Below are 112,250 nucleotides of genomic sequence, written 5' to 3'. Positions count from 1 at the left end.
AATATCGCGTGCCATGCGATCGTGTAATTCGCTATTACCGATATAAGCCTTCTGGAAATGTTGAATAATACCTGGAGAAAATAATTATTTCGTGAAGGTATTTTAATCTGATATACCCGTATGTCCATTATTCTGCAATCGTTTCTATTTTTGATCAATGGCTATACGAATTAGTCGCAAACCGCCGCGGCGGCTATTGTAAAACGGGTTACTCGATGTGGACTTCGGATAGGTTGTCGAACACGTACTCGACGACCCTCGAGCGGTCGTCGATTTTGTCCGTATACGTACTCACGGCGTCGAACCGCCAATCCAGTTCGAGGCGATGGAGGAAAACGCTCGGGAGGTACAGTTTGAACGTTCGAACAGGGATACCGACATCCCGGCAGTAGCCGCGAATCATCGATTGCGTGATTCGAGCGAACTCATTGTCATCACAGAAGGCGGACTGGAATCCGTCATCCAGCCCACCGAATACGCGCATCGCCGCGTTCAGTACTAGAAAGCCCGCGTCGATAATCGGTGACGCATCGATCGCCCCGTACTCCCAGTCGATGACGCTGGTGACCTCATCATCGGCGACGTGGATGTTTCCGGCCAGATAGTCCCCATGAACGGGCGTGAAGAAGGTTGTGACAGGCTCGTCGATCTCTGGCGGTTCGAGATCGGTAGGTGCAAATCGGAGATCATCCCGAACCTCTGCTGGCGACCGCGTCACCGTCGGCCCACCGAACGACTGCTGAAATTCGATGAGCCAATCGAACCCCAATCGAAGCACTCGTTCGTACGAACGGCTATCGGCCGACAGATCGTCGTCGAGCGGCGAACCCGCGACGGGATCTTCAGTTCGTGCTTTCCCGAACGCCGACTCGATCTCCTCTCCATGTGGAAGCGTCTCGACGATCGGCTCGTTCGACGCGTGCAGCGACGAGAGCACAGCGTTCTCGCGTTCGGTGAACGGAGAGTGCTCCAGCCGGTTCGGATACTTCCATACCCGGTCGATACCCCCGTCCCCAATATCGAGGACGACCGATCGGGTCCGGCCAGAGACGAGCAACGAATCATTGTACGCTGCAGAGGATCGTGTCGAAACGGCCTGATTGGTACAGACCGCCAGGAAGCTCGGATACCACCGATTCAGGAGTCCGAACCGATTGGCGAGGGAGACAAACGGTTTCCCTGTTTTCGCGAGTCGTCCGCGGTCGGACAGGACGAACTCGGCGAGCGTCTCGATGGCCCGGTCGTCCTCGATATCGAATACGAACAACGGACGGCTCGCGGTCGGGAACAACGAATACAGCGAAAGCGCATCGAATCCGGCATTTTCGACCACCGAACGGTATGCAGATGGCGTCCCAGCCGAAAGTAACCGACTGGTGTCCGAATCGCTCGAATCCAGCCCGGCCAGTTCGGTCAAACCAGTCTGGGACGGCCAGCCATCCGCCGTAAAGACGAGCGTTCCATCGTCTGCGAGATACTCGGACAACCGGGGAAGCCGAGCACGGACATCATCCACGCTCGACCCGGTGAAGTCCGCGACGATCGTATCGAACGTGCCTGAATCGAAGGGGATTCGATCTTCGGTCGTGTGGAGGGGGACGATCCGTTCACCGTTGTCGTAATCGTCTCGTGTCGCTGCAATTCGAAGCTTCTGGAGATTCGAATCGACAGCAACCACGGACTCACAGAGCTCCGCGAGGATGTGCGCTCGTCGTCCAAATCCAGCACCGACATCGAGACACCGGCCAGAAATTGACTCGGAGACGAATGTCAACCACGACTCCCGATTGATATCGTAGATTTCGTTCAGGACGTCATCGCGGTGCTCGTGGCCCTCGAGAAACGTCGTCGCATCTCGGACCGATCCGCTTTCGACGCGGGCTGCAAGTCTTGTCAGTTCGTCTGCCTCAAGCAATTGCGAGCCCGGTTCGACACTGTCGAGGCGCTGATCGTCCGGACGTCGATGAATGACGTCGGGAATCAGTGACGGAATCCCGTGTCTGCGCGTTCCTTCGAATCCACAGTGACGACAGGTCAGCGAGTTGGACGTGATCGGTACCTCGCAGGTCGGACAAACTGTGGCGAGTTCGTCGAACTGCAGTAGTTCATTTGCCTCTTGGTTTTGGTTCAGTGACATGGGTTACAGGACGTTTGTAAGCTGTTGTAAATCGAGCAAACCGGTCGCAACCGAGAGCGTACTCCAGACTGCAACACCCAACGCGACAACGAACATCAGCGAGAGTAGCCCCTCAACAAGGGAGACGGTCAAAAAGACGACAACGACCATCACGCCGGTAACGGCGAAGATCAGCGCTGCACGGCGGACGAGATAGCCCACTCGGAGATGAAACTCCTGGTGGATGATGTATACGTTCGCGGCCGTATACAGCGAGTAGGTGATAATCGTCGCGACCGCAGCCCCAACGACGCCGATTGTCGGAATGAGGATGATATTGAGACCGAGGTTCATGACCGCAGTCACCCCTTTTACTATCGCGCGATCGCGAGCACGGCCGAGGAAATCGAGACCGTTGCTCGTGAGTTTCGTGATCGACTGCAACACCGCATAGAACGCGAGTACCTGGAGAACGAGCACCGCCTCCAAATACTCGGCTCCGAACACCAACTCGAGGGTCGGTTCGGCAACGAGAACGATCCCCGCTGCGATGGGGATATAAAGCAATAGCGTATGCGAGAGTGCCGTCTCGTAGATTCGAGCTGCTTGATCGATGTTCCCGTCAGCCTTTTGTGCCCCATAGGTCGGCGACAGCGTGAATCCAAGCGCCGAAGCCGGCGTCTCTACGAACTCAATGACCTGTTTGCTAATGACGTAGTATGAAACCGCTACGGGATTCAAGAAGAAGCCGACGAGAAGCGTATCGACCTCCTTGTCCAACACGTTTGCCGTACTCGTCGCGGTCAACGGAACCGAGTACTCGCCGATCCGCCGAGGCAGACCGTCCTCGATCGACCCAGACACCTCGTGATTTCGGTAGAATCTGAGGTAGAGACTCCCAATTCCGATCACCGTCACGATCGCGAACGCGAAGATGTAGCCGACGAGCGCGCCAATCGCTCCGAATCCAAGGACGACGAGTCCAATCGCGAACACGAACCGACTGCCTTGCTCGAGTGCGTACAACGTCGCGCTGAACTGTATCTCCTCGAGTCCCTGGAGCATTAACCGAACGTACGTTGCGAACGCCTCGAACGCGAGATACAGGACGCCCAATAGGAGGAACGGGACCAGATCGGGCTCTTCAAGGACGGCGGCGATCCGTTCGTGGCCGACGTACATGACGACCGCGACGATCACGACCGCAGCTACGTTGAACGCAAGCACCGTCCGGAAAATATGTGGGAGCTGCTCTGGGTTTCGTTCCTTGTACTCCGACACGTACCGTGCGCCCGATTTCGCGATTCCGAGCTTGCTGAAGATACCGATCGTCGAAAACACCGAAACAGCGAGAAACAGCAATCCGTACTCGGCAGGTCCGAGCATTCGAGCCAACAGGACCATCAACAGCCCGCTCGCGACGATTGCCACGATTCGACCGAAAAATTCAATTTTGAATCTTTCGGTAAGGCGATCTGTGAGACTCATGTGGTAGCGGGAAGGATCACAACTGTTCGAACTGGTTTACCGTGATACCGGAGTGTCAGGGATCGGATACCCGAACACTATCGAGCATTGCACCTGAGGGAGTCTACTGCTCATTATGGAGTACACTCACCTGCTACGATATATTATATAGTAGTTATTTCACCCATAACTGGCGGTCAGCTATATAGAATAGTCAGCCAATAGAGACGTACGGCGTTGATGGAATTTGGTATCTCCGTCGTGTCAGAGACCACGATACTGACGAAACAGGGTAGAGGATCATCGGTCGAGATCTACAGCGTCGAATTGAGGCGTCACTTTCGTGCGAAGTGCAGCGAAGAACTGCAGAAACGGACAGGCCAGAGAGTTGGTTGTATTCGTCGAAGGATCGTCGAGAAGAACGTGACTTTTTCGGGAGCTATATCGACGATAACGGTACGGTAGTGGTCGTTAGACCGGTTTTACAGACCGTTTACACCGAAAGAGCCAACCTCAGCTTGCCAGAACAGTTACTTGATTCGCGAGAGTTTGCCGTCGACGTTCCGCTCCAGCTCTCGGTTGGTCACGACGTGTGCGACCGAGAGGAGGAAGAACGCGACGACGACGACGCCGGCGAGTCCGAGCGTCGGAATCGACGACAGCGGCGGGACACCGAGGAACGCACCGGTGACGAGCGCCGCTCCCACGACGCTGAGCGTCGCGTACCATCGATCCCATCGATCCTGTCGATGCGTATCCGTATCGAGGTACATCATCAACAGATCGGCGTTGTCCGCGAGCGAGATCAGTCCGCGATCCTGATCGTATTCGACGATCCCGGCATCGTCCATCTTCGGAAGATGCGTTTGGTAAAGGGCAACGTATACTCGCTTACGCTGGTCCGAACTGAGTGCGCTGACCTCGGTGTCGTTCTCCCAGGCAGCGATCTGCTCGGCGAGTTCACCGAGCGTGACCGTTTCGTCGGATTCGAGCAAGTACGCGAGGACTTCTCGACGGCGGCGGTTTTTCAGGAGTTCGAAAATAACGTCTTTCGAGAGCCGTTGCTCCTCGTCTGAGTCGGCGACCGATGCGATCTCGTCCGGAAGCGAGGTATCGATCGACGACATTACTCTCGACCTCCAGGCACTGAACGGCCGGGCCAGTCCCATCCGTTGGGCGAGAAACGTCTACCATACTGTCGGGTCGACGGGTTCCGCTGTCTGTTTGATCGGCAAATCGCAATCACGATTGACACACCAAGTTGTACACCAATACTGACACTCTTAAGGACGGCCACGTTTCGCACCGGCTGCAAAGCGGGTACGGATCGACTTCCCCGGTCTGCCGACACTGCACCGAATCGACACCTCGGTGGCCGATCCGGGTAGCGGATCGATGCGAACGGTATCGATCGATTGTGGCAGAGTATCTTTCGCGTACGTACGGAAGAGTCGGGGGCAACGAAACGCGTCTCCAAGTCGAGGGGTAAAGGTGCGACACGACACTGGTTCGGAACGTTTGCTCGTAGCGACATAAAGTCGAGCGACAGTTCGAAGGAGAAACTCGAATTTACGCGGTGAACGCGTGATTTACGCCGGCCTCTCGTCGGGGCGATTGCCGTATTTCACGTCTCGTGTTCACAGTGAACATCGTCAGGCGAAACCGGTTCTCGACGTCGGTAAGCTACGGGCGACCGATGAGAGACGATCCCGACACGGTTCGCTGACCGACTCGATCGGGGACGGCGATATCGTATCGATACTGCGTCGCCCGATGCGACTCCCACCGCGTGATAGTCGCTCGCAACTCTTGGTAACACCCGTACAGAGACGGCTGGGCGAATATTCGTCGTCAGTCGACGGTCGAAGCAGTAAGTCGGCGTTTCTCGCGAAACCATGTGAACCCCTTACAGTGCCGGCACGGCTCTTTCCACTACTGATGACGCGGTCCATTATCGATCATACGGAGACAGAATCAGCGAAAACGGAGCCCGGGCTATGTCCTGACTGCGAAACCGATACGATCATCCACGACCCGGACCGCGGCGAACGAGTCTGTGAAGAGTGCGGTCTCGTCCTGACCGAAGATCCGATCGACTACGGTCCCGAGTGGCGGGCGTTCAACGCCCAGGAACACGACGAACTCTCCCGCGTCGGCGCGCCGCTGACCCAGTCGATGCACGACCGCGGGCTGACGACGACGATCGACTGGCGCAACAAGGACGCGAACGGTCACTCCATGTCGGCCGACAAGCACGGCCAACTCCACCGACTCCGCGTCTGGCAGGAGCGAATCAGGACCAAAAACGCCGGCGAACGCAACCTCAAGTACGCGCTCTCGGAGATCGACCGCATGGTCAGTGCGCTCGGCGTTCCGCGACCCGTCAAGGAGACCGCAAGCGTCATCTACCGACAGGCGCTCGATCAGGACCTCATCCGCGGCCGATCGATCGAAGGCGTCGCGACCAGCGCCCTCTACACTGCGTGTCGTAAGGAGGATATTCCGCGCAGCCTCGAGGAGGTAACCTCCGTTTCACGCGTCGATCAACGAGAGATTGGTCGCACCTACCGATACATCGCGGACGAACTCGATATCAATCTCGAGCCCACGAACCCGCGTCAGTTCGTCCCTCGCTTTTGCTCCGAACTCGACGTCGGGAAAGAGGTCGAGACGAAGGCCGTCGAGATCATCGACACGACGACCGAGCAGGGACTGCACTCCGGGAAGTCCCCGACCGGCTTCGCCGCGGCGGCGATCTACGCGGCCGGTCTGCTCTGTGACGAGACGATCCCGCAGCGAGCCGTCGCCGACACCGCACAGACGACCGTAGTGACGGTTCGGAACCGGTACCGGGAACAGCTCGAGGCGATCGATCAGCAGCCGGCCTAATCGCGTGCTACCGAGACGATCGGCTACATAATCGACCGCTCTTCGTCTCCGCGTCCGCTCGTGTAGAGATCCTGGTCCGCCACCGCGTGCAGGTTCGCGTACGGCACGAACGCGATGAACTGGTCGTCCGCGTCGTAGAGTTCGATACCGTTCTCGGTGTGCTCGTATCGATCGCAGTCGATCTGCCCCTCGGGGAGGATTGCACGATACATAGCTGACGGGATGCTCGCCAGGCAGAAATAACTGCGGTAGGGGACAGCAAGACGGTGGTGACTGCGTAGGGGACGGCAAGACGGTGGCGAGTGGGGCCGCCGTCGCCTCGAGAACTGCATCCGACGGCTCACTGCTCGAGTGGCTCCGTGGACAGCTGTTGTCTCCGGACGGCATCGGTTCGGCGTCTCCGACGTGACCGCCGAGGACCGCTCGAGCGGTAGACCAGCGGCTACCGCGGTGAAGCGAGCACCCGCGCGTGGCTGCGTTGGTGGGTGGGTAGTGGAAGTGGGGCCTCTCTCGAGGGGCGTTTCGATCCCGTGGACGGGGCTATCCGTGGACGTCAGCTGTCTCCGGGTCGCTCGAGTCGGGTGTCTCGTTCTCGGTTTGGCTCGTCGACTCGATCCGGTGGGTCGAGTCGATCGCCTCATTCCGTCCCGTCTCGCCGGGGATCGAGGCGTCCGTCGGGAGAATCACCCGTCGTTCGGTGTACTCGAGGCCGTTCTTGCGTTCGGTCTTCCGGCGCACCGCGAGCCGGTTCTTCGAGAGGTCCAGGAGGGAATCGATCGTTCGCGAGACGAGCTTCTTCGCGTAGCTCTCGCTGATGCCGGGTTCGTTGCGGCGGATCCAGTGTCTGAGGTCGCTCGCGGTGACGAACTCGTCGACGCCCTTACAGCCGCGTTCCCACGGATCGTCGCCGACGCTCGAGTCGGTTCGCGCCTGCCAGAGTTTCGCGGCCAGTCTGGTGGGGAGGGCGTTCGCCGCCGAACGACGCCGCTGGTCGTCCATCCGCGCGAGTTGCTGGATCGGGAGCAGGTCGCCGTAGGCGAGCGAGACGTCGCCGCCGCGCTCGAGCGGGTCGGCGCACTCGGGCAGCCGGTAGTAGGCCGCGCCGTCGTCCTTCTCGATGCGCTCGAGACGGCCCTCCGGGACGGTGACGGCGTGCTCGTCGATGTGTTCCGTCCGGAGGTGCGCGCCCTTCTCGAGTTCGCGGGACTGCAGTTCCGCGATTCGCTCCTTGTTCGCGCCGGCCTTGTTCAGCGCCGCGTCGGTGACGCTGTCGAGGCGTGCGGTTTCGGTCTCGAGTCGGTCGGTTTCGGTCTCGAGTCGGTCGGTTTTGGCCTCGAGCTTCGCGACCCGACCGTCCAGCTGGTCGACGGTCGCTTCGAGTCGGTCGCGGTCCCGCTCGAGGTCGTCGATCCGGTCGTCTTTGCGCTCGAGGCGGGTCTCGAGGGTCTCGAGACGCTCGCGGAGGTGGTCGAACTCGTCGCGTCGGTCGGAGTGGGCGGGCTGGTTAGGGGTCGATTCCTCGGTCTCGGCTGCTGTCGGTGATGGCATCGGTTCGAATGGTGTGGGTAGTTGTTCGACGATACGCGGGCGTCGGAAGGGCCGTCCGAGTCGTCACTCGAGTGGCGGATCATCGGACTCGCTGCCAGAGCCTCGGTCGTCGGTATCGACGCGAGAGCGAAGCGTGATCAACAGCGGGTTGATTTGGGCGCGGATCTCCCGCAGACGACGCCTGGTACGGGCGCGCGTCTCGTCGTCGAACGCCTCCGTCTCCGGGATGGACTCGAGAAGCCGCGCGACGTGTGCGTCGAGTTCCTCGAGGTGGTCGACGAACCACTCGGTGGTCATCGCCTCGGGGACGGGAGGGGACTGCTCCGCGGGAGGGGACGGCTCGGAATCATCAGAATCGTCGGTCACGGCTCAGCCCCCGCATCGCGTTCACCGTCGGCCCCCGCGTCGCGGTCGGCCTCGAGTCGCGGATCGTCGGCCGCGTCGACCAGCAACAGGCCGGGTCGGTCGTCGATCACCGCGAGATCGTAGACGCGGACCGAATCGCCGGCCTCGAGCCCGAGTTCGGCCACGGCGACCTGTCCGACGGCGACTCGAGCGGCGTCGTAGCGATCGCACAGCACGTACGCGGCGAGCGGGTCCGTCGACTCGGCCGCGGGGACGAGTGCGACGCCGTCGTCGTGTGTGAGTGCGTGGACTCGAGACCGATCGGTCCAGTCCCGGTCGCCGAGCACGCCGGTCGAGAGCGTGACCGTCCGCCCGGGGCTGACGGCGTGCGTGCCGAGGTAGCCTCGGCCCGTGGGGACGATGTAGTCGGTCATCGGCGGGGTCCTCCGCGGGACTCGAGGATGGCGTCCTCGCTGGCGACGACAAGCGCGTTATCGCTGAGAAGTGGGAGTGCGACGGCTTCGTCGTCCAGGTTGATTAGGGGGTGGTCGTCTCGCTGGCTAGCTGTACGGTCGTCTATGGGGTAATCTCTATGACCCCTCGAGCGTTCGTTTCGCATGGTCGGAATCTCGTGTAACGGGTGACCCGACCCCGGCGTGTCCTTAGCACGTCGGACTTTCAGTCCGAAAGGGCAGGTCAACAACAACTTCTCACTAACCATTAATATAGCTTACTGGCAAGTCGTCAGTGCTGCGTTGCTCTAGGCAATTCTACGCAGACTGGTGGCAAATTGGCACAGATAACCAGTATTCGTATGGTTATGGACTTCGATGCTTCGAACAAGATGCGCCAAGCTGCGGACTGGATGGTTCCGTCGGACGACAGAATACTCGAGTTAGTCCGTGAACACGGCAATTTGACGCCGACGGCCATCGAGGATCTCGGTGGGCCAACGTCCGGCCATGCCAGGAATCGTTGTCCGGTTCTCGCGGAGTATGGACTGCTCGAGCGGATTTCTCGAGGCCTCTATGGAATTACTGAGGAGGGGGAAGCCTATCTGAACGAGGAGTTAGATGCGAGCGAACTCGAGGCTACTACCGAGACCTCGTAACGACCCACCAAGCAATAATTGAGATACTGGCTATTCACTTCAGATCGGCCTTGTGAACACGAACCGTCTCCATCTAACTACTATTTCCGATAGTTCTGTGACACCAGTGTAAGAATGTCGGCAGAGAGACCGAGTTGCCGGCGATAAAAGACAAGAAGTGAGTGAACACAGAAAACTTGCTCTCGTGTTCATATTCGGGAGATCAATCTTCGCGACGGGCAACCGTAAGGGGAAGCAAGAGAAAGACTAGGAACTGAACGTCGCCAAATCGGCTTGAACTCCCTTGTCTTCTTCAAACTGCTCAATTGTCTGTTCCATAGCTTTCGATTCTATTAAAAACTCATTACATTTTTCATCATAATTGTCCGAAACATCATCATATATTGTTTGAGGGTTTTGTTTCCGAGATCTAAGACGGTATACTGTGCTCCCGTCATCAATTTTATCATTGGAATCGCTAACCTTAGTCATTATATCAAGATGTTCCCATAACTGGATTACTCTTCCTGTTAGTATTGAAGCCTTATGGGTCGAATCTGAGCCATATAATGTACTGTCAAAGTAATTCCGTAGCTCTTGTGTCGAAAAGTGTGTATTTGGTATATCTGTGTCAAGATGATTACTGGCCATCTTTATTATTGTATGTTCAAGAAGTAAACTATGATGGGTGTCGTAAAAAAAGTCTGGTAGAACATGGGGCGAATCCATAATTTCTCTTCCAGGATCTAATACTTGTCCGAGATCTCCATCATGGCACCTATTTTGACCAGGATCACTTGGGAAATCAGTATAGATGTCTATTTTTGCACCTTCTGTTCCAGTAATACGCCATACATAGAAATCTTCTGGGTCTGTGACTGATTGTTCATATTCTTCGATAGCAACCGCTGTGTCATTTGCTCGTGCTGGTTCAATAGCAATAGCTGTTTGAATACGGTCATTCCGGAAGTCTAGATTTATATCATCACTTAGGGCGCTGTTATTGTCTCTCACGCCCCCAAGCATTTCTAATGCGTCATCGATTCCCGTTTCTGGCCTTTTACGTAAAGAAAGTATGATTATAAGGATGATTGACCCATCAGTTTGATTTCCTACGAGGACGTCTGCTGAGTCTACATCTAATGTTCTGAGTGGAAATAATCGCCTGAATTCCCAATTTGTGACTCGTTCTATTGGACCATTCCTAAGGAAAGCAGCCATCAGCGTTGTTCGCACTTTCTTTTTATGTTTTGATTCTTCTTTTCTATTCTCATATTGTTCTTCAGCAGCTTCTATAGCGTCTTCGTCGTCCAATAGATCGTCAAGTATCTCTTCCTTAGTGTTCTCATAGTTGTCATTAGATACTTCATCTTCGTAGTACTCGAGAATCTCAAGTTCTTTTTTTATAGTGTTCATTATCCTGCCAGTGGGTAATCAATAGATTCAGCTTCAGCGTACTCATCTACAGTCGACTGAACAATTTCAAAAAAGCGGAAGAACGTACTTATTTCGCGTTTTTCCCTAGGAAAAACTCGGATTGCGTTCTCGTCCGCCCGAATATTAAAGAATAGATTACTATCCTGGTCATAGATCTTGCTAGAGAAATAGACTGAACCACGTTCAGCTGTCGTATCGATTAACGCATAATCACTTCCTTGGAGGCTTGCCTGAAGTGGTTCTAAATCTTCATATTTTAAGTCAAGTTCAATTCTGGCTGGAGTAGACTGCGAAACTCTATTCCCTTCAGATATTTCGATTTCATTGATTCGTGTACTATCATATGCGTTCTTAATATCTAAACATCGGTTTATACATTCATCAATATAATGGAACATCAAGTGAAGGGAGCCACTTTTTAATTTAAACACACCTTCTTTATCCATTCTAAAGTCCAACTCATCTGGGATTGAAATTTCTAGAATGTGAGGGAGCACACCATATTGTTCTTCGACTTCCCGGAGCGTTCGTAAACCATCATCACCATAATAATTGATCGTTCTCTCTTTATCTGGCCTCTCGGCCGCAGGGATTTCTGTTCCTTTGGTTCTTTTTGCGATGAATTCAGTAACCTTGGCTGAATCGTTTTGTTCTGCAATTTGTTCAGTTACCTTCTTCAAGATCCGGGGACTTATATAAAGATAGTGGACACCGCTTATTTTCCTGAAAAGCGGAACAATAGCATCGTTGATCTCTTCCGTCTTCCTCTGATCAGTGTAAAAGAATATCAGGTCTTTTTCTTCATCGAAATGAAGGTACGCCTCCGCTCGATTGATTGGGGAATATTGGCGACCGATTTTCTTTATGACTCCGTATTCTTCGTCGACCTCCCAATTACGTTCTTCTAGTCTATTCTCAAACTCTGTCTGTGTGAGTTCGGTGACACCTGAGATGATGTAAAGGTCTTCGCTAGACAACCCACTATAATTCCTGGATAAATATCTGTTAAACTCAGGCCCGTCTTCGAACTCATTTGAGTCGATCTCGAAGACTCCCATTGTCAGATAGTTACGGACTTATCCTATAAGTTAATCGAATGGGGTGGAACTGATACTCAATGGATATTTCGGACAGTATAAGTGATTAGATCGACGAATCTGGGATTAGTGAGTACTCACGAGCAAACCTGCGGCTATTCGGAAGACGAAGAAAATCTTCCAGAGGGTATTCCTCCGATCTCTTGTGACCAACCTCTCTGGAGGGATCAAGACCATTGTATATGGCATGCTAAAACAACTGAAAAGCCGGTTGATGTACTCGCCAGAAAGTGGGACAGTGCACCTTCTCGTATTGATGGGATATATTTAGCAGAAATTCATCTAAGTGATCGTCTTGATTTCGAGGATATGGATCTATATAATGCTAATTTCAGCGAGTCCGACTTGACTAACGCTAACTTTCAGGGCACACAATTAGACTTAGCTGATTTTTCAGAGGCAAATCTTCGATCGACGAAATTCAATAGTGAGGCTACCAACCTTACGGGCGCGTGTTTTGAAGAGGCAGACTGTATTGATACTCGATTTCAACATGCTACCCTCCATAATGCTAACTTCCGCTCGTCTAATATGCCCTCAGCGAAATTACAACATGCCGATGCAGCTGATGCGGTTTTCATTGATTCCGAGCTTCATGATGCTAAGATCATTTGTACAAATCTGCGTAGTGCAGAATTAGATGGGGCGGAGTTACATCAAGCAGATTGTGGTAAAGCGATGCTAGAAAGTGCGTCTCTCGTGGACTCTGATCTCCGTGGAACTTCCCTCGTCGATGCTGATTTATTTGATACGGATCTCCGAGATGCTGAGGTAGATCATAAGACCAACTTTGGCACCCAAATTTGTAGAGAGTTCATTGCAGATCGAAATGCCGAATGGGATATTATTAAGGAGAAGACTGGGTTTTCGAGCGATATCTGTGGTGAACGGGGCCCTATCTCAGATTCAGATCCTGAGGATACTTATCATTCTAGAAGAGAAGAGTATATGCAAGGTCTCAAGTACAGATATCAAGTGCTGGCTGCATTCAATCGTCTTATTACTAGATGTCCCATCTCGTCGTCTCATGATTGTAGTCTTGATGACCTTGAGGATGCAGAGGAGATATACAGGAATATAAAACAGTTGTTTAGGGAAAACCCCGTCCCAGAACAACGGCGCCAATTCAATATTCGAGAGAAGGAAACGAGTCGGAAAATAGCGTATTCACGTGGGGAAATTTCCTGGTTCCGCTGGACTGTGTTACGGTGGACTATGAAATACGGAGAAAGCACTAAACAAGTTCTTTTAGCCTCATTGGGTGCAATCCTGTTGGGTGCGGTAATCTACCCGATTTGGGGAATTCAACGAAGTTCAGGCGAAATAATACGATATAGATTCTCAGGGAACTTCTCTATAGAATATATTTTCGACTTCCTATTTTATAGTCTACGTCGATTCATTAGTACAAGTGACGGCGGTCTAACCCCCTTAGGGCCTAACGAGTGGATTGCTCTAGGCCAAACAGCAATTGGAACGTTGCTATTGGCGATGTTGGTATTTGTATTAGGCCGGAGAGCAACATCGTGAGGAGCGACTGAACACCATCATTTCTGGTGGATCAACTGGAGATCTGCGTGCGGAGGTCGGGCGGGGGGCTGTAATTTTTTGGCTCAGTCCCCTTGGGGACACCCACATTGGGTTTCGGCATAACTGATCGAATCAACTGTATCAGAAGACATCGGCGGTGGTAGGCCGACATCGAAGCTCCCCATCCGCTGGTGGTGTGTCAACCGGACGGGCCGATCGGCGATCAGGCGTCGGTGACGTTGGAACGATCCCGATCGGTGACGGTGGGTTCGATGTCTCACGTCGAACGGACCCTGTCGGCAACGACAGTACTCCTTCCCCCCGTCGGATGGGTTATTCGACCGGGAGAAAGTAAGCCTACTGGCCGTCAACGAGGTTCTAAAGCTGGTTCTGTCGGTGTTTCGAATGCGTCCGAGAAGCGTTTCGAGTTGCATTTCGAGGGTAACAATCCGGCACTCCTAATCGAGCAGATACGAAACGAGATGTGTGATTGTCGGATCGGTGTGGTTTTGAATCTCAGCGGCGTCGGCGAAGTTCCACACTTGGACGAATAAGCGTTCGAAGTGATTTTGATACTCAAACCGAAGTGCTCTGTGGTTCGGGAACCTCTCGTTTTCAAATTTACGGAGTGTATCACGGTATGTGGGGTTTGTGTTGCCCATGTACCCAAATCGAGCGAACAACAGCTAAGCAACGGGGAGCAGTTTCCAGAATTCCGATACGGTCTCACGTCCGGAACTGCGTCATCATATGCACGGATATTCGAATCTCATGCATATTCGATAAACTGGATCTGTCGACGTTCAATCCCCAAAAAAGAATGAGTATATTAGCAGTGTCACTCGGTCTTCCCCTTCAGTTCAATAACAGTATCATAGATTAGGGCCCTATTCCTTCTGTGAGAGAATTTTCGTTTTTGATAGTAAAATATTAGGAATAAGATCAACTGTAGAACCAAGATTAGTGACACAATTCTTAGGTCGTTAAAGTAGAGATAGGCCCAGAAGGTATCGGTAGCCCCCAATCCAACATATTCATACACCAATAGAGAAATGGAATAAAATATCAAAGACAGACCAAATACCGTATGCATACTCCGGAAAAAGGTTGTAAGAATTTCATATCTTCTATAAAGAACAGGCTTGTTGTAAAGAATGGAATGGCATACGTGTTTTAAGTCATTAAAATCGTGTCTATCAATACTCTTTGTATTAACATCGTACTTTTCATTTATTTCAGCATGGAGTTCATGTACCATTACAGTTTTCATAGTGAAAGGGGTAAACGGTGCCAGTCCATCTCTGATATGATCTTCAAAAGAAAGATGTAAACCAAATCTCTTAGTTAATTTTTCGTAAATAGGGTGTTCCAAGAAGAATTTATCTATGTTTGAGCCAAATTTCGAGATTGATTTATCGAAAGGGCTAGCTATGCCATGTACAATTCGACCAATCACGTATGAAAGCACTATGATTATCAAAGTTGCTTCGATACCTAACAGGTCCAATGCGTCTGAATAGGCAGTTCCCGGTCCTAAGACCAACGGTAAAAAGATAAATACAGCGACTAAACCAGGAAATATATCGACAATAATATCGTATAAGTCGAGTTTTTGAACAGGCATATTTCAAATCATGTTCGGGAATAGTTATAAATTATGAATAGTTCGGATTAGTATACTTCTTGGGGGCTGACCAGGGAACCACCACCACAATTATTACAAGCTGTTACGTACTGTTACACATGCCCGTCGATTTCGAGAACTACCGTCCGACCGATCTGCCCGACGAGAACACGAACGGGCGTCGGATCCTCGAGTTCCTCGCGGCCAACCCCGAAACGGGGTATCGAGCCGGTGAACTTACAGAGGAACTCGAGATCCCACGCGGGAGCGTCGGAACCACGCTGAGCCGACTCGAGAGTCGCGGACTCGTTCGTCACAAGGGCCAGTATTGGGCGATCAACCCGGAAGCCTACGACGCCCACACGGCGAGTGTCGTCGGTCTCCAGACCGTCGCCGAACAGTTCGAAGGCGATTATTACGATCAGAATTCGGACTGGGACGCCGAGCTTCTCGATCTCGATGACCAAGAGACGGACAACGAGTCGTCGGAGAAGCAGTAATGCACGAACGCGGCGTCATAGTCGTTGCAACGGATCCATTTGGGAACACGCCGCGCCGGCCGTATCTGCTCATCAGCGATGAGAGCCATCCGTTTGTCGGAGACCAGTACATCGCGCTCGGAATTACGACCAAAGAGTACGCCGAGAGCGTTCCCCTCACCGGTGCGTTCGAAACTGGAACCCTCAATCGCGACTCGTTCGTGTCTCCCTGGGCCATCGTTTCGCTACAGGATTCCGACGTCGATCGGGCAGTCGCTCGCGTAACTCCCGAACTGATCGATACCGTCACCGATCAAACGATGCAGTACATCTGCGAGTAGCAACCCCTCCACCGCAGACACAACCGAGCGCACATACCGGACGAGCGATCAGGCGCTCGACTCGTCCCGCTCGTCCTCGAGCCCACCAACGTCGAAATCAGATCCAGCGCCGAGATCGATTGCCGCGTCAGCCGGAGCCTCGAGCACCACCGTCTCCCCGGCCGTCATCGCGTCCCCGATCTCCACGTCGATATCCTCGAGTGCCACCTCGGGCGGAAAGAGGAGATCCACTCGACTCCCAAACGCGATGTGCCCGATTCGGTCGCCGCGCTCGAGGTCGTCGCCGCGCTCGGCGTAGGGGTGAATCCGGCGGGCGAACGCGCCGGCAATCAGCGTCACCTCGGCGTTGCTTGGCGGCTGGTCGGCTTTCGCGTGCGGGTCCTCGGCGGCCAGATCGTCGTCACCACTCCCGTTCCCCACTCCCTCAGACGACTCAGAGGCGGGCAGGTTCGACGACTCGGTTTCACACCGCACGTGCACGCGCTCGTTTCGATCCGAGTCCTTCGAGAAGGCGGGCCGGTTCGCCCCGGAGACGTGCTCGACATCGGTCACCGTCGCCGCAAACGGCGCGCGGACGACATGGACGTGCCAGACGTTCATGAAGACCCCCAGCCGAACGCGGTCGCCCTCCTCGCGAAGCACGGAGACGTTGCCGTCGGCCGGCGAGACCACGCCCGTCGGCGGCGGCGTTCGCTCCGGATCGCGGAAGAACGCGAGTGTTCCGGCACCGAGTGCAATGGCAAGGATACTCGCCGTCACGCTGAAAACGAACGCGAACGGCGCAGCGAGCAGCGGGAGCGCAGCGTACTTCCAGGCCCCCGGCGCGAAGTTCATGGCCCAACTCACGTGATCGACTCGTATGGCCGTTACGGTGGGCTGCGGCGGCGGACCAGCGGATCGGATCCGATCGACGAAGCCGCGCGCGCCGACCGAACCGCGATCTACCGAATCCGGTCGATCGGCCCGCGCTCGGCAGCGTGGACGAAACCGTCGCGCCCTCCCCGTCCTCGAAGTCCACCTAACTCACCCCGCCGCGGCGCTCGACGGTGTGCTGGCAGCGCGAGAACGGAAGAATTCAGCCGTCTCAGTCCCAGAACGCCTGCGTGCGCGCGTATTCCCGTTCCTTCGAGAGGATGTCGCGGTAGAACTCGTCTTCGTTCTCCCGAAGCTTGTTGATGATCTGGGCGGCGTTGTGCGGCCCGACACCGCGGGCGGCCATCGCGATCACGGCCTGCTTCCCGTGGCTCTGGACCAGCCCGGCGCTGCGATACGCCCGTTCGGTCATCGTCGCCTGCTCCTCGTCTTTCTCCTCGGCACGAACCGCCTGTACGACCTCGTCGGCCCACGGATTCAGCGAGGCGATCCGCGTCGAGCCGCAGTCAGGGCATTCGGGCTGGTCGCGAACACGCTTGACCTTCGTCTTCACCTTCCACTCCTTGCAGTGCGTACAGAGCAGGATGATCCGATCGTTCTGGATCCGCTCCCGAACGGTGTTGATGACGCTCGCGTCCGCGTTCTCGGGGGCCAGCAGCTCCTTGCCACTCGAGGAGCGGCCACCCTGTCCGACCGGCGTTCGACCACGGTGAGTCAGGAGGTCGATCTCGCCGGATTGGATCTCCTCGAGCACCGCACTCGCCCGCTCGACGTCCAGATCCTCGTGGAACACCTCCCGGATCGACTCCTGGTACATCGGAGTCTCTTCGAGCGCCGCGAGCAGGCGGTCGTTCGAGATCCGGCCCGACCCGCTGGCCTCCCAGCGTTTGAGCGCGCCGAACTTCGCCGAGACCTGTGCGAGCCGGAAGGCGAGCGCGTCCGAGTTCTTGAGCCCGAGTTCGACGATCGCCTCGACGTGCCCGGGATCGGTCTCCTCGAGCACCGCGAGCACGTCGCTGGTCGCAACGGAGTTCGGTACCTCGAGTTCGATCCGGTAGGGATCCGTCTCGAGACCCACCGACGAGCCCGACTGTTGCCCCAGAAGCGCCGAAAGCACCCGGCCGAGCGTCTCGTTCGCCATGTGGCCGAACGGCGCGTTCAGGACGACGGTCCGGCCCTGTCGCTCGAGGACGAGTCGGTCCGCCGTCGGCATCGGCGCGTCAGCCGAAACCTGGCGCTCGAGTTGGTCGCAGGCTTCGGTCAGCGTGTAGTCGTCCGCGGGATACCGGTGTGCCAACTCCCGACCGACCGCGGCGGCGTCGGCCCCTGCCGAGAGCTGTGGCTCGGCCACTCCCCGAATCTCGCCGACCTCGCCCGCTACCGGCGCGGGAACTGGAATCTCCTGACCGATCCACGAGGGTACCTCGCCGGCGGGATCCTCGATCGGGCTCACCTTGACTCGTCCCTCTTCGTCGTCGATCTCGGCGATGCGCCACATCTCGCCCCGTTGAATAAAGACCTCTCCCGGCTGGGCGAAGTTGACCACGAACCGCTCGTCCAAGGTCCCGATCTGGCCCCCCGAGGCGATGTCGTGGACCTCGTAGGTCTCCTCGTCGGGGATCATCGAGAGATTGGAATAGACGTACTGCCAGGTCCCGCCCGTCGTCTCGAGTCGATCGTCAGCCTCGTCGAACCAGACGATCCGGTTGCGGTGAAGCTCCGAGACGACCTCGCGGAACGTCTCCACGGGAAGGTCACGAAACGGGTACGCGCGCGTAACGGTCTCGTAGGCCTCCCGGATCGGCGTCGCGCCGCGGCTCTGGACGAACCCCGGAATCTGGTTCGCGACGACGTCCAGACTGCCCTCGTGGATCGCGGCCGGTTCGACCTCGCCGTCGCGGGCGCGGCGAGCGATCGCGAGCGCCTCGAACGTGTCGTCCGGCCGGGTCGCGACGATCGTCCCGCTCGAGACCTCGTCTTGCCGGTGGCCCGCGCGACCGATCCGCTGGAGCAGCCGCGTCACCTGTCGCGGGCTCTTGTACTGAATCACGTGATCGACCCGGCCGACGTCGATCCCCAACTCCATCGAGGACGTACAGAGCAGCCCGTCCAGTTCACCCGACTTAAATCGGTCCTCGACGTCGATTCGGGCTTCCTTCGACAGCGAGCCGTGGTGGACGCCGATCGGGAGCTCGAGTTCGATGAATCGCGAGCCCAGCGCCTCCGCCGTCTGTCGCGTGTTGACGAATATTAGCGTCGACTCGTGGTCCGCAACCAGATCGCGGATCAGCCGAACGTGACTGGCCGTGTCCGCTTCGGTCATCAGTTCGCCCGAGAGCCGTTCGTCCTCCTCGGTAATTTCGGGCTGGCAGACCGTCACGTCGACGTTGCTCCCGACATCGATCTCCCGGATCTCGCAGGGCCGCCCGCCCGTCAGAAACTCCCCAACCTCGCCGGGATCACCGACCGTCGCCGAAAGACCGATTCGCTGAATGCCGTCCGCGAGGTCCTCCAGGCGCTCGAGACCGATCGCCAGCTGTGCCCCCCGCTTGGAGGCAGCGAGTTCGTGGACCTCGTCGATAACCACGTGAGAGACGTGGGCGAGGGCCTCGCGAAGCCGTTTTCCGGTGAGCATCGCCTGTAGCGTCTCCGGCGTCGTGACCAGCACGTCCGGCGGATTTTTCGCCTGCTTGCCACGCTGGTACTGGGTTGTATCGCCGTGGCGGACGTCCACCTCGAGATCCAGGTACTCGCCCCACCACTCGAGGCGCTCGCGCATGTCGCGGTTGAGCGCTCGCAGGGGAGTCACGTAGAGCACGCCAAAGCCCTCCGGCGGGCCATCGTCCGCCACGAGGTGATCGAAAACGGGCAACATCGCCGTCTCGGTCTTGCCACTCCCCGTCGGTGCGATCACGAGCGTGTGCTCGCCGGCCGACAGGGGTGGGATCGCCAGTCGCTGCGGTGCCGTCGGCGTCGAAAAGCCGCGCTCGGAGAGCGCCCCGCGAACCGTCGGTCCAAGGTGCGTAAACGCCGCGACGTCGCCCTCACTCATCGAAACACCGTAGGGGCGAGAACCGGATAAGCGCCACGTTCCCGGAGATATCGAGCCGGTCGGATCGGACTCGAGCGCCTCCCCCGCGCCCGTCCTCACTCCTCGTCGTCGGTCGAGTCGGTGGTCTCGTCTTCGTCTACTGGCTCGCCGTCGTCGGCCGAACTCTCGTCCACATCGACGTCGGATCCACCGTCCTCGTCGATCACGTCTTCGACGTCCTCTTCGACGGACAGCTCGCCCGGTTCGGCCGGCTTCTCCTGAATCTCGTCGCTCGAGCCCGACGTGATTTTCGCGGACGACGGATCGTCGGCGAGATCGACGTTCGTCGCGGCGTCGTCGACCGGCTCTCCGGCACCGGACATGGAACCGTCACTCGACGCATAGGGGTCGGTTTCGATCTCCGTTTCGTCCGTTTCGTCCGTCTTGTCCGTCTCCTCTTCGTCGGAGCCGACGTCGCCGATCGGAATGGGCTGTGATTCCGTCGGAACCGTCTCCGGAACGCGGTCGCTGACGGCCGAGGGAACGGCCTCGACGGTTCGTTTCCGGATCGTCTCGAGCGACGTATCGCCCCCGTCGTCGCCCAAACCGAGGAGGCGATCGATGACGTACGCCGCGACGACGGTCCCGGCGGCTACGAGTACGAGCGTTCGGAGTTGGCTGCTCGAGTCGGTGGTCGTCGCGTCCGGCGGCGGGTCGCGTGACGATGACGTGGTCGTGTCGACGGCGGATCGAACGCGCATCGGAGATCGTACAGTCCCGGTCCGGAAGTCGGTTCGGGATGCCAGCGCAAGCGTCGCGGTCGACCGCCACTACGGGCCGCCACTCGACGGTGATCGACGGCCGAGCGGCTGGATATCACAGCGCGTCGCCTCGGTTGACTCCGTATTCGCCACGCTCTCGGGCCGACCCGTAGTAACGGCTCCCTAAACCCTCGGTGTGACACGTAATTAGATATTACAGTCAGGTATGTATGTCATATAAAAATCCGTGAATATGCTATCTCGATAAGATGATACGGCCCAATATACGACAGACTGACGACGCGGACGAGCGAGTGAACCCGATTCGAAAGCGGGGGCGGTAGCCATGCGCCGAGGACAGGCTACGGCCACGGTCGGATTGCTCGTGCTCCTGTCTCTGGGATTGATCGCCGTCGGAGTCGCCGGCGTGAGCGCGGGCGATGCGACGGACCGATCCAGTACTCTCGGAGCACAGGACGCCGAACCGAGCGCGAACGTCTCCGAAGAGGCGTACGTCGAACCGGCCCCTGAGGCGGGCGACCCGTACTACGAGGCGAGCGACGGAAACTGGGTCAGCTACATCAACCCGCGCGACGAGTATCGATCCCCGTATCTGGGTGACGGCTCCGGGAAGATCGGCGTGACGCTGCTCAACGAAGCGGGTGACCCGATCGTCGGCGAAACCGTTCCGAACACGACCGTCACGATCGAGACCGGAGACGAGTTGAACTGGCACCCCCACGCCAACCCGGTGACCGTCCAGTACCCGCTGACCGACCACTACGACCGACCGCTCGACGCGGATCAGTTCGGGACGACCGACGATCTGCCACAGGGCGACGGCTACATGGACTCCCATACCATCGAGATGCACGGCCAACCCGAGGATGCAACCATCGAGTACGGCGAGGCTCAGATCGAGGGCGAGCACGCCGACAAAATCGAGGTCGTCGGCTACATCGAGCAGGCCCACGACACCTGGGACACGAGCGTCGATCCGATCGAGGACGCCGAATCCTACGAGGAGGTCGGCGGCGAGTGGACCTTCAAGCCGGACGGCTCACACGGCCAGGTCATCGTCGTCCTCCAGCTCGACAGCGACGCAACGGGCGTCGACGACGGTGACTCGAGCGAGGAGAACGATGACTCGAACGACAGCGACGGAACGGAGCACTCGAGCGACTCCGACGACGGATCGGCGAGCACGGACGGTACGAGTGACACCGAAGGCGACGATGGCGACGAGCTCCCCGGATTCGGCATCCCGGCGGTGATCGTCGCGCTGGCGGTCGCCGCACTCCTCGGCGCCCGACGCCGATCAACCTGACGACGGACGAACCCGTTTCAAAAAAACACGGCCCTACGTTGTGTCTGTGCCTTGTCGTTGCGATCACTAACTACGACGCGGAGACAACCGAGAACCACCATCATCACGGTGTGAAACGCGTTCTATGACATCCTCACCGTTCAGTGGGTTCTCGACAATGGATTTCGATCCGTAGGAAGGGGGCGACAGGGGCAAAAACTTCAACGAGCGGACCCATGATAGTTTCCCACATAAATACTCAAATACAACAGATAATATTTTAGTGGTGTAACAAATTGGCTCGAATATGAACGAGATATTAGTCGGGATACTCGGCTTTCAAATTTCGATAGTCGCCGCACTCGATCTAATTCTCCGGGAAATTGGCCCTACCCCTGAGGGACCGGGCTACCTCCTAATCTGGGTGGGTGTGCTGATCACGCTCGTCGCTATCGGTCTTGATCACGTTTCGTCTGAATAGCTAGCTGACCACAATATGTCAGGTGTGGTATAATACGCTCATGCGAGCGCCGACGCTGGGTGGATTCAACTGACATACAGCGAACGAAAAACCGGTGAGGACCGGTCGATAGTCTATCGTCCCCTCGAGCGAACTGTCCAGTCTCACCGTAATAAGACTGCTGGCCGATCGAGTCTGTCGAATAAGACTGCTGGCCGATCGAGTCTGTCGACGTTCCGTCAGCGACCGGATTCGTTCCGAGACCAGAATCGCGTCGATAACGGTAGCTGGAGTCGTCCAACCAGTGAGATTTTGCCGCTTCGCTCGAGAGGGTGAAACGATGACAGCCGCCAGCGACTCGGACGATCCCCGCGTCCCGATCGTATGCCCCGACTGTGAGACGACCTCGCGCATCCCCCTATCGGACGTCGCCGACACCATCGAACGCCACAACGAGCAGTTACACGACGGCGAGGACGTCGCGGCCGTCGATCCCGATATCGTCGAACGCATCGCCGATCTCGCTGCAACCGATCTCGGACTGCTCGAGGACTCAGAGCCCGAATCGGAGTCCGACTCAGAGGCGGCGTAAGCTACCGGCGCAGGTACGAGCGGATTTGCTGGAACAGCGACTGTGACATCTCCTCGGTCGACTTACTGTCGCGTGTCGTAACCCGGCCTTCCTCGTCGGGTGTCTCGTCCAGTCGAACGTCGGGCCGTTTTGAATCCATGCCGCGGCATACGGTTACGAGCGAAACAAGCGGTCCGCTTGCGAGCGAAACCCGCGATTCGGTGCGATCAGATCACGTCGAGGACGAAGATCGCAAGGTACAGCTGCCCGAGTCCGGCGATGATCATGACGCCCCCCGCAATGCGCTCGAGTAACCCTGTGTGAGCGGCCAGCCGGCCAGCGCTCGCAACGAGACCCATTCCCGTCGCAACCGTCAGCGAGACCATCAACACGACGACGCTGCCGACGTAGGTGCCGACGACGAGCGCCGCCGAGACCGGCGGGAGCGCCAGCGCCTGTGCGAGCACGGCGACGAACAGGGGCGCGACACAGCCCGCCGCAGCTAGCGCGTAGCCGGCGCCGAAGACCCCGAACCCGAGCACGCTCGAGCGGCGCTTCGGAAGCGGTATCGAGAGCGAGGGAGCACGGTCGAAGACGACCAGCAGGCCGAACACAACCAGAATCGCCCCGACGATCGGCTCGAAGAGGACGATGTTCGATAGCGTCGAGTGCCCGACCCAGTAGGCAGCGACCAGAAGCACGCCGAACGTCACCAGGACGCCGATTCCGGCGACGAGACCGCGACTCAGCGCGCCGGATAGCGAGGCCTGCTCTCCCTCGGTCTGGCTCACGTAGAATCCGACGTAACCCGGCAAGAGCGGGTACGCACACGGCGAAAAGAACGTCGCGACGCCCGCTACCAACGCGAAGGTAAGCGGCAACGAGCCGTCAGTCATCGCCCGTCACCCGAGTTGGCCTCACCGTTCCCCGCACCTGCAGTACCATCTCACTCGTCACCGGCATCAGCCTCGAGTGCCTGCTCGATTCCGGACACGAGTTCATCCGCGCTCTTGACGCCCGAGTCCGCCCACTGAACGCGCCCCGAGGCGTCGATGGCGACGGCCGTGGGAAAGCCGCCCTCGAGGTACCGTGCCGTGAGTTCGGCCGCCGGATCGTGTCCGACTGTCCAGTTCCCATCGTTTTCCGACCACCACTCGACGAGTTCCGCCTCGGTAATCGAGCCGTTCTCACCGACTGACTCGTTGGTGACGGAACAGAACAACACCTCGTCACCGATCCGCTCGTTGGCCGTCGCGAGCGCCGGCATCTGTTCGATACACGGCGCACACCAGGTGCCGAACAGGTCGACGAACGTCACCCGTCCGAGGTCGGGAACCTCGATCGTCCCCGCCTCGCTCCCGGCGGCGTCGACCGTCTCGATCTCGAGCGGATCGTCGGGTTCGTCAGCCGATTCCTCGTTCAGCAGGCCCTCGGTCGATGGGATCCCGTAGACGGCGATCGCACCGGCGCCGGCGACGACGCCCGCACTCCCGATTCCGGCGAGGACGTCCCGTCTCCGCATGCTTACTCCACCCCGACGACCGTCCTCGTGTCCTCGACGATCTGTTCGTTGTCGACCGCCATCTCGGACTGGACGGCCGACGGATACGCGCGCTCCACGATCCCGTCTTCGTTGACGAGCGTGATCAAATTGTTGTGAAGGAAGGTGTACTCGCCGTGGTCGTGGTCCTCGTGGCCCCCGTGGTCCGACTCGTTTCCGTGGCCGTCCCCACCGTCGTGATCGCCGTTACCCTCGAACCCGTCGTGATCCTCGAGTTCCTCTTCGTCGTCGATGCGCTCGAGGGGCAGGTTGAAGGTCTCGGTCATCACCTCCTCGGCCTCGTCGTTAGTTTCGGGACGGAGGAAGTGCCAGTTGTCCGCCTCGTAGTCGATACTTCGCTCGGCGGCGTACTCCCGGAGGACCTCGGGCGTGTCGCGCTCGGGATCGAACGTGAACGCGAGCAACGCGATATCGTCCTCGTAGCCGTGTTCGGCGGCGTCCTCCTGAATCCACCGGAGGCGCAAAAGCAGGGCCGGACAGGCGCCGTCTGGACACGTCGTAAAGAAGTACGTCAGCAGAAACGGCTTCTCGCCGACGAAGTCCTCGAGCGAGACGGTCGTCTCCGCGATCGGATCGGGGAGCGAAAACGAGGGAAACTCCTCGCCGTACTCCGGATACGAGGCAACCGTCGAACGGTCCGGCGGCGGGAGAATCCCGTCACCATCGTGGTCGCCGGAAAGTGCTTGATCCACCGTGTCGAGACAGCCGGCGGCCCCAGCGACACCCGCGACCCCGAGCGCGCGGAGGTACGTCCGTCGTTCCATACGAGATTCGTAGGAGCGCGCCATGAAATGCTCGTTGGTTTGCTCACCGAATGCGATACGATTCGGTGCGGAACATCCGAGACCGGCGTCGAACGTTCTCCCCTCGACTGCTGCGATCGTGAGCCGAACAGATGTGGGTCGACGACGTGGCATCCGATTGTGTCACCGACACGTTCAGCTCTAGCGGTCGGTTCGATCATCCTCGGACTGAGAGCGATCGGTGTCGTCGCGGGCTCCTGGACCGAACCCGCCGCGGGCTCGAACGTTGCCGCATCGCTGACAGCGCTCTCGAGTCCGTTCGCCCCGCCGGTGAATACGACGACGTTCACCGTACCCGTTTGGACGGAGGCACTCGAGATCGCCACCCTCCTCGCTGGCTACGTGCTCGCGGTCTGGGCCGCCTACGTGCTCGCGGACTGGGCCGCCTACGTGCTCGCGGACTGGGCCGCCCACGCGACCGCGTTCAGCTGTGTTCCGGATCGATCGCAGGCGATTCGAACGACAGGCCGACAGCCGCGATTCGAACAGCAAACCAACAGCCGTTTTGTCAGTGCCACCCCAAGATCGGCGTAATGAACCGTCGGGGATTCCTGCGTGGAACCGCCGTGGCCGGAACCGTCGCCATCGCGGGCTGTCTCGAGCGACTCGGTTTCGAAGAGCAGTCGGCCTGGTCGAACCCACCGCTCGTCGACGATCGACCTGACGCCGTCTACCTTCCCGCCGGCATCGAGGAGATGGGGACCTACGGGCGAGCGACCGACGGCGAGTACGCCGTCGAACTTACCTACACGATCCCGCACCGATTCTGGCTCGTCGCCGGCGAAACCGAGCGCGTCGACGTCGACGCCGACGACAGCATGCACCTCATGCTCACCGTCTGGGACCCCGAAACGGACACCGTCCTTCCGGTGAACGCTGAACTCGACGTGCTCCGGGGCGGCGACTCGGTCACCGGACAGCTCTCGCCCTGGCCGATGCTCTCCCAGCGCATGGGGTTTCACTACGGCGACAACATCTCGCTCCCGGAGCAAGGCGAGTACACGGCTCGGATTCGAATCGGCCGGCTCGAGGCCGAGGGAACGGGCGCGTTCGAGGACCGATTCGATAGCCCGTCCACGCTCGAGATCGACTTCGAGTTCAACCGATCGGACATCCACGACCTCGAGTTCGAGCTGATTGACGAGGATCGGCGCGGTGAGCGGAACGCCCTCGAGTTGATGGACCACAGCGACCACGGAGCGCACGACGGACACGGGGACGACGAGCACGCTGCTCACGGGAACGACGAGCACGACCACGGCCACCATGGCGAGGGACACGGCCACGACAACCACGACCACCATGGCGAGGGACACGGCCACGACAACCACGACCACCATGGCGAGGGACACGACCACAACGACCCCGGACACCCGCCGACATCCGATGGGCCAGCCATCGACGAACTACCGGGTGACGTCCTCGGAACGGAACGGAGCGGCGACGCGAAGCTATCCGTAATCGTCCCCGATACCGACCGATTCGCCGATGACGCGGCGTATCTGATGGCCTGTCTGCGGACCCCGTACAACGATGTCGTCCTCCCGTCCGCCTCATTGCGGCTGACGATCGATCGGGACGGGTCAGCCGTCCTCGAGGACGAACGACTGACCGAGCGAATCGATCACGAATACGGTCACCATTACGGACTTGCGGTCGACGATCTCGAGAGCGACGACGAGATTACGGTTGCCGTCGACTCACCACCCCAGGTGTCGCGACACGACGGGTACGAGACGGCATTTTTCGAGTTCGAAGACGTTTCGTTCACCGTCTAACAAGCACGTACCTCGCGAACCGATCGACTGGACGGTCCGGGTCTTCTGTAGACCGGAATCGTTGCCAATACCGATGGTGTGTTCGTTGCCGATGTCGATAGTCGAGTAACAGAAATTCGATCCTACGACGACGAAATGCACCGAAACCGACGACAAATCGATCGTACGGCTGGAATAACTAACCGAAGTTCTCGAATACTCTTGGGGTATGTCTCGATCAGACCACTCAAATATGCGTATCGGCTGTCCGGAGTGTGAAGCACGCGTCGACGCGTCCGTGCCGCCGGGTCCGGGGATCCACGAAGAGCGTGCCACGAACCGACTCCAGGGGAGGGAAACCGCGTGTCGGAACTGCGGACACGAACTCGAGTTGTACTACTACTGATCCCTGCATCGAACGTCGGTTTCGGCGTTGGGTTTTGGTTTTGATCGTCCAGTGCTATTGGCTACAGCGATAGTAGCCACTGGAAGTTCCAGTTGTTACGATAGAGTGAAACGGACACACCATGTTTCCGGTGAAATTACACGACGGTCGGTACGTGATGGACGATCGGCACGCGATGAAGACGGCCGATACGCGGCACTCGAGACCAGCGTCGCTACTGAGCCACACACCGTGTTTCCGGTGAAGACACGTGGTCGATGGGCGCAACGGGAGACGTCCTGTAAGAAAAATACGCTGGGAGCAACGCTGGGAACAAGACAGACGGATGAGACAGCCATAGTGAGACCGAAGTGAGAGACCGAAGTGAGACTGAAGTGAGACTGAAGTGAGACTGTAAGTGTGGAAAGATCGTGATCAGAGAAGGCAGTATCGTGAGCAGATGAGGCAGTGAGTACGAGAATTGACGCGAGGGAGAGAGAACCAGTCGGTCATCCGTTACGTTAATCGGTTGCACTGGCACACCACGTTTCCGGTGAATAAGGAAACGAGTAGGTAGTCACTGCTTCATCTGCTCACGAACCGATAGTCGGTGAGATGACTGAAAGGACCCAGTTGGGCCGCGCGCACACACCGGGTTTCCGGTGAAAGGGGGAAAATAGAGGGGCGTGTGAGAGAGATTCGATTCGATGATGACAGCAAAAGATCCGAATTCGAGCCAACGGTGATGAATGCGAACGGGAACGTACTCGAGAAGAAGAGTAGACCAAGGCCAAACGCTAATCACTGAAATTAAACGCCAATAGTGGAGAGAACACCAGTGTATAACACACTACGACGCACTTTGCGAAGACCGACACACCACGTTTCCGGTAAAATGAGGAGAAAGAAGGCCATCGGTTGGAGTCACTGTCAAAAGAATCTAGCGGTATGTGTGATTGAATCCAGTACCTATAAGTACACATGGGCGAAAAAGTCCATTGAGTCAGAACAGAGAATACTAATCGACGTAAGTCGATTGGAGCTCTTTCACCGGAAATTCGAGGTAGTGTTCACCGGAAACCGAGGAGGTGTACTCGTCTTTCAGTCTGATTGTACTCAGTAAATGGCTTCTCTCTGATCTTATAGTCGGTATTTCACCAACTTATGGTGGTATTCACCAACTTATGATACTATCTTTGAATTATGCCGTCTTGATCTGTTTAGGTTTTCTCACCTTTCATTGATCTCTCTCTGTAATATTGGGTCTGCCCTTGGATCGATTCGCGGTTAATTGCCCTCCGTTCGCAATACGGGTGCTTACACTGGTAAAATTCGGCTTTGGTGTATCGATAGCCAATTCCCACCACACCGGGTTTCCGATGAATCCAACCCCCGTTTCAACTGCACCCCCACACCCCCTTTACCCCGTTTCACCGGAAACGTGGTGTGTGTGTGCTCCACTTTTCACCCACTTTCGGTTTGTTCCACCCTCCCCTTTCGAGACCCGCTCTCTCCGAGAAATTTCACCGTCTCATCGGTTTCCGGCGAACGAGTCCAAACAGTAAAGACGTTTCACCGGAAACGTGGTGTCTACTACCTATGTCGAGTTCCGGCGACGACCTCTTCACCCGAGACGATCCGATCTTCGAGAATAAAGAGCTGCTCGAGATCAATCACCTCCCCGAGGAAGGGCGTATCGTCGGGCGAGACGACGAGATCGCAGATCTCGCGAACGCCGTCAATCCGGCAATTTTCGGGCAGAGCCCGAGCAATCTGCTCATCTACGGCAAGACGGGCACCGGAAAGTCTCTCTGTGCGAAGCATATCTCCGAACGGTTGGTCCGCGTCGCGAAAGAGGAGGGCGTCACGGCCGACTTTGCCTACGTCGACTGTGCACAGGACAGCACAGAGACGCAGGCGGTCCAGACGATCGCCCACTCGTTGAACGACTCGGCGGTCACCGATATCAAGATCCCGGATAAAGGGCTCAGCACGTCGACTTACTACAAACGCCTCTGGCGTGTGCTCGATACCCAGTACGAGGTCGTCCTCATCATCTTGGACGAAGTCGACAAGCTGGACGACGACGACATTCTCATGCAACTTTCGCGCGCGGGCGAGGCCGGCAAACTCGAGGACTGCAAGATCGGCGTCATCGGGATCAGTAACAAGATCAAGTACAAGGATCGGATGGACGAACGGGTCAAGTCGAGTCTCTGCGAGCGCGAGTTCGTTTTTCCGCCGTACGATGCAAATCAGCTCCGGGACATCATGCAGGCGCGCAGCGACGCGTTCAAAGATGAGGTTCTTGACCCGTCGGTCATCCCGCGGGCCGCAGCGCTCGCCGCTCGCGAACACGGTGACGCCCGGAAGGCGATCGACATCCTTCGGTACGCCGGTGAGATCGCCCAGTCGAACGGAAGCAAAACGGTTCGCGAGGAGTTCGTCGTGCAGGCTCGCGAACGCGCAGAAACCGACCGATTCCGCGAACTGATCCGTGGGTCGACACCCCACTCCAGGTACGTGCTGCAGGCGCTCGCGGTGCTCGCACTCAACAGGCCAGAGGAGGACGGCTTTCGAACGACGCGCATCTTCGACGTCTACGAGGAGATCTGTCGACAGGAGGGCTCCGATACGCTTTCGCTACGTCGGGTCCGCGACCTGTTAAAAGAGCACGCGTTTCTCGACATCATCGAGCAGTCCCGCCAGAGCGGCGGCAGCGCCGAGGGGAGCTACACCGAACACCAACTGCTCGAGGACCCGGACGTCGTACGGAAGGTCCTCGTCGAAACGGACGAGACGTAGCGACGATTCCGATCGAGAGACGGACAGTGCGATGACGTTTCACCGGAAACCAGGTGTCCGATTCACTGACAGTCCGAACTGATTCACCGGAAACGTGGTGTCTCGAGTTACGACTGAGACGTTCCACCGGTTTCCCAGCCCCGCGGTGAGTCGTTTAGGCGTTCGGCACCGTCTTCTGTCACGACGACGAGATCTTCGATTCTGACACCGAATTGTCCCTCGAGGTAGACGCCCGGTTCGACGCTGAACACCATTCCGGACTCGAGTTCGCGGTCGTTGCCTTCGACGATGTACGGCGGCTCGTGGACCTCGAGGCCGACGCCGTGACCGGTTCGGTGAACGAACGCGTCGCCGTAGCCGGCGGCCTCGATCGTCGTTCGTGCGGCCCGATCGATCGCGGCGGCAGTGACGCCGGGTTCGACCGCATCGACCGCGGCGTGCTGTGCCTGCCGGACGACCTCGTGTACTCGCTCGTATTCGGCCGACGGCTCGCCGACGACTACGGTCCGCGTCTGGTCGCCCGGATAGCGTCCCGTCCCGGCCTCGAGATCGGCGTCGACGAACGCGCCGAAATCCAACACGATGGGATCGCCGCGCTCGATCTCTCGGTCACTGCTGTGGTGATGCGGTCGGGCGCCGTTCGGCCCCGACGCGACGATCGTCTCGAACGCCGGCTTCCCGCCGCCTTCGGCTGCGAGCAGGCGTTCGATCTCGGTCGCTAACTCCGCCTCGGTCATACCGAGAAGATCCTCCCCGCGCGAGCGAATCTCAAGCGAGACGCGATCGGCGACCTGCCCCGCCCTCCGCAGGGCGTCCAGTTCGATCTCGTCCTTTCGGACGCGGAGGTCTTCGAGGACATCGCTCGCGAGGCCGAACCGTGCGTCCGGCACGCACGCTCTGAGATCCTGCGTGAACGTCGCCCACATCCGGTCGTCGACGAGGATCGCCGGCGGTTCGTCGCCTGTCTCGTCGGTTGCCGTGCTGTCGTCGGCACCTCCCCGCCCGAGCAGTTCCTCGAGGACGCCGTCGATAACGGCGACCGGGTCGTCGCTGTCGTTCCAGAACCGAATCTCGAGCGAGGGATCGTCGATCGGCACGTCGGCGAGCTGTTGGTCGTACATCGTTGGCGCGACGACGATGGGGTCGCCTGTTCGCGGAACGAACAGCAACAAGTGACGTTCGGAGGCTGATTCCTCGAACCCGGTCAGATAGGTCATATTCGGACTCGGGAAACAGACGAGTAGCGACGTACCAGCGCGCTCGAGTCGGCGTTGACAGTCTCCAATTCGACGCTCGACGGGCGATTGCATACTCGCGATTCGCGGGAGAACGGAAAGAACGTTTGGACTGACGAGGTGGTTTCTCGGCCGGGTGGCGATGTGACCAGTGCTGTTTTGATGAGTGGTGCCAGTCTGACGGGTGAATCAGTGGTAGTCCGGGCGGCGCATCAATGCCGGCTTGATGGACAGCGAGGTGTATTCTCCTCCGCGCTATTGAACGGTATCTGTCGAAAAATAGCTGGTATTGTACCGTGGTATTCGGAGTAGATTCGGTCATTTTCTCTCATTGTCTGGTATATTTGACGAGTAGCGGACGCTATTAGAGGTCCATGCGGATGCAGGCCGCGAAGCAACCCGCCACGAAACGCTGTATTATCAGCGAATGCGATTTACCGACGAGCGGTCGTCGTCGACGCACCCGAATAACAGACAGTTACGGGCCGACGGGTACGGTCGTGTGACAGCCGACGCGCAGGCCGACGAATCGGCCTGCCCCGGCTCGCTGATCGTCGTTTCGAACCGGCAGCCGTACCGGCACGAGTACGAAGATGACGAGGAAGAAGTCGCGGAGACGGCGAGTCGATCCATCGAGGTGGATGAACCCACCGGCGGGCTGACTGCCGGTCTCGATCCCGTGGTCCAGGAGTCCGAAGGAACCTGGATCGCCTGGGGCGACGGCGAGGCGGACTTCGACGTCACCGACGAGGACAACTGCGTTGCCGTCCCGCCGGCGGAGGAATCGTACACCCTCAGGCGGCTCGACCTCTCGGAGGCCGCGGTCGACTCCTACTACTACGGATTCAGTAATCGCGTGCTCTGGCCGCTGTGTCACGGCTTTACCGATTTCGTCGAGAACCGGTCGAACGATTTCGACTGGTACCGGACTGTCAACGAACGGTTCGCCGACGCGGTAAGCGAGCACGCGACCGAGGACTCGGTCGTCTGGCTGCAGGACTATCACTTCGCACTCGCGCCGGAAATGATCCGCGAGTCGGTTCCGCCGTCGACGACCATCGCGCAGTTCTGGCATATTCCGTGGCCAACGGCCCTGACGTTCCAGCACTGCCCGGCCGGCGCAAGCCTTCTCGAGGGATTGCTCGGAAACGACCTGCTCGGGTTTCACGTCGATCGATACGCCGAGCGATTTCTCGACTGTGTCCAACGGTACGTGCCGGCTGCCAGCGTCGATCGCTCTCGGAGAATCGTCCGCTACAACGGGACGACGACCCGCATCGTCGCGACGCCGATGGGCGTCGACGCCGAGTCCTACGACCGAGATGCGCGATCGGTCTCGGATGCGGCGGTATCCGAGCTGCTCGAGCGATACGAGATCTCGGCGGAGAACGTCATCGGTCTCGGCGTCGATCGACTCGACTACTCGAAGGGGATTCCGGAACGGCTGGCCGCTCTCGAGCGATTCCTCGAACGGAACCCATCGTGGCACGGCGAGTTCACCTTCGTGCAGTCGTGCTCGCTCTCCCGGACGAACATCCAGACCTACGAGCGACACGGGGATCTCGTCCGAAGCGAGGTCACGCGGATCAATCGGCGATTCGGAACGGACGAGTGGCAGCCGATCGTCTACACCGAAGACTACCTCTCGAACGACGAACTCTGTGCGCTCTATCGCCGTGCGGACGTGATGGTCGTGAGCCCGCTCTGCGACGGGATGAATCTGGTCGCTCAGGAGTACGTCGCCGCGAACGTCGACGGTGATGGGACGCTCCTGTTGAGCGACCGAACCGGCGCCCACGAGATGCTCGGCTCCCACGCACTCACGATCGATCCGGCGGATATCGATGGGTTCGCGAGCCAGCTCGAGGCCGCGGTCGCGATGCCGTCACACGGGCGACAACGCCGGATGCGAACGCTCCGAAACCGAGTGTTCAGCGGCAACCTCGAGTGGTGGATGGATACCCAGTTCGACTGGATTCGACGGGTACACAGCGAGCGCCGCAGCGATACCCACCGCGGCGGTGCGACTCGAGGAACTGTCTCGGGCGCTGTTCGGGATCGAACGTCGGACTCGAATTCGGGCCAGACTGGTGACTCCGACGCTAGTACAGAGATGGACTCCGGTTCCAATTCCAATTCTGGTTCTAATTCAGACTCTGACTCAGATTCGGATTCGGATTCAGACTTGGATTCGGATTCAAACTCGGATTCGAATTCAGACTCGAATTCAGACTCGGATTCGGATATCGACCCGCCTGAATACACCTCCACCGTGTGATCAATGTCGACCGTAACATCACCGCAGCCAATCGACGACCAGCGAGACCGAATACGGTCGCGACTCGCCGACGCGTCGCATCTCCTGTGCTGTCTGGATTTCGACGGGACGCTCGCACCGATCGTCGACGACCCAGATGCAGCAGCGCCGACTGCCGAAAACGAGGCCGCGGTGGCGACCCTCACGGCGGCACCGTCGGTGACGACGGCGATCGTCAGCGGCCGTGCGTTAGCCGATGTCCGGCAGCGAACCGACGGCCCGAAGACGTACGCCGGGAATCACGGTCTCGAACTCGAGCGCGGCGAGTCGGTCGCCATCCATCCCGTCGCTCGAAAGCGGGCCGTGAAGATAGAGCGGGTCTGTACGGCGCTCGAAACGGCCCTCGAACACGTGCCGAACATCCGAATCGAGAACAAGCGACTGACGGGGACGGTTCACGTTCGATCGGTCCCGCCTGCGCTACGGCCGATCGTCGAGCGCCAGACGGCCGCAGTCGTCGACCGATTCGGCGGCGACGCACTCGAGATTTCGACCGGCAAACGCATCCTCGAAATCGGGCCGTCGATTCCGTGGGGGAAGGGGAACGCGGTCGGCTTGATCTCCGCGGATATGCCGCCACGAACGGTGCCGATGTACATCGGCGACGATGTGACCGACGAATCGGCGTTTCGGACCGTCGAACCGAAGGGAATCGGGATTCGAGTCGGTGGCGACGAGCCGTCTGCGGCCTCCTGTCGACTCGACGCTCCCGACGACGTCGCGACGTTCCTGGAGTGGCTCGGTTCGGTCGGCGTCGATGCACTCGAGCAAAACCGGTCGCGACCGCGGTCGGCCGGCGACCGATCGAGGGCTGGTATCCGCTTGACCCCGGATACCCGCTCGACCACTGGCACACGGTCGAACGCCGATACGACGGTGATCGACGAAATTTGGTCGAACTAACATCCATCTCGGTAGTCCGTCCCCCTACTCGGTGTCACTGTGTGCCCGCTCGCATTTTCGGGGTCCGCTAAATGTTAAATTTCGAATTTTTACTCACTGTTTTCGCAATCTGTCGTCGTAGAAACCACAACCGAACAAGGCGAAAGTATTAGTTACCGCTGGAAATATAGTGATAGATGAGAGTGAACGATAGTGAAGTTACGTCAACCTACTGATTTTTTGATCCTCGATGCACTCGAGGATAAGGGTCGAAACGTCGCCACGAATCTCGCCGCTCACACGGGGAAGAGCCGCAAGAACATCAATACGAGGCTCCCGGTACTGGAGGATTACGGACTCGTACGGAAAATCGGGCCGGCAGAACGGTCCGGGTTATACGAGATTACGTCGCTCGGGAAGGCAGCACTCGTCTATCAGGAGCAGTACGACGAAGTCGACGACTTCGACTCGCTTATCGAAGGTCCCAGCGCGGGCGGAACCGGACGGAGCGGTGATACACAGGCGAGTTTCGTCCGCGGTGAGGACGAGAGCGAGGACGAGGAGGACTGAGCCGTTTCCAATCCCACGACGTGACGTTTCATGCCAACCCCTTCGCGTTGGTTCGTTTCGAGACGGTTCTCCCCGTCGGCACATTCCGGGGCGAGTTGTGGAACCAGTGGTCGTCTACGGAAGAAATCCACCGCTGTACTCGGCGAGTTCGCGGCGCGCACAGGGCGAGAAGGCCAGGCTGAGCTTCCGATCGAGATCCGCGGGATCGGGATAGTTCGTGCCACACCGCGAGCCATCGTCGTCGTAGTCGGACGACCAGGCATAACTGCTCAGCATTGGTGAGGCGACGATCGCGTCGCCGTACCGATAGGCGACGCCGTGGTCGTGTTGTAAGCCCAGCGCGTGACCGACTTCGTGGGTGAGGATCTGTATCGTCCGCGAGGGCCGTCCGTTCGGAACGATCCAGCGGTCGGCGTCGGCTTCCGGCGACGAGAAGAGGTCGTCGAACGAGTCCAGGGCTGCGATATGCTTGGCCCCGCCGACCGACGCGATGTGTGGAATCCCGTACCCGGTCGGGGCCGCTTCCATCTGGCCGTCCGTGACGAGCAGATTGACGTCGGAAACCGGTGAGAGGTCACGGCGGCCGATCGCTCCCGAAGCGAGCGCTGCCGGCCATTCGCCGCCGCTCGTCACCGCTGCACCGTTCTCAGTCGAGACATCGACGGCTCCGCCACTCGAGACCGCGAGCGACCAGTGCTCGAGGTCGAATATTCGCTCGAGGTACTCCTGTATCCGATCGGTGACGCCCCCGTAACTCGCTGCGTGCTCCGAGAGCCAGACGCGAATCTCGAGCGTGACGGTGGGTTCCCGGGTCGCATACGCCAGCGTCCCGACGGAAGCAAGAGAGCCGGCCGTGCCGAGAAACACGCGTCGGTTCACGATCGCTCCTCTCGCGTCGGGTGGCCAGTTCCTATCGCTTCACATGTCTCTCCATTATAGTCGATCAGTTCTGACTGATACTCACAGACACGCTTATTTCGGGGTCGAGATGATGTTGTCTCGAGACGAACTGTGTCGTCAGGCTGCGGTCACCGTCGAACGCGACGAAAATTGCGGGACGGACGTTACTTCGGAAGTGGGCGTCGCGTATCGACGACGCGAGTGCCGCGGTTATCGACGCGGATCTCGGCCCAGGCGGGGAGGTCGTCTGTCGGTGTCAGCAACAGTAAGCCACCGTCGCTCGTTTCCACCAGCCGTCGGTCCGGGTCACGCTGTCTGATGCATGGCTTCCATCGTTCGGTACGCAGATTGGTCGTGACCTGGCAATCGGTGTAGTAGCGACCGTTTGTCCCCTCGTAGAGTACGTCGACGGGCGTATCCGTCACCACGATACCCCGCTCTCCGTCGGTCGACCGACGGTGATTCTCGCCGAGGTGGTTGTCGTACCCATCCCACTCGATCGAACTCACGGCGACTGCATCGGCACTCGGGTTCACATGAACTTTCTTTAAGATCGTGTGACTGTCGGGAAACGTGATGGGTACTTTGGCGATCGGGTGTGCAGTGACGTTCAGTAGCTACGATAGCACACCGGCTTTCCGGTGAAGATGGGTTTTCTATCACTCGAAACGAGACTCTGATCCAGTAGCGAGATCGGTCCATACCTCGGTTGCTGTCGACTGTAGCGTCACTCCGTCTCGGCGCCAGCCTCGAAAAACTCGCGGAGAACCGTCTTCAGTCCCTTTCGCAGGTGCTGGTGCATCGTCGGTGGAGTGACCCCCATCGAGTCGGCGATCTCCTCGCCGGTGCTCTCGCGGGGCCAGTCGAAAAAGCCGCTGTAGTAGGCGAGTCGTAACGTGGTAAGCTGTCGATCGGTGAGTTGATCGAGGATCCGGTTGCGACGCTCGGCTGCCGTCTGCACCGATCGGTCGACTTCGCGACGAGCGATGAGTTGTGTGTTCTCGTAGACGACGGTCAGCGCCTCCGCGATCTCTCGGACGTCCGCGTCCTGAGAAACCTCGATCACGCAGCGTCCGACGCCGTCCTCGACGCTGACGTCTCTGATCGTCGCGCCGTGATTCGCCAGCGTCCGAACGCCCGACTCGGAGAGGCGCATCTCGATCGTACAGCTGGTATCGCCGTCGTGAATGAGTCGACACCCCTCGATCGAGTCGTGGTCTCTGGCCGCTTCGAGGACGGTTTTGCCGTCGATCCCGTCGACCGTCACGTACTGGACGGTCCGCCCGCTGGATGTCGTTCCGGCCCACTCGAGTGAACACGTACAGCCGTACTCCTCCGAGAGGTCGAACGCAAACGTGTCGCCGCCGTCGATCCGGAACTCGAGTTCGACGACCGTATCGGCGAACAGCAGCTGTCGATTCTTCACGGCCATGATGGTGAAGCCGATGGTCTCGCCGAGGAGTTCGAAGCCGGTCAACTCGTCGCCACTGAACGCCTCATCACGGCTGGCGAGTACGGTCAACACGCCGTAAATCGAGTCGTTGTGGTCGATTGGAACGGTGATCGCCGAACTGATGTCGTCCTCGCGAGCAGCGTTCTGCAACGGTTCGGGGACCGTCTCGCTCTCTTGTACGTCTATTTCCGTCTGGGCCGACCCCGTCTGGACGGTTCGCTGTCCCAACCACTCGTGGTCAGCGTCGAGCGCTTCGACCGACTGGAGGGAGGTTTCGGCATCGCCGGCACCGGTTCGATACGCAAGCGTCCCTTCGCCCGTGCGCTCGGCGATCCAGGCGCCACAGTACAGCTCCGAGTCGACGAGCTGTTCACAGACCTCGCGCTCGATGGCGTCCCGTGAGGGTGCCTCCACCAGTGTATCGATGACTTGCCCGACCACCGTGCTGATTCGATTGAGTGTCTCGAGTTGGTCCTGACGCGATCGGAGCTCGCGTTCGCGCTTCGCCCGTTCGGTGATATCCCTGGCGAGCCAGACGACGGCTCGCTGCCCCTCGATCCGATCGTCGATCGGGACGACTCGGGCCTCGAACTGTCGGTCTCCCTCGGTCGTCTTCGCACCGTACTCGACCGTCTGAATCGTATCGGTCCGGAGCGTTCGATCGATACACGCCGCTAGCTTCGCGGCGACATCGTCCGGAAAGACGTTCTGTAGCTGTTCGCCAATCAGCTGGTCGGCCGGCTTCGTGTACAGTTCCGCAGCGTCCGGTCGAACCTTCACCTCGAGGTAGGTTCCGTCTTCACCGATGACGAACGCTTCATCGGGCAGTTCGTTCGCGAGGATTCGGTGGTAGTCGCGGTCAGCTGATCGTGTCGACGGTCGTGTTCGCGCTGCTTCCGCACTCGTCTCCCGGTTCGAGCGGATCGTCTCGAGAACTCGTTCGATCGGATCCTCGTCCGTCCCGAGAGCGACGTACTCGTCGGCGTACCCCCGCAGCGCAGCCGTCGCGAGTGCTTCGCTTCCCGTTTTCGGGACCACGATCGTCGGAGCGGCTGTATCGGTCGCGTGACACCGCTCGAGGAGGACCTTCGTTTCCGCCGGATCGTCGTGCTCGATGACGACGGCGACGGGACCCTGTGCGTCGGCTCCGTCTCGAGAGGCGGACTCGAACCCGCCCTCGAGGCCGTTTTCGAGAGTCGTCTCTACTGAAACCGTTCGAATAGCGTACGGTGTCCCGTCGTTGAGTCGGCTCTCGAGGGAACTCGCTCGTGCGGCCGTGATGTGAATGATCGATCCGGATGGGTTCTCGTGGGACATGCGATAGCAGTATTTACCGATCGCAATCTGACGCCGCCTTCTTTCTGTCCTATCACCATATCAGAATAAAAGACTACTGGTACATCGCCCCCCCGCCAGATGCGGTGTCCGGGAACTAGCGGCCGATGCCGACGATCGCTAGAATACCATATTACCTGATACTAATTTGGCGGAAAACTCGTTATTTCCGATCACGGCACGTTCAGTCGACACCGTCCCGCTCAGATCGAATCGGTTGGTTTCACAGATAATCGAAAACACCACGACATCGGCTTCGAGGGCAAGATTCGTCCAGCGGTCCGAGAGGTGTCCGACGGGGGTTTGCAGTCAACGACGGACGCCAACACGAACGACGCCGTCTGGAGCAATATTGTGTCGACGGACGGATGTTTCAGCAGCGGTGACGCGTTCGATGGTCGTACCTCGTGTTCGTTGCCGCCCCCTCGCTTGATTTCTGGGATGATGGATCGTCAACACGGTGTACACAGTTTACACTGTGTAAAATTTGCGCACTGTTCTCACGATATCGTACCGACGGGCGACAGTATTGCAGGCTAGGTGATCATCATGTAGCTTCGGGGCTGCCACCGCGTAGTTTCGGGGCTGTCACTGCACTGTCCGTGTGATCGCACTCCGACAGGTCGGTAACCCGGTCGGGGTTCGCTGAAACTGGTGTCGGTGTCTGCCCCGCCGCGCTGGATCGACGACTACTGATCGCTGGGTAACTACTGAGCCGTAGATCTACTGATCAGTGATCATCGGAGAATGGGGACTGGAATCGCCGGGGAGCCAGTCCGTCTCCCGTGCGTGAAACGGTCGTTCGGGTAGTGCCCGAGTCCCGCTGTCCGAGTTAGATCTCGCCCTGTTCTTTGAGGTCTTCGATGATGTCGTCGACGAAGGACTCGGCGTCGTCGTAGGGGAAGTCCCCGCCCGAGGTCTTCGTGTTCAGTTCCATTGCGGTCATCGAGAAGTCGCCGGACTCGAACTTCGTCCCGGGACCGTTTGGCAGCGCCGGCACGAGATCCATCGGACTCGAGATTGGATAGTCGGCACCTTCGAACGCGTCGATCATCTGGTCGCGGATTTCGGATTCATCTGCCATTGCGCGTGCTAGTTATGCCCGATAAATAATAAATTTGCAGGTAGTTGCTACCGGCTAAATCGAAATGATTAGACCATCACTACGACGACAAGCGGTGCTGTACGGTCGCGTGTGACAATAATTCAGGTGGATGGGTCGCGCAACAGCCGATCGGCTTCGGACTGCACCGTTTTCCTCGCGCTCGTTTGTTCACGACCCGGTTCGTCCAGCTACAGTTGGCGCATAAACTCCGGAAGTATCCCCCGCTCGCTCGAGTCCGGGGCGGCCGCCGGTTCAGCACCTGGAGGCTCGAACTCGCTGCCGCCGTCGATGCCGGGTTCGTCGAATGGGTCCGGCTGTGGCTCACTGGATTCCGCGGCGACGGCGCCGGTGCCGGATTCGGTCTCGAGGATCGCTTCGAACGCGTCCTGTGAATCGGGACCGAAGTAGTACGGCTCTCTGGGGCTGAGGTACTCGCGAAACTGGCGGTTGGCGTACCCCGCGAGCACGATGGCGGGAACGACCAGCGGCTCGATCCCGAACAGTGTCGGCCCGGCGGTCAGAATAACGAGAAAGACCGCCAGCGGCGAGTAGACGAAGTACGCGAGCAGCCGGAACCAGTTTCCGACGTAGCCGTCGATCACGTAGCTGTACAGCCCGTACGCACCGACCAAGAGGCCGGTATCGGTGTACAGTGCGACCAGAATTCCGGCCTCGCCGGCGACGAAGATGTGCATGTGCGTAGCGATGGCGCCGGTCAGGACCGTCGTCCGATTGACGTAGGTTTCGTCGAGTGCTATCCCGACGACGAGCACCGTGACCTGGAGCAGCGGCGCTGCCAACCACCAGGGGAGGGAACTGACGAAGAGGCCGAGGGACACGTCGATTACACCTATCTGTGTGGCCAAACCCGGCCCGTTCGCTTTAACGCTCGTTCCGTTTCGAGATTCGATACGAGCCTCGAGTGTCCATCGACGCCGTTCGAATCCTCTCTCATTCCTGTTCCAAACTCTACAACTGTTCGAAACAGTAATGTGCCAGGAGTGTGCACAGTGTCGATATGGCGAAAGATACCGTCAGATACCCAGACGAGGTCGTCGAGGAGATCGACGAACTCGTCGACGACGGTATGTTCGAGAGCAAATCCGAGTTCTATCGCTTCTCCGCGGAGTACGTACTGACCCTGATCAACTCCGATCACGAGGTGGAGACGTTCAACTTCGACGAGATCAAGTCCGAACTCGATATCAGCGAGCAGGATCACGCGGCCGCACTGGGCACGGACGGCGGCACGTTCTTCCTCGACGCCGTGATTAACGTCCGCAAACACGGTCTTCGCGGCGACTATGAGGCCGCAGAACGCTTCATCGACACCCACTACGAGTCGACCGATCAAGAGTGTATTATTCTCGAGGAACTGCTGGGTACGTACAGAGGACGATCGGGCTGATATCGTTCTCCACCTGACCCGATACCGTTCGTTCCGCAGTCTGTCGCGCTTCGGCCGCATACTGGCGGTAGTCTTCGGAGAACGGGAGAAGCGGTCGCCTCACGGAACCGGTTTTCGGTCTGCAGGGTTGATACTCGAACGGACCAATACTTGAGACGTCGGTCTGTTGGATATGGCATGCTAACAGTGAACAGATGTGGCGTCGCGTCGTCGGTCGAGGACGATAGACCGACCGAGATCGGATCGGATGTCTCCGTCGGACAATCGGACTGGTCGATCGAACGCCGCCAGCCGTTTCCGGAGCAACGCTCGACCGAACGTGCATGAACTGGGGTTCGACGGCCTACGACTGGGTCGGGGACTGGAGCGGCCGACGAGCGTCGCTCTCACCGGAGCGAACCGCCGTCGTCGACGAGGCGAGCGGAGACGCCTACACGTACGGCGACCTCGAGGATCGAGCCAACGCGACCGCGCGGCTGCTCGAGGCGTTCGGCGTCGAGAAGGGCGAACGGGTCGCACTCGTCTCCCGGAACCGGATCGAGGCGTTCGATCTGTTCTTTGCGACGGGGAAGCTCGGTTCCGTTCTCGCGCCACTCTCCTATCGACTCGCGCCGCCGGAACTGGCAGCGCTGCTCGATCTCGTCGAGCCTCGACTGCTCGTCATCGAATCGCCGTTCGTCGAACGGGTCGAACACGCTCTGGCCAGGGCCGACGTCGACCCCGCGGTCCTCGAACTGGCGAGTGAGGATATTGCGGGCGGGTGGGAGCTGTTCGCCGGCGCTGTCCCGGACGACGAGACGCCGGTGGAGACGGTTCGGCGATCGCTCGCGAACCCACATCTCCTCTTGCACACCGGCGGGTCGACGGGAACGCCGAAGGAGACGACGATCACGCACGGTTCGATCTATTGGAACTCGTTCAACACGATCACGGCGTGGGGGTTGCGGGACGACGACGTCGCCCCAATGGTGTTCCCGATCTTCCACACGGGAGGCTGGAACGTGCTCACGCTCCCGTTTTTCAACATGGGCGGAACGCTGATTATCGATCGCGAGGTCGAACCGGATCGCGTCCTCGAGCAGATCGATCGCCACGGGGCGACGGTGCTCGTCGCGGTCCCGGCTGTCCTGCGGACGATGACCCGACACGAACGCTGGCCGGAGACCGATCTCTCGACGCTCCGGTTCGTGAAGAGCGGGGGCGGACCCTGTCGAGACGCCATCGTCCGTTCCTGGCGCGACCGCGGCGTCGAGTTCTCACAGGGGTACGGACTGACCGAGTGCGGGCCGAACAACTTCGCGATGCCCGACGCGTGGGCTCGGGAGAAGGTTGCGAGCGTCGGCAAGCCCGTGATGCACACCGACGCCCGCGTAGTCGACGAGGACGGATGTCCCCTCGAGACGGACGAGATCGGCGAACTGGAACTGACCGGGCCACACGCCGCCTCCGACTACTGGAACGAGTCGGGAGCGGACGAAGGGACGTTCGACGACGGCTGGGTGTCGACGGGCGATCTGGCCCGGCGTGACGAGGATGGCTTCTACCACATCGAGGGACGCAAAAAGAGCGCGTTCGTCAGCGGGGGCGAAAACGTCTATCCACCGGAGGTCGAGGACGTGATCGCCGACCATCCAGCCGTTGAGGAGGTCATCGTCGTCGGCGTCCCAGACGATCAGTGGGGGACGGTCGGGAAGGCTGTCGTCGAACCGAGCGAGTGCGGGGACGGGGACGCCCCGTTTTCACTCGCGGCACTCGAGGCCCACCTCGATGGCCGTCTCGCCCGGTTCAAGATCCCGAAATACCTCGAGTTCGTCGAAGAGTTGCCGACGAGTGGTCCTTCGAAACTCGATCGCGCGGGGATCGAGGACGAATTCGGTGCTGAGGGGACTGACCCGTCGTTTGGGGGATAGAGACAAGTAGTAGCATATTATATTCTATGTAACTGACCTGTCCGCTCATGATAGACCTCACGCTGGACATGGAGCAGTACGACTGTCCGTTCATCGATACGACGGACGACCACGACGTGTCGTTTTCCACGCTCCAGTGGGAGTTCGATTCCCATCGTCGGGAGTTCGAGACGCGAATGATCGTCAACGGGGAGAGCAGGGGAGGTCTCGAGTCGGGCCTGACGGCGGTCCGGGACCACCCGAACATGCGCGAGTGCGACCTCTTCAAGAAGCGCGACGCGACGGCACTCATCAGAACGACCATCGAGGAGACGAACGCGATGGGGGTGGTCCGCGACAACGATGGCTACATCACTGGACCGTTTCACATCGAGGAGGGAAGCGAACACTGGGAGATCGGGTTCGACGACGGCGGGACCGCCGACGCCGCCCTCGCCGAACTGGAGGTTCACAACGAGTTCACCGTCGAATCCCGTACCGGGGTCTCCTTCGACGACAGGTCGGCGGTCCTCGAGCACGTCGGCGCAGCGAGCGAACTGCTGGAGGGCTGTCAGTCGCTCTCGGCGGTCGAACGCGAGACGCTGACGGTCGCAGCAGAGCAGGGCTATTTCGATCAACCGCGCGGTGCAACCCTCCAGATGCTCGCAAACGAGTTCGACATCTCGGATACGGCAGTCTCGAAGAACGTCCGCAGAGCCGAACGGAAAGTACTCCGTCGAGTCGTGAGCGCACTCGAGTCGATGGATTGAGCGAGCTACGTTGCGAACGTCGCATGCCGTCGGGCGTCCCTTTTCGCTATCGTATCCGATGAACCTGGGAACCCCGATCGCACGGCTGTCGAGACCTCCGTCGACACCCGAGGTTGGTATACCAACCTACCCCAACTTGTGGTATAAACACATACGATAGTTAGTATGGGATATAATACCACTCGACGTGAGGCACTGAAACGAACCGGTGCGCTTACTTCGGTTGCCATTACCGGTCTCGCCGGCTGTATCGACGACAGCAACGGCGGGGACGTCGACGAGGAGACGATGACCATCGGCGCGATACAGCCGGTCTCGGGGGAACTCGACTATTACGGGGGGATCAGCCTAATGGGGTTTTATTCCGGGCTGGCCTACAAGTACGACGTCGACCCGATCGACGGGATGACGACGGGGACGTACGAACTCGATCCGGACGACGGTCCGACCTTCGAGATCATCGTCCAGGACACGAGGTTCGATCCGGAGACGGCACAGAACGTCGCCGAGGACCTCGTCGTCGACGAGGACATCGACCTGCTCTTCGGGGCGTCGTCTTCCGACTCGGCGCGACGGATCATTCCGAACGTCATCGACGAGGCGGACATTCCGTACATCATCGGCCCGGCGGCGGACGGCGACATTACGGTCTCTGGCGACCACTGTCATGAACTGGCCTTCCGTGCGAGCGAACACACCGCGATGGACGCCCGTACAGGCGGGCGATACGTCGCCGAACAGGGCGACGTCTCGACGGTCGCGATTTTCGCGGCGGAGGGGGCGTTCGGCGAAGGGGTCGCGAACAACTACCAGGAGGTCCTCGAGAACGAGGGCGTCGAAGTGTTAGACCCCCGGTTCGTCGAGCCGGGATACAGCGAGTTCGAGGGGATGTTCGACGAGGCGATCGAACAGGGTGCCGACGGGGTCGTCGGCGGGTTCACGTTCCAGACGCTACCGGAGTTCCTCCCGACGGCGATGAGCTACGACGAGGTTCAGGCGTTCGGTGGGTTCGCCGAACTCGTGACGACGCGGGTCACGGGTGAGACGGTTGAGGCCGTCCTCGGCGAGGATTTCACTGAGGACGACGTTCGTGATGCGGGGCTCGGACCGTTCACGACGCGGTATCACTGGAACCAGTACGACAACGAGATCAACGACGAGTTCGTCGACCTCCACGTTGACGCGTACGGACAGGTGCCCGACCTGTTCAGCGCCGGGACGTTCGTTGGCGCATCGGCGCTCGTCCAGGCGATCGAGGAGTCGGAGTCGACGGACGGCCAGGATATCGCTGACGCAATGACCGGGATGACCGTCACGGACACGCCGAAAGGCGAGGGCGCGTACACGTTCCAGGAGCACAACAATCAGGCCGCCTCCGAGATGACGGTCGCCTGGCCGGTTCCCACCAGCGACGAGTACGCGGACACCTGGGATGCGTCCGTGATGCCCGGTGAACCGATTGAGACCTACGCAGCCGATGAGGTCATGGTACCGGCCGACGAGTCCACCTGCGATCTGAGCTGAGGTGATCCAATGTTACTCTCGACACAGGATCTCACGAAGCAGTTCGGCGGTATCACTGCCGTCGACGGTGTCGACTTTACCCTCGAGGAGGAGGAACTCTGTTCGGTTATCGGTCCCAACGGTGCGGGCAAGACGACCTTCTTCAACCTCTTGACGGGGGTACTCGAGCCGACGGCGGGTCGGATCGAGTTTGCACCCTCGACGGGAGCAGCGGCTGAGGGCGGGCAGTTGGACGGATCGGATGACGAGACGGTCGACGACGGCCCGATCGACATCACCGACGCTGCGCCACACGAAACGGCGCTCCTCGGGCTCCACCGATCGTACCAGGTTACAAACATTTTCCCGACCGTCTCGGTCCGCGAGAACGTTCGCATCGCCGCCCAGGCCCACCGCGGTGGGGATTCCTGGCGGTTCTGGCGCAACGCCAACGCTTTCGACGACCACGTCGCGGAGGCCGACCGGATCCTCGAGCGGATCGGCCTCACGGCGTACGCCGACCAGCCCGCCGAAAACCTCAGCCACGGCGAGAAACGTAACCTCGAGATCGGGATCGCGCTGGCCGGCGACCCCGATGTCCTGTTGCTCGATGAGCCGACGGCAGGCGTCTCGAGCGAGGACGTCGACCGGGTGACGGATATCATCGAGGACGTCGCCGCCGATCACGCCATCATGCTGATCGAGCACAATATGGACGTCGTCATGGACATCAGCGACCGCGTGGCCGTCCTGAACCAGGGCGAACTCATCGCGCAGGGGCCACCCGCGGAGATCAGGCAGAGCGAGGCCGTCCAGCGCGCGTATCTGGGCGGCTACGAAGGCGGGGGAAGCGAGGCTGTGACGGACGGTGGTGACCCGGAACCGGCGCAGGATCCGGACGCGGGGGTGACCGCCGGATGAGCGAGGCCGACGCGCCGACCGCCGATGACGAACCGGCGAGCCTGCTCGAACTCGAGGGCGTTCACACCTACTACGGCGAGAGTCACATTCTCGAGGGGATCGACCTCGCGGTCGAGGAAGGCGAAATTGTCGCACTGATCGGTCGTAACGGGGTCGGGAAGACGACGACGTTGCGATCGATTCTGCAGTTGACGCCACCTCGCGAGGGCACCGTCCGGTTCAGAGGCGAGGACGTCACCGGCGAGAGTACTCACGAGGTTGCCGGACGCGGGGTCGGCTGGGTGCCTGAAGACCGTCGGATGTTCGGCTATCTCACCGTCGAGGAGAACATCCGGGTATCGGTCGGCCCCGACCAGGAGTACGAGCCGTTGCGCGAGTACGTCTTCGACCTGTTCCCCGATCTCGAGCGGTTCCGGGAGAAGGAAGCCCGGAACCTGAGCGGCGGCCAACAGCAGATGCTCTCGATCGCCCGGGGGATGGTCGGCGATAACGACCTGCTGCTGGTCGACGAACCCAGCGAGGGGCTGGCCCCGATGATCGTCGATCAGGTGGTTGACGCGCTCCGGGAAGCCTCGGCGGAGACGACGATGGTCCTGGTCGAACAGAACTTCCCGCTGGCGATGGACCTGGCGGACAGGTTTTATTTGCTCGATCACGGGCGGGTCGTCGTGTCCGATACAACCGAAGGAGTCACCGCCGACGACGAACGTATCCGGAGGTATCTGTCAGCATGATGGGCGCTGGCTTCGCGCTCCACGCGATCGTCTCCGACGCGCCGTTGATCGTCGACGCGCTCGGCAGACTCTTCCAGCCCGATACCATCGCTCGCATCCTCATCGAGGGGCTCGGAAAGGCGGCGATCTACTTCATCATCGCCGTCGGGCTGACGCTGGTATTCGGGCTCATGGGCGTGCTCAACTTCGCTCACGGCGCGTTCGCGATGATCGGTGCGTACGTCGGCGGGATCCTGATGGTGCTCGCGATATCGGGCGGGACGGGACCGTTCGCCAGAATCGCCTTCTTCATCGTGGTCGCCGCCGTCGTCTTCGCGCTCATGACGGCCGTCGGGAGCGCACTCGAGATCGGGCTCGTCCGACCGATCTACGACCGGACGCCGATGTACCAGATCCTGCTGACCTTCGGCGTCGGCCTGATCTTAGAGGAGGGCGCACGGATCGTGACGTCCGCTCGGGGCATCCAGCCCGAACCGACGTGGACGGGCGCGGCACAGACGATCCCCCACGCGCTCGAGTCGTTCTACTCGGTTTTCGGCGCGAGCATCCGCGGCTTCTACGTGTTCGTGATCGTCGCCGGAGTACTGGTCGCGTCGGCCGTCTGGCTGTTCCTCAACCGAACGCTGTACGGTCTCTACATTCGGGCCGGGAGCGAGGATCCGGAGATGGTCGAAGCGCTGGGGATCGACGTTCGCAAGGCGTTTACCGTCGTGTTCGGGCTCGGAACCGGACTGGCGGCCGTCGGCGGCGTCTTCCTCATGTGGGATCCGACCTGGGGACCGAGCGTTCTGCTGAACATCGACGTGTTGCTGTACGCGTTCGTGGTCGTCGTTATCGGCGGGCTCGGGTCGTTCAAGGGAACGCTCGCGGCGGCGGTGATCGTCGGGGTCGCGGACTCCTTTACGACCTGGCTGTTCAACACCGGCATCGTCGCGTTTCCCGGCTTACCCGAGGTGACGATCTTTCTCCTGCTCGTAATCGCACTAATCGTCCGTCCACAGGGCCTGTACGGCGTCGAGGAGGTGGGTGGCCATTAGCCCGACTCGTGACGAGAGCGATCGGGACGACTCCCCGGTCGACTCGCCGGCGAAAAGCGACGGCGGCACCGAACACAGTTCGACTACGGACTCGGCGGGCGAGTCCGCGGCCGAATCGATAACCGACGATCGGACGGTCGCGAACGACGTGAGCTGGCCCCGTCAGTACCTCCGCGATCATACGGTCCATCTGCTCGTGATCGCGGGGTTCGCGATCTATCCACCGGTGTATTCGGTCTTACTAGGGCTTCCCGGGCTCGATCTCGGCGTCGCGTCGGTCGACCCGGCCGCGTTCTTCAACGCCTTCTTCCCGGCGACGACGTTCCTGATCGCGATGCTGTTCCTGGGGCTGTTCGCGATGAGCTTCGACTTCATCAGCGGCTACACCGGCTACCTCTCGTTCGGTCACGCCGCGTTCTACGGCATCGGGGCGTACTTCATCGTCCTCGCGGCGAACGGGCTGGTTCCAGGGGTTCCGAGCGGGACGCCGTTCGTGCTCACGATGATCCTTGGCGGAATTCTCGCCGTCGTTGCCGCGCTGGCGATCGGCGCAGTCTCGTTCCGGCTCACCGGCGTCTACTTCGCCATGATCACGCTCGGGTTCGCACAGGTGCTGTACGAACTCATCCGAAACTGGGGGTACGTCGGGTCGAACCCACAGGAGGGGCCGACCTTCGCCTCGGCGGCCCCGACCCCTGAGATCGGCGTTCCGTACGTCGACTCGCTCTCGATCGCGCTCGGACGCCTCGCCGGGGACAGCTTCGAGAACGTCCTCGGAACGGGGATCGACGTCTCGGCGACGTTGAGTTCCTACTACGCGATCGGTTTGGTCGTCGTCATCTGTTACTTCGCGATGCAGCGAATCATCCACTCTCCCTTCGGCCGCGTGATGATCGCTATCCGCGAGAACGAGGAACGCGCCAGAGCAATCGGCTACAACGTGTTCTGGTACAAGATGGCCGCATTCGGCTTCAGCGCCTTCTTTGCCGCGATCGCCGGGGCGATGTTCGCCGCCTTCAACGGCTCGGCCTCGCCGGACAGCACGTTCTACTTCCTGGTGACGGCCGACGCCCTGATTGTCGCGATTATCGGCGGGCTCGGCACTCTCGCTGGTCCGCTCTTTGGCACTGCGCTCTTCGAGTGGCTCGAGGACGTCCTCTCGTCGGAACAGGGCGGCCTCGCCCCGTATCTCCGAGAGGGGCTTCCCGAGTCTCTGTTGACCAGCGATGTCGCCGGGATATCGCTCCTCGAGGTGATCAACGCCGCCGTCGACGGTCGAAGCCAGCTGTATCTCGGGATCGTCTTCGTGCTGTTCGTGCTGTTCGTGCCCAACGGGCTGCTCGGCTCGGTCCGCGACCGAATCGGCGGCACCGTCGCGAAACGCTTCCCCGACTACCTCGAGCGGTACCGCCGGTGACGCGCCCGACTCACGGGCTGAACGGTTCGCCCAGCGCCTCGAGATCGAGATTGTTGCGAACCAACGTCGCGGCGCGGTCGTAGGGTGACGCGTTGGTTGCCATCTTTCCATCCGTTGCGTTCGTTTCGTCACCCAGCGGCGGCCACTCGATCCCTGCCTCGTCGGCGACGTGTGTGAGAAACGCCGACCGAATCGGTTCGTTGTCGAACAGTCCGTGGAGGTACGTCCCCAGCACCCGCCCCCGGGCTGCGCTCGAGTCCCCCAGCGGCCGAGACACGTCCTCGAGCGCCCGCGTTCGGCCGGCGTGGATCTCGTATCCAGAGGCGGTCCCACCGGTGCCGATGCCGGCGAGCAGCGGCGTCGCGGAACCGTCGACGGGGACCGCCGTCTGCTCGAGGCATTTGCTGCCCTCGAACTCGGTCTCCACCGGTAGCAGTCCGAGACCGTCGACCACGTCGTCTTCGCCCGTCCCCTCGAGGTCTGCGTTCGTGATCCGCTCGCCCAGTAGTTGGTAGCCGCCACAGATGCCCACGATGGGGCCCTCGAAACCCGCGAGTGCGTCCCCGAAGTCGGCGTCGTGGAGCGCCAGTAGATCGTCGACGGTGTTCTTCGTCCCCGGGAGGACGACCGCGTCGGCGTCGACGGCCTCGAGCGGGTGCTCGCTGCCGGCTGGGAGGGTTTCTTCGGCCGTCGGTCCATCTTCGACGGGGACGAACGCGACCGAGACGCCGGGTTCGGTTGCCAGCGCCTCGAGATCCGTCGCGTTCGAGATCCTGGGGAGTCGGGGAACGGCGATCGTCATCCGTCGGCCCTCGGGCACGCCGTCGTCGGCACCCAGGACGGCGCGTTCGGTCGTCGACGGCAAGCCGACGCTGTCCTCCTCCGGCAGGCCGGGGTCGTCGTAGGGGAGTACGCCCAGAATGGGGACGCCCGTTCTGGATTCGATCTCCTCGATGCCGGGCTCGAGCAACGTCGGATCACCCCGAAACTTGGTGATAGCCGCGCCGACGACGCGCTCGCGCAGCGCCTCGGGGAGCAGTTCGACGGTGCCGTAGAGGCTGGCGAACGCGCCGCCGCGTTCGATATCGACCAGCAGGAGGATGTCGGCGTCCGCAAAGTGGGCCGTCTCGACGTTGGCGAGGTCCCGATCGTGGAGGTTGATCTCCCCGATGCTCCCCGCACCCTCCGCGACGATCACGTCGTGGTCGGCTGCGAGTCTCTGGTAGGACTCCTCGGCCGCGGCGCGGGCGTCGGTCCAGTAGTGGTCGTAGTAGTCGCCGGCTGGGACGTGCTCGTGGGCCTCCCCCTGGAGTACGAGCTGGCTTTCCCCGTCGCCGCGGGGTTTGAGCAGCACCGGGTTGCAGTCGGTGGTCGGCGTCGTGCGGGCCGCTCGAGCCTGCACGAACTGGGAGACGCCGATCTCTCCCCACTGGTCGGCGGTCGGCTGGTCGAGGTCCGTGGCGTCGTTCCGACTGCCGGCGAAATCCGCACCATCACTCTCGGCGTCCTCCGCTCGCACGACGACGCGAGCGTTGTTACTCATGTTCTGTCCCTTAAACGGGGCGACCGAGACGCCCCGATCAGCGAGCAGTCGGCAGAGTCCGGCGGCGACTGTCGACTTGCCGACGTGGCTCGCCGTCCCCGCGACGAGAAGCGTTCGTGTCATCCGCGTTGGGGCTACTCGCACGCCGTGGGGTATCGTCCTATCGGTTCGGTGTGATTGACTCGAGCGGGTGAGAAGACTGTTCGAGTGAGCTCTCGATCGTCACTCGAGGTCCTCGCGCTCGCTATTCGTCGTCGTAGCCGGGTTCCGGCGGCTGGCCGTCCTCGAAGTCGACCATCTCTCCCTCGTGGGGTTCGATGTGGCTCAGAATCTCGTGGGGAACGTAGCCGATGTTGTACCCTTCCTCGTCGTGGAGGACGATCCCGTGTTCGTACTCGCGGAAGTCGAAGCAGTTGATCTCCTCGTAGGCGTTACCGGGTTTGTAGACGACCTTCATAGCCGACTGATCAACGGATTGGCTGGTCTGGATGTGCCTTGCACGTGAAGGGTGCTTTCAGGCCCAGTAGTCTATTTCGAGATCGCACAGTCACACATACTGCAAAGCGTGGTATCAATCGTTCCACTGTAACCAGATGGGGAGGGGGGCCTCCAGTGTAAACGGATGTAGGTCTATTCAGTCACACACAGTAACTGAACCACAAGACCCCTAGTTCCAGTGTACGGGGGGTATTCCAGTGTAAGGACTACTTTCCGAGATCCCAGAGGATCTCTGCGACGCTTTCGAGTCGTTGGTCGTCTCCGAGCGCCTCGATCGCGAGTTCAGGGTCGATTGAGAGAGAATAGAAATTCGACATCCCTCGCCCCTGTCCTCGGCCCCGACGGGACTGGGTCAGAATGTTCTGATGTGCGAGGTCATTGAGTTTGGCTCGGACAGTCCGCTGTGATACTTGTCTCCCGTCTATTTCTTTCGAGAATGTACAGTAAGTCTGATAGATATCCGTCGTCCCGGGATTTGGATTCCCGGTAATTTCGTGTTTGATTACCCCGGCAAGCGCCAATTTCCGTTGTGTCGTCTCAGATTCAATTAGCTCCCGATGAGCCTCCTTCTCGATCTTCCGGTGTGCTTCCTTAACGTGTCTCTCTCGGACGAGTTCCTCTCGTTCCTCCGCGATCTCACATGCATCCCGAAGCAATCGGATTGCTTGTCTCGCATCACCTGTTTCATTGCTTGCTCGGGCCGCCGTCAACGGAATTGTAGCGTCATCGAGGACGTCACTCTCGAGGTTTTTAAACGTCCTCTCTGTACCGTCGAACGACGTATCAACTAGTCCTCGACCTGCGCGGCGTGCCAGAATGTCTTGAAGTTGGTTTGCATCGTACGGATGGAAAAATATCTCACGCTGACCGAGCGATGACTGGACATCCGCATCCAGATTGTTCCGGAATTGGGCATCGTTTGTGATCCCAATCACGCCGATCTTCGCGTTCGAGATATCTGGACGTGAGAGTTCATAGAGAGCATAGTCATCTTCGCCGATTCCATCGATCTCGTCCAAAACGAGAACAACGATACCACCCAGTCTATCGATTTCGTTGAACACCATCTCGATGAGAGCCTTTCGTGGGTAGCCTTGTGGTCGCTCCACACCTCGTCCCTCCTTGATTTCTCGAAGTCGCTTTACCAGAAGTGTGAGAACGTGGTAAGAACTATCACATCCTTTGCAGCGTGCGATTACGATAGTGACATCCTCTCCTTCGTTGTCTGCCCACGTCCGGAGCTCCTGCATCTTCAACTCCACAGCTACCGTCTTTCCCTGTCCGGTCGGTCCATAGACGAGTGCATTATGTGGTGACCCACCCGTCTGGAGCGGTCGTAGAATCCGATTAATTTCGGCCAATTCATTCTCTCGTTCGGGGAGGTTAGACGGAGTGTAAGAGTTGTTATCAGGCTCGAGAACAGCGTGGTTCTCAATGATGGGATCGTCCGATGGAAATAGTGACATGATAAAAGTACTATTCTCTTCTATAATAAACCCCCCGTTCCAGTGTAGCTAGTGAGGGGGAAGGGGTTCCAGTGTAAACTCGCAAAAGCAGGGATACGTATAATTCAATATAGACGTTCTTTCTGAATGGTATTTGTTAGAATATACTGTAATTCTAATCTCGACATTCCAGCGGTCGTTTTTCTATACTATCGAAGATTTACACTGGAACACCCCGTCCCCCTCTGTGACCCAGTTAGTGGAAACGATGGAAGGTGGGTGGTCCTCAACAAAAGTGGTTGGCTGTGATCGGAAGATACCCTTTCATTTGACAATGGGTGTGTTCCTCTGCAAATTCTCACCAGGCGCTTTCTTAATCCCTCACCCGATACCGCTCCTCCCAGCGCGGCCCGGCGCGACTCGAGAGTACCATCCCGACCACACCAAACCCAACCCCTGCAACGCCGAGCACGAGGGCAACAGCCCCGGACGGCGGCACGACGACGAATCCAGCCACGAGCGTCGGAACCAGCGCGACGCCGACACCGACGGTGAACATCGTGAACCGGACGGCGTCGAAGAGGAACTCGTTGGGATCGAAGCCGGCGATGTAGACGGTCAGGCCGTAGTAGTACAGCGCGTAGCCCGCGAGCAAGACCGCGCCGACGACTGTATCCAGCATCGTCGCGTCGAACCAGACCACCGCCGCCAGATACGGCACCGCGACCGTCGGCGCGCCGACGAGGACGAACGCGATCCGTTTTGCCCGAAAGACGTCTTCGATCGAGACCGGGTAGGTGAGGTAGTCCTCGAGCGAGTCGAACTGCGTCAGCCAGTTGTACGTCGTAAACGCCGTCAGCCCGAGCACGCCGCCGAAGAATATCCCTGGCGCGGGCGCAATTCCGGTGATCGAGTCGACGACGCCGACGAGGGCGGCCACGAGCGCGAACAGGATCGCTGCGGAGACGAACGGCTTCGCGACGCCGCCCGACGAGCGCGCCAGATCGAGCAGCGTCTTCGAGACGAGTGCACTGCTGTTGTCCGTCCCCAGCGGTAACGCATCGCTGAGGCGTGCAAAGCGGTCGCCGGCCGTCCGCGAGGGTCGGCCGTAGGTCGGGTCGTATAGCGCGAGCGAGCCCGCGCCGACGAGGACGGTCCCGGCGGCCAGCCCGAGTGCATTGACGAGCGAGCCCTCGATCGGCACGAACAGGGTCCAGCCGTCTCGAGCGGTTCCCGTCAGCCACGATCCGCCCGCGATGACGGCGATCGAACCGGCGATCACCCACGTCGGCACGCCGCGCGTTCGAATCGCGATCATCGCGACGGTCAGCGCCATGCCGGCCGCGAACGACAGCGACAGCGAGAGCCACAGCGTGCCGACGGCGACCGGTGCGGCGGCCGCCGCTCCGACGAGCACCGCGTTGGCGAGCGCCATCGGAAGCACGAACGCGACCGCGTAGAACAGCGCGTCCTTGATGAGGAAGATCCCCAGCAATCGCCGCCGGGACAGCGGCAGGGTCGTCGTCGTCGAAAGGACGAGCGAGAGCCGACCGAACACGTTCTCGAGCATGTCCGACCCCGCGAAGCCGGCCGTCCCGCTGTAGAGTCCGAAGCCGAACGCGAGGACGTGTAGCCCAGTCAGAATAGTTCCTTCGGCGGTTCCGGTCTCGAGAAGAGCCACCGTTGCGCCGACGGTCAGCGCGGCGATGACGACCGGGAAGAGCACGAACCGCCAGCCGCCGAACAGTTGGGTGTGCAGCCGCCACTCCTCGCGAAGGAGGAGCGCGAACAGTCGCCACGTCGCCGGTCCCGGTGAACGCGAGGCCGTACTCATCGCTTCGGCTCCGTCTCCAGGCGATCGAGCGACGGTGCGTCGCGGACGTCGGCGCTCTCGACGCGCTCGAGGAAGATCTCGAGCAACGATTCGTCACTATCGATACCGTCGCTGCGGCCCTCGCCGTCACCGCCATCACCGCCGTTACTGCCGTCGAGCGACCGTTCCGTCACGATTTTCCCGTCGGCAACGATGCCGACCCGCGTACAGATCTCTTCGGCGACGTCGATGTTGTGCGTCGAGACGAAGACGGCGTTGTCGCCGGCGGCGTAGGAGACGAGGAACTGTTTTACTTGCTCCTGGACCAGCGGATCGAGGTTTGCCAGCGGCTCGTCGATGAAGACCACGTCGGGTTCGTGAACGAACGCTTGTGCGATCATCACTTTCTGCTGTTGGCCCCGCGAGAGGTCCGTGTGAAGCGTGTCGAGTTTGCTCTCGAAGCCGAGGCGGTCGGCCCAGACGTCGGTTTGGGTCGCAATTCGGTCGGGCTCGAGCCCGCGAACGTCGCCGACGAAGTCGAGGAACTCTCGCGGCGTCAGAAAGCTCGGCGGCGAGCCCTGTTCGGGCAGGATCCCGACCCGGTGTCGCGTTTCGATCGGTTCGGTCGTCGGATCGGTCTCGAGAACCTGCACCGTTCCCGCGTCCGGCCGGAGCTGGCCGGTCAGAACGCCGATCGTGGTCGTCTTCCCGGCCCCGTTCGGTCCGAGAAAGCCGTAGATCTCGCCTCGGTCGACGGAAAACGACAGTCCATCCACTGCGTCGACATTCCCGTACGATTTCACCAGCCCGTCGACCTGTATGACACCCATCGATTGCGTGATCGTTCACAGTACCCGATAATAATTGTGCTGGCGACGACTGTCGGCATTTTTGATCAGTGACGAACCGCTCGACTGCGTCGCACCGACCGGTGCCGTCACTCCGTTAGAAGCATGACTGGGATCATGATCGCGACGCCGAGCGCGACACCGACGACCAGTTCGCGACGACCACCGCCTCGCAGATCGGCCCCGTGTTCGAGCGCTTCGGGAAAGATGTCATGGAGAACCAGGTAGATCATCGCGCCGGCGGCGAACCCGAAGCCGAACGGGAGAAACTCGCGGGCGACGCTGACGAACACGAACGCAATTCCCGCGCCGATCGGTTGTGGAATACTCGAGAAGACCGCCCAGCCGAAGATCTTCCAGTTTGGGAGCCCGTACGTATGCAGCGGAATCGCGACGGCGAGCCCCTCCGGGATGTTCTGGATCGAGATCGCGACCGTGATGAAGACCGCCAGTGCTGGCACGGCGAGCCCTGCGACGACCAGATCGCCGTCGACGCCCAGATCGGCGAACGCCACCCCGAGGGCGACCCCCTCCGGGAAGCTGTGGACGGTCAAGATGCCGACGATGAGGACGAGTTTCCGAAAGTCGGCGTCGGGGATCTCTCGCGGCTCGAACTCGTAGTCGGAGATGAGCCGGTCGGCGACGATCACGAGACCGATGCCGACGAGGAGACCGGTTCCGACCTGGCTCAGCGTGCCCTCCTCGAGCCCCTCGATGACGAATCCGAACAGCGACGCGAACAGCATGATGCCACCCGCGAGCCCCCACAGGACGACGGTTACCCGGTCGCTGATATCGTCGACGAAAAAGAACGGAAGGGTTCCCAACCCGCAGACTACCGCCGTGAATATCCCGGCGGCGAGTACGAGTCCGAGCCCCTCGATAGCCATACTACCTCTCGTTGTCAGAACATACTACCGTTGTCGATCCGTCGCCCCGCCGAATCGACAGCCCACACCACTCCGCAGCTGATGATCACTCGCTCTTCGCTTCAGCTGACGACCGTCACCGGAGGCGTCGCGCGACGAACGACGCGCTCGGCGACGCTCCCGAGCAGGACGCGGGAGACGCCGGATCGGCCGTGGCTCCCGATGATGATTCCGTCGACGTCGTGTTCGTCGGCGAACTCGACGATGCTTCGAGCAGCCGGCCCACCGATAGTTTCGGTCGTAACCGTCACGTCGTGTTCGCCAGCGAGTTCGCGTGCCCGCTCGAACAGCGTCTCGGCCCTCTCCTCCTCGATTTCGAGGGTCCGTTCGACGTTGTACGCCGTATCGCCGCCGTACATCGCCATCGACGGATCGACGACGTGCAACACGGTGATGGTCGCATCGGGAAACGTCTCGAGGGCGTGTTCGAGTGCCGCGCGCGCCGGTTCGGACTCGTCCATCGGAACAAGTAGGTGCATAGCTACTGGTTCGGCGACTGACCATATATATGATTGGTGACTGTCCCATCTCGTGGAAACACCTCTGCGATGGATCGGGGTCGAACACAATCGGAGAGTACACTCTCGATAGCTCCCACTCAGAACTCCGTGCCGCGTCTCGCCCGCTGGCCGTCGTCGATCGGGTGTTTCACCTTCCGAACGTTGGTGATCAGGTCGGCTCGATCCTCGAGGTAGGCCGGTTCGGCGTGGCTCCCCGAGAGTACGAGTTCGAGATTGGTCGGCTTCGCGTCGATAAGTCCGTAGATATCGTCCTCGCTGAGCAGGCCGCGATCCGCGGCGTAGAGCACTTCGTCCAGAATCAGCATGTGGACCCCGTCTTCGGGCGGTGCGTCGAGGTCGATCGGTGAACCCAGATCGGTCCCGTCGGCCGCTTCAAGCAACTCGTGGGCGCGCTCGAGGCCGGCCTGGGCCTGGGCTGCGTGGTCGGCCTCGTCGCTGCCGTCGGCCATGCCGTGCCAGCCGTAGTGGCCGAGGTTCTCGTAGCTGATTCCCGGAAGGGCCGCCATCGCGTTGTACTCGCCGCGGACGGCCTCGACGCTCGAGGCACCACCTTTCATGAACTGGAGCACGTGGACGCGATAGCCGTGGCCCGCGGCACGCATTCCCATGCCGAGCGTAGCCGTCGTCTTCCCCTTTCCGTCGCCCCACCAGACCTGTACGAGACCAAACTCCTCGGGTGCAGCGGGCTCGATGGTCTCGGCTTCGGGGCTCCGACCCCGTCCCGGCGTGTTCTCGACCGTCGACTCGGATGGTTGATCGTCGCTCATACGGTGTCCTCGGACCGGGCGTATATGTAGGTAGGCACATCGAGCGATTCGACGACCGAACGAGCGAACGAGCGACCGACGACCGACGACCGAACGAGCGAACGAGCGACCGACGACCGAACGGGCGATCCGATGACCGAACGAGCGATCCGATGACTGAACGAGACGACGGCGGTATCGACCAAATGTGTCTTTAGGCTTCGCTCCTAATGTGGTCGCAGTTATGCCACTCGAGTTCTCGTCGTCCGGCGACACGCCCGATCTCGAGCGCATTATCGGCGTGCTGGACGATGCCGACTGTCGGGAGATCATCTCTCTTCTCGAGGCGCCTAAAACCGTTCCGGAAATCGCAGACGAGGCCGAGTTGCCGCTCTCGACTACCTACCGCAAACTCGATCGGCTGACCGAAGCCGGCATCGTCGAGGAGACGGTCGGCGTTCGGCGGGGCCGCCACCACAAGTCGCGGTACGTGGCGACCTTCGATCGGATCGCGATCAGCCTCGATCCGGATCGCAAACTCCGCGCCGATATCGAACGATCGATCGACCAGTCGCTCGGCATCTGGTCGAACGCGACGGAAAAGTTCTGACGATATCGGACGACCGCTTCGTTCGAATCGACTCTGGACCCTCGTTCTGCGTCGATCGTGAATCCTGGCCTCGTCTCGCCGCTTCGGACGGTCTAGCGATCTGAGCCGGACTCGTCGCCGGAATCGATGTCGGGTTCGATATCCGTCGCCGTCGCAGCCGACTCGGTCTCGCCGCTGATATCTTGGCCCTCCTTGATCGCCTGGGCCTCCGCCTCCATCGCTTCGACATCCATCTCGGTCTGCTCTATCTCGCCGATGATCTCGGCAATGTCGTCGAGTCCGATCAGTTCGCGCGTCTCCTCGTCGAAGTCGAGACTTTCGAGGGAGTCGCCGTCCACCTTCACGTCGCTACCCGAGAGGTGTTTGCCGTAGCGGCCGACCATCGAGGTGAGTTCTTGGGGCATGACGAACGTCGTCGACTCGCTCCGTCCGATCTCCTCGAGCGTCTGCATCCCCTGATCAATGATGGCGCGTTCGCCCATCGACTCGGCGGATTTCGCGCGCAGGACCGTCGAGATCGAGTCACCCTGTGCTTCGAGGATCTGGCTCTGCTTTTCACCCTGTGCGCGGATGATCTCGCTCTGTTTGGCACCCTCGGCCTTCTCGACGGCGCTTCGGCGTTCACCTTGGGCCTCGAGGATCATCGCGCGGCGTTTCCGCTCGGCGGAAGTCTGTTGCTCCATCGCACCTTTGACGCCCTGGGACGGCGTCACCTCGCGGACCTCAACGCTCTCGACGCGGATCCCCCATTCGTCGGTGGGTTCGTCGAGTTCCTGGCGGATCCGCTCGTTGATCATCTCCCGGCGGCTGAGCGTATCGTCGAGTTCCATGTCACCGATGACGGCGCGCAGCGTCGTCTGGGCGAGATTCGAGACCGCCCGCTCGTAGTTCTCGACCTCGAGAAACGCGCGCTTGGCGTCCATCACTCGGATGTAAATAACAGCGTCGGCCGTCACCGGGGAGTTGTCCCGCGTGATCGCCTCTTGGCTCGGGACGTCGATCGTCTGGGTCCGCATGTCGAAGGTGTAGACCCGCGAGACGAACGGCGGGACGATGTTTAGCCCCGGCTCGAGCAGTTTGCGGTACTCTCCGAAGACGGTCAGTGCACCCCTATCGTAGGCGTCGACGATCTCGACCATCTGCCAGACGGTGATGACGACGAGCAGGAGGACGACGACTCCCGCGGTCAGCATCGGATCACCGAGCTGCAGCGGTCCGAATGCCAGAACGTTCATTGTTCGTATCAGGGGCGCTGTCCCAATAACCATTGGGTTGCGTTAGCGTCTATTTAGTTATCGAACGTTGATATTATCGCCGATCAAGAAGCCAGTTCGATCTACTCCGTTGTGCCCGTCGTTACGGGTTTCGATCACGAGTTACACGAGGAGCTGAACGTCGGATTCGGCCATGTGCTGTAGCGCGGTCGCCGCGCCCACACCCGTCGTCACACCGTCGTAGAAGTCGTCTTCGTCGTACTCCATCAACTCGATCGTCATCTGACAGGCCTGCAGGTCGACGCCGGTCTCCAGCGAGAGTTCGATCAGTTCCTCGATACTGGCGGTGCCGTTCTCATCGATCCGCTTTTGCATCATCCGCGTCGCCATCGCGTCCATTCCGGGGAGCGCGGCGAGCGCGTTCGGCATCGGCATGTTGGGATTCCCGACGGCGCTGAGCTTGAGGTCCCGGGATTTCTCCTCGTGGAGAATGTCGAGTCCCCAGAACGTGTGGAAGACGACGACGTCCCAGCCGAAGGCTGCGGCTGTACTCGCGAGGATCAACGGCGGATACGCCATGTCGAAACTCCCCTGGGTGGCGACGATCGTCAGCTTCTGTTGGTCGTCGCCGTCGTCCAGTTCGGCCATCGACGCCTCGAGTTCCTCGACGCGCTCGCGAAGCGCCTGAACCTCGGCGGCATCGAACTCGCTCTCGCCGTCGGCGTCGACCGACGATGGGGGGTTGTCCGTGCTCATGTTATTCCGTTTTCTTGACGTAGTGGGTGTAGAGGTCGCCGTCCTCGACTTGGTCGAGGAGCTCGACCCCGCTGGTGCCGTCGGCCCAGCCCTGAATGTCGCTTATACTGCCCGAGTCGGTTGCGACCACTTCCAGGACATCGCCAGCCTCGAGGTCGTCGATGGCCTGCTTCGTCTTGACGATGGGCATTGGGCAGGACTGTCCTTTCACGTCGAGCGTCTCCGTGGTGTCGTATTGGGAACTCATAGCTGATTTCTATGCTCTGTATTGGAGCTATCATACAATATCGAACGCTCCCATAAAAGGATGTCGATTATTGCACTGTATAAGAACACCCGCGGTTTTCGGGGCTAGTGTATATTCGTCGCACGAGTATTTTGCACCCAGTTATCGGATTATTACCCGATCAACTGCGCGAGCTGTATTGTATAATTGGGGAAATACTATGCAAACGCTTAAGGGCCCGTAGCCGCTATCGAGTAATGTACAATATGGACGACATGGACTTTCCAACGCCGGATGTCGAGATCGAGTCGGTGACGGCGGACGGGCTGAAAGGACGTATCGACGCGGGCGAGGAGGTCACGCTCCTCGACGCCCGGATGGAGTCGGATTACGAGGAGTGGAGGATCGACGGCGAGCACGTCGAGTCGGTCAACGTCCCGTACTTCCACTTCCTGGACGAGGAGATCGACGACGATGTTCTTGCAGGGATTCCGGACGACCGTGAGGTCACGGTCCTCTGTGCGAAAGGCGGTGCCAGCGAGTTCGTTGCGGGCGCGCTGAAAGAGCGTGGCTACGACGTAAACCACCTCGAGGAGGGGATGAACGGCTGGGCACGCATCTACGAGGCCGTCGAGGTCGAGCGCTACGACGGTGCGGGCACGCTCTATCAGTACCAGCGCCCCTCTTCGGGCTGTCTCGGCTACCTCGTCGTCGACGGCGACGAGGCAGCCGTCATCGACCCCCTGCGTGCGTTCACGGATCGCTATCTCGAGGATTCGACGGAGTTGGGTGTCGAGCTAACGTACGCGATCGACACGCACATCCACGCGGACCACATCTCGGGCCTTCGAAACCTCGCCGAAGAGGGTGTTGAGGGCGTTATCCCCGCAGCCGCCGTCGACCGCGGCGTCACCTACGCCGACGAACTGACACTGGCCGAGGACGGCGACGAGTTCCCGGTCGGCGACGCCACAATCGAGACCGTCTTCACGCCCGGCCACACCTCCGGGATGACCTCGTACCTGATCGACGGCGAACTGCTCGCGACTGGTGATGGGCTGTTCGTCGAGAGCGTCGCTCGCCCCGACCTGGAAGAAGGCGACGAGGGCGCCGAAGACGCTGCCAAACAGCTCTACGAGTCGCTGCAAGAGCGCGTGCTCTCTCTGCCCGACGAGACGCTAATCGGTGGCGCCCACTTCAGCGACGCCGCTGAGCCCGCCGCCGATGGCACCTACACGGCACCAGTCGGCCAACTCGTTGACGAGATGGACGCCCTGACGATGGACGAAGCCGAGTTCGTCGAGTTGATCCTCTCGGATATGCCGCCTCGGCCAGCCAACTACGAGGACATCATCGCGACGAACCTCGGTCAACAGGAGACCGGCGATCAAGAAGCGTTCGAACTCGAGCTCGGCCCGAACAACTGCGCCGCCAGCCAGGAGTCGCTGGCCGGTGACTAACGCCCCATATCCACAGTCGAATGGTCACTGAACTCTTCGCTCCGGCGCTGTACGAATCGCTGTTTCCCGTGGGGATCAGCCGCTACGTCGTCGGCGGGCTGCTCGTCGGCCTCGGGGCCGTCGTTATCTACCTCGGAACCGGCATCGCGGCCGGCGCGAGCACGTTCCTCGAGTCGACGCTGTCGTACGTCTCCGACCAGTCGCGGTTCCAGCGCTACCGGAGTTCACGGGACTGGCGGGTCGTCTTCACACTCGGGATCATCGCCGGCGCGTTCGCCTACGCGCTGACGTTTCAGTCCGGACTGGTCTCGAGCGGGCTCTACGAGGCCGGGGCGACCGGCGAGTTGTACGATGTCGGCGGTGTCACACTCTGGCTGACCGACGTCCAGCCCTGGCGGCTGTTCCTGGGCGGCATTCTCGTCGGGATAGGCACCCGGATCGGCAAGGGCTGTACCTCGGGCCACGGCGTCTGTGGCGTCGGCTCGGCCTCGAAGACGTCGATCGTCGGCGTGATGACGTTCCTCGCCGTGGCGATCGGAACGGCCCAGATCGTGATGGCACTGGGGGTGAGTCCGTGATGACCGAGATTCTCGGACGGGACTCTCGGGAACGCGAACGGGGAGGTGACGACCCGTGAGCGGAAATCGTCACCCGCTGTTCATGCCACTGATCTTCGTCGGTGGCCTGATCTTCGGCTTCGGGCTCGGTTTCAGTCACATGGCCCGCCCCGAAGTCGTGCTGAACTTCCTCCAGTTCGAGGATTTCGGACTGCTGTTCGTCATGTTCGGCGCGGCGATCGTCTCCGGCATCGCGTTTGCGATCGTCCCGCGACTCCGCGATCGTGCGCCGTTGACGGGCAACGCGTACGGCCGGCGGCTAAAATCGTTTGACCGCAACGTCCTGATCGGCGGCGCGATCTTCGGCGTCGGTTGGGGCCTCTCGGGGATCTGTCCCGGCGCGGCCTACGCCAGCCTCGGCGTCGGTAACATCACGATCCTGTGGGCACTCGCTGGGATGTTCGTCGGAGCCTACATCCAGGGCTACTGGCGCAGCCAACGCGCTGTCTCGGAAACCACGCCCGCAGGCGCTGACTAATTCGTTTCACACATGTCTCGAGTTCGGCGCTCGAACTAAGTGGGTGGTCTGTTATTACGTGTGCCACTGTCGAGATCAACGCATTCATCGACCGAGCGACGGGGCGGCGTCTTACACATCAGCCACGCGAAGCGGTTTGCCGGGAAACGCGAGCTAGCTGGAACCGCTGTGTCGTTCGATCAACTCCTCGAGTTGGCCCTTGCTTTGCGCTCCGACCGTCCGCTCGACCGGTTGGCCGTCGGCGTACAGTACGAGCGTCGGCACACCCTGGGCGCCGAGTTGCTGTGCCAGACGCTGATGGGCGTCGACATCGACTTTTGCGACCGCGGCGTCGGTCTCGGCTGCCAGCGACTCGATCGTCGGCTCGAGCATCTGGCAAGGGCCACACCAGTCGGCATAACAGTCGACGAGCACGATGTCGTGCTCGTTGACGATGTCATTCAGGTGTGCCTGCCCATCGATTTCGATCGGTTCGGACGGTGTCGCCATACTGTCACCATCGTCGGCCCCGCCCAGTTCGCCGCCGTTCTCGAGGCGCTGCTGGAGTTCTCGTTTCTTCTGCTCGCGGATCTGCTCTCGTTCCTCGTCGAGTGAGTCTGTCATTACGTCCTCGTACGGACTCATCATCCTTAAATTGTATGGGGTGCACAATACTCTATCGTGGGGGATCGTGTCGAATCGAACAAGCTCCCACTGTCATCAAACTACGTGAACGCTTATCCACGATGGCTTCGAACGATTCGTATGGAGACGCCATCGGATTCCGTGTCGCTTGCCGAAGACCAGCCGACAGCGCTGACAGACCGGCTGGACATTCAGCGGCAAGCGGTGTTCGTCGTCCTGACGTTCCTCGGGATGACGAGTGGACTTCTCGGAAGCTGGTTCGGTGCACCCCCGACCGTCGTCTGGATCAGCTATACGGTCGCCTACGTGTTCGGTGGCTGGTATGGGATCAAAGAGAGTCTCGCCGCGGTACGAGAGCCGGCAGTAGAGATCGATCTGCTGATGATTATCGCCGCACTCGGTGCGCTCTACATCGGCGCCCCGTTCGAAGGAGCGATGTTGCTGTTCCTGTTCTCGCTGTCAGGCGTCCTCGAGGAGTACGCGATCGGCCGCTCCCGAACCGCGATCAAGTCGCTGGTAGGCATGCGCCCGGAGTCGGCGCAGGTTCTTCGCGACGGGACGGAAACGACGACGCCGATCGACGACGTCGAGGTCGGCGACGTGTTCGTCGTTCGGCCCGGCGAACGGCTGCCCTTGGATGGCGTCGTCGCGTCCGGCCAGAGTACGGTCGATCAATCGTCGCTCACCGGCGAGTCCGTTCCCGTGACGAAAGACCCCGGCGACGAGGTGTTCAGCGGGACGATCAACGAGACGGGCAGCCTCGAGGTACGAGTCACTCGAGAAGCCACGGAGTCGGCGATCTCTCGGCTGATCACTATGGTCGAGGAGGCACAGGAGAAGCGTGCGCCGACCCAGCAGCTCATCGACCGCTTCGAGCAGCCCTACGTGCTGGGCGTCTTCGCGATGACTGCCGTCGCAATCGCGCTGCCGATCGCACTGTTGAACCACTCGTTCGAGCCGACGTTCTACCGCGCGATGACGCTAATGGTCGCCGCCTCTCCCTGTGCGGTCATCATCTCGACGCCGGCTGCGGTACTCTCCGCGATTTCGGCCGGCGGCCGACAGGGCGTCCTGTTCAAAGGTGGTGAACACATCGAAACGGCAGGAAACGTCGACGCCATCGCGTTCGACAAGACTGGGACGCTGACGGAAGGAAACACGCGGTTGACCGACGTCGGCGCTCGCGGGGACGCCCTGTCTACCGACGGCGGTGCGGTCGGCAGCGATCTGCACGCAGATAGCGCCCTCGAGAACAACTCGTTGGCCGACGATCGACTGCTCGCGATCGCGGCGGCTGTCCAGTCCCGATCGGAACACCACCTCGGCGAGGCAACCGTCGAGGCTGCCCAGGAGCGCTCGCTCGAGGTGCCCGATGCCAGCGACTTCGAGGCGGTCGTCGGCAAGGGCGTCCACGCGACCGTCGAGGGCCAGACGATTCACATCGGGAACCCGCGGTACGTCGAGACCGTCCTCGGCGATCGTCAGATCGACGGCCGCGAGACCGGTCTCGACGCCGTCCACGATCTCGAGGAGAACGGGAAGACGAGCGTCCTCGTCGTCAGCGAGACTGATGAGGGCCTGCGGGTCCTCGGCTGGCTCGCGTTCACCGACACGATCCGCCCCGACGCGACCGAGATGATCGAGCAACTCCGCGAGCGCGGAGTCGAACAGATCGTCATGCTGACGGGCGATAACGTGCGGGTGGCCGAGTACATCGCCGACGAACTCGGGATCGACGAAGTGTACGCGGAGTTACTCCCCGAGGAGAAAGTCGACCACATCGAGGCACTCCAGGAGTGCCACGAAGCCGTCGCGATGGTCGGTGACGGCGTCAACGACGCCCCTGCCCTCGCGACGGCGGATATCAGTGTCGGCATGGGTGGCGCCGGAACCGACGTGGCTCTCGAGACGGCCGATATCGTGCTCATGTCGGATAAACTCGACCGGCTTCCTTACGCGTTCGCGCTCAGTAAGGAGACGCGGCGTACCCTCTACATCAACTTCAGCATCGCGTTCGGCGCCATTGCAATCATGATCGTCGCGATCCTGACTGCGGGGATTCCGCTCCCGGTCGCGGTGGTCGGCCACGAGGGCTCGACCGTCCTCGTCAGCCTGATCGGTCTGCGGTTGCTGCGGTTCGACGACTGACGACGCGGTCGTCTCGGTCGAACACGAAAGCGCACACTCTTGTGATTCCCGCCCAAAAGTACCGTTATGGGATTCCATACGTTCCCCGTCGAGCGTGCGGACAAACTCGAGGATCCGTCACGATACCGTTTCTGTTCGCGCGAGGAACTGCTCGAGATGTTGGGACTCGACCGCGGGTCCGATGCCGTCGTCGCAGACCTGGGATCGGGAACGGGCTTCTACTCGAGAGATGTCGCCCCGTTCGTCGACACGCTGTACGGCGTCGACGTCCAGGCGGCAATGCACGAGCGCCACCGCGAGGAGGGCGTCACGGCAAACGTTGAACTGCTCACGACCGGTGTCGACTCGCTGCCGTTCGATGACGACGAACTGGACGCTGCGTTCTCGACGATGACCCACCATGAGTATGCCACCGACGAGACGATGGCCGAACTCGCCCGCGTTATCCGGCCAGGCGGCCGCCTCGTCACCGTCGACTGGTCGGCGACGGGAGACGGCGAGGACGGCCCGCCGGTCGACGAACGGTTCGGTCCCGACGACGTCTCGGACCAGCTCGAGGACGCCGGTTTCACCGTCGAGCGCGTTCACGACCGACCGGAGACGCTGGCGGTCGTCGCCCGTCGGTAACCGGTATTTCGGTGCGTTACTCGCCGAGCGAGCCGTCGATGACGCGCTGGTGAGACGGCCGAGATTTTGTAGTATTGAAATTAAAGTACATTATTGTACCGGAACAAAATGCAGTGACCGAACGGCTCGGAATCATCCTCGAGACCGCAGATCCCGAACGCGCCTGGAACGCGCTTTGACTCGGTATTACGGCCGTAGAGAACGGCCACGAGGTCTCGGTGTTCCTTCTTGGCGAGGACGTCGAGGCCGAGGATGTCACCGACGATCAGTTCGATTCCGCGATCGGATGGAGGCGTTCGTCGACATCGGCGGCGACCTGCAAGCGTGTGGGACGTGTCTCGAGATCCGCAACAGCGATGAAAGCGAGTACTGTCCGATGTCGACGATGTCCGACGTCCTCGAGATCGTGACGTCGTCCGATCGCGTGCTGACGATCGGCTGATCGCCGTCGCGCTACCGCTCCCTCATTCGTCCCGCTGTAGGCGCTCGCGCCGTTGTTCGAACTCCTCGTCGGAGAGATCACCGCGAGCGTAGGCCAGTCGGAGTTCCTCGAGTGCCGGGTCTTCTTCGGTCGGGGCCGAGCGCGCGGCCGCCTTGTATACCAGATAGCCGACGACGAGGAGCAACAGGAGGGGGAGCCAGCCTATCAACCACATTCCCGTCCCGGTTGGACCGTTCCACGTGCCGCCGTTCCACATGTGGCCACCACCCCACATACCCATCATCGGCCAGGCGACGGCCATCATCAGGAGCGGTACGAGTACGGCGAGTGCAACGACGAGCAGCACGATTCGAAGCAGTGTATTATCATCAGCCATGCGAAATTATTCGACCGGTGTCGCAATAAGTGCCAACCACAATTTCGAAGAGTTCTCAATAGTACTATCGCTCGAGTTGGTGCGGTCTCACGCTCGGGACGGCGGGACGAGCATCACGTTCCCGTTCGCTCGAGCGACGATATCCTCGGAGACGCTGCCGAGCAACAATCGGCGGAGCCGGCTGTGGCCGCGCGAGCCGATGAGGATCGTCGTCGGATTGTGGGATTCTTCCGCAGCGAGAATCTCGTCGGCGGGGTCTCCCTGCCGGACCTCGGTCCGGGTCTCGATACTCCACGCCTCGAGTTGGTCGGCCAGTTCACCCAGCTGTGCTTCTGGATCCTCGTCGTTCGAGAGTCCCGGATCCTTCGGCGTCTCGACGTGGACGAGCGTCGCTTCCTGGGTCGCGTGACGCAGGTACGAAAACGCCTCGAACGCGCGCTCGGCGTTCTCCGAGAAGTCCGTCGCGTACAGCATCCGCTGGAAGAGATGCTGTCTGACGACAGCCGGGTCGTCGGCCGCTCGCTCGATGCGGTTGACGAGCAGCGGCGTCTCGGTCGTCCGGGCGAGGTTGCGCGCCGTTGAACCGATGACGCGGTTCTCGAGCGGACTCTTCCCGCGCGAGCCCACGACCGTGAGACTCGCTCCGATCGTCTCGGCCAGTCCGGTAATACGTCGGTGGGGCGTCCCGCGGACGACGTGCGTTTCGACGTCGAATCCGGCGTCTTCGATGACCCGTTCGTATTTCCTGATCGCTTTCCGTCGCCGGGTCTCGAAGTCGATACCGGGCATTCCTCTGTGGACGTTCGACGGGATAACCGTCACGAGATGCATTTCTTCGATCCCAATCCGTCCGAGACACTTGAGACAGGTCTCGTTCTCGATGGTCGCCTCGCTGGCGGCCGAGAGGTCAGTGGCGAGTACCGCTTTCATACCGGCCGTAGGTGCTGGTGGTATAATATTGTTTGGGTGACCCAATACCGAATGGAAAACAATCGTTCACGGAGAAGTACTTGATATCGTTATACGCCGACTCCTTGCGGTCGTCTGGACTCCCAGCGAGTCCATTTCCTTCACGTCGCTTTCGCTCGTTCAGTTATGGACTCGCTGAACATCGCAAACCTTCGGTTTGCTCAATCCCAGCGGACGGGATCGCTCGCTCGAACACTCCGGTTTGCGCCCACGCTCTCGCGACGCGAGATTGAACGTCTTCGCGACGCCAGTCACCCAGAAATACTAACGCGGGCGACACGACATCCCGGCACGAACTGGCCGATCAACGAACCCTCTATATTCCCATAACTTACACAGATATCTCCGTTGGATAGCCGTCCCATATCTTGCAGTAATATTGTACACCAGTCCCAAAAGCGTTATACCGACTCTCCGGGTAGAGAGTACTGAGTAGAAATCCATGATCCGCACACTATCGAACGCAAACGGGGGGCCGGACGAATGATCGAATCCGCAGCCCTCTCTCCACCGGTACAGGCGATGCTCCTCGTGGGTGTCATCCTCGTCCAGGCGGTTGCCCTCTACGCTGGCTACGGCATCCTCGAGCGAGTCGCAACGCCACTGATCGACACGATCACGGACGCACGATAGATGGAGATATTCGGCCTCAGTCTGGCGCTGTTGGCGCTGTTCGTGAGCTTTGGCTTCATGGTCGGGGTGCTGTTCGGCTTTTTCGGGATGGGTGGGTCATTCCTGATCACGCCGACGCTGTTGCTCCTCGACTATCCCGCCTCGGTCGCGATTGGCAGCGGGCTGGCGTTTTACTTCGGGACGTCCGTGATCGCCGTCCTGAAGCACTACGATGTCGGCCAAGTCGACTACAAACTCGGCGCGATCCTGTTCGTCGTCCTTTCGATCGGGATCGAACTCGGGAGTCGGCTCGTCTTCGGCCTCGAGGCGCTCGGCATCGCCAACCTCGTCACGGGCGTCGCCTACGTCGTCCTGCTGGCTGGAATCGGCGTGTTGTTCCTGCGTCGTGCGTACAACCTTGAGGACGATGACGACGATGGCGATGACGATGACGATGCCAACGACGACGAGATTCCGGCGATCGGCCAGAAGATTCAGTCGTATACCGTACCGCCGATGATCTCTCTCACCTCCGGCGGTCGTGCGTCGGTGTGGACGATCGGTGGCGCTGGCGGGAGCGTCGGCCTCATCTCCGGGTTGATCGGTGTCGGCGGCGGATTCATCCGAATGCCCGCGATCTACTATCTGATCGGGACGCCCCTGACCGCCGCGGTCGGCACAAGCCTCTTTGCCGGCCTCTTCTCGGGCGCGTTCGGGACCTTCACCTACGGGATGTCCGGCAGCGTCGACCTCACGGTTGTCTCCTTGCTGCTCGTCGGGAGCGCACTCGGTGCGAGAATCGGCTCGGCGGCGACCACGATGGTCGAGGAGGACGACGTGATCGTCTACTTCGGGCTGATGATGCTGTTCGCCAGCGGCGGGATCGCGCTCAGCGAACTCGCGAACTGGCTGGGGACGGGTGCACTCGACATGCTGAGCGTGTTCCTGCTCGTCGGCTCGTCGTTTTTCGTCGCGTCGATGATCCTCTACAAGGTCTTTCAGTCGGCTGGCAGCGAGGAACCGGACGCACAGACGGCTCCCGATGGAGGTCGTTGATGATCTCGACGCACCGTCAGCACAGCGCCGAACCAACTGTTACTCTGCCTGATATACAGACACGTAGCCGCTCGTGATGCTCCTCGCTACCGTTGCCCTCGTCCTGGCACTCGGGGTCGCCTCCCGCGTCCTCGCGGACCGACTGCAGATTCCCAGCGTCCTCTTTCTGATCTTCGCCGGAATCGCGATCGGTCCTGAACTCCTCGGACTCGTCTCTCGAGAGACGTTCGGTGGCGGGCTCTCGGCGATGGTCGGCGTCAGCGTCGCCATTATCCTCTTCGAGGGGGGCTACCACCTCCATCTCGAGAAACTCCGGGAGAGTCCGACGGCGCTTGCTCGCCTCGTTACCGTCGGTGCGGCCATCACCTGGCTCGGGACGGCCGCCGCCGTCGTCGTCTTCCTCGAGACTAGCCTCGAGGTCGGCCTGCTGGTCGGTGCGTTGTTGATCGCGACCGGCCCGACCGTGATCGGCCCTATCCTGCAGGTCGTCACCGTCCGCGACCACGTCGCGTCCGTTCTCGAGGGTGAGGGGGTGATCAACGACGTGACTGCGGCGATTCTGGTGGTCGTCGTCTTCGAGGTTCTCATCGCCGACAACGGGAATTCGGTCTCGTTTCTCGCCAACTTCTTCGGACGGCTCTTCATCGGGCTCGGTATCGGTGCGCTCGTCGCTGGGATCGTCTGGTTCGCGCTCAGCCGGGGCAACCTCACGCCGAAAACCGGGCCGTTGCACGCGCGCCTGATCGTTCTCGCGGGGATCGTCGTCGCCTACGGTGGCGCCGAGACGATCGCTAGCGAGACGGGGATCGCCGCCGCCGCGATGGCGGGATTCGCACTCGGCAACGTCGACCTGCCACACCACGAGGAGGTCATCGACTTCCTCGACGACCTTTCGGTGGTTGTCCTCTCCTTTATTTTCGTTGCGCTGGCGGCGCTGATTGACTTCGAAGACATCTTTACGCTCGGGTTGGCCGGACTCGCTATCGTCGTTGCGATCACGCTGGTGCTTCGGCCCGCCGTGATCTACCTCTCGACGACGGATGAACGTTTTACTCGCAACGAGCGGCTCTTTCTCAGCGCCGTCGGCCCACGGGGGATCATCCCCGCCAGCGTCGCGACGCTGTTCGCCGTCGAACTGCAGGCGCTCGGTCGGCCACAGGAAGCCCAGTTGCTCGCTGGCACCGTCTTTCTCATCATTTTCGCGACGGTCGTCCTTCAGGCCGGCCTCGCACGACAGATCGCGAACACCCTCGAGGTTTCACCAATGCGCACTATCATCGTCGGCGGGGGACGGGTCGGCCTTTCCCTCGCCGCACGGCTCGAACAGGACGGAGAGAACGTACTGCTTATCGACAGCGACTCTGACGCGGTCGAGAAGGCCCGCGAACGCGGTCTCCGGGTGGTCGAGGGCGACGGCACCGACGCCGACGTCTTGGAGCGTGCCGGCGCGTCGGAGGCCAAGACGGTTATCGCGACCACGCCCGACGACGACGTCAACCTGCTGGTCTGCCAACTCGCGAAGACGACCTTCGATGTCGAGACGGTCGCATCGCGGGTCAATCAGCCGGACAACGTCGGAGCGTTCGAGTCGCTCGATGTTCGGGCGATCGACCTCTCGATGGCGACCGCGTGGTCGCTCGAGAACGTCTTAGAGCGGCCGTCGCTGTCGTCGTGGATGAACGAACTCGGCCGAACCGGCGACGTTCAGGAGATCGAAGTGACGGCTGCGGACCTCGTTGGGAAGACGATCGCCGAACTCAACGCTGATATTCCCGACGAGGTCATTGTCGGCCTGCTCACTCACCGAGACGGCGCGACGGAAGTCCCAACGGGCGACCACGAACTGCGCGCCGGCGACCGCGTGACCTTTCTCGGCCAGACCGACGCCGTCGACCGCGCCGTCAAGCGGTTCCACCCGCACGACTAATTCTCGTCGTTCAATACAATTTTCCTCGCATCATACAATAGTATCAAACTTGTGCCGGTGTAACAACTCCGTACGAAAAGATCCTTCTCGCCGTCGATAACCGAACAGTTGGACGAAGAACTGGCGTCTGAGGGACTGCTCGAGTGTCTTTGCGGGCCCACGTCTCTCGACAGAGAGTGTTACCGCACGGTTCACCATCGCCGACAAGGGCAGTCTCTGGCTCACCTTAGAGGCCACGGCGAAGCGGCCCACGGCTCGAGACGTACGAAGCGCTCGAGTCGCCGCTCGTGGGCGCGACGACAGCCGCGGCGACCACGGTTCTCAACGACCTGATCCACCGACGCAGCGCAACCGGCGGCGACGCGAAGTGACTCCGCAATGCCGGGGTCCCCACTGTCGAGTTCGCTGTCGAGACCGATACGGTCCACGCCTGCGACGAGTACACAACGGTCGAGGCGCTCGAGAGCGGTAGCTCGCCGAAACCGGCGTGAGCGTCGTGACGATCGATAGTGGTAAAAAAGTGACACCATCAACTGGAACTGTGCATATCAGATCGCACGACGACTGTGCGATCGGGTATGCACTGACTTCCAGTGGCGACTATAGCTGATAGCGTCGGTAAAAAGCCGCCTACTTAGCCGTTTACGCGAACGGGACCACTTCGGGCAGCGGGAGCAGGGGCACCACGAACAGGCCCGCGAGCGTGAGCAGTCCCATCAGGACCGGGAAGAGGACGATCGGGTAGTTCGTCCGCTCGAGGACGCGACCGAGGTCGCTGCCCATGCTGGACAGCGACGGGGTCGTACTCCCCCGGAGGATCACCAACTCGAGGCCGAACAGAACGACCGTGGCCCCGGCGGACACCATGCAGAACGGGCAGATCTCGCCGATGACGCCCAGTTGCAGGTAGACGAAGTACGCCGAGAACGCGACGCCACTGGCCGTGATCGGCGTCAGTATCTTGACGAGCAGCGGGTGTCGGGTGTCGAACCACCAGAGTGCGAGGCCGATCGTCGTCAGGTAGTAGAACCCACCGAGGGTCGCAAGCGGGATCCCGAAGACGTACGCCCACTGACTGGTGATCACTTCGATGCTTCCCTGAACCGGTGCGTCGGATGGAATTGCAGGGATCGCGAACAAATGGATCGACGTCAGGACGACCGTTACGAGCCATCCAACAACTGCGACGAACGTTAAAAGGCCGAAGAGCGTCGCTACCCGCGGAGTGTACTCCCACTCGTAATCGAACGCCATCGACCGCTGTGTTTCGGCTGACATACAATACTGTGTTGGCGGAGGTGGTACAAAAATGTTGTGCACTATTCCCAATTCTATGGCAAATAAGTCCGGGAGTTGTCGAAACCGGTATTCGAACGGCACCTGGGAGATGGCGTAGTGCACAATGCTCAAAACTGCCTAATAAACGGTATTACAGCTCGGAACCCGTCGTTTGGGCGGATTCTAGTGGCTACTTTGCGACCGCTTCTACCGCATTATATTGCACTGTGGGTCCAACCCTGCCATGCAATTGGCGCCTTCGTTTCGATATGGACTCGCTCACCGGGGGCTGGGTCGATGCTGACACCAATGGAACTCCGAACTGGTATCCCCGCACTGCAGGAGACAACGTATCTGAACTATGGTTCACATGGGCCGACTCCGAAGTACGTGGTCGACGCCGCCACAGACTTCGTTCGACGACATGAGTACGACGCTCCTGTGTCGAACGACCCGTGCGAAACGGCGTTCGGCGACTTCGACGAGACGCGGGACGTGGTCGCCTCGTTCGTCGGCGCGCAACCGGACGAGAGTCGCACACGAGAGTCGCACTCACGGAGAGTGCGTCCGCCGGAATCAACGCGATCGTCGGCGCGATCGACGCCCTCCTCGATACGCTCGCGGACGATTGGTAACGACCCACGTCATCGGCCGAGCGAACGACGACGGTACGTCTCTTTTGACAAATCGATCTCCCGTCTCACGCGCTGAGGATGCCGTTCATCTTGATTGCACAATATTCACACAACCCTTATACCAGCGGGGTCCGTACACCGAATCAGTATAATGGCTAATTCGATGTCGGAGCAACTCCAGCAGGATATGGAGTGCGAAGGGTTGCTGGAGTGCATCCACGGTCTCAAGCAACTCGACAAGGACTGTTTCCGGGTGATGGTCGAGAGCGAGGAGCCGTTGACGATCGACGAGGTCGCCGATCGCGTCGACCGCGAGCGCTCGACGGCCTACCGCTCGATCCAGCGGCTGCTCCAGAGCGGCTTCATCCAGAAAGAACAGATCAACTACGACCAGGGCGGTTACTACCACGTCTACCACCCGACCGACCCGAACCAGATCGCAAACGACATGCAGCGCATGTTGAACGACTGGTACGCGAAGATGGGCCAGCTCATCCAGGAGTTCGAGGACAAGTACGAGCACGTCGACGACAGCCCGACACCGGTCGAAGGATAGCGAACCGGCGCCGATCTGTCTACGAAACTGAACTAGCCCGTCGATAGGTCTCGACAGGTTTCGAGTTACATCGTTTGCGTGTCTGCTGTCAGCGTTGCTGTCCGTGGTCCCCTAGGCGAATCCGATGTTACCGGCAGACTGCGACACTCGTTCCTGGCACCCTCGTCTCTCTTGCTCTTTGTATTATCTGCACAATCATCCCTTGCCACCCAGCCGACTCGAGCAACGTCGTCACGGCACCGAACACGGCGGTCGGGTCGACCGAATCCCTCGATGAGGCGGAAAACCGGCCCAATGGGTGGTTCACGACGTCCCTTTGTCAGGTGGGTGTGGTTCGCCGCTCGGTCTGATATTGTACAATATCCACAAAACTCTTAAATACCTATGGCCCGTATGAGAGAGTGATGGCAACTGATGCACACAGCGGCTCTCCCGAACAGCCGCTCAACGAACCCGTCTATATCGATGGCGAAGATCACCTCCAGAGCGTTGTCGACGACCACGGCGTCGTGCTGGTAGACTTCTACGCCGACTGGTGTGGGCCCTGCCAGATGCTCGAGCCCGTTCTCGATGGGCTGGCAAGCGAGACCGACGCCGTGATCGCGAAGGTCGACGTCGACGCTAACCAGCAGCTCGCGGGCGCGTACGGTGTCCGCGGCGTGCCGATGTTGCTGTTGTTCGCAGACGGCGAACAGGTCGAACAGCACACCGGTGCCCTGCCGGCGGACCGACTCCGCGACCTGATCGAGGGATACACTGAATGAACGAGGCGACGAATCCCACTGAAACCGTCCACGAGGTAGTGATCGTCGGCTCCGGCGTCGCCGGCCTTTCGGCCGCCGTTTATGCCGCCCGCGCCGACCTCGAGCCGCTCGTCCTCGAGGGGCCCGAACCGGGCGGCCAACTGACGCTGACGACCGAGGTGGAGAACTTCCTCGGCTTCCCCGAAGGCGTTGGCGGGATGGAACTGATCCAGCGCGGCAAGGAACAGGCCGAACGGTTCGGCGCCGAGTTCATCCACGGCACCGTCGAGACGGCACAGCTCGAGGATCGGCCCTTCGAACTCGCTCTCTCGAACGGCGATGTCCTGCGAACGCGGGCGTTGATCGTCGCAACCGGCGCCAGCGCCCGCTGGGTCGGCGCCGAGAACGAGGACGAACTGATGGGCTATGGACTCTCGACGTGTGCGACCTGCGACGGCGCGTTCCACCGCGGGGACGACGTGCTCGTCGTCGGGGGCGGCGACAGCGCGATGGAGGAGGCGCTCTTCCTCGCGAAGTTCGCCGAGAGCGTCACGGTCGTCCACCGACGGGACGAACTGCGGGCCTCCGAGGTCATGGCGCGTCGCGCTCGCGAACACGATCGGATCTCGTTCCGCTGGAACGCGGAACTGCTCGCGATTCACGGCTCGCGAGACGAGGGCGTCACCGGTGCGTCGCTGGTGAGTCATCCCGAGGGTCGGCCGACGGACCGACTCGAGGAGGGACTCGATGTCGAAGAGGAGACCGTTGCTGTCGGCGGCATCTTCTACGGCGTCGGCCACGTTCCGAACACGTCGTTCCTCGAGGAGACGCCGGTCGAACTCGACGAGACGGGCCACCTCCTGACGCTCGAGGGGATGACGACCGAGACCGCGGTCGACGGGGTGTTCGGCGCCGGTGACGTGATGGACCCCGACTACCGACAGGCGATTACGGCCGCGGGAACCGGGAGCATGGCCGCCCTCGACGCGGAGTCGTGGCTCGACGAGGAACTCGAGCGAGAGGCGCCAGCAGCCGTGACCGTAGCGACAACCGACTGAGCGAGCTGTTTTGTCGGAGCCGCATCAACTCTGTCTTCACTTTCTATCGGTTCCCTCGACGAGATCCGTATCCGTCGGCCCCTGTCCGTCGAACTCTCGAACGAACCCGTCCAGTGTCGACGACGCTGTTGCACCCGGTAGTTCGTTCGTTGCAGTGGTACACGCACGGTCTACGCCGAGCCGCTCACAGACGAGATCGGCCGTCACCTCGGCCATCCGTCGATACGTCGTGAGCTTTCCGCCGACGACGCTGGCGAAGTTTGTGACACCGTCGGTCGTGTCGTGATCGAGCACGTGAAATCCTCTGGAGATTCCGCGACCGCCTCGAGCGGCCTCCTCCGGCTCGTACAGGGGCCGAACGCCCCACCACGTCCGGATATGCTCCGCGTCGGCAACGTCGGGGAGTATCGTCGCACACTCCGATATGGTCTCTTCGACTTCCCAATCGGCCGTCTCGTACGCGTCGGGGTCGTCGACCGGCACGCTCGTCGTTCCGAGGACGACCTCCCCGTCGTGGGGCACGACGATGTCGCCGTCCGCGGGATCCCGACAGCGGTTGAGAACGGGCTCGAGACCGTCGTAGCCGACCGAAATCATCACACCCCGCGTCGGCCGCATCTCGACGTCGACGCCAGCCATGGCCGCCAGTTTGCCGGCGTGGGCGCCGGTCGCGTTCACGACGTACGTTGGCTCGACGGTCTCCGCAACGTCCCCGCCAAGCGAAACCGCCGCGATCCGGCCGTCGTCCACGGTCATCGACGTCACCGGTGCGTGGGGCAGGATCTGCGCGCCGTGATCTCGAGCATCCGCCGCGTTGGCGGCGACCAGCCGCGACGGAACGACGACGCCGTCCGGAACCCACATTGCGCGCTCGACCGCGTCCGCGAGACCGGGCACAGCGTCGCGGGCGGTCTCACCGTCAATCACCTCGACTGGGATCCCAATCTCCTCGCAGGCCGCGCGTTTCTCCTCGAAGTAATCCGGATCGTCTCCGGCCAACTGGACGAACAGGCCGCGCGTCTCTCGGATACACTCGCCGCCGATCTCCCTGAGGATGCGGTTCTCCTCGAGACACTCGAGTGCGCCCTCGGCGTCGCTCTCCGCGTAGCGAGCGCCGCTGTGAAGCAGGCCGTGAGAGCGCCCCGTTGCCCCGGCCGAGAGCCCGTCTCGGTCGACGAGCGTGATGTTCACTCCGCGCAGTGCGAGGTCCCTCGCGATTCCCGTCCCGGTCGCGCCACCACCGACGACGAGGACGTCCGGTTGACTGTTCATACGCCAGCCTCGGGTTCCGTACGGAGGTACCTTTCACCTCACGAGTGAGGCGATAGCGGTGTGTCGGCTCTCGAAAACCGTCGCTATCCGTCTAGAACGTACTCTGGGTTGACGACGCGGGAAGCGACTACTCGTGGTCGGCTATCGCCGTCGGAAAAGCATACGCCAAGGATCGTGGCATGATGATCTGGGAGTGACGTATTCCATTGTGTCAGGGTTCATGGAACCACACAGGGGTAGTGTCATAGATCCACAATGGTTAGGGTCGGATTTCGGTCGGTGTGTGCCGAGTTCGTATCTTCATCACCTCATCCGTGATTACTGTGCGTCTAATAATAAAGGTTATTGTGCATACAACATCTGCTACGAGGTCAAAATAGTGAAAGATTGTAGTTCTAAAACCCATTATGGGAATGAATAGTCGATTATCATGCGCGAACTCGGCTATTTTGTGGTCGTTTTCGATTTGGGACCGTTAGCGCGGCGAATCAGTCACACTGTCGGCATTTCGGTCGAGACCTCGAACCAATTCTCGATATCGGGTTGGAAACTGGACGATCGAAACTCGACGGCGGACTCGCGTTTCAGGGGGAGGGCTGTTCGCTCTCGACGCTGTCGGTGAACTTCTCGCGGACCTTCTCGACTTTGGGTGCCGCGTGCATCGTACAGTAGGCGTCGTTGGGGTTCTTCTCGAAGTAGTTCTGGTGTTTCTCCTCGGCCTTGTAGAACGTCTCGAGGGGCTCGATATCGGTGACGATCCCGTCATAGAGCCCTTCGTTTTCGAGTTCCTCGGCGAACGCCTCGGCGGTCTCGAGTTGCGCGTCGTCGTGGGCGTAGACGGCCGATCGGTACTGGCTCCCGACGTCCGGACCCTGCCGGTTCAGCTGGGTCGGGTCGTGGATCGTAAAGAACACCTCGAGTAGGTCTTCGTAGGCGATTCGGTCGGGATCGTACTCGAGTTGGACGACCTCTGCGTGGCCAGTCCGCCCGGAACAAACCTCGCGGTAGGTGGGATCCTCGGTGTCCCCGCCGGCGTAGCCGGACGTGACCGACTCGACGCCCTCGAGTTGTTCCATCGCCGCCTCGACACACCAGAAACAGCCGCCACCGAAGGTCGCGCGTTCCATGGTCGAACATACGGGTCGCTCGAGGAAAGGTGTGACGGGTACCGACGCCGTTTATTCGACGCTTCATTCATCACCGTCGGCTTCGTCCGCACTCGCTGCCGCGGTGGCAAGGGATTTCACGGGGGCCGATGAACGCCGAGATATGTCCTGGGACACCGTTCGACTCGATTGGGATGGAGATATCGCAACGCTAACCGTCGACCGTCCGGAGGCGCTCAACGCCCTGAACGTGGCGACGCTCGAGGCGATGACCAAGGCGCTCACCGAAGCCGCTGACGACGATGCCCGCACGCTGATCCTGACGGGTGCCGGCGACGACGCGTTCATCGCCGGCGCGGACATCGAGTACATGAAGGATCTCTCCACCGCCGAGGGACAAGCGTGGGGGGAACTCGGCCACGGCGTCGCCGACGCGCTCGAGTCGTTCCCTGCACCGACGATCGCGGCGGTCAACGGCTACGCGTTCGGCGGCGGCTGCGAGATGGCCATCGCCTGCGACCTGCGCGTCGCGAGCGAGTCGGCCGTCATCGGCAACACGGAGATCGACCTCGGCATCATCCCTGGCTGGGGAGCCACCCAGCGACTACCGGAACTCGTCGGCGACGAGACCGCGCGGCGGATGATCTTCCTCGGCGAGCGCCTCGACGCCCAGTCGGCCGCCGAGGCGGGCATCTTCGGCGAAGTCGTGGCTGACGAGGACCTCGAGGAGACCGTCGACGAGCTAGCCGAGCGGATCGCGGCAAAACCGGCCGTCGCGATGCGCGCGGCCAAGCAGGCGCTCAACCAGCGCCACGAGGGATCACAGACGAGCGGGCTCGAGTACGAAAAACGGGCCTTCGCGAGCCTGTTCGGCACGCGGGATCAGCGCGAAGGGATGGAGGCGTTCGTCGAGAAACGGGATCCGGAGTTCGAATAAACTAGCCTCACGACCATTGCGAAGATATTTTTAATTATCTAACTAGTATGGGTAACGATCAGCGCGGTATATCAGCTGTTACTGATTGTGTACAACATGAGTTGGAGCGAATTATGAATACCACCCGTTCGAGTGAGCGGCTTTGTTTATATACACGGGGACCCCACCGTTCGAGTGAATCCTTCGAAAATTCGTTCTCTCAGAGAATAGTTAATTACTCCTGCTGATCTATTGCGCTCCAATGCTCTCTATAATGTCACCCTGCAGCTAGTACGGTTGTATTTCACCACTCTCAATAATAAACCTTTCTGCTAAGGAATTAATCTATCTTCTCCTTCTCCTATTCGAATGAATACACTCGAACGATGGGGTCTCTGGGTACAACGACTTTATAAAGAACACTACTCAGTCGAATCACTCGAACGGGTGGTCGAAAAATCTAAAGGGACGTGTGAGAAGGTTGTTAATAATGACCCAATTCGCCTTCACTCCAGGGAACTTCCCCTTTCAGAATCGGAACGCTCTGTTGGATGATTACACACCCGAGGAAATGGTCGGAAGAGACGACGAACTCGAGGAATACCACGCTGCGCTCCAGCCCGCGATCAACGCGAGCCAGCCTGACAACATCTTTTTGTACGGAAAAACAGGGGTCGGAAAGACGGCGGCAACCAAATTTTTGCTTGATCGTCTCGAGGACGCTAGCGAACAACACGATGTTGCGATTAATACTCATGTCGTCAACTGTGACGGTGCTGATACCAGTTATCGAGTAGCCGTCGAACTCGTGAATTCCTTCCGTGATGACAAAATCAGTGAAACTGGCCATCCTCGATCCAAAGTTTACGACCTAATGTGGGACTCGTTTGACGATCACGGTGGGCTCATAATTTTAGTACTGGACGAAATCGACCACCTACAGGACGACTCCTTGCTCTATCAACTCTCTCGAGCGCGAGAAAATGATAATATTAGTAACGCACGCGTTAGCGTCGTTGGAATCAGTAACGACCTGACTTATCGGGATACCCTTTCTCCGAAGGTTCGATCCAGTCTCTGTGAGCGGAGTATCAACTTTCCAGCGTACACTGCTGACGAACTAGAGGAAGTGCTGCGTCAGCGTCGATCCATTGCGTTTCAGGATAACGTTCTGGGTAACGGTGTCATTCCGTTGTGTGCTGCATTCGGAGCGCAGGAGTCTGGCGATGCACGGAAAGCTCTCGATCTCCTGTTGAAAGCCGGAGATGTCGCGCATGAAGGTGATGCTGATATGGTTCGCGAAGAGCACGTTCGTCGCGGTCGTGGCCTTCTCCAAGAAGAGGAGATTACACGCGGAATTTTAGGGCTCAACACACACGAGAAAATCCTGCTTTATGCATTGGCGTCGTACGTTTCGTCGGGTGACTCTCCCGTCCGATCTCGTGATTTGTATCGCCGGTACGAGATGTTTTGCGTGGGGGCCGGACACGATCCGCTGACGAGCCGATGGATGCACGATCATCTCGATGAACTCGAGATGCTGGGATTGGTCACCTCTGAAAAGCGGAACGAAGGGAGCTCTGGGGGACAGTACAAGACGTTTGAGTTGAGCCAGGATTTGATTGCCGTCCTCGATGCGTTAGATGAGACGATTGAGGCTGTGGGTGTCCATCACTCGGTGCAAACGATGCTGGACTCGTGATGTGGTTCCAAGGTGTGTCCGAAGACTCTTTTTTCTAAGCGGATGAGGGGGTTTTGTCGGTACGATATCTGACGCCTCATTGAATGCCGACTCTCGAGTCAGCTATCCACCGTCCACCGCAACAACGCCCCGTCGTCGATTCGCTTCACGCTCTCGAGGCTCAACAGTGGGAACTCGTCGACGAACCCGTCACCGTCGGCGAGCGTCGGCGCGTCGCGGCCGCCGATCACTTTCGCCCCCACGTAGACGGTCAACTCGTCGACGAGACCGACGTCGAACAGCGAAAAGATGAGTTCGCCGCCGCCCTCGACCATGATCCGCTCTAAGCCCTGTTCCTGCAGCGTCGCGAACGCCCGCAGAAGGTCGACGCGATCCTCGCCCGCAGTCACGAGTTCCGCGTGGTCGGCAAGATCCATCCGCGAATCGATCGGTGCGGCCTCGCTCAGACAGACGTACGTCGCCGCCCGATCGTCGAGAATCGTTGCGTCTTCCGGCGTTCGACCGCTCGAGTCGACGACCACCCGGGCGGGGTGGGCCGACTCGCCGCGCTCGAGTCGGCGCTCACACAGCGTCTCGTCTTTGACGGTGAGGCTGGGATCGTCCGCGAGAACGGTGCCGACGCCGACGACGACGGCGTCGCTGTCGGCCCGGAGGCGATCGACTCGATCGAAATCCTCCTCGCCGCTGATCGCGAGTTGCTCGCGACGGCGCGAGGAGAGTTTGCCGTCCGCGCTCATCGCTGCGTTGACGACGACGTGCATACCCTTGCTGCGTGGTCGACCCTAAAGAAGATACTGAGGTGTCGCAGCGATGAAGCTGCCGTTCCGACTGAAGCTGCCGTTTCGACTGAAACTATCAGCCCACTTGATTGCCGTTTCGACCGACATTGCTGTTTCGACCGGAAACCGCGTTCGCTGTACGACCACGATCAACTGCTGTTGATCACGTGACTTCGATGTCGCCGACCACCGTTCCGGTGTGGGGTTCATAGACGTACTATGTCATCTCGTCGGTGACTTCGTCGATCCCGGGGGGCTGCGTCTCGCGTTCCTCGTCGATGATGTTGGTCTCGTGTACAGTATTTCCGGTGCAGTCGCGATCGTCCTGAGATTGACCGGTACATCGGCACAGCAACCCGTCTCAGACGGCGAGTCCCACGTCGACGATCACCATGACGACGAAGCCGATGACAAACGTGAGCGTCGCGGCGTCTGCATAGCCGTGGCCGTGACTGGCGGGGATCATCTCCCGGAAGATGACGGCGATCATCGTCCCGGCGGCGAATCCCGCTGCGAGGGGGAAAAGCCCGGTGACGAGGCTAACGAGTGCGAAGCCGAGGGCGGCCGCGATCGGTTCGGGGACCGCTCCTGAGAGAGTCGTGTACAGGATCGTCTTGGCGTTCGAGAGGCCGGTTCGACTCGCCGGGACGGCCATCGCGAAGCCGTCGGGGACGTTCTGGATCGCGATGGCGATGGCGAGTGCGATGCCGACACCCTCGAGCCCGCCCGCGAACGCGATGCCGATCGCCAGCCCCTCCGGAACGTTGTGGATGGTGATCGCGCTGCCGACCAGCAGCGCTCGTCGGCGGTTTTCCTCGGCGTCCTCGCTGTCACCATCTCCGTTATCGTCGGTCTCGCCACCGGCTTCCATCGTCAGCTCGTCGGCCTCGAGCGTCTCTTCTGCCTGCGCGGTCGGCGGATAGGTTCGGTCTCCTTCGCCCGCGATCAGCAGGTGGGCGTGGGGAATGAGTCGGTTCGCGGCGAGCAGAAAGACGCCGCCGAGGAGCACGCCGGCGACGACCTCCCACAGCGAGCCGAACTCGAGTCCCGGGACGACGAGGGCGAAGACGGCCGCGCCGAACATGATCCCGGCGGCGAGCCCGAGCGCGGCGTCGTAAAAGCGGTGGCTGATGCGCTCGGTGACGAATATCGGTAGCGCACCGAGTCCGGTCGCCGCACCTGCAAGCCCCGCAATCGCGACGACTTCGACGATCGAAACCACAGTGAGTCCGATATTCACGGTAGGCGTCAAAAGCGTTCGCGTCGACTGTCACTCCGTCAATCGATCCGTCGGGGGTCGTCGCTCGAGCCGAGCAGGATCCGGTAGACGACGTAGCCGATCACCAGGGCGAACGCGAGCGTCGCGACGGTTTCGGCGAACCAGATCGCGACGTACAGCGCTCGAGTGAGTATCCTGATGACGACGATCCCGCCGAAGATCGCGACGACGAACGCCAATCCGCCGACTGCTGCGCCGACACGTTCCATACGAGCACGTTCACTGCCACCGTGGTGAACTTACTGCCGGTCGATCCGCTATCAGGGCCACGATCTTGAGATCGTCGAAGGCCAACTCGCCAACGAGACCGGCGTGATCGACTACGTCTCCTGGGAGGACTTCGGACTCATACCGGGCGGACCGACCGATCGAAGGCGTACAGAAGATCAACAAGCAACGACCAGTGCTTCAAGAACGGGTCGCTGCCACCATCCAACCGACCACTGAGGAGTAGCTACAGACCAATCTTCTTTTTTATTCATTGCCCCGACGATTCGAATGACGACTACCGATTATGGAACGAAAAGAGCGCACTCGAGAGACCCGGACGAACGATCGGTGGACCGGAATCTCGTTAGTTGTCCTCGGTAGCGTTGGTATCGTTCTCGTCTCTGCGTACGAACCGGCCGGGGAACAACTCGGTATCGAAGGGATTGTTGCTGGTGTGTTACTCCAATTGGCCGGTCTCTTCGTCTTGTTCGACCCGCTGCGGACCGTGCTGGATCGATGGACTGGGGTTTCGTGGATACTCCTCGGCTCGGGGATGATCGGAATCGTGCTCGTTTTAGACCCTGTACGCCCCAGCACGACGGTCAGCGGGATCGTGATTGGCGTCGGGGTCATCCTTTACGGACTCTTTGCTATCTCCCGATTGTAACGGCTCGATTTCACTTCCGCTCCCCTGCGGGAACGTTTTTCACTCCCCCATGCGAATATCCGGTGATGGAACTCGACAATCATGCCGAGGATCTCGCCTCCGACCTCGGTGTCGACAAAGAGGAGGTCAAAGCGGACCTGCAGAACTTGGTGGAGTACAGCGTCCCCATCGACGAAGCCAAACAGAGCCTTCGCCGGAAGTACGGCGACGGCTCGAGCGGCGGCGGTGGGACTCCCTCGAGCAAGGATATCGGCGATATCACGCCCGAAGACGGCAACGTCACCGTCACCGGCGTCGTGCTGACGGCCGGCAAACGGTCGATCCGGTATCAAGGCGACGACCTCGAGATCGTCGAGGGACGACTCGCCGACGAGACCGGCGTGATCGACTACACCTCCTGGGAGGATTTCGGACTCTCGCCGGGCGATACGATCACCGCGGGCAATGCGGGCGTCCGCGAGTGGGACGGCGAACCCGAACTCAACCTCGGCGAGAGCACGTCGCTGTCGTTCGAGGACGAGTCGCTCGACGTCGCCTACGAAATCGGCGGCGATGCCCAACTGGCTGATCTGCAGACGGGCGACCGCGCGGTCACCGTCGAAGTCACGGTCGTCGACTGCGAGCGCCGCACGATCGACGGTCGCGACGGAGAGACCGAAATTCTGAGCGGCGTCTTCGGCGACGAAAGCGGTCGACTCCCGTTCACGAACTGGGATCCGGCTCCCGAGATCGAGGATGGCGGGACGATTCGCATCGAGAACGCCTTCGTCCAGGAGTTCCGCGGCGTCCCCGAAGTCAACGTCTCGGAGTTCTCGGTCGTCTCCGCGATCGATCGCGAAATCGACGTCGGTGCCGACGCGACGACGATGGACGTCGGCGAGGCCGTCCACACGGGCGGCATCTACGACGTCGAAGTCAGCGGCAATGTGATTGCCGTCCGCGACGGGTCGGGACTGATCCAACGCTGCCCCGAGTGCTATCGCGTCATTCAGAAGGGGCAGTGTCGAACCCACGGGAGCGTCGACGGCGTCGACGACCTTCGCGTGAAGGCGATCCTCGACGACGGCACCGGAGCCGTCACCGTCGTACTCGACGACGAACTGACCCAGCAGGTCTACGACGGGACGCTCGAGGACGCCTTAGAGCAGGCCCGCGAGGCCATGGACCAGGAGGTCGTCGCTGACACGATCCGCGAGCGTATCGTGGGTCGCGAGTACCGCGTCCGCGGTCATCTCTCGGTCGACGAGTACGGCGCGAACCTCGACGCCGAGCAGTTCGCGGAGAGCGACGACGATACGGAAGCCCGTGCGAGTGCTTTCCTTACGGAGGTGAACGCATGAGCGCGACCGACGAGAACGGCGAGGAGATTCCCACTCGAGAGATCGCTTACCGACTGTTCGCAGCCGAGTACGACGACGCCTCGTTCTCCTACGCCGAGAGCGACGAGGAACGCGCGCCGAACTACGTCATCTCACCGACCGGCGCACGACTCAACCGCATCTTTGTCGTCGGCACCCTTACCGAGATCACGTCGGTCAACGACGAGATGGTCCGCGCCCGCGTGGTCGACCCGACTGGCGCGTTCGTCGTCTACGCTGGCCAGTACCAGCCCGACGCGCTGGCGACCCTAGAACAGCTCGAGCCGCCCGCGTTCGTCGCGGTGACGGGTAAGGCCCGGACGTTCCAGCCCGACGACTCGGACCAGGTCTACACCTCGATTCGTCCGGAGAGCATCGCGACGGTCGACGCCGCCACCCGCGACCGTTGGGTCGTCAGCGCGGCCGAACAGACCGTCGACCGCATCGGCACCTACGCCACTGGAACCGAGAGTGATGCGAGCGGCGATGCGTTGGCCAACGCACTCCAGGAAGCGGGCGTCGAAGCCGGTCTCGCGGACGGGATTCCGCTCGCACTGGATCACTACGGAACGACCCCGGCGTATCTCGACGCCCTGCGCGACTGCGCCCTCGAGGCGGTCGAAGTCGTCGCCGGCGAGCGCGATCAGGTGACGCCGCTGTCGCTTCAGCCCGGTGACTCGCCCGACGCCGACGCGACGTTTTCGTCGCTCGCCGCGCATGCGAACGTCGATCTCTCGAGTCTCGAATCGGCCGTCGAGACCGAACCTGAGGCGGAATCACAGCCGGCTGAACCGACCGCAGCGACGGCCGGCGTCGGCGATGCCGAGATGGACGGAAGCGTGGACACCGGCTCCGAATCGATCGACGCCGGATCGGCGGCCGGAACGGCGACGGGAAGCGAACCCGACGCTGCCTCCGACGCGGAGTCCGCGGCGGCTGAGGCGGCGGCCGACAGCGAACTGGAGTCCGAGTCGGACGCCGACACGGAGACGGACACCGCCGACGCGGCGGCAGCCGTTGGTATTGACGACTCGACAGCGGCCGGCGATGCCGACGAAACCGACGAGCAAACCGCGTCGTTCGACGAGTCGACCGACGTTGACGAGGCCGGCGACACCGGCACCTCCGATACGACCGGGGATCCCGACTCAGCCGACGCCGCGGAGGCGGACGAGGGTGCCGAGGACGACCTCGGCGACTTCGACGCCGGCGACACTGGAATGTACGAGATGGACGACGAGGAGCGCGAACAGTTAGAGGAGGAGTTCGGTGCCGAGTTCACGACCGGAAGCGAGGTCGAAGAGCCCGGCGAGGCGGGGATCGACGTTCCCGAACCGGAAGACGAACTCGAGGATGCTGCTGATACCGAATCCGCCGACGCTGACGCCGAATCCGCCGACGTTGGCGCTGACTCCGCTGACAGCGGGGCCGAGCCCGACGACGACCTCGGCGAACCGCCGGCGTCCGGACTCGGGACCGACTCGGAATCCGATGCTGCGGCGACTGACGACGGCGACTCCGAGGCGGATGAGGGGACCGATGTCGAAACCGACGACATCGACGCGACCGACGAGACGGCACCGTCCGAATCGGACGCCGAATCCGAGAGCGACGCGGAGGAGGTGCCAGCCGAGGACGTGGATCTGGAGGCGTACGTCGTCGACACGATGGCGGATCTCGATGATGGCGACGGTGCCGACCGATCGACGCTCGTCGAGACGGTCGCCGACGAGATTGGGGCGTCCGAAGACGAAGTCGAGGACGCCATTCAGGACGCGCTGATGGGCGGCCAGTGTTACGAACCGAACGATGAGACGTTGAAGCCGATCTAACGTCTCGAGCCCACGATGTCCGAGGAGTCCCGCCGACCGGCCGCGGCACGCGTCGAACCGGTCCCCGGCGAACCGGCTGCGATTGCTACTGTTGGATCCGAACGCGCCCTGCTCGTCGCCGACTACCACGCGGGTTACGAGGCCGGACTGCGGTACGAACGCGGCGTCGACGTGCCGAGCAACGCCCCCGAGCGCCGTGAGCGACTGCTCGACGTACTCGAGGCGTCCAATCCCGACCGACTCGTCGTCCTCGGGGACCTCATGCACTCCATCGGCGACCCGGGCGGGGCCGAACGCGGCGAACTCGAGGTGCTGTTTGAGGCCTTTCCGCCGACGCTTGGCGTCACGGTCGTCAAGGGCAACCACGACGGCGGGATCGAAGACTGGCTGACCCCCGAGAATCCCAGCGAAGCAGCCGCACTCGAGTTCGACACCGACGCCGTGACGATCGCCCCCGGAAACGGAATCGCGCTCGGGGATCGGGCCATCGGCGTCTGTCACGGTCACACCTGGCCGGCACCGGCGGTGCTCGACTGTGACGTGCTCTGTCTGGGCCACGAACACCCCTGTGTCCGCCTCGAGGACGAGATCGGCGGCAGTCGCGTCGAACGCACGTGGCTCCGGGGACGGATCGATCCAGCGCCGTTTCTCGATCGTCCCGAGTACGAGGGAGTATCGTGGCTTGCGGATTCGGCCGTTGAACCGCCCCGCGTCGTCGTGATGCCGGCGTTCAACGACCTCGTCGGTGGAACCTGGGTAAATATTCCGAACCAGTCGTTCCTCTCGCCGTTTTTGCCCGCGGGACTCGCCGACGGTGAGGCATATCTGCTCGACGGAACGCGACTCGGCGCGTACCAGTCGGTGTAGGACCGCGCTTCGGTACCAACGAATGGAAGCCGAATCGTCATCTCGTGGAGCCGAGAACGCGAGATCGACGGATTCGAGTTTCGGCTTCTCGGCGACCGAGACGAACTGAGGCGTGTCCGGATCACCGACGACGAGTGGGATCTGAACTGTTAGCCGTCCGTGTCGAGGGGACCGACGGTAACCGGGCGTCGGGGTCTGGTTCCGGCGATCAGGGATCGGAGTAATTGAGTTTTCGAGCGACGCTGCTGCTGAGCCGATCGGTTAGCGGACTTCGATCGATCGCGAGCTGCTGGTGTAAGCGGTACTGGACGAGACCCGGCAGCGCGGAGACGGCGGGCAGCAGTATGCCGGCAGTCCAGACGCTTCCGCCGGCGAGCATCCACGCGAGGCTGGTGAGTCCGACGACGGACAGCAGGAGTCCCGAGCCGAAATACGCTCGGACGAGTCGTGGCGCTCGAGCTTTCTGTTCGTCGGTGTAGGATCGCGCGTCGTACGCACAGACGACACCGCCGAGGACGAACACGAGCGCGATCGAGCCGTACAGGGCGCTGAGCATAGCTGACAGTTGTTCGTTCTGTCATATAGCCATTCCCCATCCGACAGCTCCAGCGGTGGAGTCCACGGTCGATACGGACGATCAACTCGACCGACGGCGTCACCGTTCGACGGTCTTCGACTCGATTCTGTCGCCGTCGCGCCACTGGTAGTAGTGATAGGTCGTTCCGGCGATTTCCTTGACCGTGACGCTCGCTCGCTCCGGAACGCCCGACGGGTATTCGAGGTCGTCGACGTCCGTCTCGGTTGCGTCTGGAGTGTCGTCTCCGTCTTCGGAGTCCGTATCTGTAGCCGACTGCCGCTCGTTGTCAGCGTCGGCTGCCTTCCACGCCGCGAGATCCTCGAGATAGCTGCCGACGGCGCGAAGCGTGTCGGCGTCTCGACGCTCGAGTCCGTCCAGCAGTTCGTCGAACTCTCGATCGATGTCGTCCGGGGGCTGGGGTCGATCGCGCGTCGTCATCGCTCGCTCGACGATTTGCGAGACGGCCTCAAACGTCCACCGGTCCCGTCCGGACCCCGTCTCTCGGTAATCGCGATCGATTCTCGTTCTCCCGACGGTGACAGTCCGTTGAACGGCCTACTAGAGTCCTCCATGGGATATATACACAAGCTACGTGAGAATTTATATACACGAACGGGGTCGGTAATAGTGACAATGCGGTCACAGAAATACCGCCCGACGTCAGCTATCGAACCGGTTCCGGACGAACTCGATTCGGCTCAGGCGAAACTCGTGTACGTCTTCCTTGAGGCCACCGGCGGCGCGACCGTCGAGGAGTTGGGCGAAACGCTGGCGCTGAAGAAACTCTCGATCCTGCGGATCCTGAACGCGCTCTCGAGCGACGGGCTCGTCGATCGACGAGCGAACGAGTACGTCGTCACACACTGAACGACGCCGAGTGTGGGTGCGGTAGTCGTCACTGTCGCTCGAGAGTCGTCTTTCTCGGACGGGACTGATTGCCTAATCGGGACGCGCCACACGGAGTGTTCACGCTGGGCCGTTCGTGTTGGGACGTGTCGTCAGTACTGATGTCTCGATCGACCGTTCGCAAAACAAGCGGGACGTTCGTGGAGTGATCGCGCCGGGCGTCGTCAGAACGTCTCGAGGTAGCGGTCGAGTTCCCAGTCGGAGACGTCGACGAGGTAGTCCTCGAACTCCTGGCGCTTGGCTTCGACGAACTTCGGCCCGATGTGTTCGCCGAGCGCGTCGTAGACGATGTTGTCCGCCTCTAAGGCGTCGACGGCCTCGCCGAGGTTCGACGGCAGCGTCTCGATACCGTACTCCTCGCGTTTTGCCTCGTCGAATTCGTAGATGTTCTCCCGGACCGGGTCGGGTGCCTCGAGGCCCTTCTCGATGCCCTCGAGACCGGCGTGGATCATGACGGCGAACGCGAGGTAGGGGTTACACGAGGGGTCCGGCGAGCGAAGTTCGATGCGCGAGGCGGCCGGGACGCGTGCGGCCGGCTTGCGGACGAGCGCCGAGCGGTTGCGATCGGACCAGGCGACGTAGACGGGAGCTTCGTAGCCCGGAACCAGGCGCTTGTAGCTGTTGACCGTCGGGTTCGCGACCGCCGTGATCGCCGGCGCGTGCTCGAGGATTCCGGCGAGGTAGGAGTGGGCGGTGTCGCTGAGGTTGAATTCGTCGTCCTCGTCGTGGAACGCGTTCTCGCCGTCCTCGGTCATCAGCGACTGGTGGGTGTGCATTCCGGAGCCGTTGATTCGCGGGATCGGCTTCGGCATGAACGTCGCGTGCAGGTCGTGTTGGGCGGCGATGGCGCGGACGACGGTGCGGAAGGTGCCGACGTTGTCCGCGGTCGTCAGCGCGTCATCGTACTCGAAGTTGATCTCGTACTGGCCGCGGGCGACCTCGTGGTGGCTGGCCTCGATCTCGAAGCCCATCTCCTCGAGGCCGTAGATGATGTCGCGGCGGACATCGCTGGCGAGGTCTTTCGGTGCGAGGTCGAAGTACCCGCCGTGGTCGGCGGTCTCGGTCGTCGCGCGACCGTCTTCGTCCTCTTGGAACATGAAGAACTCGGGTTCGGGCGCGAAGTTGATCTCGTAGCCCATCTCGTTGGCTCGCTCGATCGCCTGTTTGAGCACGTATCGCGGATCGCCCTCGAACGGCTCACCCGTCGAAGTGTCGTAGACATCACAGATCATTCGGGCCGAGGCGCCGTCCTCGCGCTGTCTCCAGGGGAGGACGGCGAACGTGTTCGGATCCGGAACCAGACGCATGTCCGATTCCTGAATGCGGACGAAGCCTTCGATCGAAGAGCCATCGAAGTAGATGCCGTCCGTAAACGCCTTTTCCGCCTGCCGTGCCGGCACGGAGACGTTTTTGACGGTCCCCAGGATGTCGGTGAACTGGAGCCGCAGGAAGTCGATGTCTTTCGATTCAATCTCGTCTAGGACGTCCTCTTCTGCGGTCGTCAGGTTTCCGCTTGTCATCTTTTCTCGCCTCAACAAATGGATTCTACTATTAAAGCTCTGCTGTTGTGGGCGAATATCTCTACACGAGAGAATAGGTGGACGACTGTGGATTAATATATTCGGTATGAGTGAGTGGGGCTGACAACGACAGGAAAACTGTAGCAAAAGTGGATGGTTGTGCGCGTCACCGTTCAGGACCGCGTGCTTGAGACCGAGATCGCGTCCCTTGCAAGGCCGGCTCGTTGCCGTGGCGGACGAGCGATGACAGTCGGCGTCGCCTTATCGGACCCTGCCGATCGAATAGGGGGGCATCGCCGCGACGCTCGAGACGCTGATATCGAGGCTTGCACGCCAGACACGCATCGTGGTTCGAACCGCTCGATGCCACGAAGCGGCCGGCCGCGGCGGTCGTCGGTCGCGCGTGGTATCGTCGGGACGTGGACGCTTCGCGATCGTCGTCTCGCAGACGGGACAGACGTACTCCTCGTGTCGCTCCCGCGTCCAGCGGACCCAGTCGCCGTCGATCGGACTCGCGTGATCGCACTCCCAGCAGAAGAGGGTGGACTTTCGGGGGACTGGCGTCCGCTCGTCGTGATTGGTTGCGGGTCGAGTCATTGCACCTCCCTACCGGCTCGGGATATAAAGCCACCTGCCATGCTTGTGGGCGTTCCGATCGAATATACGACCGATTACGGTCGAAACGACGGGCCCGCTGGAGGCGAGAACGGGCTTCGACGCGGGATCTATCCGGCGTTCGGCGAGTCGATGACGGGTCGTTCGGACTCTCCGTTCTGCGTGACGTTTCGGGTGAGTTCACTCGAGTGGATCCGCCGATAGTTCGTTCAGCACAGCCAATCTGTCGGCGCCGTCACCGACAGTATCGGTTTCAGTCTCGAGCAGCTACGAGGCGTATGGACGACACGAACAGACCGATCCGCCTCGAGGACGGCGACGACCTCGACGCGTTCCTCGCGGATCACCCCGTCGCGCTCGTGGAGTGTTACACTAGCGGCTGCTCGAAGTGTCAGGCGATGGAGCCGGTGTTGGGGAACGTCGCTCGAGCGACCGGGATTCCCGTCGGGTTGGTGAACCCCGGTGACGATCTCGCCCTGGTCGACCGGTTCGAGATCGATTCGGTCCCGACGCTGTTGTGTTTCGAGAACGGACGGGAGGTCGGACGGTTAGCCGAGGGGTTCGTCGGCGCGGACGCCGTCGTCTCCTTCCTCGAGGCGAGCGTTCCCAGCGCCGTCGATACCGAGAGGGTCGATACCTGACAGTCGATACGTGATATTCGAGTCGGGTAGGTGAACGTTCGTCGCCGAGCGGATCGTTACTCGTCGTCGGCCTCGAGTTCGGTCGGGTCGACCTCGCCTGCGAGATACTGTTCGCCCAGCTCCGTAATGTCGTACATGCCGATCGCCTGTTTCTTCAGAAGCCCGCGCTTTGTGAGCTCTCGACAGCGGTAGGCGGCGTCCGGAGCGCGACAGACGTCTTCCTCTTCGATATGATCGGGGGCGAAAATGTGGTTCTCGGTCATCAACTCGAGGATATCGTCGTCGACGGGGGCCATCCACTCGGCGGGGACGTCCCACTCGTACTCGTCGGGATTCGTGTCGTCCATACTGTCTCTCCGTTCGCCAGGGGTGGCGTTGTTCGATAGAATGCCGTCGCGCTACAAGATCCTGTTGGATCGATCTCTCGAGTCGCGCTGGCGACTGGCCCGTGGGTAGCTGAGGTCGACGTATTCGTGCTCCCCGGCAGCGACCGCGCTCGTACTGATCTCAGGATCGTGACTGCTCCGGAGCGGGGTAATCCACGTGGACGTTCGGGGCGGCGGCGGGGGAGAAACCCGTGATCCCGCGATCGACGAACGTTACGTCGGTGAGGTCACCGGTGAACCGGAACCGAACGATGCCGGTCTCGATCGTGCCCTCGACGGTCGAACCCGAAACGACGGTTGCGTTCGCGTCGTTATCGTCGGTGAGCAGGTCGATCTCGCCGTCGACGGTGATCTCGAAACTCGAGGGGTTGTCGCGGCCGATGATCGTCAGCGTGTTGGTGCGGGGTTCGGTGCTGTCGCCTGGGCTCGGTCTCGTCGCTGCGATCGTCGCCGCGGCTGTACCCGCGAGCGTCGGTGAGACGGTTCGATCGACTGCAGCGCCTTGCTTGTCGGGTTCGGTTTCGTCGGCATCGATCGTCGCGTTCGTGCGTCCCATATACTGGATGAAGCCGAGTATGACAGCATAAGCCTTCTCACTGAAACAACGGTTAGATACGATGAAATATATCTCTTGATGCACTCCTTGTCTGTATTTTGGCTGATCGCGTCGCTCGGGACACTGATTCGAGTGTTCGATCACGGAATACTTATACCGAAGTCGGTTGAACAGCCGGTAAGCATATTCTATGAGTCTCTCTCGCCTCCTCTCTGGTCTCTTCGACGACTCCGAACCGAATACCGAATCACCCGCGACGACGCGTAGCTCCGTAGAACACGAGGAGTCGTCGCCGACGATCGTCCACGAGTGTCGAAACTGCGGGACGAACGTTTCGGCCGAAACGACGTGCTGTCCGGCGTGCGAGTCGGACGATATTGTCCGCTATTCAATATAGGCCTCGGCTGCGGACTGTCGCTGTTTTCTCGGCGCGAAAACCGCCGAACTATCGGCGGTCCGGCAGCTGTTCGCTACTGGTTCGTTCGGTGCTGTACTCGTAGCCAGTCACCTCGAGATCGTTGTTTTCGTCGGCGTCGAGCCAGATGCCGATGCCGAGTGCGACGACCCCGATCAGAAGGGTCGCAAACGACGCCATCGCGGCGGTGAAGCCGTCCTTTCCGCGGAGGCTCCGGAGGAGCGAGCCGCCGAGACCCACCGCACCACCGGCCAGTCCGGCGGAGCCGGCGCCGTAGAAGATGACGCTCGGATGGAATTCCTGGACGACGAACCGCGTTTTCAGCCGCCAGATAAAACTCCGGAGCAACAGCAGCGACACGAACCGAATGAACGGGACGTATCGAATGCTGCTCTCTTCCTCGCCGTAGACCGCCGTCATCGGTACATCTGCAACGCGCTGTTCGTTGACGTTGAGGTGGGTGAGGAGGTGGTTGAGGAACCCGTACTCGTCCGTAACTGAGTCGAGATCGACCTCCTCGATCGCCTCGCGCGAAATCGCCGTGTAGCCGTTTTGCGGGTCACTAATCGACCAGTATCCCGAGGCGAACTTCGAAAGCCCGGTGAGCATGGCGTTGCCGACGAATCTGAACGTCGACATATCCTCACGGTCCTCGGGATCGAGGAGGCGGTTCCCCTTCGCGTAGTCGGCTTCGTCCTCCGCGACGGGGTCGACGATTCGATGGAGAATGTCGGGATCCATCTGTCCGTCGCCGTTCATCACGGCGACGATGTCCATTTCGTCCTCGACGGCGTGTCTGTACCCCGTCTTGACCGACGCTCCGTAACCCCGGTTCTCCTCGTGCTGAATCGGGACGACGCGCCGTCCCTCACCGCCGTCGGTGACGGCGAGTTCGGGTCTGGGTTCGGCAGTCTCGTTGATTCGCGATGCGACCTGCTGGATCACCGCCCAGCTATTGTCGGGTGACGCGTCGTCGACGGCGTAGATACGGTCGACGAAGTCGGGAACCGTCTCGATGACGGTTCCGACGAACGGCTCCTCGTCGTAGGCCGTGACGACGACGCCGATTCGGTTGCCCTTATACATCGTCTCCTCCGTCAGTAGAACTGTTACCGACCGCATTCGCACCGGTCGGTCGGTCGGTCGTGCCGCCGTCCGCGGTGAGCGACTGTCCGTCCGTCGCCACCGCGTCGCTCTCCGCGCTCTCCGTCGGCGGCCGGCCGTCCACCGACCCGCCGAGCGTGTACTCGTGGTGTGGCGTTCCCGAGAGGTCGACTGCGTCCCGCCCGTCGACGACGACCATCGGCTCGATATCGGCCCACGGAATCTCGTCGAACGCCTGGTGGGGCGTGACGATCACGGCCGCGTCGAAGGACTCGTCCGCGAGGTCGTCGATGCCGACCGCTCGAGCGCCGTACTCTGCGGGATCGACGAGCGGATCGACGCCGGCGACGCTCGCGCCGCGATCGGCCAACTCGCCGATGACGCCGATCGCGGGCGAGGCCCGCGTTTCCTCGACGCCGGGCCGGTAGGTGATCCCGAGGACGACCACGGAGGCGTCCGCGAGGTCGGTGCCGGTTTCCGATAGTTCGCGCTCGAGTCGCTCCACGACGACCGCCGGCATCTCGTCGTTGATCTGCCGGGCGGTCCGGGTGAGATCCATCGGCTCTTCGTTTTGCGAGAGCAGGAAGTGCGGGTAGTAGGGGATGCAGTGACCCCCGACGCCCGGTCCCGGGTCGTGGAGCTGACACATCGGGAGGTCGTTGGCCGTCTCGATCGCTTCGCGGACAGAAATCCCGAGTTCGTCGGCCAGCCGGCCCAGCTCGTTGGCCAGCCCGATGTTGACGTCGCGGTAGACGCCCTCGAACACTTTGACGGACTCCGCGGTCGTCGCGTCCGAGACCGGGTGGACGTCGTTGTCCGAGATTTCGTCGTAGACGACTGCCGCGGCGCGCGTGCTCTCGCCGTCGATGCCGCCGACGACCTTCGGGTACTGGCCGCGAATGTCCCGAAGCGCCGTTCCGGAGGAGGTCCGCTCCGGACAGAACGCGAGCCCGAATTCGTCGCCCTCGAGGCCGCTCTCCTGGACGAGATGGGGCTGGATGACGTCCCGACAGCTCGTCGGCGGCAGCGTCGACTCGGCGATGACCAGATCACCCGGCTCGAGACCGGTTGCGATGTCGTCGACTACCGACTCCACCGTCGTCAGGTTCGGGTCGTCGTTCTCGTCCAGCAGCGTCGGGACGATGATGACGTGGATCCTGGCGTTCGCGGCCGCTTCGGAGCCGTCGGTCGTCGCTTCGAATCGACCGGCTTCGACCTGCTCGTCGACGAGTTCACCGAGCCCCGGTTCGCCGATGACGTGGCTCTCGCCGCCGTTGATCATCTCGACGACATCGGGATCGATGTCGACGCCCATGACGTTGCCCGTCGTCTCGGCGTAGACGCCGGCCAGCGGGAGTCCCATCTTACCTAACCCGTAGACCGCGACCGGAATCTCACCTGACGTGAGCAGTTCACGCTGACGGTCCGTAGAGTCGCTCGAGCCGTAGAGGCCACTGCTCGAGTCGATCTCAGTTTCGGCGCCGTCGTCGGACCCTGGCTCACCAGCTGTCTCCCGGCTCACTGGACTTGCACCTCCGTTTTGTGGACGTCTTCTCCGATGAGTTCCTCGACCGCCTTGACCGTCTCGAGGGCCTCGATCCCGTCCTCGGCGGTGACGATCGGTTCGGAGCCGGTCCGAACGGCTTCGACGAATGCCTCGAGTTCGTGTCGGAGCGGTTCGCCGTTGTCGACCCGCGGGCGTTCGATGACGCTTTCGTGTCGGTACCGGCGCTTGCCGTCGTCGACGACGTACTCCGGATAGGAGTTCCGGTGGATCAGCACGGACTGCTCGAGGTAGTCGACTTCGACCAGACACTCGCGAGCGGTCACGGTGAGTTTTCGAACTTTCTTTTGGGTCACGCGACTCGCGGTTAGCGAGGCGACGACGTCGCCATACTGCATCGTCGTCGTGGCGTACTGGCCGTTCTCGGCACCCATCGCAGTCATCGATTCTGGTTGTGAGCCGAGCATGGAGCCGACGACGTCGATGTCGTGGACCATCAGGTCCGAGACGACGTTTCCGAGCCCGTCCCGGTCTAACGGCGGTCCGAGGCGTTCGGCCTCGAGGCTGATGACGTCGAGGTCGTCGATCAGGTCGGTTACCGTCTGGACGGCCGGGTTGAACCGTTCGATGTGCCCGACCTGAAGGACGACTCCTTCCCTGTCCGCCTGCTCCGCCAGCGCTCGCCCTTGCTCGGTCGTTTCGGCGATCGGCTTTTCGACGAGGACGTGGAGGCCCGCTGCCAGACAGTTCGAGACGACATCGTAGTGTGCCTGCGTCGGGACGGCGACCGTCACGACGTCACAGCGATCGAGGGCGGTTTCGAATTCGACTGCCTCGGTGCCGTACTCGTCCGCGACACGCCGCGCGATCGCTTCGTCGTGATCGGTGATGCAGGCGAGATCGACGTTTTGGAGTTCACTATACACGCGCGCGTGGTTTTCGCCCATCGAACCGACGCCGATGACGCCGGCTCGAATCGGTCGTGAGGCGGGTGTTCGACTCATTGGGGGTGGAAGTGGTCCTGTACTGCGTCGACGACGGTTCGTCGATCGTGATCCGAAAGCGCCGGATGGACGGGAAGCGAGAGGACCGTCTCGGCTGCCCGTTCCGCGTTCGGCAGCGTCGCTGCAGCCGTACTCACCGTCTCGTAGGCCGGCTGACGATGAATCGGCGTGTCGTAGTAGACGGCGGTGTCGACGCCGTGTTCGTCGAGCGTTGCTGCGAGGGCTTCCCGGTTGTCCGTCCGAATCGTGTACTGGTGGTAGACGTGTCGGTACCCCTCGGGTTCCGTCGGCGTCTCGATCGGCAGCTCCGCCAGCTGTTCGTCGTAGTACGCCGCGTTTTCTCGACGGGCGCGATTGAAATCGGGCAGTCGCTCGAGCTGGGCGCGACCGATCGCACCGGCCATGCTCGTCATTCGATAGTTGTGGCCCAGCTCAATGTGCTCGTAGCTTGCACCGTCACCGACGTCTCGGCCGTGATTGACGTAGCCCGCGGCTCGATCGGCGACGTCGTCCCGGTCGGTGGTGATGATTCCACCTTCGCCGGTCGTCATGTTCTTGGTCGGATAGAACGAGAAGCAAGCCGCGTCGCCGAGTGCGCCGACGCGATCGCCGTCCACCTCAGCGCCGTGTGACTGACAGGCGTCCTCGAGAATAAACAGCCCGTGCTCGTCCGCGATATCGAGGATTCCCTCCATATCGGATGCCAGCCCGTAGAGGTGGACCGGCATGATGCCGACGATGTCGTCGCGCTCTTCGAGCACTCGTTCGACCGCGTTCGGATCGAGCGTGTACGTCTCGGGATCGATGTCCGCGAAGACGGGGGTTCCGCCCACGAGTCTGATCGCGTTCGCGCTCGCGACGAACGAGAACGGCGACGTGATGACGCCCTCCCCGTCCTCGAGACCCAGTGCCTCGAGCGCGGCGTGGAGGGCGGTCGTCCCGTTCGAGGTCGCGACGGCCCGGTCGGCACCGCAGTAGGCCGCGAATTCGTCCTCGAAGGCTCGCACTTCGGGGCCGTCGGCGAGCATCCCGCTCTCGAGGACCGACTCGACTCGGTCGATGGCCTCCGAACTGATGTCGGGGGCTGCGATCGAGACGGAGCCGTCAGATTCGCCGTCGGAGGTTCCGTTTTCGGCCGCTTCGATCTCCGTTGAGTCGGATTCGGCGACGCCACCGTCCGTCTCTACCGTCGATTCGCCGTTGATCGCTCTCTCGGGATCGGTATCTGGCTCGGTCATGCGATCTGATTCGCCCCCTCGAGCGGTTTCGGAAGGTCTTGCAGCGTCGCCGGCGTGCCGACGGCGAGCGTATCGGGCGGGACGTCGTCAGTGACGACCGATCCGGCCGCGACGAAGGCGTTCTCCCCGATCGTGACGCCGGGCAACAGCGTGGCGTTCGCACCGATCGACGCGCCGTCTTCGATCGTCGGTCCCTCGAGCCCGTTGTCGGTCCTGATCGGGTACTCGTCGTTGGTCAGCGCAGCGCTCGGTCCGATGAAGACGTTGTCCCCGATCGTCGTCTCGGTCGGGATGTAGACGTTCGTCTGCAGACTGACGTGCGACCCGATCGTCGTCTGGCCGTCGATGACGGTCTTGGTGCCGACGAGGACGTCGTCACCGATCGTCGTTCCTTCCCTGACGAGGACGTCGTGACCCGTGGTGAACTCGTCGCCGATCGTGACGTCGCCGTAGACGATCGAACCCGCTCTGATCGTCGCGCCGTCACCGACTCGGGTCGGCGCATCGAACTCGCCGTGGCCGACCGTCACGTCGTCGTCGACCGTGCAATCGTCTCCACAGACGAACCGGCTCACCGTTGCTCACCTCCCGAACTGAAGCCCGCTACGTGTCGTCGAAATCTTGCGTGCCGTCGTTGATATATCATTGATACCTCGATACCCGCGTGGGCAATCATCCAGATACAGCCGGTAACACGGCTTTGTTATCCCCGGCCTGCGGGTCGTGTAGTCGGGAACTATACTCTCGATGGGGCGGGGTATCGCCGAATTGTCGAGAAATAGCCGTTCACTCCGCTGTTCGATAGCTCCCGGTCCGTAACAGCGAGGAAATATCGGATTATCTGTCAGTCACAGATATATGCTGGTACAGATCCCTTTCGGTAGGGTAGCCGAGTGATAGTAAAGTGGCACAGTCTGGCATTCGTTGTCGTGAGGTATCCGAACATACCCGTGACACGGGAACGGGAGCCACTTCGGGAACGCGAGGACGCTTATGTCTAAACACGAACTGACGCAAGCCGAACTGTTCGACGTCTTTAGCAACGCCCGGCGACGCCGAGCCGTCCAGTATCTCAAACGACACGGGGGGAGTTGCGATCTCGCCCCGCTGGTCGAGCAGGTCGCCGCCTGGGAGAACGGTATCGATTCGGACGATGTTACGCGCACGCAGCGACGGCGCGTCTACATCTCCCTGTACCAGACCCATTTGCCGATGCTCGAGGAGCACGGCATCGTCGACTGGGATCCGGATGATCACGCCATCGATCTCCTTCCGGGCGACGACGTCTTCGAGCCGTACCTCGATCATCGACTCGAGAATCAGCGCCCATGGCATCGGCTCTACGCGTCGGTCACGGCGTTGGGTGTGATCGGGGTCGCGCTGTCGTGGCTCTCGATCGGCCCCCTGACGGCGACCGTCGCACCGGCGATCGCACTGATCTTGTGCCTGCTCGTTCTCGCGGTTTCAGTCGCCCAGCACGTCTCGCGGCGTCCCGAATTCGACCTGCAACTGGCTCTGTAACCGAGCCCGCCGTCCCTGGCTCGACCGAGCCTTTCGCTTATCGAGAGCGGTGTTCGGCTCGAAATCGGTTGCATCATCGATCGCCGTGTCTCGTGACCATCCTCGCTTGTGTTTCGGAGCGACCGCTTTCGTCGACCTGATACTGTCGGCCGAGACGACTGTCGACCGATCGTACGACGACTGTGCGATCCGGAGTGGACGCTACCTATCAGCCGCGACGATCGTCGGTCTCACCCCGAGTCGATGTGCGAGTAGTGGATGTCTCGAGTCGGCTGTCGGAGGAGCGATGCGGACGCGAACTGATTCGACCGTTGCCGTTCCCTCGACGGCGTCAGTGGTGTTTCGGATCGCTGCAATTGCGCCGCTACGTCGGATCGGCACGATTTTGCCATAATTTTGGCTTTCGATGACTACCCAGCCGTTCCGGCTGGTAGCGACTGTCCACTGTCGGTATGATTCGGTTTGGTCTCGAAGAGCGGTGGGTGGGATCGAAGAGACGGCAACGGACGTTATTCGGCCGTCACCCAGAAGAAGGTGTCCTCGTCGGCGTTGTCGTTCGTCGGCTCGTCGGGCGCGTCACCCTCGTACATGAGGACGCTGATACGGACCGTCTCTCCCTCGCTCGCCGTCGGCGTGATCTCTAGCTCGCCGGTCCCAGTCGTTCCATCCTCGAGCGTCGTCTCGAGTTCGTCGAGTTCGGTTCGTTCGACGACCTCACCGTCCTCGATCACCTGCTCCTGGACGATGACCGTGTAGTCGGTCTCCTCGCCCTCCTGGTTTTCGATCGAGACGGTCACCGGAACCGACTCGCCCGCCTCGATCTCGTCGTCGATTCCCCCGGCGACCAAGTCGCCGTCTTCGTCTTCGCTGTACAGTGCCAGTTCGCTGAACCCGCCCGTCGAGAGCGGGGCAAGAAACCCGATGAGGAGGGCCCCTACAGCCAGCCCGATCGCGAGGACGAGCAACACGGACGAGACCGTTGCGACGGCGCTTTCGTCCCGTCGAAGCCTCGAGACCGACGCAGCTGGGGAGACGATGAATCGCTCCGGTTTCGGTGTTCGGAGCCGACGAACGGCGCCGAGTTGTGCCAGAATGACGGTGACGACCACGAGTGCAGCCGCGATCGAACCGGTGGCGAGACCCCACTGGGTAAACGGCAGTGCGATCACGAGCGCGGGAACGATCGCGAACGACATCGCGAACGACAGTCCGAGTCGTTCCACGATGTCGATTCCGCGGGGCCGCGTTTCGATCGACGCCGATGTCGTTTTCCGCGCGCTACGGTCTCCCGCCGGGAAGAGAACCGAGACGAGTGCGTATCCCGGGAGGAACAACGCGAGCGGGAACGTTACGAACAGTCTGAGGATGCTTCCGTCCTGAAACCACGTGGCCACTCCGTACGCGAGTAGTGCGGCGACTGAGACGACTGCGAGATCTACCGGATACTCGCGGACGACACCGAATCGCGTCAGCGTACTCGTTTCGTGGCTCATTGATCGCCCACTGGACGTTGCTGGTCAGTCTGCAGCCTGGCTCGAGCCGACACGAATATCATTCTCGAATCGTTGTCTCAAAGGGTTCTCTATTGCTTTGTTATGCCCGGGTTACCGTGAAACCGCCCCCGTTCGGTATCGGTGGGGTCACACTCACGCTCTCGACACCCGTTTGTCGATCGACGATACTCGCCTCGATCGCACTTCTAGAAGTCGACGTACTGTGCTTCCCACTCACGACGTTCGTCGATTCGCTCTCGACCGTCGTCCGTAATCGCGTAGTAGTTCGTTCGCCTGTCGAGTTGTCCCTTCTCGACCAGCTCCTTGTTGACGAGTGTATCGAGGTTCGGATAGAGGCGACCGTGATTGATCTCCGAGCTGTAGTACTTCTCGACTTCGTCCTTGACGGTCTGGCCTGAAGGCTGATCGGCGCCTGCGATTACGTACAGGAGGTCGCGTTGGAAGCCGGTCAGATCGTGCATTGTTCAATCACAGTGACCATTCTACTGAATAGATATTTGTTATCCGTATCATACAGCAGTGTTAGAACTCCTTTCAAGACATGTTCTTCGAACTAAAGTGGACGTTCTCGAGACAGAGTCGAATTCTACCATGTTCGTACCGGTAGGATCGCTCATTCGGGATGCACGTCCGACGCCGATACGCCAGTCGACGGTGTCGCAATCAATACACCGCGCTCTGGGACGTTAGTCTTTGATCTCCGACACCGAGACGTCGATCCCGTCCCCGCCGATTTGGACCTGTAGCGTCTCGATTGTCGCCTCGTACGCGGTCGTGTGCGAGCCGTCGTCGTCGAACCGAACGCACTCCGAGAGGAGGTCACTCTCGAGGAGGTTGTTGATTCGTCGATACACCGTTGCCGACGAACTGTCCGTTCGGTTGGTCAGTTCTTTCGCCGTCTTCGGTCCGTCACTCGTTGCGACGAGGATCGTTCGCGCACACTCGTCCCCGAGGACGTCGAGTTGGGCGGACGGTTCTGGCGTCGGTTCGGATCGCGTATTACTCGCTTGCATTGACATCGTCGAAATCACTCAGTTGTGGCGGGTTGGAGCCGTTTCACTCTCACGAGCGGGGGATCGATACGGATTGACCGGGAGTACGGTCTCCCCATCACGGGCACCAGTATGTTCCAGCACGACGATGAGTAAGCGATAGTGGTATTTTATAACGATGTACCTTATTCCCCGAAACAAGATCATTCTTTAGCGAAATTCCTAATTTCTATCTGGAAATGGTAGCTTTCGGACGGTATGGGATAGGTCAATACGCTGTTTGCCCGTCGAATGCAAGGCAAGCCATCTAAACTCGGTGTGGAAACCGTCCTATCGAACTATCGTCATTCGGTGACACACCGCCGTTATCGTGTGATACAGGCCGGAAACTCTGTATTTCGCGGTTCTCACGGCCGTGTGTCGGGTGAACGGTCGGCGTCCTTTATCCACGTTTGCTCCCCTCGATAGAAGTGATGCCCGGACGATTCCGGCGATATCCCGGCGTCGACGCCACCGCTGATCGGTCTCGACGACCGATCGACGTCGGTGGCCGACGCCTACTCGCCTCGTCCGAGTACCCCCCCAACCATGAAATCCACCCAACAAGATTGGAAGCCCATGGAATCGTCGACCGCAGGCGCACGATGTCGCAACTGTGGCACCCACGTAACACAACAGTTCGCACGCGTCTTCGGTGACAACGGAGATATCGTCCACGGCTGTCCGGCCTGTACGACCTATCGCGAGATGCAATCCGGCAATCATCTGCCGGGTGAGTGAGGACCACGCGATTTTGCGGTCCGATTTCGTCAAGCGATCGTCCGTCGAACGGTATCGACTATAGTAACAACTGAAACGATTTACACACTGATCGCACAACCGTCATTCGACCAGGTGTAGATCGACTTTCAGTGGCTACTATACTTCTCGGACCGGTATGGGTTCCGTCCCGTGTTGCCAGCCAGTTCGTTCGGCACTGATCCGATGACCGCTGTCTCGTCAGCCACCGCTGACCGCCTCGTCAACGTGTCGAGAGAGACCCTGCTGTATCCCGAACTTACCTCTTGTTCTGGTCGTGCTGGCCGCGTCAGCGGCAGAGCAGGTGTGATCTAGTCTGCAAAAGTTAAAGTTAGTGCTCTGCGAAACGGTGATGCGTATGATAACTGGTGGTGGACTGCTCGTCGACAATACGCGCTCTTCCTGATCGATGTCTGTCCAGACCAATCGTTCCGAGCCACTCGCCGAAAGTGAAGTGTTCCACATCCTCGGGAACGACAGACGACGGGCTATCGTCCAGCTACTCGCCGAGGAGGCCGGACAGGTCGACGTCTCTGATATCGCATCGGAGATTGCCGCCAGAGAAACCGATACCACGCCCGTTCCGAACAATTTGTACAAAAGCGTCTACGTCTCCCTCCAGCAGACGCATCTTCCACAGCTCCAGGAAGACGCGGTCATCGAGTACGACTCCGACGCGAAGACGATCCAGCGAGGTCCCAACTTCGACGACGTCCTGCAGTACATCAACGGTCACGGGGAGACCGAGTCGATGGCGCTCCAGTTTCACTTCGTTGTCTGTGTCCTCGGACTCGCCGTGATCGCGTTCGCCGGGCTCGGGATTCCGCTACTCTCGAGCATTGATCCCGTTCTCTCGAGCGTCGTCGCGCTGTTGGCGGTTGCTGCGAGCAGCCTGTATCGGCTGCTCGCGTGACGCCACTATCGGCCAGGTGATTCTGTCGACGTTTCGGCCCACAGTTCGGGGTTCAGTAGCGCCGAGAAAAGCGGCAATTCGATGGGATGGTTCGACGGGCCGTGCCTAGAGCGCGCTCGCGATGGCCGGCTGGGTGTCTGCATCGTCGGCGTCGTCGACAGCATCGTCGTTGTGTTCGGCCGATTCGTCGTCGATTGGGTGGTGGGGTAGCTCACCGAGGTCACCGACGAACACGAAGACGGACGCGTGTTCGATCACGATGTCGTACTCGTCGTGATCGGCTGCATCGTGTGCGTCGTCAACTGAATCCGTTTCGACGCCGTTCGTTCCGTTGTTGGCGTCGTGGTGGTGTTCGCCGTTAGCGTGGTGGTGACCGCTGTCGGCGTCGTGGTGGTGGCCGTCACCGTGGTGATCGTAGATCGGCACGACCGTCACCGTCTCGATAGTGACGTTGAGCTCGATATCGGTGAACGTGTAGCCGAGTTCGTCGAGATCGTACGTCTCGCTCGCATCGTCGTGAGCCGCATCGTCACCGGTAGTCGCATCGGTTTCGGCTGCGTCGCCGTCGATTGCAGCGCCCTCGAGACCGTCGTCACCCTCGACATCGTTCGCGTCGATGTTGACGTGGTCACCGTCGGCTGGCTCGCCGTGCGGGAGTTCATCGAAGAACACGAAGATCGTCACCTCTTCGATGAGAACGTCGATCGTATCGTCATCGACCGCTTCGGGTTCTTCTTCAACTGGTTCTTCCTCCACTGGTTCCGTCTCTACAGGCTCTTCATCGGCATCTTCGACTTCTTCGTCAACCGGTTCCTCGTCGGCATCTGTAGCCTCTTCGTCAGCTGGCTCCTCCGCTACTGGTTCTTCTTCGACTGCGTCAGGCTCTTCTTCGGGTGGTTCGTCGTCAGCATCGTCAGGGTCCACGTCGGCTGGCTCTTCCTCAACCGGTTCCTCGTCGGCATCTGCAACCTCTTCGTCAACCGGTTCTTCCGATACTGGCTCTTCTTCGGCCGCTTCAGGGGTTTCATCGGGCGTTTCCTCCGATGCTGCGTCGACGGTGACGATGGCTTCGTCGGTCACCGGTTCGTCGTCAGCAGTGAGGTACGGTCCATCTTCCGCGCCGTCGGTCTCCACGAAGTCGTACTCCTCGTTGTCGTTCGTGTCGAAGTGCGCCATTGCGATTAGCGTCTCGTCCTCCTCGAGTGGCTCGTCGAGGGTCACTTCGACGTTCTCGTGTGTCCCTTCGTCGAGATACTCGGAGGCGCCGATGACGCTCTCAACGACGTTTCCGGCGAGCAGGCTACTGTCGTGAATCACGACGAAGCCGCCGTCTTCGACCGTGACCTCGTCGACGACGACCGTGTCGTTCTCGAGTTCCTGGTCGGTGAACGTCACGGTCGCTTCGGCGTCCATGTCGCCGTTCTCAGGCGGATCCACCTCCTCGTCCGGTACGTCATTTGGATCCGCGTCATCTCCGTCCGCGTTTGTGTCCTCGCCCGCGTCTGTATCGTCGTACTCGTCCTCGTCGTGCTCGTCGAGGGTCGCGGCCGGTGCCGCACCCGCGACCATCGCCCCGCTCGAGCACACCATCATCAAGGCGGTGAGTACCACGAGTAGCTGATTGCGTGTAGTCATGTCTATCTGCCGTAAGGCACCGGCTAATGGCTGGTTCCCCGCATAAACCGCCACAACCATTGCGGCCGGAAATCGCAGCCTACGGCCGGTAGGGTCTGCTTCAGGCAGTGCTTCGCTCCGTGAAAGCAATAGTTGCTGATACGGATTGCTGTGGCTGTGACCGGTGTTCGTCACTCGCTTTTCGGTTTCTCGGGTGACTGGGAGGCCGTCGGCTCGTGACCCGGGAGACAGACCAGGTTCTCCCGACCGAGACGGAGTTTCGTGACTCGGCCCTCCTCCTCGAGTTCGGCGAGCAGTCGACTGACCTTGGCCTTCGACCAGTCGACGGAGTCGACGATTCTCGACTGCTTCATCCGCCCGCCGTTCTCGCGGACCAGTTGCTGAACTCTCTCTCGGTCGGTCAGGAACTCCTCGCTCCGTGGCTCCGACTCGGCGACGAGCGTGTCTTGCTCGTCAAATCGGTTGCGGGCGGCGAGGACGCCACCGAGGAGCGCGAGTGCCAGGATGCCGACCAGGGCTGCGAGGTGTGGACTCCACCCGATCTGGGCCGGCTGGCTGTGACTGGAGATGATAAGTGGAATGAGTGTCTCGACGCTCGTGCCGGTGGGGGCTGATTCGGTGCTGACCGTACTGAAAGCGGCGATCACCGCGACGGAGGCTCGGAACTGAATGCTCATGTGGGATGGATGTGGCTGTTTTCACTCACGTTTCTCTATACCGTCGTGACCGCTCCTCAAAATGTTTTTTATCAATCATTTATTCGTACGATATCGTATCTCATGGCAGGTGATAGGTCGTGTGCTCGAGCGAGCTCACTATCGGCGATGCGTGCGCTCGCGTCCTGTCGCGATGTCGTGGACATACGACAGTTGCATCGCGTACAGTTCGGGTTCGTACACAGCAGTGCCATAGAGTTCTCGCCCCGTATGACCCACTCGCTCGAAATCCTCTGCCGATTGCGTCGGGTGTGTTCACTGGTGCTTCTCCACCACCGAAACCGTCGCATTCACCGCGGACATTGGTGGCCGCGACGGCGATCACTCGGTGTTGCTTCGACGATACGTAGACCGAGGGTTCGAATAAACTCGGTCGGACGTTCGCAATGACTAGCTCGAATTCCACTCGATTTAGTCGGTAAGTAAATACTTTCGTGAGTCTCTCGAAATCCGTTCACTTTGTCGCCGTCAACGGGGCGGTCGTGGCGGCCGAGAGCGATTCTGTCAGTGGTGTGTGGGTCGCGGCTGTCGTTGCTGTTGTGGATCAACTCTGTTGTGGCACCGCCAGTCGTGACTGTCGTCGGCGGTCATTGAGTGGCAGTCCGCCGGATAACCCGAGTGGAGGACAGCGAGACGGTTCGCCATCTCTGGAGCCGGTCCCATCCGACTGCGGGCGGGTTCGGAGACAGCAGTAGTCCAATCGATCCCTCGCGAACGAGCGAACTGCTCGGCGAATTCGAGGGCTATCAAGTCCGAGTGATGGCTGCTATCGATGCGTTGTATCTGCGTGCAGCCCAGAATATGATGACGGTCCTGCTCGACTCGAGTAGAAAGTCACACGCGGACCGAGACCGGGGTCGAAGCTGCTTTTCGGTCGCGAGTACTCACGCGTTGCTCTCGTCACGGAGGCCGTAAGAATGGTTTTGTCGAGCGTTCGACTCGTCAGCGGCGTGTCTGGCCGTCGCTCACGTCAGACGCCCGGCACGCCGACGGCGTCGAATCCGGTCACACCGACGAGGGCGAGGACGTAGAGCACGATCAGGACGGAGAGCCAGGCGACGATCGTGATCGCGGCCGCGTCGACCCAACCGCCCGGATACCGGGCGTTGATGATCGCGAGGTAGGCGACGAAGACTAGGAGCGGTCCGAGCAGCGGGATCCAACCGAAGAAGAACCCGACGACGCCCCAGATGATCGCCCCTAACAGGGCTGTGACGAGTGCGTACGTATAATCTTCGGAGTCGACGATCACCTTTGCACCGGCGTAGATGCCGATAGCGCCGATGAGTAGGCTCACTGCGAATACGACGAGGCTTTCGATCATACGTCTCCTTGAGGCCGTGGATACCGTTAGTTATCTTTCACCTACACTCATCAAAACCGCGTTATACGGCTTCAGAAGTCGGTTTTCGAGACACTCTTCGGTTATTTTATCCCTGTGCGATATCGACTGTGGCTCTGCCGTCCCGGATCGGCTCTCGATGGCCCTCATTCTCTCCGACGCTCCAAAACGAGTGTTATACTGCTCATACAGCCGTCATACGATCGGACGAACGATCGTGCGGGTGTTAGCGACCGCTCGTCGTCGACCCCAGAACGGACTCGGTGTCCCCGTCGACCGGTGTGAGCGGCGTTCCGTCGACGAGTGACTGAATCCCACACTCGAGGCTCACTCGCGGCTCGAACCCGAGCGTACGTTTTGCTCTGGTGATATCCGCCCCGCTGTGTCTGATGTCTCCGGGACGGGGGTCGCGATGAACGATCGACGACAACGAGTCGGTCGCGTCTCGGATCGTCTCGGCTAACTCCTCGATCGGCGTCCGGGTCCCTGTCCCGATGTTGTACGCTTCACCGACATCGTCGGTGGTGGCCGCGTACAGGTTCGCCCAGACGATGTCGCTCACGTGGACGAAATCGCGAGTCTGCTCGCCGTCGCCTTCGATCGTAATCGGCTCGTCCGCTTGCGCCTGCTCGAGAAACGTCGAGATGACGCCGCTGTAGGGGCCCTGCTGGCGCGGCCCGTAGGCGTTGAAGTACCGCAGGGCCACCGTCTCGAGACCGTACAGATCCTCGTAGAGTCGGGTGTACTGATCGAGCGCGAGCTTTTGAATGCCGTACGGAGACGACGGCTCGGTCGACGCCGTCTCCGAGACCGGGAGCTCGTCCGGATGGCCGTAGACCGCCGCGCTCGAGGCGACGACGACCCGTGCGTCCTCCTGGCGGGCCTGCTCTAAGACGAGCAAACTCGCGTCGAGATTCGTCTCGTTGCTTTGGCGGGGGGCGTCGACGCTGCGGGAGACGCTGACGACGGCGGCGTGGTGGAAGATGATGTCCACGCCGCGTGCTGCCTGCTGCAGGGCGATCGGATCGCGGATATCTCCCTCGACGATCGTCACGTTCTCGGGGAGGTTCGTCCGGTCGCCCGACGAGAAGTTGTCGAGTATCCGGACCTCGTTGTGCGGGGCCAGGGCCTCAACGAGGTGACTGCCGATGAAGCCCGCTCCACCGGTCACGAGCACCGTCTTGTCACGAATCGCTGGCGAATCCATCTACTCTCCGTCCCACCTCCCCGCCGTTTAGTATAGCACCCGTACCCCACCGTATTCGGTCCCTACGCGCTAGTCATTCGCTACCGAGCCGGCCTCATCACCGGGTTGGCTTCCTCATCGAGACGCTTCGGGTTCGACGGCCCGCGGGGAATCGAGAGGCCGAGTCGACACGTTCGAGCGCCCGTGGGATTCGAGGCAACTGTCGTGCGGGAACGCGGCCTCTGCGCCCACCGCCCAACAGAAGCTATATGCGCCGCGCTCGGCAACTCCCGGCAATGACTGTGGACCTCGTCGTGCGCAACTGTACCGTGGTGACGCCCGCCGGGCGGACGCCGAACTCGGGTGTCGCCGTCGAGGACGGTGAGATCGTCGCCGTCGGTCGGAGCGACCGCCTGCCCGACGCGGATCGCATCGTCGACGGCGACGGAAACGTCCTCGTGCCGGGAATCGTCGATTGCCACATTCATAACCGCGAACCCGGCCTCGAGTACAAGGAAGACTGGGAGTCTGCGACGCGAGCGGCCGCGGCCGGTGGCGTGACGACCGTCGTCGGGATGCCGAACACTGATCCCGTCATCGACCGTCCCGAGCATCTCGAGTTAAAATTCGAGCGCGGTGAGGCGTCGGCTCACGTCGACTTTCAAAGCTACGTCGTCGTCACGAGCGAGAACCTCGACTTGATCCCGGCTATTGACGAGGCCGGCGCGCTCGGCTACAAGATCTTCCTCGGATCGACGGTGGGGGATGTCCCGCCGCCGAACGACGGAGAGATCCTCGAGGCGATGGAGAAGATTCGGGAGACGGGCAAACGTCTCGGATTCCACGAGGAAAACGGGGAGATCATCGATCACTACACGGAGCAGTTCCAGGCCGAAGGGCGGAACGATCCGATCGATCACTCCCACTCCCGCCCCGTGATCGCCGAGCGCGAGGCCGTCGAACGGATGATCACCTTCGCCGAGGAGACCGGCGCGAAAATCCACATGTACCACGTCTCCTCGGGATCGGCCGCCGAGGCCGTCGCCCGCGGGAAAGATCGCGGCGTGGACGTGACTGCCGAGACGACACCTCATTACCTCTGGTTCACCGAGGAGGTCATGCGTGAGAAGGGGAATCCGGCGCGGATCCAGCCCCCCATTCGGAACGCGGAGGAGCGCGAGAAGCTCTGGGAGGTCGGGATCGACGACGGTGCGATCGACTGTATCGCGACCGATCATGCTCCCCACACCCCCGAAGAGAAGAAAGTTGACGACCCGTTCGGCAACACCTGGGAGGCCATTTCAGGGTTTGTTGGTCTCGAGACCGAAGTCCCGGTGATGCTTTCCTTCGTGGACCAGGGCCGACTCACGCTCGAGGAGTGGGTCCGCCGCCATTCGACCCGACCGGCCCAGATCTGGGGCATGTACCCCCAGAAGGGCTCGCTGCAGGTGGGTACGGACGCCGACTTCACGGTCGTCGATCCCGACCGAGAGTGGTCGCTCGAGGAGAGCGACGAACTCCACTCGAAGAACTGCGTCACGCCGTTCGTGGGTGAGTCGTTCACCGGAAACGTGGTGTCGACGGTCGTCCGCGGCGAGGTCGTCTACGAGGATGGCGACGTGGTCGGCGAATCGGGTTACGGAACGCGTGTCGACGTCGACTGAGAACTACGACTTCGCTCCCACTTACTCGATTTTTCTGATCGGACAGCTATTCGATCTCGTTCGCCGTGGCGATTCTCATCAACTGAATGTGGCGATGAATTTATATTAGTTGACGATCAACTGGGATCAATGAGTATCACAAACGATGACAAATTTCGAATCCGAGGCGGACGAGTCCCGTGAGGTGGATAGGACGGAACAACTCCGGTCGGTCTACCTCTCCGTAACCGACGGCGACGCGGAACCCGTAGTCGAATCCCAGAAGGGGGAGTCCGGGAGCCGTGAAATTCGCGAGAAACGCATCAACGAGACCGTTGGTCCCGCAGAGATGCACGGGCTCGGCGATGCGATCGACGACCCCGAACCCGCGGACTGATCGATGTCGCAACGCAGACGCAATTCGTAATCGAGATCCGTACTTGCAGCTCTCAATCGAGGCCCGCACCCACGGCGTCCTCGACTGACGCGAACCCGTCCCGCTCGAGTAGCTGTACCAATCCTTGATTGATCCGTTTTGCCGTGGCTGGTCCCTCGTAGACGAATCCGGTGTACAGCTGGACGAGCGAGGCACCGGCCAGAATCTTCTCGTAGGCGCTACCAGGCGAGTCGACGCCGCCGACGCCAACGATCGGGAGATTGCCGTCCGTGTACTCGGCGATCGTTCGAATCACGTCCGTCGACCGGTCCTGGAGCGGATTGCCACTGAGGCCGCCCCACTCCTCTCGGTTCGGTGACTCGAGCCCCTCGCGGCTCGTGGAGGTATTTGTCGCGACGATTCCGTCGAGATCGAACTCCTGGATGATGTCGACGAGGTCGAGTACCGACTCCTCGGGTTCGTCGGGGCCGATCTTGACTAGCATCGGGACGTCCGCGTCGTTTTCGGCCTCGAGCGTCTCGAAGATCTCTCGTAGGTGGTCAGGCGAGGCCTCGTCGAACTCGTCGGGCGTGTTCGGACAGGAGACGTTGACGACGACGTAGTCGGCAAAGGGCGAGAGCCGATCGAAGACG

Annotated in this window: 113 protein-coding genes and 2 pseudogenes (2 of these 115 only partly in view); 51 read left to right on the top strand and 64 right to left on the bottom strand. The window is 60.8% G+C overall.

Annotated elements, in window-relative coordinates:
* From NATTI_RS0123935 to NATTI_RS0123920, 4 genes are all read right to left on the bottom strand, one after another.
* Positions 1-15, bottom strand: partial view of a right-handed parallel beta-helix repeat-containing protein gene (locus tag NATTI_RS0123935; protein ID WP_241434356.1) — the start only. It extends 2,361 nt beyond the left edge of the window; only the first 15 of its 2,376 coding nucleotides appear in the window; it begins with the start codon at positions 13-15; the stop codon falls past the left edge of the window.
* A 193-nt stretch (positions 16-208) separates the two neighbouring features.
* Entirely contained in the window at positions 209-2,137 is a 1,929-nt protein-coding gene (locus NATTI_RS0123930) for a methyltransferase domain-containing protein (protein WP_019992235.1), read from the bottom strand.
* A 3-nt stretch (positions 2,138-2,140) separates the two neighbouring features.
* The gene (locus tag NATTI_RS0123925) at positions 2,141-3,547 is read right to left on the bottom strand and encodes a flippase (RefSeq protein WP_006090929.1); all 1,407 of its coding nucleotides are present in this window, start codon (positions 3,545-3,547) and stop codon (positions 2,141-2,143) included.
* A gap of 566 nt (positions 3,548-4,113) precedes the next feature.
* On the bottom strand, positions 4,114-4,710 hold the full coding sequence (locus NATTI_RS0123920) for a DUF7344 domain-containing protein (RefSeq protein WP_006090930.1): 597 nt from the start codon (positions 4,708-4,710) through the stop codon (positions 4,114-4,116).
* Between the two features lie 811 nt (positions 4,711-5,521).
* On the opposite strand from NATTI_RS0123920, the gene NATTI_RS0123915 reads away from it, so the two are divergent.
* Entirely contained in the window at positions 5,522-6,472 is a 951-nt protein-coding gene (locus NATTI_RS0123915; RefSeq protein ID WP_006090932.1) for a transcription initiation factor IIB, read from the top strand.
* Positions 6,473-6,495: 23 nt separating this feature from the next.
* Here the strand turns inward: NATTI_RS0123915 and NATTI_RS0123910 are convergent, their stop codons facing one another.
* The 5 genes from NATTI_RS0123910 to NATTI_RS27235 form a co-directional block, all read right to left on the bottom strand.
* Positions 6,496-6,684: a hypothetical protein gene (locus NATTI_RS0123910; RefSeq protein WP_006090933.1), complete on the bottom strand. Its 189-nt coding sequence runs from the start codon at positions 6,682-6,684 to the stop codon at positions 6,496-6,498.
* A gap of 328 nt (positions 6,685-7,012) precedes the next feature.
* Complete coding sequence (locus NATTI_RS0123905) at positions 7,013-8,020, bottom strand: hypothetical protein (protein WP_006090935.1); 1,008 nt, start codon at positions 8,018-8,020, stop codon at positions 7,013-7,015.
* Positions 8,021-8,083: 63 nt separating this feature from the next.
* Positions 8,084-8,386 carry a hypothetical protein gene (locus NATTI_RS0123900; protein WP_241434357.1) on the bottom strand — a complete coding sequence of 101 codons (303 nt, stop codon included), beginning with the start codon at positions 8,384-8,386 and terminating at the stop codon, positions 8,084-8,086.
* A complete protein-coding gene (locus NATTI_RS0123895) occupies positions 8,383-8,799 on the bottom strand; it encodes a hypothetical protein (RefSeq protein WP_006090939.1) in 417 nt (138 codons plus the stop codon). Before NATTI_RS0123895 ends, NATTI_RS0123900 begins: the two co-directional genes overlap by 4 nt.
* The gene (locus NATTI_RS27235) at positions 8,796-8,984 is read right to left on the bottom strand and encodes a hypothetical protein (protein ID WP_241434358.1); all 189 of its coding nucleotides are present in this window, start codon (positions 8,982-8,984) and stop codon (positions 8,796-8,798) included. Before NATTI_RS27235 ends, NATTI_RS0123895 begins: the two co-directional genes overlap by 4 nt.
* Before the next feature lie 201 nt (positions 8,985-9,185).
* On the opposite strand from NATTI_RS27235, the gene NATTI_RS0123885 reads away from it, so the two are divergent.
* Positions 9,186-9,476 (top strand): hypothetical protein, encoded by a 291-nt coding sequence (locus NATTI_RS0123885; protein ID WP_006090943.1) that lies wholly within the window; start codon positions 9,186-9,188, stop codon positions 9,474-9,476.
* Positions 9,477-9,722: 246 nt separating this feature from the next.
* Here the strand turns inward: NATTI_RS0123885 and NATTI_RS26310 are convergent, their stop codons facing one another.
* Positions 9,723-10,871: a hypothetical protein gene (locus NATTI_RS26310; RefSeq protein WP_152423960.1), complete on the bottom strand. Its 1,149-nt coding sequence runs from the start codon at positions 10,869-10,871 to the stop codon at positions 9,723-9,725.
* On the bottom strand, positions 10,871-11,950 hold the full coding sequence (locus NATTI_RS0123870) for a hypothetical protein (protein ID WP_006090945.1): 1,080 nt from the start codon (positions 11,948-11,950) through the stop codon (positions 10,871-10,873). Before NATTI_RS0123870 ends, NATTI_RS26310 begins: the two co-directional genes overlap by 1 nt.
* A gap of 108 nt (positions 11,951-12,058) precedes the next feature.
* On the opposite strand from NATTI_RS0123870, the gene NATTI_RS25855 reads away from it, so the two are divergent.
* The gene (locus tag NATTI_RS25855; RefSeq protein WP_152423961.1) at positions 12,059-13,519 is read left to right on the top strand and encodes a pentapeptide repeat-containing protein; all 1,461 of its coding nucleotides are present in this window, start codon (positions 12,059-12,061) and stop codon (positions 13,517-13,519) included.
* Between the two features lie 838 nt (positions 13,520-14,357).
* On the opposite strand, the gene NATTI_RS0123860 is transcribed toward NATTI_RS25855, so the two are convergent.
* Complete coding sequence (locus tag NATTI_RS0123860) at positions 14,358-15,143, bottom strand: hypothetical protein (protein WP_006090948.1); 786 nt, start codon at positions 15,141-15,143, stop codon at positions 14,358-14,360.
* 119 nt (positions 15,144-15,262) lie between these two features.
* Here NATTI_RS0123860 and NATTI_RS0123855 point away from each other — a divergent pair, with 119 nt between their 5' ends.
* Positions 15,263-15,643, top strand: coding sequence for a MarR family transcriptional regulator (locus tag NATTI_RS0123855; protein ID WP_006090949.1), 381 nt, complete (start codon positions 15,263-15,265; stop codon positions 15,641-15,643).
* Positions 15,643-15,963, top strand: a complete 321-nt coding sequence (locus NATTI_RS0123850) for a hypothetical protein (RefSeq protein ID WP_006090951.1) — start codon at positions 15,643-15,645, stop codon at positions 15,961-15,963. Before NATTI_RS0123855 ends, NATTI_RS0123850 begins: the two co-directional genes overlap by 1 nt.
* Before the next feature lie 48 nt (positions 15,964-16,011).
* On the opposite strand, the gene NATTI_RS0123845 is transcribed toward NATTI_RS0123850, so the two are convergent.
* The 3 genes from NATTI_RS0123845 to NATTI_RS0123835 form a co-directional block, all read right to left on the bottom strand.
* Positions 16,012-16,797 (bottom strand): protein sorting system archaetidylserine decarboxylase, encoded by a 786-nt coding sequence (locus tag NATTI_RS0123845; RefSeq protein WP_006090953.1) that lies wholly within the window; start codon positions 16,795-16,797, stop codon positions 16,012-16,014.
* A 250-nt stretch (positions 16,798-17,047) separates the two neighbouring features.
* Entirely contained in the window at positions 17,048-19,888 is a 2,841-nt protein-coding gene (locus NATTI_RS0123840) for a DEAD/DEAH box helicase (RefSeq protein ID WP_006090955.1), read from the bottom strand.
* Between the two features lie 95 nt (positions 19,889-19,983).
* A complete protein-coding gene (locus tag NATTI_RS0123835) occupies positions 19,984-20,628 on the bottom strand; it encodes a hypothetical protein (protein WP_006090956.1) in 645 nt (214 codons plus the stop codon).
* Between the two features lie 346 nt (positions 20,629-20,974).
* Between NATTI_RS0123835 and NATTI_RS0123830 the strand changes: the two genes are divergently transcribed.
* The 3 genes from NATTI_RS0123830 (at position 20,975) to NATTI_RS0123820 (ending at position 22,986) form a co-directional block, all read left to right on the top strand.
* Positions 20,975-21,955 carry a PGF-CTERM sorting domain-containing protein gene (locus NATTI_RS0123830; RefSeq protein ID WP_006090958.1) on the top strand — a complete coding sequence of 327 codons (981 nt, stop codon included), beginning with the start codon at positions 20,975-20,977 and terminating at the stop codon, positions 21,953-21,955.
* Positions 21,956-22,241: 286 nt separating this feature from the next.
* On the top strand, positions 22,242-22,415 hold the full coding sequence (locus tag NATTI_RS26715; RefSeq protein ID WP_019992230.1) for a hypothetical protein: 174 nt from the start codon (positions 22,242-22,244) through the stop codon (positions 22,413-22,415).
* 319 nt (positions 22,416-22,734) lie between these two features.
* The gene (locus NATTI_RS0123820; RefSeq protein WP_006090959.1) at positions 22,735-22,986 is read left to right on the top strand and encodes a hypothetical protein; all 252 of its coding nucleotides are present in this window, start codon (positions 22,735-22,737) and stop codon (positions 22,984-22,986) included.
* A 1-nt stretch (position 22,987) separates the two neighbouring features.
* On the opposite strand, the gene NATTI_RS26305 is transcribed toward NATTI_RS0123820, so the two are convergent.
* The 4 genes from NATTI_RS26305 to NATTI_RS0123800 all read right to left on the bottom strand — a co-directional run bounded on the left by NATTI_RS26305 (position 22,988) and on the right by NATTI_RS0123800 (position 25,290).
* Positions 22,988-23,125 (bottom strand): hypothetical protein, encoded by a 138-nt coding sequence (locus tag NATTI_RS26305; RefSeq protein WP_019992229.1) that lies wholly within the window; start codon positions 23,123-23,125, stop codon positions 22,988-22,990.
* Between the two features lie 67 nt (positions 23,126-23,192).
* Entirely contained in the window at positions 23,193-23,861 is a 669-nt protein-coding gene (locus NATTI_RS0123810; protein ID WP_006090961.1) for a cytochrome c biogenesis CcdA family protein, read from the bottom strand.
* Positions 23,862-23,911: 50 nt separating this feature from the next.
* Positions 23,912-24,487, bottom strand: a complete 576-nt coding sequence (locus NATTI_RS0123805) for a TlpA family protein disulfide reductase (protein ID WP_006090963.1) — start codon at positions 24,485-24,487, stop codon at positions 23,912-23,914.
* A gap of 2 nt (positions 24,488-24,489) precedes the next feature.
* Positions 24,490-25,290, bottom strand: a complete 801-nt coding sequence (locus NATTI_RS0123800; RefSeq protein ID WP_006090964.1) for an SCO family protein — start codon at positions 25,288-25,290, stop codon at positions 24,490-24,492.
* 159 nt (positions 25,291-25,449) lie between these two features.
* On the opposite strand from NATTI_RS0123800, the gene NATTI_RS0123795 reads away from it, so the two are divergent.
* The 4 genes from NATTI_RS0123795 (at position 25,450) to NATTI_RS0123780 (ending at position 30,276) form a co-directional block, all read left to right on the top strand.
* Positions 25,450-25,863, top strand: coding sequence for a hypothetical protein (locus NATTI_RS0123795; RefSeq protein WP_241434359.1), 414 nt, complete (start codon positions 25,450-25,452; stop codon positions 25,861-25,863).
* Positions 25,863-27,107, top strand: a complete 1,245-nt coding sequence (locus NATTI_RS0123790) for an iron transporter (protein ID WP_019992228.1) — start codon at positions 25,863-25,865, stop codon at positions 27,105-27,107. Before NATTI_RS0123795 ends, NATTI_RS0123790 begins: the two co-directional genes overlap by 1 nt.
* 208 nt (positions 27,108-27,315) lie before the next feature.
* Positions 27,316-27,492 (top strand): hypothetical protein, encoded by a 177-nt coding sequence (locus tag NATTI_RS26300; RefSeq protein ID WP_154658250.1) that lies wholly within the window; start codon positions 27,316-27,318, stop codon positions 27,490-27,492.
* A gap of 1,578 nt (positions 27,493-29,070) precedes the next feature.
* Positions 29,071-30,276 (top strand): Cdc6/Cdc18 family protein, encoded by a 1,206-nt coding sequence (locus NATTI_RS0123780; RefSeq protein WP_006090971.1) that lies wholly within the window; start codon positions 29,071-29,073, stop codon positions 30,274-30,276.
* Between the two features lie 107 nt (positions 30,277-30,383).
* On the opposite strand, the gene NATTI_RS0123775 is transcribed toward NATTI_RS0123780, so the two are convergent.
* A complete protein-coding gene (locus tag NATTI_RS0123775; protein ID WP_006090973.1) occupies positions 30,384-31,586 on the bottom strand; it encodes a M24 family metallopeptidase in 1,203 nt (400 codons plus the stop codon).
* A gap of 352 nt (positions 31,587-31,938) precedes the next feature.
* Here NATTI_RS0123775 and NATTI_RS0123770 point away from each other — a divergent pair, with 352 nt between their 5' ends.
* From NATTI_RS0123770 to NATTI_RS0123760, 3 genes are all read left to right on the top strand, one after another.
* A complete protein-coding gene (locus tag NATTI_RS0123770; RefSeq protein ID WP_006090975.1) occupies positions 31,939-33,789 on the top strand; it encodes an alpha,alpha-trehalose-phosphate synthase (UDP-forming) in 1,851 nt (616 codons plus the stop codon).
* A gap of 3 nt (positions 33,790-33,792) precedes the next feature.
* Positions 33,793-34,731 (top strand): trehalose-phosphatase, encoded by a 939-nt coding sequence (gene otsB, locus NATTI_RS0123765; protein WP_006090976.1) that lies wholly within the window; start codon positions 33,793-33,795, stop codon positions 34,729-34,731.
* A gap of 192 nt (positions 34,732-34,923) precedes the next feature.
* Complete coding sequence (locus NATTI_RS0123760; RefSeq protein ID WP_006090978.1) at positions 34,924-35,280, top strand: winged helix-turn-helix domain-containing protein; 357 nt, start codon at positions 34,924-34,926, stop codon at positions 35,278-35,280.
* 114 nt (positions 35,281-35,394) lie between these two features.
* On the opposite strand, the gene NATTI_RS0123755 is transcribed toward NATTI_RS0123760, so the two are convergent.
* The 5 genes from NATTI_RS0123755 to NATTI_RS0123735 all read right to left on the bottom strand — a co-directional run bounded on the left by NATTI_RS0123755 (position 35,395) and on the right by NATTI_RS0123735 (position 40,912).
* Positions 35,395-36,159: a hypothetical protein gene (locus NATTI_RS0123755; RefSeq protein WP_006090979.1), complete on the bottom strand. Its 765-nt coding sequence runs from the start codon at positions 36,157-36,159 to the stop codon at positions 35,395-35,397.
* Positions 36,160-36,344: 185 nt separating this feature from the next.
* On the bottom strand, positions 36,345-36,689 hold the full coding sequence (locus NATTI_RS0123750) for a hypothetical protein (RefSeq protein WP_241434360.1): 345 nt from the start codon (positions 36,687-36,689) through the stop codon (positions 36,345-36,347).
* A 218-nt stretch (positions 36,690-36,907) separates the two neighbouring features.
* Positions 36,908-38,950 carry a bacterio-opsin activator domain-containing protein gene (locus NATTI_RS0123745; RefSeq protein ID WP_006090983.1) on the bottom strand — a complete coding sequence of 681 codons (2,043 nt, stop codon included), beginning with the start codon at positions 38,948-38,950 and terminating at the stop codon, positions 36,908-36,910.
* 850 nt (positions 38,951-39,800) lie between these two features.
* Complete coding sequence (locus NATTI_RS0123740; RefSeq protein WP_006090985.1) at positions 39,801-40,052, bottom strand: MTH865 family protein; 252 nt, start codon at positions 40,050-40,052, stop codon at positions 39,801-39,803.
* 209 nt (positions 40,053-40,261) lie between these two features.
* Positions 40,262-40,912: a hypothetical protein gene (locus NATTI_RS0123735; protein WP_019992225.1), complete on the bottom strand. Its 651-nt coding sequence runs from the start codon at positions 40,910-40,912 to the stop codon at positions 40,262-40,264.
* Between the two features lie 179 nt (positions 40,913-41,091).
* On the opposite strand from NATTI_RS0123735, the gene NATTI_RS0123730 reads away from it, so the two are divergent.
* The 8 genes from NATTI_RS0123730 to NATTI_RS0123690 all read left to right on the top strand — a co-directional run bounded on the left by NATTI_RS0123730 (position 41,092) and on the right by NATTI_RS0123690 (position 49,752).
* Complete coding sequence (locus NATTI_RS0123730) at positions 41,092-41,481, top strand: ribbon-helix-helix domain-containing protein (RefSeq protein WP_019992224.1); 390 nt, start codon at positions 41,092-41,094, stop codon at positions 41,479-41,481.
* Between the two features lie 323 nt (positions 41,482-41,804).
* Positions 41,805-43,391, top strand: a complete 1,587-nt coding sequence (locus tag NATTI_RS0123720) for an AMP-binding protein (RefSeq protein ID WP_006090990.1) — start codon at positions 41,805-41,807, stop codon at positions 43,389-43,391.
* Positions 43,392-43,438: 47 nt separating this feature from the next.
* Positions 43,439-44,140, top strand: coding sequence for a helix-turn-helix domain-containing protein (locus tag NATTI_RS0123715; protein WP_006090992.1), 702 nt, complete (start codon positions 43,439-43,441; stop codon positions 44,138-44,140).
* 165 nt (positions 44,141-44,305) lie between these two features.
* Positions 44,306-45,664 (top strand): ABC transporter substrate-binding protein, encoded by a 1,359-nt coding sequence (locus NATTI_RS0123710; protein ID WP_006090993.1) that lies wholly within the window; start codon positions 44,306-44,308, stop codon positions 45,662-45,664.
* Positions 45,665-45,673: 9 nt separating this feature from the next.
* Positions 45,674-46,564 (top strand): ABC transporter ATP-binding protein, encoded by an 891-nt coding sequence (locus NATTI_RS0123705; RefSeq protein WP_006090994.1) that lies wholly within the window; start codon positions 45,674-45,676, stop codon positions 46,562-46,564.
* A complete protein-coding gene (locus NATTI_RS0123700) occupies positions 46,561-47,298 on the top strand; it encodes an ABC transporter ATP-binding protein (protein ID WP_006090995.1) in 738 nt (245 codons plus the stop codon). Before NATTI_RS0123705 ends, NATTI_RS0123700 begins: the two co-directional genes overlap by 4 nt.
* Positions 47,298-48,335 carry a branched-chain amino acid ABC transporter permease gene (locus tag NATTI_RS0123695; protein WP_006090997.1) on the top strand — a complete coding sequence of 346 codons (1,038 nt, stop codon included), beginning with the start codon at positions 47,298-47,300 and terminating at the stop codon, positions 48,333-48,335. Before NATTI_RS0123700 ends, NATTI_RS0123695 begins: the two co-directional genes overlap by 1 nt.
* Positions 48,325-49,752, top strand: a complete 1,428-nt coding sequence (locus NATTI_RS0123690) for a branched-chain amino acid ABC transporter permease (RefSeq protein ID WP_006090998.1) — start codon at positions 48,325-48,327, stop codon at positions 49,750-49,752. Before NATTI_RS0123695 ends, NATTI_RS0123690 begins: the two co-directional genes overlap by 11 nt.
* Before the next feature lie 10 nt (positions 49,753-49,762).
* Here the strand turns inward: NATTI_RS0123690 and NATTI_RS0123685 are convergent, their stop codons facing one another.
* The 8 genes from NATTI_RS0123685 to NATTI_RS0123650 all read right to left on the bottom strand — a co-directional run bounded on the left by NATTI_RS0123685 (position 49,763) and on the right by NATTI_RS0123650 (position 58,116).
* Positions 49,763-51,418 carry a cobyric acid synthase gene (locus NATTI_RS0123685; protein ID WP_006091000.1) on the bottom strand — a complete coding sequence of 552 codons (1,656 nt, stop codon included), beginning with the start codon at positions 51,416-51,418 and terminating at the stop codon, positions 49,763-49,765.
* 121 nt (positions 51,419-51,539) lie between these two features.
* Complete coding sequence (locus tag NATTI_RS0123680) at positions 51,540-51,752, bottom strand: hypothetical protein (RefSeq protein WP_006091001.1); 213 nt, start codon at positions 51,750-51,752, stop codon at positions 51,540-51,542.
* Between the two features lie 247 nt (positions 51,753-51,999).
* The gene (locus tag NATTI_RS0123675) at positions 52,000-53,259 is read right to left on the bottom strand and encodes a Cdc6/Cdc18 family protein (RefSeq protein ID WP_027119293.1); all 1,260 of its coding nucleotides are present in this window, start codon (positions 53,257-53,259) and stop codon (positions 52,000-52,002) included.
* Between the two features lie 352 nt (positions 53,260-53,611).
* Positions 53,612-55,072: a hypothetical protein gene (locus NATTI_RS0123670; protein ID WP_006091003.1), complete on the bottom strand. Its 1,461-nt coding sequence runs from the start codon at positions 55,070-55,072 to the stop codon at positions 53,612-53,614.
* A complete protein-coding gene (locus tag NATTI_RS0123665; protein ID WP_006091005.1) occupies positions 55,069-55,881 on the bottom strand; it encodes an ABC transporter ATP-binding protein in 813 nt (270 codons plus the stop codon). The genes NATTI_RS0123670 and NATTI_RS0123665 overlap by 4 nt, the downstream gene beginning before the upstream one ends.
* Before the next feature lie 107 nt (positions 55,882-55,988).
* On the bottom strand, positions 55,989-56,789 hold the full coding sequence (locus NATTI_RS0123660; protein ID WP_006091006.1) for a ZIP family metal transporter: 801 nt from the start codon (positions 56,787-56,789) through the stop codon (positions 55,989-55,991).
* Between the two features lie 101 nt (positions 56,790-56,890).
* On the bottom strand, positions 56,891-57,307 hold the full coding sequence (locus tag NATTI_RS0123655) for a universal stress protein (RefSeq protein WP_006091007.1): 417 nt from the start codon (positions 57,305-57,307) through the stop codon (positions 56,891-56,893).
* A 119-nt stretch (positions 57,308-57,426) separates the two neighbouring features.
* Complete coding sequence (locus NATTI_RS0123650) at positions 57,427-58,116, bottom strand: cob(I)yrinic acid a,c-diamide adenosyltransferase (protein WP_006091009.1); 690 nt, start codon at positions 58,114-58,116, stop codon at positions 57,427-57,429.
* A 223-nt stretch (positions 58,117-58,339) separates the two neighbouring features.
* On the opposite strand from NATTI_RS0123650, the gene NATTI_RS0123640 reads away from it, so the two are divergent.
* On the top strand, positions 58,340-58,705 hold the full coding sequence (locus NATTI_RS0123640) for a winged helix-turn-helix domain-containing protein (protein ID WP_006091012.1): 366 nt from the start codon (positions 58,340-58,342) through the stop codon (positions 58,703-58,705).
* A gap of 92 nt (positions 58,706-58,797) precedes the next feature.
* On the opposite strand, the gene NATTI_RS0123635 is transcribed toward NATTI_RS0123640, so the two are convergent.
* The 3 genes from NATTI_RS0123635 to NATTI_RS0123625 form a co-directional block, all read right to left on the bottom strand.
* Complete coding sequence (locus NATTI_RS0123635; RefSeq protein WP_006091014.1) at positions 58,798-59,940, bottom strand: SPFH domain-containing protein; 1,143 nt, start codon at positions 59,938-59,940, stop codon at positions 58,798-58,800.
* 141 nt (positions 59,941-60,081) lie between these two features.
* Positions 60,082-60,675 (bottom strand): DsrE/DsrF/DrsH-like family protein, encoded by a 594-nt coding sequence (locus tag NATTI_RS0123630; protein WP_006091016.1) that lies wholly within the window; start codon positions 60,673-60,675, stop codon positions 60,082-60,084.
* Position 60,676: 1 nt separating this feature from the next.
* The gene (locus NATTI_RS0123625) at positions 60,677-60,922 is read right to left on the bottom strand and encodes a sulfurtransferase TusA family protein (RefSeq protein ID WP_006091018.1); all 246 of its coding nucleotides are present in this window, start codon (positions 60,920-60,922) and stop codon (positions 60,677-60,679) included.
* 245 nt (positions 60,923-61,167) lie between these two features.
* Here NATTI_RS0123625 and NATTI_RS0123620 point away from each other — a divergent pair, with 245 nt between their 5' ends.
* Genes NATTI_RS0123620 through NATTI_RS0123610 form a run of 3 tightly spaced genes read left to right on the top strand, consistent with a single transcriptional unit; the run spans position 61,168 to position 63,456 of the window.
* The gene (locus NATTI_RS0123620) at positions 61,168-62,361 is read left to right on the top strand and encodes an MBL fold metallo-hydrolase (protein ID WP_006091020.1); all 1,194 of its coding nucleotides are present in this window, start codon (positions 61,168-61,170) and stop codon (positions 62,359-62,361) included.
* Positions 62,362-62,381: 20 nt separating this feature from the next.
* Positions 62,382-62,939, top strand: coding sequence for a YeeE/YedE family protein (locus NATTI_RS0123615; RefSeq protein WP_006091022.1), 558 nt, complete (start codon positions 62,382-62,384; stop codon positions 62,937-62,939).
* A gap of 55 nt (positions 62,940-62,994) precedes the next feature.
* Positions 62,995-63,456: a YeeE/YedE family protein gene (locus tag NATTI_RS0123610; protein WP_006091023.1), complete on the top strand. Its 462-nt coding sequence runs from the start codon at positions 62,995-62,997 to the stop codon at positions 63,454-63,456.
* 153 nt (positions 63,457-63,609) lie between these two features.
* On the opposite strand, the gene trxA (NATTI_RS0123605) is transcribed toward NATTI_RS0123610, so the two are convergent.
* Positions 63,610-64,059, bottom strand: coding sequence for a thioredoxin (gene trxA / locus NATTI_RS0123605; protein ID WP_027119292.1), 450 nt, complete (start codon positions 64,057-64,059; stop codon positions 63,610-63,612).
* Between the two features lie 141 nt (positions 64,060-64,200).
* On the opposite strand from trxA (NATTI_RS0123605), the gene NATTI_RS0123600 reads away from it, so the two are divergent.
* The 3 genes from NATTI_RS0123600 (at position 64,201) to NATTI_RS27230 (ending at position 67,297) form a co-directional block, all read left to right on the top strand.
* Positions 64,201-66,228, top strand: a complete 2,028-nt coding sequence (locus NATTI_RS0123600) for a heavy metal translocating P-type ATPase (RefSeq protein ID WP_006091025.1) — start codon at positions 64,201-64,203, stop codon at positions 66,226-66,228.
* A 66-nt stretch (positions 66,229-66,294) separates the two neighbouring features.
* Positions 66,295-66,855 carry a class I SAM-dependent methyltransferase gene (locus NATTI_RS0123595; RefSeq protein WP_006091026.1) on the top strand — a complete coding sequence of 187 codons (561 nt, stop codon included), beginning with the start codon at positions 66,295-66,297 and terminating at the stop codon, positions 66,853-66,855.
* A 286-nt stretch (positions 66,856-67,141) separates the two neighbouring features.
* On the top strand, positions 67,142-67,297 hold the full coding sequence (locus NATTI_RS27230; protein WP_006091027.1) for a hypothetical protein: 156 nt from the start codon (positions 67,142-67,144) through the stop codon (positions 67,295-67,297).
* 22 nt (positions 67,298-67,319) lie between these two features.
* On the opposite strand, the gene NATTI_RS0123585 is transcribed toward NATTI_RS27230, so the two are convergent.
* Complete coding sequence (locus NATTI_RS0123585; RefSeq protein ID WP_006091028.1) at positions 67,320-67,673, bottom strand: SHOCT domain-containing protein; 354 nt, start codon at positions 67,671-67,673, stop codon at positions 67,320-67,322.
* 87 nt (positions 67,674-67,760) lie between these two features.
* Positions 67,761-68,603 (bottom strand): universal stress protein, encoded by an 843-nt coding sequence (locus NATTI_RS0123580; RefSeq protein WP_006091029.1) that lies wholly within the window; start codon positions 68,601-68,603, stop codon positions 67,761-67,763.
* Positions 68,604-69,125: 522 nt separating this feature from the next.
* Between NATTI_RS0123580 and NATTI_RS26710 the strand changes: the two genes are divergently transcribed.
* The 4 genes and pseudogenes from NATTI_RS26710 to NATTI_RS27565 all read left to right on the top strand — a co-directional run.
* Positions 69,126-69,275 carry a DUF7512 family protein gene (locus NATTI_RS26710; RefSeq protein WP_006091030.1) on the top strand — a complete coding sequence of 50 codons (150 nt, stop codon included), beginning with the start codon at positions 69,126-69,128 and terminating at the stop codon, positions 69,273-69,275.
* On the top strand, positions 69,276-70,310 hold the full coding sequence (locus NATTI_RS0123570) for a sulfite exporter TauE/SafE family protein (protein ID WP_006091031.1): 1,035 nt from the start codon (positions 69,276-69,278) through the stop codon (positions 70,308-70,310). It begins immediately after the preceding gene.
* Positions 70,311-70,386: 76 nt separating this feature from the next.
* Positions 70,387-72,237: a cation:proton antiporter domain-containing protein gene (locus NATTI_RS0123565; protein ID WP_006091032.1), complete on the top strand. Its 1,851-nt coding sequence runs from the start codon at positions 70,387-70,389 to the stop codon at positions 72,235-72,237.
* Positions 72,238-72,497: 260 nt separating this feature from the next.
* Positions 72,498-72,728, top strand: a pseudogene (locus NATTI_RS27565) (M20 family metallopeptidase); the annotation flags it as partial.
* 151 nt (positions 72,729-72,879) lie between these two features.
* Here NATTI_RS27565 and NATTI_RS0123555 read toward each other — a convergent pair.
* The gene (locus NATTI_RS0123555) at positions 72,880-73,515 is read right to left on the bottom strand and encodes a vitamin K epoxide reductase family protein (RefSeq protein WP_027119291.1); all 636 of its coding nucleotides are present in this window, start codon (positions 73,513-73,515) and stop codon (positions 72,880-72,882) included.
* A gap of 297 nt (positions 73,516-73,812) precedes the next feature.
* Between NATTI_RS0123555 and NATTI_RS27220 the strand changes: the two are divergent.
* The 4 genes and pseudogenes from NATTI_RS27220 to NATTI_RS0123535 all read left to right on the top strand — a co-directional run.
* Positions 73,813-74,117, top strand: a pseudogene (locus NATTI_RS27220) (aminotransferase class V-fold PLP-dependent enzyme); the annotation flags it as partial.
* 184 nt (positions 74,118-74,301) lie between these two features.
* Positions 74,302-74,706, top strand: coding sequence for a helix-turn-helix domain-containing protein (locus NATTI_RS0123545; RefSeq protein ID WP_006091034.1), 405 nt, complete (start codon positions 74,302-74,304; stop codon positions 74,704-74,706).
* Between the two features lie 404 nt (positions 74,707-75,110).
* Positions 75,111-75,470 carry a thioredoxin gene (gene trxA, locus NATTI_RS0123540; RefSeq protein ID WP_006091035.1) on the top strand — a complete coding sequence of 120 codons (360 nt, stop codon included), beginning with the start codon at positions 75,111-75,113 and terminating at the stop codon, positions 75,468-75,470.
* The gene (locus tag NATTI_RS0123535) at positions 75,467-76,507 is read left to right on the top strand and encodes an NAD(P)/FAD-dependent oxidoreductase (RefSeq protein WP_006091036.1); all 1,041 of its coding nucleotides are present in this window, start codon (positions 75,467-75,469) and stop codon (positions 76,505-76,507) included. The genes trxA (NATTI_RS0123540) and NATTI_RS0123535 overlap by 4 nt, the downstream gene beginning before the upstream one ends.
* 36 nt (positions 76,508-76,543) lie before the next feature.
* Here NATTI_RS0123535 and NATTI_RS0123530 read toward each other — a convergent pair whose 3' ends face one another.
* Positions 76,544-77,779 carry an FAD-dependent oxidoreductase gene (locus tag NATTI_RS0123530; protein ID WP_006091037.1) on the bottom strand — a complete coding sequence of 412 codons (1,236 nt, stop codon included), beginning with the start codon at positions 77,777-77,779 and terminating at the stop codon, positions 76,544-76,546.
* A 584-nt stretch (positions 77,780-78,363) separates the two neighbouring features.
* Positions 78,364-78,906, bottom strand: a complete 543-nt coding sequence (gene msrA / locus NATTI_RS0123525; protein ID WP_006091038.1) for a peptide-methionine (S)-S-oxide reductase MsrA — start codon at positions 78,904-78,906, stop codon at positions 78,364-78,366.
* A 142-nt stretch (positions 78,907-79,048) separates the two neighbouring features.
* Between msrA and NATTI_RS0123520 the strand changes: the two genes are divergently transcribed.
* Both NATTI_RS0123520 and NATTI_RS0123515 read left to right on the top strand, forming a co-directional pair.
* The gene (locus tag NATTI_RS0123520) at positions 79,049-79,822 is read left to right on the top strand and encodes an enoyl-CoA hydratase/isomerase family protein (RefSeq protein WP_006091039.1); all 774 of its coding nucleotides are present in this window, start codon (positions 79,049-79,051) and stop codon (positions 79,820-79,822) included.
* Positions 79,823-80,291: 469 nt separating this feature from the next.
* Positions 80,292-81,503, top strand: a complete 1,212-nt coding sequence (locus tag NATTI_RS0123515) for a Cdc6/Cdc18 family protein (RefSeq protein ID WP_019992213.1) — start codon at positions 80,292-80,294, stop codon at positions 81,501-81,503.
* Between the two features lie 98 nt (positions 81,504-81,601).
* Here the strand turns inward: NATTI_RS0123515 and NATTI_RS0123510 are convergent, their stop codons facing one another.
* The 3 genes from NATTI_RS0123510 to NATTI_RS0123490 all read right to left on the bottom strand — a co-directional run bounded on the left by NATTI_RS0123510 (position 81,602) and on the right by NATTI_RS0123490 (position 83,770).
* Positions 81,602-82,264: a 2,5-diamino-6-(ribosylamino)-4(3H)-pyrimidinone 5'-phosphate reductase gene (locus NATTI_RS0123510; protein WP_006091041.1), complete on the bottom strand. Its 663-nt coding sequence runs from the start codon at positions 82,262-82,264 to the stop codon at positions 81,602-81,604.
* Between the two features lie 379 nt (positions 82,265-82,643).
* Entirely contained in the window at positions 82,644-83,504 is an 861-nt protein-coding gene (locus NATTI_RS0123495; RefSeq protein ID WP_019992210.1) for a ZIP family metal transporter, read from the bottom strand.
* A gap of 56 nt (positions 83,505-83,560) precedes the next feature.
* Entirely contained in the window at positions 83,561-83,770 is a 210-nt protein-coding gene (locus tag NATTI_RS0123490) for a hypothetical protein (protein ID WP_006091043.1), read from the bottom strand.
* Between the two features lie 733 nt (positions 83,771-84,503).
* Here NATTI_RS0123490 and NATTI_RS0123480 point away from each other — a divergent pair.
* Genes NATTI_RS0123480 through NATTI_RS0123470 form a run of 3 tightly spaced genes read left to right on the top strand, consistent with a single transcriptional unit; the run spans position 84,504 to position 88,495 of the window.
* Positions 84,504-85,778 (top strand): Single-stranded DNA binding protein, encoded by a 1,275-nt coding sequence (locus tag NATTI_RS0123480; protein WP_006091045.1) that lies wholly within the window; start codon positions 84,504-84,506, stop codon positions 85,776-85,778.
* Complete coding sequence (locus tag NATTI_RS0123475) at positions 85,775-87,628, top strand: hypothetical protein (protein WP_006091046.1); 1,854 nt, start codon at positions 85,775-85,777, stop codon at positions 87,626-87,628. The genes NATTI_RS0123480 and NATTI_RS0123475 overlap by 4 nt, the downstream gene beginning before the upstream one ends.
* A 15-nt stretch (positions 87,629-87,643) precedes the next feature.
* A complete protein-coding gene (locus NATTI_RS0123470; protein WP_006091047.1) occupies positions 87,644-88,495 on the top strand; it encodes a metallophosphoesterase in 852 nt (283 codons plus the stop codon).
* A gap of 208 nt (positions 88,496-88,703) precedes the next feature.
* Here NATTI_RS0123470 and NATTI_RS0123460 read toward each other — a convergent pair whose 3' ends face one another.
* Both NATTI_RS0123460 and NATTI_RS0123455 read right to left on the bottom strand, forming a co-directional pair.
* Positions 88,704-89,051, bottom strand: coding sequence for a hypothetical protein (locus NATTI_RS0123460; RefSeq protein WP_006091048.1), 348 nt, complete (start codon positions 89,049-89,051; stop codon positions 88,704-88,706).
* Positions 89,052-89,150: 99 nt separating this feature from the next.
* Positions 89,151-89,510 (bottom strand): hypothetical protein, encoded by a 360-nt coding sequence (locus NATTI_RS0123455; protein ID WP_006091049.1) that lies wholly within the window; start codon positions 89,508-89,510, stop codon positions 89,151-89,153.
* A gap of 195 nt (positions 89,511-89,705) precedes the next feature.
* On the opposite strand from NATTI_RS0123455, the gene NATTI_RS0123450 reads away from it, so the two are divergent.
* Positions 89,706-89,939, top strand: coding sequence for a MarR family transcriptional regulator (locus tag NATTI_RS0123450; protein ID WP_006091050.1), 234 nt, complete (start codon positions 89,706-89,708; stop codon positions 89,937-89,939).
* A 203-nt stretch (positions 89,940-90,142) separates the two neighbouring features.
* On the opposite strand, the gene glnA is transcribed toward NATTI_RS0123450, so the two are convergent.
* A complete protein-coding gene (gene glnA, locus NATTI_RS0123445) occupies positions 90,143-91,498 on the bottom strand; it encodes a type I glutamate--ammonia ligase (protein WP_006091051.1) in 1,356 nt (451 codons plus the stop codon).
* 261 nt (positions 91,499-91,759) lie between these two features.
* Positions 91,760-92,095 (bottom strand): hypothetical protein, encoded by a 336-nt coding sequence (locus tag NATTI_RS0123440; RefSeq protein ID WP_006091052.1) that lies wholly within the window; start codon positions 92,093-92,095, stop codon positions 91,760-91,762.
* 296 nt (positions 92,096-92,391) lie between these two features.
* Here NATTI_RS0123440 and NATTI_RS0123430 point away from each other — a divergent pair, with 296 nt between their 5' ends.
* The gene (locus NATTI_RS0123430; protein ID WP_006091054.1) at positions 92,392-92,754 is read left to right on the top strand and encodes a thioredoxin family protein; all 363 of its coding nucleotides are present in this window, start codon (positions 92,392-92,394) and stop codon (positions 92,752-92,754) included.
* Between the two features lie 56 nt (positions 92,755-92,810).
* Here the strand turns inward: NATTI_RS0123430 and NATTI_RS0123425 are convergent, their stop codons facing one another.
* Both NATTI_RS0123425 and NATTI_RS0123420 read right to left on the bottom strand, forming a co-directional pair.
* A complete protein-coding gene (locus NATTI_RS0123425; protein WP_006091055.1) occupies positions 92,811-93,101 on the bottom strand; it encodes a hypothetical protein in 291 nt (96 codons plus the stop codon).
* A gap of 160 nt (positions 93,102-93,261) precedes the next feature.
* On the bottom strand, positions 93,262-93,696 hold the full coding sequence (locus NATTI_RS0123420) for a hypothetical protein (RefSeq protein ID WP_006091056.1): 435 nt from the start codon (positions 93,694-93,696) through the stop codon (positions 93,262-93,264).
* A 190-nt stretch (positions 93,697-93,886) separates the two neighbouring features.
* Between NATTI_RS0123420 and NATTI_RS27215 the strand changes: the two genes are divergently transcribed.
* Positions 93,887-94,093 carry a hypothetical protein gene (locus tag NATTI_RS27215; RefSeq protein ID WP_006091057.1) on the top strand — a complete coding sequence of 69 codons (207 nt, stop codon included), beginning with the start codon at positions 93,887-93,889 and terminating at the stop codon, positions 94,091-94,093.
* A 48-nt stretch (positions 94,094-94,141) separates the two neighbouring features.
* Here NATTI_RS27215 and NATTI_RS0123410 read toward each other — a convergent pair whose 3' ends face one another.
* Genes NATTI_RS0123410 through NATTI_RS0123390 form a run of 5 tightly spaced genes read right to left on the bottom strand, consistent with a single transcriptional unit; the run spans position 94,142 to position 99,536 of the window.
* A complete protein-coding gene (locus NATTI_RS0123410; protein ID WP_006091058.1) occupies positions 94,142-95,197 on the bottom strand; it encodes a glycosyltransferase family 2 protein in 1,056 nt (351 codons plus the stop codon).
* Positions 95,190-96,737 carry a nucleotide sugar dehydrogenase gene (locus NATTI_RS0123405; RefSeq protein WP_006091059.1) on the bottom strand — a complete coding sequence of 516 codons (1,548 nt, stop codon included), beginning with the start codon at positions 96,735-96,737 and terminating at the stop codon, positions 95,190-95,192. The genes NATTI_RS0123410 and NATTI_RS0123405 overlap by 8 nt, the downstream gene beginning before the upstream one ends.
* A complete protein-coding gene (locus NATTI_RS0123400; protein WP_006091060.1) occupies positions 96,734-97,723 on the bottom strand; it encodes a Gfo/Idh/MocA family protein in 990 nt (329 codons plus the stop codon). The genes NATTI_RS0123405 and NATTI_RS0123400 overlap by 4 nt, the downstream gene beginning before the upstream one ends.
* Entirely contained in the window at positions 97,720-98,961 is a 1,242-nt protein-coding gene (locus NATTI_RS0123395; RefSeq protein ID WP_006091061.1) for a DegT/DnrJ/EryC1/StrS family aminotransferase, read from the bottom strand. Before NATTI_RS0123395 ends, NATTI_RS0123400 begins: the two co-directional genes overlap by 4 nt.
* Complete coding sequence (locus NATTI_RS0123390) at positions 98,958-99,536, bottom strand: acyltransferase (protein WP_006091062.1); 579 nt, start codon at positions 99,534-99,536, stop codon at positions 98,958-98,960. The genes NATTI_RS0123395 and NATTI_RS0123390 overlap by 4 nt, the downstream gene beginning before the upstream one ends.
* A gap of 418 nt (positions 99,537-99,954) precedes the next feature.
* On the opposite strand from NATTI_RS0123390, the gene NATTI_RS0123385 reads away from it, so the two are divergent.
* Positions 99,955-100,482, top strand: a complete 528-nt coding sequence (locus tag NATTI_RS0123385) for a DUF7344 domain-containing protein (RefSeq protein WP_006091063.1) — start codon at positions 99,955-99,957, stop codon at positions 100,480-100,482.
* Between the two features lie 509 nt (positions 100,483-100,991).
* Here the strand turns inward: NATTI_RS0123385 and NATTI_RS0123375 are convergent.
* The 3 genes from NATTI_RS0123375 to NATTI_RS0123365 form a co-directional block, all read right to left on the bottom strand.
* Positions 100,992-101,975 carry a DUF1616 domain-containing protein gene (locus NATTI_RS0123375; RefSeq protein WP_006091065.1) on the bottom strand — a complete coding sequence of 328 codons (984 nt, stop codon included), beginning with the start codon at positions 101,973-101,975 and terminating at the stop codon, positions 100,992-100,994.
* Positions 101,976-102,181: 206 nt separating this feature from the next.
* Positions 102,182-102,457 carry a PadR family transcriptional regulator gene (locus NATTI_RS0123370; RefSeq protein WP_006091066.1) on the bottom strand — a complete coding sequence of 92 codons (276 nt, stop codon included), beginning with the start codon at positions 102,455-102,457 and terminating at the stop codon, positions 102,182-102,184.
* 225 nt (positions 102,458-102,682) lie between these two features.
* A complete protein-coding gene (locus NATTI_RS0123365; protein WP_027119289.1) occupies positions 102,683-103,015 on the bottom strand; it encodes a winged helix-turn-helix domain-containing protein in 333 nt (110 codons plus the stop codon).
* Between the two features lie 591 nt (positions 103,016-103,606).
* Here NATTI_RS0123365 and NATTI_RS26700 point away from each other — a divergent pair.
* Positions 103,607-103,768 carry a DUF7563 family protein gene (locus NATTI_RS26700; RefSeq protein ID WP_006091068.1) on the top strand — a complete coding sequence of 54 codons (162 nt, stop codon included), beginning with the start codon at positions 103,607-103,609 and terminating at the stop codon, positions 103,766-103,768.
* Between the two features lie 427 nt (positions 103,769-104,195).
* The gene (locus NATTI_RS0123360) at positions 104,196-104,699 is read left to right on the top strand and encodes a DUF7344 domain-containing protein (RefSeq protein WP_006091069.1); all 504 of its coding nucleotides are present in this window, start codon (positions 104,196-104,198) and stop codon (positions 104,697-104,699) included.
* Positions 104,700-104,804: 105 nt separating this feature from the next.
* Here NATTI_RS0123360 and NATTI_RS0123355 read toward each other — a convergent pair whose 3' ends face one another.
* The 4 genes from NATTI_RS0123355 to NATTI_RS0123335 all read right to left on the bottom strand — a co-directional run bounded on the left by NATTI_RS0123355 (position 104,805) and on the right by NATTI_RS0123335 (position 109,599).
* Positions 104,805-106,334 carry a DUF7282 domain-containing protein gene (locus tag NATTI_RS0123355; protein WP_241434361.1) on the bottom strand — a complete coding sequence of 510 codons (1,530 nt, stop codon included), beginning with the start codon at positions 106,332-106,334 and terminating at the stop codon, positions 104,805-104,807.
* Positions 106,335-106,504: 170 nt separating this feature from the next.
* Complete coding sequence (locus NATTI_RS0123350; RefSeq protein ID WP_006091071.1) at positions 106,505-107,011, bottom strand: helix-turn-helix transcriptional regulator; 507 nt, start codon at positions 107,009-107,011, stop codon at positions 106,505-106,507.
* 1,009 nt (positions 107,012-108,020) lie between these two features.
* Complete coding sequence (locus tag NATTI_RS0123340; RefSeq protein ID WP_006091073.1) at positions 108,021-108,374, bottom strand: hypothetical protein; 354 nt, start codon at positions 108,372-108,374, stop codon at positions 108,021-108,023.
* Positions 108,375-108,618: 244 nt separating this feature from the next.
* Entirely contained in the window at positions 108,619-109,599 is a 981-nt protein-coding gene (locus tag NATTI_RS0123335) for an NAD-dependent epimerase/dehydratase family protein (protein WP_006091074.1), read from the bottom strand.
* A gap of 275 nt (positions 109,600-109,874) precedes the next feature.
* Between NATTI_RS0123335 and allB the strand changes: the two genes are divergently transcribed.
* Entirely contained in the window at positions 109,875-111,242 is a 1,368-nt protein-coding gene (gene allB / locus NATTI_RS0123330) for an allantoinase AllB (RefSeq protein WP_006091075.1), read from the top strand.
* A gap of 145 nt (positions 111,243-111,387) precedes the next feature.
* Positions 111,388-111,618 (top strand): hypothetical protein, encoded by a 231-nt coding sequence (locus NATTI_RS0123325; RefSeq protein WP_006091076.1) that lies wholly within the window; start codon positions 111,388-111,390, stop codon positions 111,616-111,618.
* 52 nt (positions 111,619-111,670) lie between these two features.
* Here the strand turns inward: NATTI_RS0123325 and NATTI_RS0123320 are convergent, their stop codons facing one another.
* A protein-coding gene (locus tag NATTI_RS0123320; RefSeq protein WP_006091077.1) for a quinone-dependent dihydroorotate dehydrogenase crosses the window boundary here: on the bottom strand, positions 111,671-112,250 show its 3' portion. The gene runs 491 nt beyond the window's last position; 580 of the gene's 1,071 nt are visible here — the last part of the coding sequence; its start codon lies off the right edge, out of view — the gene reads right to left on this strand; the stop codon is at positions 111,671-111,673.

This window comes from Natronorubrum tibetense GA33, assembly GCF_000383975.1.
In the GTDB taxonomy this organism is placed as follows: domain Archaea; phylum Halobacteriota; class Halobacteria; order Halobacteriales; family Natrialbaceae; genus Natronorubrum; species Natronorubrum tibetense.
Note: the sequence above shows the minus strand (reverse complement) of the source record. Positions and strands in the feature narration are given on the sequence as shown.

What these genes read in the sequence shown, in the direction of transcription:
- NATTI_RS0123930 (WP_019992235.1), bottom strand. Translation starts at nt 2,137, where the DNA reads ATGTCACTGAACCAAAACCAAGAGGCAAATGAACTACTGCAGTTCGAC.
- NATTI_RS0123920 (WP_006090930.1), bottom strand. Translation starts at nt 4,710, where the DNA reads ATGTCGTCGATCGATACCTCGCTTCCGGACGAGATCGCATCGGTCGCC.
- NATTI_RS0123915 (WP_006090932.1), top strand. Translation starts at nt 5,522, where the DNA reads ATGACGCGGTCCATTATCGATCATACGGAGACAGAATCAGCGAAAACG.
- NATTI_RS0123910 (WP_006090933.1), bottom strand. Translation starts at nt 6,684, where the DNA reads ATGTATCGTGCAATCCTCCCCGAGGGGCAGATCGACTGCGATCGATAC.
- NATTI_RS0123905 (WP_006090935.1), bottom strand. Translation starts at nt 8,020, where the DNA reads ATGCCATCACCGACAGCAGCCGAGACCGAGGAATCGACCCCTAACCAG.
- NATTI_RS0123895 (WP_006090939.1), bottom strand. Translation starts at nt 8,799, where the DNA reads ATGACCGACTACATCGTCCCCACGGGCCGAGGCTACCTCGGCACGCAC.
- NATTI_RS27235 (WP_241434358.1), bottom strand. Translation starts at nt 8,984, where the DNA reads ATGCGAAACGAACGCTCGAGGGGTCATAGAGATTACCCCATAGACGAC.
- NATTI_RS0123885 (WP_006090943.1), top strand. Translation starts at nt 9,186, where the DNA reads ATGGACTTCGATGCTTCGAACAAGATGCGCCAAGCTGCGGACTGGATG.
- NATTI_RS26310 (WP_152423960.1), bottom strand. Translation starts at nt 10,871, where the DNA reads ATGAACACTATAAAAAAAGAACTTGAGATTCTCGAGTACTACGAAGAT.
- NATTI_RS0123870 (WP_006090945.1), bottom strand. Translation starts at nt 11,950, where the DNA reads ATGGGAGTCTTCGAGATCGACTCAAATGAGTTCGAAGACGGGCCTGAG.
- NATTI_RS0123860 (WP_006090948.1), bottom strand. Translation starts at nt 15,143, where the DNA reads ATGCCTGTTCAAAAACTCGACTTATACGATATTATTGTCGATATATTT.
- NATTI_RS0123855 (WP_006090949.1), top strand. Translation starts at nt 15,263, where the DNA reads ATGCCCGTCGATTTCGAGAACTACCGTCCGACCGATCTGCCCGACGAG.
- NATTI_RS0123850 (WP_006090951.1), top strand. Translation starts at nt 15,643, where the DNA reads ATGCACGAACGCGGCGTCATAGTCGTTGCAACGGATCCATTTGGGAAC.
- NATTI_RS0123845 (WP_006090953.1), bottom strand. Translation starts at nt 16,797, where the DNA reads ATGAACTTCGCGCCGGGGGCCTGGAAGTACGCTGCGCTCCCGCTGCTC.
- NATTI_RS0123840 (WP_006090955.1), bottom strand. Translation starts at nt 19,888, where the DNA reads ATGAGTGAGGGCGACGTCGCGGCGTTTACGCACCTTGGACCGACGGTT.
- NATTI_RS0123835 (WP_006090956.1), bottom strand. Translation starts at nt 20,628, where the DNA reads ATGCGCGTTCGATCCGCCGTCGACACGACCACGTCATCGTCACGCGAC.
- NATTI_RS0123830 (WP_006090958.1), top strand. Translation starts at nt 20,975, where the DNA reads ATGCGCCGAGGACAGGCTACGGCCACGGTCGGATTGCTCGTGCTCCTG.
- NATTI_RS26715 (WP_019992230.1), top strand. Translation starts at nt 22,242, where the DNA reads ATGAACGAGATATTAGTCGGGATACTCGGCTTTCAAATTTCGATAGTC.
- NATTI_RS0123820 (WP_006090959.1), top strand. Translation starts at nt 22,735, where the DNA reads ATGACAGCCGCCAGCGACTCGGACGATCCCCGCGTCCCGATCGTATGC.
- NATTI_RS26305 (WP_019992229.1), bottom strand. Translation starts at nt 23,125, where the DNA reads ATGGATTCAAAACGGCCCGACGTTCGACTGGACGAGACACCCGACGAG.
- NATTI_RS0123810 (WP_006090961.1), bottom strand. Translation starts at nt 23,861, where the DNA reads ATGACTGACGGCTCGTTGCCGCTTACCTTCGCGTTGGTAGCGGGCGTC.
- NATTI_RS0123805 (WP_006090963.1), bottom strand. Translation starts at nt 24,487, where the DNA reads ATGCGGAGACGGGACGTCCTCGCCGGAATCGGGAGTGCGGGCGTCGTC.
- NATTI_RS0123800 (WP_006090964.1), bottom strand. Translation starts at nt 25,290, where the DNA reads ATGGAACGACGGACGTACCTCCGCGCGCTCGGGGTCGCGGGTGTCGCT.
- NATTI_RS0123790 (WP_019992228.1), top strand. Translation starts at nt 25,863, where the DNA reads ATGAACCGTCGGGGATTCCTGCGTGGAACCGCCGTGGCCGGAACCGTC.
- NATTI_RS26300 (WP_154658250.1), top strand. Translation starts at nt 27,316, where the DNA reads ATGTCTCGATCAGACCACTCAAATATGCGTATCGGCTGTCCGGAGTGT.
- NATTI_RS0123780 (WP_006090971.1), top strand. Translation starts at nt 29,071, where the DNA reads ATGTCGAGTTCCGGCGACGACCTCTTCACCCGAGACGATCCGATCTTC.
- NATTI_RS0123775 (WP_006090973.1), bottom strand. Translation starts at nt 31,586, where the DNA reads ATGCAATCGCCCGTCGAGCGTCGAATTGGAGACTGTCAACGCCGACTC.
- NATTI_RS0123770 (WP_006090975.1), top strand. Translation starts at nt 31,939, where the DNA reads ATGCGATTTACCGACGAGCGGTCGTCGTCGACGCACCCGAATAACAGA.
- otsB (WP_006090976.1), top strand. Translation starts at nt 33,793, where the DNA reads ATGTCGACCGTAACATCACCGCAGCCAATCGACGACCAGCGAGACCGA.
- NATTI_RS0123745 (WP_006090983.1), bottom strand. Translation starts at nt 38,950, where the DNA reads ATGTCCCACGAGAACCCATCCGGATCGATCATTCACATCACGGCCGCA.
- NATTI_RS0123740 (WP_006090985.1), bottom strand. Translation starts at nt 40,052, where the DNA reads ATGGCAGATGAATCCGAAATCCGCGACCAGATGATCGACGCGTTCGAA.
- NATTI_RS0123730 (WP_019992224.1), top strand. Translation starts at nt 41,092, where the DNA reads ATGGCGAAAGATACCGTCAGATACCCAGACGAGGTCGTCGAGGAGATC.
- NATTI_RS0123720 (WP_006090990.1), top strand. Translation starts at nt 41,805, where the DNA reads ATGAACTGGGGTTCGACGGCCTACGACTGGGTCGGGGACTGGAGCGGC.
- NATTI_RS0123715 (WP_006090992.1), top strand. Translation starts at nt 43,439, where the DNA reads ATGATAGACCTCACGCTGGACATGGAGCAGTACGACTGTCCGTTCATC.
- NATTI_RS0123710 (WP_006090993.1), top strand. Translation starts at nt 44,306, where the DNA reads ATGGGATATAATACCACTCGACGTGAGGCACTGAAACGAACCGGTGCG.
- NATTI_RS0123705 (WP_006090994.1), top strand. Translation starts at nt 45,674, where the DNA reads ATGTTACTCTCGACACAGGATCTCACGAAGCAGTTCGGCGGTATCACT.
- NATTI_RS0123700 (WP_006090995.1), top strand. Translation starts at nt 46,561, where the DNA reads ATGAGCGAGGCCGACGCGCCGACCGCCGATGACGAACCGGCGAGCCTG.
- NATTI_RS0123695 (WP_006090997.1), top strand. Translation starts at nt 47,298, where the DNA reads ATGGGCGCTGGCTTCGCGCTCCACGCGATCGTCTCCGACGCGCCGTTG.
- NATTI_RS0123685 (WP_006091000.1), bottom strand. Translation starts at nt 51,418, where the DNA reads ATGACACGAACGCTTCTCGTCGCGGGGACGGCGAGCCACGTCGGCAAG.
- NATTI_RS0123680 (WP_006091001.1), bottom strand. Translation starts at nt 51,752, where the DNA reads ATGAAGGTCGTCTACAAACCCGGTAACGCCTACGAGGAGATCAACTGC.
- NATTI_RS0123675 (WP_027119293.1), bottom strand. Translation starts at nt 53,259, where the DNA reads ATGTCACTATTTCCATCGGACGATCCCATCATTGAGAACCACGCTGTT.
- NATTI_RS0123670 (WP_006091003.1), bottom strand. Translation starts at nt 55,072, where the DNA reads ATGAGTACGGCCTCGCGTTCACCGGGACCGGCGACGTGGCGACTGTTC.
- NATTI_RS0123665 (WP_006091005.1), bottom strand. Translation starts at nt 55,881, where the DNA reads ATGGGTGTCATACAGGTCGACGGGCTGGTGAAATCGTACGGGAATGTC.
- NATTI_RS0123660 (WP_006091006.1), bottom strand. Translation starts at nt 56,789, where the DNA reads ATGGCTATCGAGGGGCTCGGACTCGTACTCGCCGCCGGGATATTCACG.
- NATTI_RS0123655 (WP_006091007.1), bottom strand. Translation starts at nt 57,307, where the DNA reads ATGCACCTACTTGTTCCGATGGACGAGTCCGAACCGGCGCGCGCGGCA.
- NATTI_RS0123650 (WP_006091009.1), bottom strand. Translation starts at nt 58,116, where the DNA reads ATGAGCGACGATCAACCATCCGAGTCGACGGTCGAGAACACGCCGGGA.
- NATTI_RS0123640 (WP_006091012.1), top strand. Translation starts at nt 58,340, where the DNA reads ATGCCACTCGAGTTCTCGTCGTCCGGCGACACGCCCGATCTCGAGCGC.
- NATTI_RS0123635 (WP_006091014.1), bottom strand. Translation starts at nt 59,940, where the DNA reads ATGAACGTTCTGGCATTCGGACCGCTGCAGCTCGGTGATCCGATGCTG.
- NATTI_RS0123630 (WP_006091016.1), bottom strand. Translation starts at nt 60,675, where the DNA reads ATGAGCACGGACAACCCCCCATCGTCGGTCGACGCCGACGGCGAGAGC.
- NATTI_RS0123625 (WP_006091018.1), bottom strand. Translation starts at nt 60,922, where the DNA reads ATGAGTTCCCAATACGACACCACGGAGACGCTCGACGTGAAAGGACAG.
- NATTI_RS0123620 (WP_006091020.1), top strand. Translation starts at nt 61,168, where the DNA reads ATGGACGACATGGACTTTCCAACGCCGGATGTCGAGATCGAGTCGGTG.
- NATTI_RS0123615 (WP_006091022.1), top strand. Translation starts at nt 62,382, where the DNA reads ATGGTCACTGAACTCTTCGCTCCGGCGCTGTACGAATCGCTGTTTCCC.
- trxA (WP_027119292.1), bottom strand. Translation starts at nt 64,059, where the DNA reads ATGACAGACTCACTCGACGAGGAACGAGAGCAGATCCGCGAGCAGAAG.
- NATTI_RS0123600 (WP_006091025.1), top strand. Translation starts at nt 64,201, where the DNA reads ATGGAGACGCCATCGGATTCCGTGTCGCTTGCCGAAGACCAGCCGACA.
- NATTI_RS0123595 (WP_006091026.1), top strand. Translation starts at nt 66,295, where the DNA reads ATGGGATTCCATACGTTCCCCGTCGAGCGTGCGGACAAACTCGAGGAT.
- NATTI_RS27230 (WP_006091027.1), top strand. Translation starts at nt 67,142, where the DNA reads ATGGAGGCGTTCGTCGACATCGGCGGCGACCTGCAAGCGTGTGGGACG.
- NATTI_RS0123585 (WP_006091028.1), bottom strand. Translation starts at nt 67,673, where the DNA reads ATGGCTGATGATAATACACTGCTTCGAATCGTGCTGCTCGTCGTTGCA.
- NATTI_RS0123580 (WP_006091029.1), bottom strand. Translation starts at nt 68,603, where the DNA reads ATGAAAGCGGTACTCGCCACTGACCTCTCGGCCGCCAGCGAGGCGACC.
- NATTI_RS26710 (WP_006091030.1), top strand. Translation starts at nt 69,126, where the DNA reads ATGATCGAATCCGCAGCCCTCTCTCCACCGGTACAGGCGATGCTCCTC.
- NATTI_RS0123570 (WP_006091031.1), top strand. Translation starts at nt 69,276, where the DNA reads ATGGAGATATTCGGCCTCAGTCTGGCGCTGTTGGCGCTGTTCGTGAGC.
- NATTI_RS0123565 (WP_006091032.1), top strand. Translation starts at nt 70,387, where the DNA reads ATGCTCCTCGCTACCGTTGCCCTCGTCCTGGCACTCGGGGTCGCCTCC.
- NATTI_RS0123555 (WP_027119291.1), bottom strand. Translation starts at nt 73,515, where the DNA reads ATGTCAGCCGAAACACAGCGGTCGATGGCGTTCGATTACGAGTGGGAG.
- NATTI_RS0123545 (WP_006091034.1), top strand. Translation starts at nt 74,302, where the DNA reads ATGGCTAATTCGATGTCGGAGCAACTCCAGCAGGATATGGAGTGCGAA.
- trxA (WP_006091035.1), top strand. Translation starts at nt 75,111, where the DNA reads ATGGCAACTGATGCACACAGCGGCTCTCCCGAACAGCCGCTCAACGAA.
- NATTI_RS0123535 (WP_006091036.1), top strand. Translation starts at nt 75,467, where the DNA reads ATGAACGAGGCGACGAATCCCACTGAAACCGTCCACGAGGTAGTGATC.
- NATTI_RS0123530 (WP_006091037.1), bottom strand. Translation starts at nt 77,779, where the DNA reads ATGAACAGTCAACCGGACGTCCTCGTCGTCGGTGGTGGCGCGACCGGG.
- msrA (WP_006091038.1), bottom strand. Translation starts at nt 78,906, where the DNA reads ATGGAACGCGCGACCTTCGGTGGCGGCTGTTTCTGGTGTGTCGAGGCG.
- NATTI_RS0123520 (WP_006091039.1), top strand. Translation starts at nt 79,049, where the DNA reads ATGTCCTGGGACACCGTTCGACTCGATTGGGATGGAGATATCGCAACG.
- NATTI_RS0123515 (WP_019992213.1), top strand. Translation starts at nt 80,292, where the DNA reads ATGACCCAATTCGCCTTCACTCCAGGGAACTTCCCCTTTCAGAATCGG.
- NATTI_RS0123510 (WP_006091041.1), bottom strand. Translation starts at nt 82,264, where the DNA reads ATGCACGTCGTCGTCAACGCAGCGATGAGCGCGGACGGCAAACTCTCC.
- NATTI_RS0123490 (WP_006091043.1), bottom strand. Translation starts at nt 83,770, where the DNA reads ATGGAACGTGTCGGCGCAGCAGTCGGCGGATTGGCGTTCGTCGTCGCG.
- NATTI_RS0123480 (WP_006091045.1), top strand. Translation starts at nt 84,504, where the DNA reads ATGGAACTCGACAATCATGCCGAGGATCTCGCCTCCGACCTCGGTGTC.
- NATTI_RS0123475 (WP_006091046.1), top strand. Translation starts at nt 85,775, where the DNA reads ATGAGCGCGACCGACGAGAACGGCGAGGAGATTCCCACTCGAGAGATC.
- NATTI_RS0123470 (WP_006091047.1), top strand. Translation starts at nt 87,644, where the DNA reads ATGTCCGAGGAGTCCCGCCGACCGGCCGCGGCACGCGTCGAACCGGTC.
- NATTI_RS0123460 (WP_006091048.1), bottom strand. Translation starts at nt 89,051, where the DNA reads ATGCTCAGCGCCCTGTACGGCTCGATCGCGCTCGTGTTCGTCCTCGGC.
- NATTI_RS0123455 (WP_006091049.1), bottom strand. Translation starts at nt 89,510, where the DNA reads ATGACGACGCGCGATCGACCCCAGCCCCCGGACGACATCGATCGAGAG.
- NATTI_RS0123450 (WP_006091050.1), top strand. Translation starts at nt 89,706, where the DNA reads ATGCGGTCACAGAAATACCGCCCGACGTCAGCTATCGAACCGGTTCCG.
- glnA (WP_006091051.1), bottom strand. Translation starts at nt 91,498, where the DNA reads ATGACAAGCGGAAACCTGACGACCGCAGAAGAGGACGTCCTAGACGAG.
- NATTI_RS0123440 (WP_006091052.1), bottom strand. Translation starts at nt 92,095, where the DNA reads ATGACTCGACCCGCAACCAATCACGACGAGCGGACGCCAGTCCCCCGA.
- NATTI_RS0123430 (WP_006091054.1), top strand. Translation starts at nt 92,392, where the DNA reads ATGGACGACACGAACAGACCGATCCGCCTCGAGGACGGCGACGACCTC.
- NATTI_RS0123425 (WP_006091055.1), bottom strand. Translation starts at nt 93,101, where the DNA reads ATGGACGACACGAATCCCGACGAGTACGAGTGGGACGTCCCCGCCGAG.
- NATTI_RS0123420 (WP_006091056.1), bottom strand. Translation starts at nt 93,696, where the DNA reads ATGGGACGCACGAACGCGACGATCGATGCCGACGAAACCGAACCCGAC.
- NATTI_RS27215 (WP_006091057.1), top strand. Translation starts at nt 93,887, where the DNA reads ATGAGTCTCTCTCGCCTCCTCTCTGGTCTCTTCGACGACTCCGAACCG.
- NATTI_RS0123410 (WP_006091058.1), bottom strand. Translation starts at nt 95,197, where the DNA reads ATGTATAAGGGCAACCGAATCGGCGTCGTCGTCACGGCCTACGACGAG.
- NATTI_RS0123400 (WP_006091060.1), bottom strand. Translation starts at nt 97,723, where the DNA reads ATGAGTCGAACACCCGCCTCACGACCGATTCGAGCCGGCGTCATCGGC.
- NATTI_RS0123395 (WP_006091061.1), bottom strand. Translation starts at nt 98,961, where the DNA reads ATGACCGAGCCAGATACCGATCCCGAGAGAGCGATCAACGGCGAATCG.
- NATTI_RS0123385 (WP_006091063.1), top strand. Translation starts at nt 99,955, where the DNA reads ATGTCTAAACACGAACTGACGCAAGCCGAACTGTTCGACGTCTTTAGC.
- NATTI_RS0123375 (WP_006091065.1), bottom strand. Translation starts at nt 101,975, where the DNA reads ATGAGCCACGAAACGAGTACGCTGACGCGATTCGGTGTCGTCCGCGAG.
- NATTI_RS0123370 (WP_006091066.1), bottom strand. Translation starts at nt 102,457, where the DNA reads ATGCACGATCTGACCGGCTTCCAACGCGACCTCCTGTACGTAATCGCA.
- NATTI_RS0123365 (WP_027119289.1), bottom strand. Translation starts at nt 103,015, where the DNA reads ATGTCAATGCAAGCGAGTAATACGCGATCCGAACCGACGCCAGAACCG.
- NATTI_RS26700 (WP_006091068.1), top strand. Translation starts at nt 103,607, where the DNA reads ATGGAATCGTCGACCGCAGGCGCACGATGTCGCAACTGTGGCACCCAC.
- NATTI_RS0123360 (WP_006091069.1), top strand. Translation starts at nt 104,196, where the DNA reads ATGTCTGTCCAGACCAATCGTTCCGAGCCACTCGCCGAAAGTGAAGTG.
- NATTI_RS0123355 (WP_241434361.1), bottom strand. Translation starts at nt 106,334, where the DNA reads ATGACTACACGCAATCAGCTACTCGTGGTACTCACCGCCTTGATGATG.
- NATTI_RS0123350 (WP_006091071.1), bottom strand. Translation starts at nt 107,011, where the DNA reads ATGAGCATTCAGTTCCGAGCCTCCGTCGCGGTGATCGCCGCTTTCAGT.
- NATTI_RS0123340 (WP_006091073.1), bottom strand. Translation starts at nt 108,374, where the DNA reads ATGATCGAAAGCCTCGTCGTATTCGCAGTGAGCCTACTCATCGGCGCT.
- NATTI_RS0123335 (WP_006091074.1), bottom strand. Translation starts at nt 109,599, where the DNA reads ATGGATTCGCCAGCGATTCGTGACAAGACGGTGCTCGTGACCGGTGGA.
- allB (WP_006091075.1), top strand. Translation starts at nt 109,875, where the DNA reads ATGACTGTGGACCTCGTCGTGCGCAACTGTACCGTGGTGACGCCCGCC.
- NATTI_RS0123325 (WP_006091076.1), top strand. Translation starts at nt 111,388, where the DNA reads ATGACAAATTTCGAATCCGAGGCGGACGAGTCCCGTGAGGTGGATAGG.